Source organism: Flammeovirga pacifica (assembly GCF_000807855.2).
Lineage (GTDB): Bacteria > Bacteroidota > Bacteroidia > Cytophagales > Flammeovirgaceae > Flammeovirga > Flammeovirga pacifica.
On the sequence record NZ_JRYR02000001.1, the window covers coordinates 4,177,716 to 4,293,058 of the forward strand.

At 32.9% G+C, this 115,343-nt stretch carries 89 protein-coding genes (2 of these 89 cut by a window edge); 47 read left to right on the forward strand and 42 right to left on the reverse strand.

The features are described from left to right. The 3 genes from NH26_RS16560 to NH26_RS16570 form a co-directional block, all read right to left on the reverse strand. Nucleotides 1-735: the 5' portion of a helix-turn-helix transcriptional regulator gene (locus NH26_RS16560; RefSeq protein WP_206780201.1), read on the reverse strand. Its footprint begins 273 nt before the window's first position; 735 of the gene's 1,008 nt are visible here — the first part of the coding sequence; its start codon is at nt 733-735; its stop codon lies off the left edge, out of view. Between the two features lie 144 nt (nt 736-879). Continuing rightward, a complete protein-coding gene (locus NH26_RS16565; protein WP_084812209.1) occupies nt 880-2,448 on the reverse strand; it encodes an arylsulfatase in 1,569 nt (522 codons plus the stop codon). Between the two features lie 226 nt (nt 2,449-2,674). Then, nucleotides 2,675-3,676: an aldo/keto reductase gene (locus NH26_RS16570; RefSeq protein ID WP_044219661.1), complete on the reverse strand. Its 1,002-nt coding sequence runs from the start codon at nt 3,674-3,676 to the stop codon at nt 2,675-2,677. Nucleotides 3,677-3,908: 232 nt separating this feature from the next. Here NH26_RS16570 and NH26_RS16575 point away from each other — a divergent pair, with 232 nt between their 5' ends. Together NH26_RS16575 and NH26_RS16580 are read left to right on the forward strand one after the other, a co-directional pair. Next, a complete protein-coding gene (locus NH26_RS16575) occupies nt 3,909-4,889 on the forward strand; it encodes a pyruvate dehydrogenase complex E1 component subunit beta (RefSeq protein ID WP_044219664.1) in 981 nt (326 codons plus the stop codon). Between the two features lie 119 nt (nt 4,890-5,008). Then, complete coding sequence (locus tag NH26_RS16580) at nt 5,009-5,476, forward strand: GNAT family N-acetyltransferase (protein ID WP_052431829.1); 468 nt, start codon at nt 5,009-5,011, stop codon at nt 5,474-5,476. 306 nt (nt 5,477-5,782) lie between these two features. On the opposite strand, the gene prfH is transcribed toward NH26_RS16580, so the two are convergent. From prfH to NH26_RS16600, 4 genes are all read right to left on the reverse strand, one after another. Further along, the gene (prfH, locus tag NH26_RS16585; protein ID WP_044219667.1) at nt 5,783-6,418 is read right to left on the reverse strand and encodes a peptide chain release factor H; all 636 of its coding nucleotides are present in this window, start codon (nt 6,416-6,418) and stop codon (nt 5,783-5,785) included. A 4-nt stretch (nt 6,419-6,422) separates the two neighbouring features. Next, nucleotides 6,423-7,826: an RtcB family protein gene (locus NH26_RS16590; RefSeq protein WP_044219670.1), complete on the reverse strand. Its 1,404-nt coding sequence runs from the start codon at nt 7,824-7,826 to the stop codon at nt 6,423-6,425. A gap of 424 nt (nt 7,827-8,250) precedes the next feature. Continuing rightward, nucleotides 8,251-9,282, reverse strand: coding sequence for an alpha/beta hydrolase family protein (locus tag NH26_RS16595; RefSeq protein WP_044219673.1), 1,032 nt, complete (start codon nt 9,280-9,282; stop codon nt 8,251-8,253). Nucleotides 9,283-9,493: 211 nt separating this feature from the next. Then, complete coding sequence (locus NH26_RS16600; protein WP_044219675.1) at nt 9,494-10,873, reverse strand: glycoside hydrolase family 30 protein; 1,380 nt, start codon at nt 10,871-10,873, stop codon at nt 9,494-9,496. 253 nt (nt 10,874-11,126) lie between these two features. Here NH26_RS16600 and NH26_RS16605 point away from each other — a divergent pair, with 253 nt between their 5' ends. The 3 genes from NH26_RS16605 to NH26_RS16615 all read left to right on the forward strand — a co-directional run bounded on the left by NH26_RS16605 (nt 11,127) and on the right by NH26_RS16615 (nt 14,812). Beyond that, nucleotides 11,127-11,906: a hypothetical protein gene (locus NH26_RS16605; RefSeq protein ID WP_139263129.1), complete on the forward strand. Its 780-nt coding sequence runs from the start codon at nt 11,127-11,129 to the stop codon at nt 11,904-11,906. Between the two features lie 2 nt (nt 11,907-11,908). Beyond that, entirely contained in the window at nt 11,909-12,424 is a 516-nt protein-coding gene (locus tag NH26_RS16610) for a hypothetical protein (protein WP_044219680.1), read from the forward strand. A 309-nt stretch (nt 12,425-12,733) separates the two neighbouring features. Further along, nucleotides 12,734-14,812, forward strand: a complete 2,079-nt coding sequence (locus NH26_RS16615; protein WP_084812211.1) for a L,D-transpeptidase — start codon at nt 12,734-12,736, stop codon at nt 14,810-14,812. Nucleotides 14,813-14,912: 100 nt separating this feature from the next. Here NH26_RS16615 and creD read toward each other — a convergent pair whose 3' ends face one another. The 6 genes from creD to NH26_RS16645 all read right to left on the reverse strand — a co-directional run bounded on the left by creD (nt 14,913) and on the right by NH26_RS16645 (nt 22,371). Further along, on the reverse strand, nt 14,913-16,244 hold the full coding sequence (creD, locus tag NH26_RS16620) for a cell envelope integrity protein CreD (RefSeq protein ID WP_052431830.1): 1,332 nt from the start codon (nt 16,242-16,244) through the stop codon (nt 14,913-14,915). A gap of 229 nt (nt 16,245-16,473) precedes the next feature. Then, nucleotides 16,474-16,764 carry a winged helix-turn-helix domain-containing protein gene (locus NH26_RS16625; RefSeq protein WP_044219684.1) on the reverse strand — a complete coding sequence of 97 codons (291 nt, stop codon included), beginning with the start codon at nt 16,762-16,764 and terminating at the stop codon, nt 16,474-16,476. Beyond that, the gene (locus tag NH26_RS16630) at nt 16,764-17,372 is read right to left on the reverse strand and encodes a hypothetical protein (RefSeq protein WP_044219688.1); all 609 of its coding nucleotides are present in this window, start codon (nt 17,370-17,372) and stop codon (nt 16,764-16,766) included. Before NH26_RS16630 ends, NH26_RS16625 begins: the two co-directional genes overlap by 1 nt. A gap of 89 nt (nt 17,373-17,461) precedes the next feature. After that, nucleotides 17,462-18,613 carry a PepSY-associated TM helix domain-containing protein gene (locus NH26_RS16635; RefSeq protein ID WP_044219693.1) on the reverse strand — a complete coding sequence of 384 codons (1,152 nt, stop codon included), beginning with the start codon at nt 18,611-18,613 and terminating at the stop codon, nt 17,462-17,464. A gap of 149 nt (nt 18,614-18,762) precedes the next feature. Then, nucleotides 18,763-20,007, reverse strand: a complete 1,245-nt coding sequence (locus tag NH26_RS16640) for a DUF4374 domain-containing protein (RefSeq protein WP_044219696.1) — start codon at nt 20,005-20,007, stop codon at nt 18,763-18,765. 15 nt (nt 20,008-20,022) lie between these two features. Continuing rightward, on the reverse strand, nt 20,023-22,371 hold the full coding sequence (locus NH26_RS16645) for a TonB-dependent receptor (RefSeq protein ID WP_044219699.1): 2,349 nt from the start codon (nt 22,369-22,371) through the stop codon (nt 20,023-20,025). A gap of 269 nt (nt 22,372-22,640) precedes the next feature. Between NH26_RS16645 and NH26_RS16650 the strand changes: the two genes are divergently transcribed. Genes NH26_RS16650 through NH26_RS16675 form a run of 6 tightly spaced genes read left to right on the forward strand, consistent with a single transcriptional unit; the run spans nt 22,641 to nt 30,341 of the window. Then, on the forward strand, nt 22,641-24,161 hold the full coding sequence (locus NH26_RS16650; RefSeq protein WP_044219701.1) for a pyridoxal phosphate-dependent decarboxylase family protein: 1,521 nt from the start codon (nt 22,641-22,643) through the stop codon (nt 24,159-24,161). Between the two features lie 2 nt (nt 24,162-24,163). Then, nucleotides 24,164-25,510 (forward strand): lysine N(6)-hydroxylase/L-ornithine N(5)-oxygenase family protein, encoded by a 1,347-nt coding sequence (locus NH26_RS16655; RefSeq protein WP_044219704.1) that lies wholly within the window; start codon nt 24,164-24,166, stop codon nt 25,508-25,510. A gap of 3 nt (nt 25,511-25,513) precedes the next feature. Then, complete coding sequence (locus NH26_RS16660) at nt 25,514-26,719, forward strand: MFS transporter (protein ID WP_052431831.1); 1,206 nt, start codon at nt 25,514-25,516, stop codon at nt 26,717-26,719. After that, entirely contained in the window at nt 26,716-27,333 is a 618-nt protein-coding gene (locus NH26_RS16665) for a GNAT family N-acetyltransferase (protein WP_052431832.1), read from the forward strand. Before NH26_RS16660 ends, NH26_RS16665 begins: the two co-directional genes overlap by 4 nt. Before the next feature lie 53 nt (nt 27,334-27,386). Further along, the gene (locus NH26_RS16670; RefSeq protein ID WP_044219706.1) at nt 27,387-29,210 is read left to right on the forward strand and encodes an IucA/IucC family protein; all 1,824 of its coding nucleotides are present in this window, start codon (nt 27,387-27,389) and stop codon (nt 29,208-29,210) included. A 12-nt stretch (nt 29,211-29,222) separates the two neighbouring features. Further along, nucleotides 29,223-30,341: a heparan-alpha-glucosaminide N-acetyltransferase domain-containing protein gene (locus tag NH26_RS16675; protein WP_052431833.1), complete on the forward strand. Its 1,119-nt coding sequence runs from the start codon at nt 29,223-29,225 to the stop codon at nt 30,339-30,341. A gap of 65 nt (nt 30,342-30,406) precedes the next feature. Here NH26_RS16675 and NH26_RS16680 read toward each other — a convergent pair whose 3' ends face one another. Continuing rightward, entirely contained in the window at nt 30,407-31,339 is a 933-nt protein-coding gene (locus tag NH26_RS16680; RefSeq protein WP_044219708.1) for an AraC family transcriptional regulator, read from the reverse strand. A 285-nt stretch (nt 31,340-31,624) separates the two neighbouring features. Between NH26_RS16680 and NH26_RS16685 the strand changes: the two genes are divergently transcribed. From NH26_RS16685 to NH26_RS16710, 6 genes are all read left to right on the forward strand, one after another. Then, on the forward strand, nt 31,625-32,572 hold the full coding sequence (locus NH26_RS16685) for a sirohydrochlorin chelatase (RefSeq protein WP_044219711.1): 948 nt from the start codon (nt 31,625-31,627) through the stop codon (nt 32,570-32,572). Nucleotides 32,573-32,694: 122 nt separating this feature from the next. Further along, nucleotides 32,695-34,122 (forward strand): FMN-binding protein, encoded by a 1,428-nt coding sequence (locus NH26_RS16690; protein WP_044219713.1) that lies wholly within the window; start codon nt 32,695-32,697, stop codon nt 34,120-34,122. Nucleotides 34,123-34,130: 8 nt separating this feature from the next. Then, complete coding sequence (locus NH26_RS16695; RefSeq protein ID WP_044219716.1) at nt 34,131-36,338, forward strand: TonB-dependent receptor; 2,208 nt, start codon at nt 34,131-34,133, stop codon at nt 36,336-36,338. A 37-nt stretch (nt 36,339-36,375) separates the two neighbouring features. Next, nucleotides 36,376-37,113: an HmuY family protein gene (locus tag NH26_RS16700; RefSeq protein ID WP_044219720.1), complete on the forward strand. Its 738-nt coding sequence runs from the start codon at nt 36,376-36,378 to the stop codon at nt 37,111-37,113. Nucleotides 37,114-37,341: 228 nt separating this feature from the next. Further along, on the forward strand, nt 37,342-38,217 hold the full coding sequence (locus NH26_RS16705) for a ChaN family lipoprotein (protein WP_044219723.1): 876 nt from the start codon (nt 37,342-37,344) through the stop codon (nt 38,215-38,217). Nucleotides 38,218-38,265: 48 nt separating this feature from the next. Continuing rightward, nucleotides 38,266-39,114 carry a helix-turn-helix domain-containing protein gene (locus tag NH26_RS16710; protein ID WP_044219726.1) on the forward strand — a complete coding sequence of 283 codons (849 nt, stop codon included), beginning with the start codon at nt 38,266-38,268 and terminating at the stop codon, nt 39,112-39,114. Here NH26_RS16710 and NH26_RS16715 read toward each other — a convergent pair. From NH26_RS16715 to NH26_RS16725, 3 genes are all read right to left on the reverse strand, one after another. Beyond that, nucleotides 39,103-39,930 carry an alpha/beta fold hydrolase gene (locus NH26_RS16715; RefSeq protein ID WP_044219728.1) on the reverse strand — a complete coding sequence of 276 codons (828 nt, stop codon included), beginning with the start codon at nt 39,928-39,930 and terminating at the stop codon, nt 39,103-39,105. The two genes, NH26_RS16710 and NH26_RS16715, sit on opposite strands and share 12 nt — an antisense overlap. Before the next feature lie 57 nt (nt 39,931-39,987). Continuing rightward, nucleotides 39,988-40,422 carry a hypothetical protein gene (locus tag NH26_RS16720; RefSeq protein WP_044219732.1) on the reverse strand — a complete coding sequence of 145 codons (435 nt, stop codon included), beginning with the start codon at nt 40,420-40,422 and terminating at the stop codon, nt 39,988-39,990. Nucleotides 40,423-40,608: 186 nt separating this feature from the next. Further along, nucleotides 40,609-42,597 (reverse strand): T9SS type A sorting domain-containing protein, encoded by a 1,989-nt coding sequence (locus NH26_RS16725; protein ID WP_044219735.1) that lies wholly within the window; start codon nt 42,595-42,597, stop codon nt 40,609-40,611. Nucleotides 42,598-42,885: 288 nt separating this feature from the next. On the opposite strand from NH26_RS16725, the gene NH26_RS16730 reads away from it, so the two are divergent. From NH26_RS16730 to NH26_RS16740, 3 genes are all read left to right on the forward strand, one after another. Continuing rightward, complete coding sequence (locus tag NH26_RS16730) at nt 42,886-43,920, forward strand: glycoside hydrolase family 130 protein (protein ID WP_044219738.1); 1,035 nt, start codon at nt 42,886-42,888, stop codon at nt 43,918-43,920. Nucleotides 43,921-44,124: 204 nt separating this feature from the next. Next, nucleotides 44,125-45,738 carry a sodium:solute symporter gene (locus NH26_RS16735; RefSeq protein WP_044220286.1) on the forward strand — a complete coding sequence of 538 codons (1,614 nt, stop codon included), beginning with the start codon at nt 44,125-44,127 and terminating at the stop codon, nt 45,736-45,738. Nucleotides 45,739-45,755: 17 nt separating this feature from the next. Further along, nucleotides 45,756-46,625, forward strand: a complete 870-nt coding sequence (locus NH26_RS16740; protein ID WP_044219741.1) for an AraC family transcriptional regulator — start codon at nt 45,756-45,758, stop codon at nt 46,623-46,625. A gap of 94 nt (nt 46,626-46,719) precedes the next feature. On the opposite strand, the gene NH26_RS16745 is transcribed toward NH26_RS16740, so the two are convergent. Together NH26_RS16745 and NH26_RS16750 are read right to left on the reverse strand one after the other, a co-directional pair. Further along, nucleotides 46,720-47,178 (reverse strand): DinB family protein, encoded by a 459-nt coding sequence (locus NH26_RS16745; protein WP_044219744.1) that lies wholly within the window; start codon nt 47,176-47,178, stop codon nt 46,720-46,722. A gap of 250 nt (nt 47,179-47,428) precedes the next feature. After that, nucleotides 47,429-48,052 (reverse strand): TetR/AcrR family transcriptional regulator, encoded by a 624-nt coding sequence (locus NH26_RS16750; protein WP_044219746.1) that lies wholly within the window; start codon nt 48,050-48,052, stop codon nt 47,429-47,431. A gap of 82 nt (nt 48,053-48,134) precedes the next feature. Between NH26_RS16750 and NH26_RS16755 the strand changes: the two genes are divergently transcribed. After that, nucleotides 48,135-48,545, forward strand: coding sequence for a DUF3995 domain-containing protein (locus tag NH26_RS16755; RefSeq protein ID WP_044219748.1), 411 nt, complete (start codon nt 48,135-48,137; stop codon nt 48,543-48,545). Between the two features lie 277 nt (nt 48,546-48,822). Here NH26_RS16755 and NH26_RS16760 read toward each other — a convergent pair whose 3' ends face one another. Together NH26_RS16760 and NH26_RS16765 are read right to left on the reverse strand one after the other, a co-directional pair. Beyond that, on the reverse strand, nt 48,823-50,097 hold the full coding sequence (locus tag NH26_RS16760) for a glycoside hydrolase 5 family protein (RefSeq protein WP_044219751.1): 1,275 nt from the start codon (nt 50,095-50,097) through the stop codon (nt 48,823-48,825). Between the two features lie 16 nt (nt 50,098-50,113). Further along, nucleotides 50,114-51,679: a hypothetical protein gene (locus NH26_RS16765; RefSeq protein ID WP_052431834.1), complete on the reverse strand. Its 1,566-nt coding sequence runs from the start codon at nt 51,677-51,679 to the stop codon at nt 50,114-50,116. 472 nt (nt 51,680-52,151) lie between these two features. On the opposite strand from NH26_RS16765, the gene NH26_RS16770 reads away from it, so the two are divergent. From NH26_RS16770 to NH26_RS16780, 3 genes are all read left to right on the forward strand, one after another. Next, nucleotides 52,152-55,199, forward strand: coding sequence for a SusC/RagA family TonB-linked outer membrane protein (locus NH26_RS16770; RefSeq protein ID WP_044219754.1), 3,048 nt, complete (start codon nt 52,152-52,154; stop codon nt 55,197-55,199). Nucleotides 55,200-55,208: 9 nt separating this feature from the next. Further along, nucleotides 55,209-56,726 (forward strand): RagB/SusD family nutrient uptake outer membrane protein, encoded by a 1,518-nt coding sequence (locus NH26_RS16775; protein WP_052431835.1) that lies wholly within the window; start codon nt 55,209-55,211, stop codon nt 56,724-56,726. Nucleotides 56,727-56,792: 66 nt separating this feature from the next. Beyond that, a complete protein-coding gene (locus tag NH26_RS16780; protein ID WP_139263131.1) occupies nt 56,793-58,667 on the forward strand; it encodes a hypothetical protein in 1,875 nt (624 codons plus the stop codon). A gap of 216 nt (nt 58,668-58,883) precedes the next feature. Here NH26_RS16780 and NH26_RS16785 read toward each other — a convergent pair whose 3' ends face one another. Further along, on the reverse strand, nt 58,884-60,617 hold the full coding sequence (locus NH26_RS16785) for an arylsulfatase (RefSeq protein WP_044219760.1): 1,734 nt from the start codon (nt 60,615-60,617) through the stop codon (nt 58,884-58,886). A 166-nt stretch (nt 60,618-60,783) separates the two neighbouring features. After that, a complete protein-coding gene (locus NH26_RS16790; protein ID WP_044219762.1) occupies nt 60,784-61,728 on the reverse strand; it encodes an NAD(P)H-dependent oxidoreductase in 945 nt (314 codons plus the stop codon). Between the two features lie 224 nt (nt 61,729-61,952). On the opposite strand from NH26_RS16790, the gene NH26_RS16795 reads away from it, so the two are divergent. Together NH26_RS16795 and NH26_RS16800 are read left to right on the forward strand one after the other, a co-directional pair. Continuing rightward, nucleotides 61,953-62,531 (forward strand): SRPBCC family protein, encoded by a 579-nt coding sequence (locus tag NH26_RS16795; protein WP_044219764.1) that lies wholly within the window; start codon nt 61,953-61,955, stop codon nt 62,529-62,531. A 203-nt stretch (nt 62,532-62,734) separates the two neighbouring features. After that, on the forward strand, nt 62,735-64,051 hold the full coding sequence (locus tag NH26_RS16800; RefSeq protein ID WP_139263133.1) for a hypothetical protein: 1,317 nt from the start codon (nt 62,735-62,737) through the stop codon (nt 64,049-64,051). Between the two features lie 67 nt (nt 64,052-64,118). On the opposite strand, the gene NH26_RS16805 is transcribed toward NH26_RS16800, so the two are convergent. After that, a complete protein-coding gene (locus NH26_RS16805) occupies nt 64,119-66,689 on the reverse strand; it encodes a DUF3857 domain-containing protein (protein ID WP_044219767.1) in 2,571 nt (856 codons plus the stop codon). 114 nt (nt 66,690-66,803) lie between these two features. Here NH26_RS16805 and NH26_RS16810 point away from each other — a divergent pair, with 114 nt between their 5' ends. The 3 genes from NH26_RS16810 (at nt 66,804) to fabV (ending at nt 71,217) form a co-directional block, all read left to right on the forward strand. Continuing rightward, the gene (locus tag NH26_RS16810) at nt 66,804-67,529 is read left to right on the forward strand and encodes a DUF2490 domain-containing protein (protein ID WP_044219770.1); all 726 of its coding nucleotides are present in this window, start codon (nt 66,804-66,806) and stop codon (nt 67,527-67,529) included. Between the two features lie 143 nt (nt 67,530-67,672). Next, nucleotides 67,673-69,907: a helix-turn-helix domain-containing protein gene (locus NH26_RS16815; RefSeq protein ID WP_044219772.1), complete on the forward strand. Its 2,235-nt coding sequence runs from the start codon at nt 67,673-67,675 to the stop codon at nt 69,905-69,907. A 119-nt stretch (nt 69,908-70,026) separates the two neighbouring features. Next, a complete protein-coding gene (fabV, locus tag NH26_RS16820; RefSeq protein WP_044219775.1) occupies nt 70,027-71,217 on the forward strand; it encodes an enoyl-ACP reductase FabV in 1,191 nt (396 codons plus the stop codon). A 95-nt stretch (nt 71,218-71,312) separates the two neighbouring features. Here fabV and NH26_RS16825 read toward each other — a convergent pair whose 3' ends face one another. Together NH26_RS16825 and NH26_RS16830 are read right to left on the reverse strand one after the other, a co-directional pair. Further along, the gene (locus NH26_RS16825; protein ID WP_044219777.1) at nt 71,313-71,807 is read right to left on the reverse strand and encodes a GNAT family N-acetyltransferase; all 495 of its coding nucleotides are present in this window, start codon (nt 71,805-71,807) and stop codon (nt 71,313-71,315) included. Further along, entirely contained in the window at nt 71,776-73,053 is a 1,278-nt protein-coding gene (locus NH26_RS16830) for a peptidoglycan DD-metalloendopeptidase family protein (protein WP_044219780.1), read from the reverse strand. Before NH26_RS16830 ends, NH26_RS16825 begins: the two co-directional genes overlap by 32 nt. 611 nt (nt 73,054-73,664) lie before the next feature. Between NH26_RS16830 and NH26_RS16835 the strand changes: the two genes are divergently transcribed. The 8 genes from NH26_RS16835 (at nt 73,665) to NH26_RS16870 (ending at nt 91,705) form a co-directional block, all read left to right on the forward strand. Continuing rightward, complete coding sequence (locus NH26_RS16835) at nt 73,665-83,213, forward strand: T9SS type A sorting domain-containing protein (protein WP_044219784.1); 9,549 nt, start codon at nt 73,665-73,667, stop codon at nt 83,211-83,213. Nucleotides 83,214-83,386: 173 nt separating this feature from the next. Continuing rightward, the gene (locus tag NH26_RS16840) at nt 83,387-86,884 is read left to right on the forward strand and encodes a CUB domain-containing protein (protein ID WP_044219787.1); all 3,498 of its coding nucleotides are present in this window, start codon (nt 83,387-83,389) and stop codon (nt 86,882-86,884) included. 71 nt (nt 86,885-86,955) lie between these two features. After that, a complete protein-coding gene (locus NH26_RS16845; protein WP_044219790.1) occupies nt 86,956-88,143 on the forward strand; it encodes a class I SAM-dependent methyltransferase in 1,188 nt (395 codons plus the stop codon). Between the two features lie 45 nt (nt 88,144-88,188). Beyond that, a complete protein-coding gene (gene hflX / locus NH26_RS16850; RefSeq protein ID WP_044219792.1) occupies nt 88,189-89,448 on the forward strand; it encodes a GTPase HflX in 1,260 nt (419 codons plus the stop codon). Between the two features lie 158 nt (nt 89,449-89,606). After that, the gene (locus tag NH26_RS16855; protein ID WP_044219795.1) at nt 89,607-90,035 is read left to right on the forward strand and encodes a YybH family protein; all 429 of its coding nucleotides are present in this window, start codon (nt 89,607-89,609) and stop codon (nt 90,033-90,035) included. Between the two features lie 16 nt (nt 90,036-90,051). Next, a complete protein-coding gene (gene bshB1 / locus NH26_RS16860) occupies nt 90,052-90,780 on the forward strand; it encodes a bacillithiol biosynthesis deacetylase BshB1 (RefSeq protein WP_044219798.1) in 729 nt (242 codons plus the stop codon). Nucleotides 90,781-90,949: 169 nt separating this feature from the next. After that, complete coding sequence (locus NH26_RS16865) at nt 90,950-91,309, forward strand: hypothetical protein (RefSeq protein WP_044219802.1); 360 nt, start codon at nt 90,950-90,952, stop codon at nt 91,307-91,309. A gap of 147 nt (nt 91,310-91,456) precedes the next feature. Continuing rightward, nucleotides 91,457-91,705 (forward strand): hypothetical protein, encoded by a 249-nt coding sequence (locus NH26_RS16870; RefSeq protein WP_044219804.1) that lies wholly within the window; start codon nt 91,457-91,459, stop codon nt 91,703-91,705. Between the two features lie 98 nt (nt 91,706-91,803). Here NH26_RS16870 and NH26_RS16875 read toward each other — a convergent pair whose 3' ends face one another. The 7 genes from NH26_RS16875 to NH26_RS16905 form a co-directional block, all read right to left on the reverse strand. After that, nucleotides 91,804-92,325: a hypothetical protein gene (locus NH26_RS16875; RefSeq protein ID WP_052431839.1), complete on the reverse strand. Its 522-nt coding sequence runs from the start codon at nt 92,323-92,325 to the stop codon at nt 91,804-91,806. Between the two features lie 157 nt (nt 92,326-92,482). Then, nucleotides 92,483-93,028, reverse strand: coding sequence for a hypothetical protein (locus NH26_RS16880; RefSeq protein WP_139263135.1), 546 nt, complete (start codon nt 93,026-93,028; stop codon nt 92,483-92,485). 161 nt (nt 93,029-93,189) lie between these two features. After that, complete coding sequence (locus NH26_RS16885; protein WP_044219809.1) at nt 93,190-93,675, reverse strand: hypothetical protein; 486 nt, start codon at nt 93,673-93,675, stop codon at nt 93,190-93,192. A 93-nt stretch (nt 93,676-93,768) separates the two neighbouring features. Next, nucleotides 93,769-94,320: a DUF3575 domain-containing protein gene (locus NH26_RS16890; protein ID WP_052431840.1), complete on the reverse strand. Its 552-nt coding sequence runs from the start codon at nt 94,318-94,320 to the stop codon at nt 93,769-93,771. 263 nt (nt 94,321-94,583) lie between these two features. After that, complete coding sequence (locus tag NH26_RS16895) at nt 94,584-95,123, reverse strand: hypothetical protein (RefSeq protein ID WP_044219812.1); 540 nt, start codon at nt 95,121-95,123, stop codon at nt 94,584-94,586. A gap of 237 nt (nt 95,124-95,360) precedes the next feature. Beyond that, nucleotides 95,361-96,113 (reverse strand): ABC transporter ATP-binding protein, encoded by a 753-nt coding sequence (locus NH26_RS16900; RefSeq protein WP_044219814.1) that lies wholly within the window; start codon nt 96,111-96,113, stop codon nt 95,361-95,363. 6 nt (nt 96,114-96,119) lie between these two features. Continuing rightward, the gene (locus NH26_RS16905) at nt 96,120-96,851 is read right to left on the reverse strand and encodes an MlaE family ABC transporter permease (protein ID WP_044219816.1); all 732 of its coding nucleotides are present in this window, start codon (nt 96,849-96,851) and stop codon (nt 96,120-96,122) included. Nucleotides 96,852-97,150: 299 nt separating this feature from the next. On the opposite strand from NH26_RS16905, the gene NH26_RS16910 reads away from it, so the two are divergent. After that, the gene (locus NH26_RS16910) at nt 97,151-97,411 is read left to right on the forward strand and encodes a hypothetical protein (RefSeq protein WP_139263137.1); all 261 of its coding nucleotides are present in this window, start codon (nt 97,151-97,153) and stop codon (nt 97,409-97,411) included. Between the two features lie 84 nt (nt 97,412-97,495). On the opposite strand, the gene upp is transcribed toward NH26_RS16910, so the two are convergent. From upp to NH26_RS16930, 4 genes are all read right to left on the reverse strand, one after another. Beyond that, nucleotides 97,496-98,149, reverse strand: a complete 654-nt coding sequence (gene upp / locus NH26_RS16915; RefSeq protein ID WP_139263139.1) for a uracil phosphoribosyltransferase — start codon at nt 98,147-98,149, stop codon at nt 97,496-97,498. Nucleotides 98,150-98,572: 423 nt separating this feature from the next. Then, a complete protein-coding gene (locus NH26_RS16920; protein WP_044219825.1) occupies nt 98,573-98,830 on the reverse strand; it encodes a hypothetical protein in 258 nt (85 codons plus the stop codon). A gap of 7 nt (nt 98,831-98,837) precedes the next feature. Then, nucleotides 98,838-99,305, reverse strand: coding sequence for a hypothetical protein (locus NH26_RS16925; RefSeq protein WP_206780202.1), 468 nt, complete (start codon nt 99,303-99,305; stop codon nt 98,838-98,840). 85 nt (nt 99,306-99,390) lie between these two features. Beyond that, a complete protein-coding gene (locus NH26_RS16930) occupies nt 99,391-101,544 on the reverse strand; it encodes a mechanosensitive ion channel family protein (protein ID WP_052431841.1) in 2,154 nt (717 codons plus the stop codon). Nucleotides 101,545-101,549: 5 nt separating this feature from the next. Here NH26_RS16930 and NH26_RS16935 point away from each other — a divergent pair, with 5 nt between their 5' ends. The 4 genes from NH26_RS16935 to NH26_RS16950 all read left to right on the forward strand — a co-directional run bounded on the left by NH26_RS16935 (nt 101,550) and on the right by NH26_RS16950 (nt 105,119). Beyond that, on the forward strand, nt 101,550-102,536 hold the full coding sequence (locus tag NH26_RS16935) for a glycosyltransferase family 2 protein (RefSeq protein WP_044219829.1): 987 nt from the start codon (nt 101,550-101,552) through the stop codon (nt 102,534-102,536). A gap of 89 nt (nt 102,537-102,625) precedes the next feature. Then, on the forward strand, nt 102,626-103,366 hold the full coding sequence (locus NH26_RS16940; RefSeq protein ID WP_044219832.1) for a tetratricopeptide repeat protein: 741 nt from the start codon (nt 102,626-102,628) through the stop codon (nt 103,364-103,366). 5 nt (nt 103,367-103,371) lie between these two features. Then, a complete protein-coding gene (locus NH26_RS16945) occupies nt 103,372-104,733 on the forward strand; it encodes a sigma-54-dependent transcriptional regulator (RefSeq protein ID WP_044219834.1) in 1,362 nt (453 codons plus the stop codon). Nucleotides 104,734-104,774: 41 nt separating this feature from the next. Next, nucleotides 104,775-105,119, forward strand: a complete 345-nt coding sequence (locus tag NH26_RS16950; RefSeq protein ID WP_044219836.1) for an Hpt domain-containing protein — start codon at nt 104,775-104,777, stop codon at nt 105,117-105,119. A gap of 36 nt (nt 105,120-105,155) precedes the next feature. Here NH26_RS16950 and NH26_RS16955 read toward each other — a convergent pair whose 3' ends face one another. Beyond that, nucleotides 105,156-106,727 carry a hypothetical protein gene (locus NH26_RS16955; protein ID WP_044219838.1) on the reverse strand — a complete coding sequence of 524 codons (1,572 nt, stop codon included), beginning with the start codon at nt 106,725-106,727 and terminating at the stop codon, nt 105,156-105,158. A 201-nt stretch (nt 106,728-106,928) separates the two neighbouring features. Here NH26_RS16955 and NH26_RS16960 point away from each other — a divergent pair, with 201 nt between their 5' ends. After that, nucleotides 106,929-108,083, forward strand: coding sequence for a 2-isopropylmalate synthase (locus NH26_RS16960; RefSeq protein WP_084812213.1), 1,155 nt, complete (start codon nt 106,929-106,931; stop codon nt 108,081-108,083). Between the two features lie 568 nt (nt 108,084-108,651). On the opposite strand, the gene NH26_RS16970 is transcribed toward NH26_RS16960, so the two are convergent. Beyond that, the gene (locus tag NH26_RS16970) at nt 108,652-109,401 is read right to left on the reverse strand and encodes a SpoIIAA family protein (protein WP_044219842.1); all 750 of its coding nucleotides are present in this window, start codon (nt 109,399-109,401) and stop codon (nt 108,652-108,654) included. 123 nt (nt 109,402-109,524) lie between these two features. Here NH26_RS16970 and NH26_RS16975 point away from each other — a divergent pair, with 123 nt between their 5' ends. From NH26_RS16975 to NH26_RS16990, 4 genes are all read left to right on the forward strand, one after another. Then, complete coding sequence (locus NH26_RS16975; RefSeq protein WP_044219844.1) at nt 109,525-110,766, forward strand: flavin monoamine oxidase family protein; 1,242 nt, start codon at nt 109,525-109,527, stop codon at nt 110,764-110,766. Between the two features lie 131 nt (nt 110,767-110,897). Further along, nucleotides 110,898-111,464 carry a DUF2911 domain-containing protein gene (locus NH26_RS16980; protein WP_044219845.1) on the forward strand — a complete coding sequence of 189 codons (567 nt, stop codon included), beginning with the start codon at nt 110,898-110,900 and terminating at the stop codon, nt 111,462-111,464. A 275-nt stretch (nt 111,465-111,739) separates the two neighbouring features. After that, complete coding sequence (locus NH26_RS16985) at nt 111,740-112,390, forward strand: hypothetical protein (RefSeq protein ID WP_044219847.1); 651 nt, start codon at nt 111,740-111,742, stop codon at nt 112,388-112,390. Between the two features lie 7 nt (nt 112,391-112,397). Beyond that, nucleotides 112,398-112,649: a hypothetical protein gene (locus tag NH26_RS16990; RefSeq protein WP_139263141.1), complete on the forward strand. Its 252-nt coding sequence runs from the start codon at nt 112,398-112,400 to the stop codon at nt 112,647-112,649. A gap of 30 nt (nt 112,650-112,679) precedes the next feature. Here NH26_RS16990 and NH26_RS16995 read toward each other — a convergent pair whose 3' ends face one another. The 3 genes in view from NH26_RS16995 to NH26_RS17005 are tightly spaced (at most 24 nt apart) and all read right to left on the reverse strand, a layout consistent with a single transcriptional unit that may run on beyond the window. Beyond that, nucleotides 112,680-114,830 (reverse strand): T9SS type A sorting domain-containing protein, encoded by a 2,151-nt coding sequence (locus NH26_RS16995; RefSeq protein WP_044219851.1) that lies wholly within the window; start codon nt 114,828-114,830, stop codon nt 112,680-112,682. Nucleotides 114,831-114,849: 19 nt separating this feature from the next. Next, nucleotides 114,850-115,122, reverse strand: coding sequence for a CopG family ribbon-helix-helix protein (locus NH26_RS17000; RefSeq protein ID WP_044219852.1), 273 nt, complete (start codon nt 115,120-115,122; stop codon nt 114,850-114,852). 24 nt (nt 115,123-115,146) lie between these two features. After that, nucleotides 115,147-115,343, reverse strand: the 3' end of a protein-coding gene (locus NH26_RS17005; RefSeq protein WP_044219855.1) for a ParA family protein. The gene runs 559 nt beyond the window's last position; the window shows 197 of its 756 coding nt (coding positions 560-756); the start codon falls outside the window, past its right edge; its stop codon occupies nt 115,147-115,149.

Consider the following 115,343-nt stretch of genomic DNA (forward strand, 5'->3'; position numbering starts at 1 on the left):
AGGACGTTCTGTACTAGAAAGCAAATTATTCTTAAGGTCCATCATATACGTGAAATCATGCTGATGCAAGCTATGTTCTTTATGGGCTGTTCTAGTGAGCAGTTTTTCATAAAATAAAGAAATACAATCGGCTCCTCTTGCTACTAATCGGTTATTAAAAACAGGCAAAGGTAAATCCTGTTCCATTAACTTGTAGGCTTCATTTAATTGTACTTGAATCTCTAAAGGCATAATCTCATGTTTCCACCAAATATTATTCTGGTTAAAAACATCACCAAAATAATCTGTGAAAGAAACATGTTCAAAACCTAATGCATTTTGACCTAATCGAATACCTAACCATTGATTATGAGTGTTAGGAATTAAATCCATAGTAAAATTGAGCCTTGTATCGTAAACCACCATATTTCCGGATAGTCCTAAAGCCTCACCTACATTATTTTTAATTCCTTGCATGACAGCACCTTTTTGCTCAAAGCGAAAACATAAACGAGCAAACTCTTTTGACTCGCCAGACATGACGATCTGAAAATGTTTTTTAAAGTTTAAAGAGTTTAAGGTAATTTCCATTCCGTTACTAATGGATAATATCCATATGTACCCTTCTAAATGCTCATTATTAACAGTATATAGATGTTTATTCTCAAATGATCCTCCAAATTTTTCTTTGAGTTGAAGCATTAAAGAACGCATACTAGCTTCTTGAATATGTACTTTTATTGGTGTTTGACTCACAGTATTCACTTTTTGATTAAGATAAAGATAGTAAGAGATTTCAAAAAAAAAGCATTCGTCAGAGTGATTTTAACACATATAAAAAAAGAAACCCCTACCCCATAATAGGGGTAGAGGTTCATCAAATTCAATAAAAATGATTAATTATTTTTTTGAATTTCTTTCTTCATTCCAATCTTTGAAATCATCCATTACTTGATCAATAGAGAATGAATCAATTTTTTCGATTTGTGGGTACTTGTATAAAGATTGAATAAAACCACCACAAGTGTAACCACCTTTATAGATGTAAGGAGCACGTTTAGCCATCCAGTTCCAATAGCCATTAGAATCAGTATCCGCTCTTTCGTATGGATCTCTTCTAATATTAAATACTTTTGGAATACGTAGTTTTACAAATGGCTCAGCCCAAACTTGCATCGTTTTAGCTCTTTGTTCCATAAATACTACTTTCCAATCATCCATTCTAACCGCTGTGATATCACCATCATCAGATGTGTAAATGAAATTATGTCTTGGAGATTCCTCTGCTTTTCCTGTGAAATAAGGCATCATATTAAAACCATCGATAGTAGTTTGCACTTTTCTATCTGCATAGTCGATACCAGATTCTAATTCTGATTTGATGTCTTCTTTACCAACTGCAGCCATAATAGTAGGCAACCAATCTTGGTGAGAAACGATACCGTTTAAAATACGTCCTTCAGGAATCTGACCTTTCCACATTACATGACAAGGAACTCTGTAAGCACCTTCCCAGTTAGTGTTTTTCTCTGATCTGTAAGGAGTAACAGCACCGTCAGGCCATTCGTTGTAGTGAGGACCGTTATCTGTAGAGTACATGATGATGGTATTTTCCATCAAACCAAGTTCTTCTAGTTTATCTAAAATTTTACCAATGTTTCTGTCATGATCTACCATTGCATCAGCATAGAAAGAATCACCACCTTGACCAGAAATACCTTTGATATCATCAGCAGGGTAAGTAGGGAAGTGCATTCCTACAGTGTTGTACCATAAGAAGAAAGGAGCGTCATCTTCCGCTTTTTCGTCAATCCATTCTAAAGTACGTGTAGTGATTTCTCTATCTACAGTTTCCATACGTTTTTTAGTTAATGGACCTGTATCAGAGATTCTACCATCAGCATAAGAGTGAATTACACCTCTTGGAGCAAATTTCTCTTTAAACCACTCTTCTTGAGGGTAATCAGGATGTTCTGGCTCTTCTTCAGCATTTAAGTGGTAAAGATTACCATAGAATTCATCGAAACCATGCTCTGTTGGTAACATTTCATCGCTATCACCAAAGTGATTTTTACCAAATTGTGCAGTAGCATAACCTTCTCTTTTTAATAACCATGCAATAGATGGGTGTTCTTTTTGAAATCCTGCATTAGCGCCAGGAAGACCTACTTTTGATAAACCAGAACGAATTGGGTTTTGTCCAGTTAGGAATGAAGATCTACCAGCAGTACAAGATTGCTCACCATAATAATCAGTGAAAGCAATACCTTCTTCTGCAATTTTGTCGATGTTAGGTGTTTGATACCCCATTTGACCTCTGTTCCAGAAAGAAAGGTTGAACTGTCCGATATCATCACCCCATAGGATAACAATGTTAGGCTTTTGATTTTTTTTATTAGGTTTTCCTTTATCGTCAGCATAAGTAATAAGCGACACTAAGGATAATAATAGTAAGAATACTTTTTTCATATCACGTATTTATATTAGTTCAATACATAATAAAACGGGGTTGTTGAAGGAAGGATTATCCTTTTTCTTTCAAAGAATATACTATTTTGTTCAAAGTCAAACAAAAAGAAGATTGAGGTGATTTTTAGAATATTTGTATGAAACTATGCTGAAATTTAGGAGGAGAAGGCTCAGTAAAATAAAAAGGTTGCCCTATCCAAATATAAGGCAACTTCAAAAAAGGTGTTTACTCAACGATTTTATCAATCTGTCGGAGTTCTTCTGCTGAGAACTCTATATTATCTAGACAACCAATACTATCTAAAAGTTGTTTCTTACTGCTAGACCCGATAAGAACTGAGGTAACACTTTCATTTCTTACTAACCAAGCTAATGACATTTGTGCTAATGATTGATTTCTATTCATTGCAATTTCATTCAATGCTTTTACTTTATGGATCACCTCATCTGTTAAGTGTTCTTTATTTAAATGTACTTTGGATGAATTGGCCATTCTGCTCTTTTCCGGAATTCCATTTAAATATTTGTTGGTCAACATTCCTTGTGCAAGAGGTGAGAAAACGATAGCTCCCTTTTTATGTTCTTTCAATTTATCAAAGATACCATCTTCAGGAGACCTATCTAATAAAGAATATCTACATTGATGAATGACGAAGGGTGTTCTTAACTCTTTGAAGAGTTGAACAGCTTTTTCTGTTTGGTCTGGCTCATATCTAGAAATACCTATATATAAAGCTTTACCTGATTTGACCAATTGATCTAAGGCTAACACCGTCTCTTCTAATGGTGTGTCGGCATCGAAGCGATGAGAATAGAAAATATCTACATATTCTAATCCCATTCTTTTTAAACTCTGGTCACAGCTAGAAATAATATGCTTTCTAGAACTGTTAATACCGTAGGGGCCTGGCCACATATCGTAACCTGCTTTACTACTAATTAATAATTCGTCTCTGTAAGGAAGAAAATTTTGCTTTAAAATTCTGCCAAAATTTTCTTCTGCAGATCCATAGGGAGGCCCGTAGTTATTGGCTAAATCAAAATGAGTAATTCCGTTATCAAAAGCTGTTGTTGCAATTTCGGTAGCATTTTCAAAATTATCCATGTTCCCGAAATTGTGCCACATTCCTAAAGAGATAATAGGAAGTTTTAGTCCGCTATCTCCACATTTCCGATAAAATATTTTTTCATATCTATCTTGTGATGGAGAGTATATTGGTTTTATCATGTTATTTATTTTAAGAATAGTTCCTGATCAAATTACGAAGTATAAAATCAAAAAAACATCAAATTTTAATCGATTTGACAATAATCATCATTCAATTATCAACTTTTAATGATATATGTTCTTTTTTCAGTAAAACCTTTTGCACTATCCTATTAAAAAATAGATGAAAACTTATTATCTTGGCATCCGAAAACGAAAATACTGATATAATTAGCAGAACTTTTAATAAGTAATGAGAGAAATACAATTCAGAGAAGCCCTTAGAGAGGCGATGCAAGAGGAAATGCGTCGTGATAAAGATGTTTTTATCATGGGTGAGGAGGTAGCTGAATACAATGGTGCCTATAAAGTAACTCAAGGAATGTTAGACGAGTTCGGTCCTGACCGTATTATTGATACTCCGATTGCAGAACTTGGATTTGCAGGTATTGGCGTGGGTGCAGCAATGAACGGTACTCGTCCGATTGTTGAATTCATGACTTTCAACTTCTCTTTGGTAGCGATTGACCAAGTAATCAACAGTGCAGCGAAAATTCTTTCGATGTCTGGTGGTCAATATTCAGCTCCAATGGTATTCCGTGGACCTACAGGTAACGCGGGTCAATTAGGTGCTCAGCACTCACAAAACTTTGAAAACTGGTACGCTAACACTCCAGGTTTAAAAGTAGTTGTTCCTTCTAATCCTTATGATGCAAAAGGACTTTTGAAAGCTTCTATTAGAGATAACGATCCAGTTATTTTTATGGAGTCTGAAGTGATGTATGCTGATAAAGGTGAAGTACCTGAAAGCGAATATATCATTCCTTTAGGAGTTGCTAACATTATTAAGGAAGGTACTGATGTAACTTTGGTATCATTTGGTAAAATGGTTCACACGATTACTAAAGCCGCTGAAGAATTAGAGGCAGCAGGTATTTCTTGTGAGGTAATTGACTTACGTACAGTAAGACCAATCGATTATGATGCAATCCTTACTTCTGTAAAGAAAACAAACCGTCTTGTTGTAGTGGAAGAAGCTTGGCCATTAGCGTCAATCTCATCTGAGATTTCTCACCACATACAATTACATGCTTTTGATTACTTGGATTCTCCAGTAGTTAGAGTAGCATCTAAAGACGTACCTCTACCATATGCACCTACATTGATCGAAGAAATTCTTCCAAATGTAGAGCGTACTGTAGATGCAGTGAAAAAAGTGATGTATAAAAAGTAATCTAAATTACCTTATTTAGATTATAAACTTCATTATATAAACCTCTTGATTCAAGTATATTTGAGTCAAGAGGTTTTTTATTTAATAACCTCTGCTAACTAACTTTAAACCTACATGAAATGAACCAAGGAACAGACATTGAGTACTCTTTAAAATTAATTGATGTATCCCAAATAGATCAAATAGCACCTTTATGGAAAAAGCTTTTTGCTTATCATCATGAAATGCGTCATCAGGTAGTATATGAACCTTCGGATACCGAGTGGATCAGAAGAAAAAATAAATTAAAAGATAAAGCGTGTGAAATGATTGTTTTACAAGCCCTATCAGAAAATAAGATGATTGGTTACTTAGTGGCCTCTTTACAGAAGCTAGATCCAACATGTGGAGAAATAGATTCTTTATTTGTACTTGATGAATATAGAAGTGAGGGTGTTGGAGGAGCATTATTAGAAGAAGCACTTAATTGGTTTAATTATAAAGGAGTCATTCGTAAAAAATTAGCCATTGGGATAGAAAATGAAAGAGTTGTCAGCTTCTATGAGAAATATGGATTTAAAGCTAAGAGGTTGATAATGGAAGGATAATATTCTTTTCGATTAAAGAATCATAGTCTTTCTGATAAAACCTATGAATAATGCTAACTGATTAAGAACACAAAAGGATTTAAAACTATTGAATTAGTTATTTATTTAAGCACAACGGTCTCGTATTCAAAAATACGAGACCGTTCCATTTATAATTAAAAGTCAAAATAAAATACCTCAATATCAGCATTTCGAATGCTCTTTTTTGTAAAATGTTCATTCTTACAAAATTGAGCCAATTGTTTAGGCATCTTTACTTTTTGATTTTTATATTGAAAAGCATCATTTATAAATTTTATTATGTATTTACTGTTTAAACTGTGGCCCTTTAAAGACTTTAACTGCATTTCCTCTTTCTAATGCCAAGTGATTCATCCATTGTTGTTCTAGCTTTTCTTTAGTGTTTTCTAACCTTAGGATTTCGAATTTCTCTTTCATTTTTTCTAAAGCCTTTTGTTTATTCTGATACTGAGATTTCCCATCAGAAACCTCTACACTAACACCACTAGGAATATGGGTAACACGAACAGCCGTTTCTACTTTATTTCGATGCTGACCTCCAGGACCAGAGCCTCTGAATGTTTGGTATTGCAAATCCTTTGTATTTAGTTTTTCTATCTCTTTTTCTGAAAAAAAATCAATAGCTACAAACCAATTTTTACGTTTATGAAATTTTCTAAACGGACTTTTACCAATCCATTGAATGGTTCCTTTCCATTCTTTTAAAGACTCCTGTAATTGATGTCCACTGGCTTTTATGATCACAGAACTTAATGTATGGTGTAAAGGTCCATCGGTTCTAGAGAGTACTTGGTGTTCGATGTTTTTAGCTTTTAAATCGCTTAAAACCTCTTTCAAAAGCTTAGCTACTACCCAACAACATTCAGCAGGACCTCTTCCTGAGGTGATCTGAATAAATAATTCTGAATTACTATTTTTCATATGTTTAAGCTTTATCCATTCGTACAATTTTGGGTGAAAAAGTACCCAAGATATCAACAAGGTTTGTCTGACTTTTCATCACATCTTCAATATTTTTGTAGGCGATGGGTGATTCATCAATACTTCCACCGATAAGGGAAACATTCTCTTTCTGTAGAATTTTCTTCAGCTGACTTCCAGTTATCTTTGCTTTAGTTTTAGATCGAGAAAACTGTCTTCCAGCGCCATGTGATGCAGATTGCAGTGAACCATATTCCCCTTTTCCTTGAACAATGTAGCCATTGGCTGTCATAGACCCGGGAATAATACCTAACACTCCTTTTCCTGCAGGTGTTGCTCCCTTTCTGTGAACAATACATTCGGTTCCGTCAAATTGCTTTTCTTTCCAAGCAAAGTTGTGGTGATTTTCTACTTTGGCAATAGGTTTTATCCCTAAAGCTTTAGCCAAATGATAATGTATTTGATCATGACAAGCTTTTGCATAATCTCCAGCTAAAGTCATTGAAAGCCAATATTCCTGTCCTTCTTGGGCATTTAAATCCAGCCAAGCTAAATTTTGAGTAGGGGAAGGTAAAAGACATTTTTCTTTAGCAATAGAGGTATAATGATTGGCAATTGTAGCCCCTAAACCTCTCGATCCAGAATGAGCTAATAATCCTACATAATCTCCTGCTTCTAAATCAAAAGGATTGTCTGAAAGTAGTTGGACAGTGCCAAATTCTACAAAATGATTCCCAGATCCAGAAGTACCTAATTGCCTACTAGCTTTTCCGTGTAATTGCTTTAACAAAGGGGTAGCCGTAAATTCTATTCTGTCTAAAACTTCATGTTCTTGAACAATACCCAACTCGCCTCCTGTACCAAAATTGGTATATTCTTTTAAAGCTTGTTTTATTTGGTATTCATAACGTTTTAGAAATGTAGGTTGAATTGGGTAGATAGTGAGACTCATTCTACAGCCAATATCTACTCCAACTCCATAAGGTATAACAACATTATTTGTCGCTAGAACTCCTCCAATAGGAAGTCCGTAACCTTGGTGTGCATCAGGCATCATGGCACCACTATGTACCACGGGTAATTTCATTGCCCAACGCATTTGTTGGTAAGCATTACTGCTTATGTGTTGTCTTCCGAAAACATTAAATTCTTTCGCTTCAGCAAGAAGTTCTATTTGTTTTCTTTTTACATCAACTTCAGGTTGAAAGACTTTTGCTATTGGAGATAAAATGGCATCTGTAAGGTATTTTGAATAATTATTTTTGATATCCTCAAGCAAAATTAGTTGCTCTTGCATTGAGGTGTGTTTGTAATGCTTCGCCATTATTTGCACGGCAAGACTAATCGCTTTATTTGAAGCATATTGAATGGCTCGAAGGTGTTTTCCCTTCAATTTCTGTTGGCCCATGTTATTTGATATACAAATCAACCCACTGAAATATAAATTGTATTACTATGAAGGTGAAATCAATTATATACAGTGATTCAGGATTAAAAATTAACCTGATTATTAATAAATAAAATAATTAAGATTGATAGACTGATATAGAGATAAGACCATACTTTTTGATAAAGATGGTGTAATTCAAAACATGAAGAAATTTTGAATCTCAGTCTATGAGGCGATATGTAATTTTAAGACCAACATCATGATACCCTCCTTTTTTAGATTTAGAGAAGATTGTGTTTATAGGCACAAATTTAAATGAAAATAAATTATAATTCCAAACTTTAATCTCTCAGTAGGAGAGATTAAGAGTTTGGAATTTTGGATAAATCTATCTTAAAAGTAGTGTAACGGATCATTTTCTATCTAAATGTTACGACTAAATTTAAATTCTATTTTTAAACCATTGTATTAATAATTGGTTTAATTCTTCTGATTTATTTGAAAAATTATGGTCTGTATCGAACTCCATAATTTTATAATCATAGCTGATTGCTTTCAGTTTACTAGCCATATTTCTGGCTTGTTGTGGGTTGACTCTTTTATCATTTGATCCACAAAGTAGTAGAAGGCTAGTATTTTTATTTAACTCATCTGCCCAAAAAATAGCAGAACGTTTTTTTAGTTCTTCTTCTTTATTAATCTCATAATTTGGGATAAGTTTAGCACACACTTTTGTTTCCATTTCGGGTCTTTCTTTAATTAAAGAAAACATGTCTGTGGGGCCGTTTCCTACGACTGCAGTAGTAAAAGCATTCGATTTTTTTAAAGCAAGGTAAGTCATCATACCACCTCTAGACCACCCAATTAATCCTATATGTTTAATATCGGCTTTTTGTATTTCTTTTGCTGTTTCAGTGAGGTTTAAGACATCATTAATATCGTCACCACCAAATTCATCCTCTTCTCTGTAACAGCTAGCCATTAAGATATTACCTTCGTCTACTAGCCTTGAAATACCAATTAATGAAAAAAGTACTTTCGCTTTAGCTAGTTTTCCTTCTTCTTTATTTCCACCACGGTTGAATAGTATCACAGGAAACTGTCCCTCTTTTTTAGGGGTAGCAATAATAGCATTCACTAATTTTGGAGCACTTTTATAAATGATTGTATAAAAATCAATGGACTCTAAATGTTGATATTCCGTTTTTAAAACCCCTTCATTAGACACCTTTTTCCAAACCGCAGGAATATCTTTTATATTAATTATTTTCTTGGAAAGAATCTGTCCGTTTTTTAGCGTTTCCGACTTTTTATAGTCTTCGGGTGTAATATCATAATCCAATACAGTATCATTTAAACTATTTTTAAATTGATAGGCTTTATAGAAACGTTGACCAATTTTTACCCCAAAGAAGAGTGAGGCGATTAAGAATAGGACACCAATTCCAATCGAGATTAGTTTAATAATTTTCATAGTTGTTTTAATGGTTTTGTAGAGTAAAAAGTAAATTTATTTATAGAGAGTATTTAATACTTGGAAGTCATACTATTGAAGCCCGAATATAGTCGATTTCATCTAAAAGAATTAGATTATTTTTCGGGTTTTGAAAAAAAATAATCCCCCTTTTACATCCAATAAGTATGATGTAAAAGGAGGATTATTTAAGAGCTTATTTTTTGGGAAGTTAGAGTGTAATTGCTGTTATACTTTCTTTAGGAAGGATTACCTTTTTGGTATCACCATTTAAATGAATTCTATATACTGCCTCTTGAGGGTCTGTATTATGAATTATAATTTTAATTTTTCCAGAGGGGCTTTTTACCGTAATCATTGGTCTTTGGCTATTTGATGCGATTCTAACATCTCCAGGTTGGATAAAATGACTGATAATATACATCGCATTATAATCAGGATTGTATTTTATTGTTTTCTTTTCCCTATCGATATTGATCAATGAATTTTGAGGCCACTCCCATCCACTTTCGGTTGTTTCATTCAAAATCATATTCCAATAACAGAAATTACTAACACCACTATTTATATATTTAGCCACTTCTTCTAAACGATGATTTGCCTCTTCAGTACTATTTTTTCCATTATAGCAATGGCCTTCTGTATGGAACATTTTAAGCGTAGGATTCATTTTAATCGCATCAGTAATCACTAAAGGATTGGTATACTGAATACCAACACCGGCCAATTTTTCTGCATTTTTTAAAGTCAGAAACTCAATAAGATCCAATTGTTCTGCTGTTCTAAAAGTACCTGCAAAAACTTTCGTATTGACTTTTTCTTTCTTGAATGTTGGTAAGATATATTTTGTGGATAATTCTATCATTTGTTGAGGAGGCATAACACAACTTGGATACTTTGTGTTAGCATCATTTTCATTTTGAACACAAATACGATCGATATTCACACCAGCTCGTTGATAACTTTTGATATACTTTGTAAAGTAATTTGCATAAGCCTGATATACCTTTTTATCATTTTTAAGTTGATTAGTTTCTTTTGTTAACCCTGTTATAGAATTACTCGTTTTCATCCAAGCTGGAGGACTCCAAGGTGAGGCAAAAAGTAATAAGTTGGGTTGAACATCAATTGCTTTTTTAATATAAGGAAGTACATATTTTTGATCCCTTTCAATAGAGAATTCTTTCATTTCAAAATCATTTGGAGAGTTGGAATAGCTGTACGCATCCAAACCAAAATCACTTGATCCTATAGCGGTCCTACAAAAAGTAAATCCGGCATTATCAGAATGAAATAAATGTTGCATTACTTCATCTTGTTGTTTTTCTGGCAAACTTGATAATGCTTCTCCACCTACTTCATTAAATGCACCTCCAATTCCTTCTATTGTTTGATATTCAATACTTGGGTAAAGCGTTATTTCATGTCCCCATTTAATTTTTTCATTGCTCTCTTTTACAGCAATTTTTTGTAAAGGTTTAGCATCACCTTTCTCTAAGGTGACATAAAACATCTCCATAGAATTAAAGTTTTGAGCTGTAATTATAGAAGAATAAAAAAATAGGATTAGTAATACAATTCGTCTGTTCATTTCTCTACTGTCATATATTTTAATGATGCATTGAAATTAATCAATAGGTCTATTAGAACTACAATAATTGTATTAGACAATAGTTCATAAAGAATTTTCACCCTGCTATTCGATAGTTTTTGTATGCCTTAAAAGCTCAAAGTAGAAAGCAAAATCAATTAAGTATTACTCATTCAATGTTTTTTCGAAAGGAATAGGGTTTAGTAAGAGTTTATCCCCTTCAATAATTAGATACGAATAAAACGAATACAAAATGATCAGGTCAAGTATTAATCAAAAGTATAAAAAAGGTGACAACTTTTTTATCAACTCTACATTTATGCGTCTTTTTATGCTGCCTTTATTTTTCATGTGCTCTTTCTGTTTTGCTCAAGAAGAAGAAAAAAAAATTGATAACTCTAAGCCTACTAATCTCTACCGAAGATTAAATACGGTGGTAGAGTCCAATGAGGATGGCCGTATAGGTGCACGTCTTATTTATAATGGCACTGTAGGCAGTAACATTTTATATAGTGTAGAATTACCTGTATTCTCTACAGAAAATAAAGAAACAGGACAAAGGTCTTATGGAATAGGGGATGTTAGAGCTCGCTTTTTCCATGTGACTCATAAGAACTATGAGAAAACATTTGGAGCATTTGGTTATTCTGTTGATGTTTTTGTTCCGGGTCAATCAGGTATTGGAAGTAATCAATGGATGATTTCTCCAGGTGTTTTGGTAGGAGTGATTGCGACTGATTGGATTCAATTTTTTCCAATTGTGTCTTACCAATACAGACATCATATGACTACTGGAGCAGTAACTCATGGAGCAAGTTTTCAGGTAATTACACCCATCAAATTTAGTGATAAAAGCTTCATGAGAATCACTCCAATTTGGCAAATGCCCGACTTTAGAAACCCAGAAGTCGCTACAGCTTTAGAAACGCAGTTTAATTATTTTATCACTGAAAAAGTACAATTACAGCTTTTCCATATGGCTCATGAAAAATATGGTAACACAGTACGAATAGGAACAACTATCTTTTTTTAATTATGAAAAATTTAATATCAATAGTTCTTTTAATAGGCTTATTTGCCCTAGAGTCAAATGCCCAAGATCATCCTAAAGGATATCTTTCCATGACTACTTCTGGTTCTGGAGTCTTACAAAGAGATGCACAGTCTTTTATTCTTAGTTTAGATTACAATCATTATGTTTCTGATCGATTTATGATAGGAATGTCTTTGGTAGGAGACTGGGAAAAAGAAAACCAAAAATTGGAAAGCGGAATGCAAGTGAATAACAGCTACAAAAGTTCTGTTGCTTTCTACGGTACTTATTTATTTGGAAAAAATAGACATTGGGGTGTTGGTGGCGGATACGCTAAAGACATCACCAAAGGGGATTCATTTAAATTAGGCAACGATTATGTCGACGCCTTTTTAATGTATTTCATTCCTGTTGGTAATATTGGTTATGTATGCCCTCGAGTTGGTTATGTACATGATATTCAAGATCAAGAGCAGAGTGTGTCGTTTGGTTTTAGTTTCTCAATTCCTATTAAATAAAGACGAACATATTGTGTAGCCATCGTTTCTTTGATTCGATGGCTTTTTTTATTTCAAAGATGTTAATTTTTAAAAGAAGTCAACTATTTTAATATCAATTGTGTTGTGTGGTTAGATTATTTGATGAAATGTAAAAAACCAATTATTTAATTATCTAATAATCTGTTGTAACTATTTGATATTGAGTGTCTAAAACCAGTGTTGATCATTTGAATTTAAATGATTTTTTTTAAATTCTAGATGATAAATCTTAACTCAATAATTCAACAATTATCCAAAAACTTGTAACTGATTTTACCCTGATTAGCTATGTACTCACTGCGATCTATTAAAATCCTCACTCTATTGTTTTTAACGTGCAATAGTCTGACAGCCAATTCAAAAATACCATCGTCCATTGAAATTGAAAAAAAAGTATTTTCTCTTTCGGTGGTTTCTAAGTTAAAAGAATTGGAAACCGATATGCCAGAAAAATTAACTGGACATACAGAAGAAATCATCAAAGATGTTTTAAAAAATTATACGCATTTATCAGAACACCAAAAGAAACTTTTGATGAATATGAAATGTAGTATGAGAGTTTTATCAAAAGAAAAAAATACGGAAGATTATGAGTTAGTTCATCAGAAATTAAGTAAAGCGTTAAAGTACCTAAGAACAAAAAATTCTGATGAAAAACAGTTTGCTTTTGTAGGTAACCTATCTAGATCAAATGTAGGTGGACAAAAAGGCTATTTAGTGGATATGGAATCTGGAACCTTACTAGAAGTAGATATTTCTTCGGCATGGAAAGGTATTGGATTTAAAAACGAATCTGAAAAAAGTCCTTTAGGTTATTTTGAGATAGTCAACAATTATAATTTAGAGGGATGGCAATCAAAAACCATTACATCACCAATAACAAAAATATTTCATAAAATTAAAGGTCAAGCTTATAAAGGAGAAGTTAAATATCTATATAGAAAATCAACCAAACTAGAAAGGGCATTTATAACTTCCAATCAATTTGGCCTGATAGGTAAAAATCAAGGAACTGAATATGTTGATTTATCAGCCAAAGATTATTTAAGAAACCATCGAGAAGATCTTAATTATATCAATAATAGTAATTCTAGTAAACGATTGATTTATATACATGGTACCAATAGAGAAGATCAACTAGGTTATGAATTGTCTGGTGGATGTATTCGTGTTAGTAATATATTTTCTTTTCTCTTTAAAGAAATTCTTGAGTCGCAAGAAACCATTGATGTCTTTTTAGATGCAGCTGCTTTACATGAAGCCCATCCTATTGATATTCCTGGTTTTGATCCTATGGACCTTGAATCTATTTATAGAATACAAACGGTGCAATTGAATAAATGGAATTTAATGGATTCTATGAAGCTAAATAAGAAGCTATTTCAACATATTTTACCAAGGGTTTCCCATCAATTAGCACATAAAATGACTAAGGTTAAAAATGGTCAGGTAAAAGTTTCTATTACTATGACAGTTCCTTTTCCTGAATCAGCCATGAAATATTGGATTCCAATCATGCATCATGATTTACATGAATCAAAAGCCATCTTTCAAAATAGATTTGGTTTAAAAGGGCAGTATGTCAATTCTTTAAAAGAATCTATGCATAGCTCTTTTTATGGGGCCTATTCTCCTCAGTTTTTAGATACATATTATAAAAATAGAATGAAGGAGTTTCATAGAGTATTAACCGGAACATTGGCGTATTCTATGAAACAAAAAAATCTATCAGTGGATTCTCTACAGACTATTGTTGAAATATCAGAGCAAGATTATTCTAATCATTACTTTAAAGAAAAAACCAATTCTGAGTTATTTAATTTTTATTCTATTTCTGAAGAAAGAAAGAGAGTATTACACTATATGGAAGTACTTGATTCTGTCGTAGTTCATCACCCTGAAATGATTGATGAGTTAAAACATTTGTCGTGGCTTAAAGAATTTATCCAACAAAGAGAACATGGGATTTTTGAAAACAGTGATGTTCCTGATTATTATGATGCAGTGTTGGTTCAGGCGTATTTATATGCTTTAGGAGAAGAGGAGTTGTATAATATTCAGTTAAGATTACACGAAAATAGTCCCATGAAAGAAAGTAAAATTGAGGGTGATTTGTTAACTCAATATGGATTATCAAAAACGCTGGATATACTGGATAAACAGGGGTTATGGTATCTCTTTGAGTTTTCTAGATCTTCCGATAATTATATAAAAATGGGAATGGAAAGTGCTCATCAACCAAAAAGAGATATGATGAGAGGTATACTGTTACTAGCCGAATCTTATTACAGTCAATATAAATGGCAATCTAATACCTATTTAATCACTACAGAAGTAGATGGTGATTATGCAGTGTTATCAGATTAAAAAAATAGCCACCTAGTAGTATTAGGCGGCTATATCGTTAGAGTTAGATGAATAGAGTAAAAAAGATCAGAAATAATTTCTGGTCTTTTTTTATTGGCTGTTAGTTCGTGTCAATTTGTAATTGATACCAGTTGATTTTTCGGGTATAGAACATCGTTGCACCCAGGATAATAGTTAATCCTATTCCTCCCATAAGTAAGGCATAATCGACCATTTGTAGTGTGGTAAATAAGAAACAATAGATGCTTATAAGTACTGTGGAAAGCATGATACTTAGCTTTTTACTTTTGAATAATGTGAGGGAGTATAGAGAGATCATTCCAATGATTCCAACACTAGAAAGACCAAAAGCAAGGTTGAAATTACTGTGTTCAGATATTGAAACAAGCAAGACATAGAACAGGCATAAAGCCAAGCCAACCATAGCATATTGTAGAGGATGAATTCTTGTTTTATTCATGATTTCAACCAAGAAGAAAATGAGGAAGGTGAGTGCTATAGTCATGATGCCATATTTGGACGAACGCATTGCTTTTTGATAGTCATCGAGAGGTACAATTAAATCAATACCAAAACCTGATTGATTCATGTAAATTTGATTGTTATTGGCTTTATCGTCCAGCCACACTTGAGGGAAGTTTCTATTTAATTGAAGTACTTTCCAAGAGGCTTTAAATCCTTCATCTGATATTTCTCTATGGTCTGGTAGGAAATTTCCAACAAAACTTGGAGCAGTCCAATTCGAAGTGATATCCACATTGGTAGTAGCGCCTAATGGAATAAAAGATAAGCTTCTACTCCCTTGTAGGTCCATTTTAAGCTTGAAGTGATAGGTTTCTCCTTTCTGAATTTTTACAGGAATAGTCACACCTGTTTTAATGATATTTTGAATTTGACTACCTGGTTGTGCTAAAATCGAGTCATCATTCCAAGCCATATTTAATTGATTCTTGATGCCTTTTAAATCAGATACACCAACGGTTAGAAAAGCATCTTCGTAATGAATTTTTTTGATGTGTGAAGCATTTAATTCTTTGTCGAGAAGGAAGCTTCCATCTATTTCAATGTTTGAGCCGTATACAATCACTTCATAAATACTTCTTTCTAAAGATCGAGAGGAAACATTTCCTTTGATATTTAATTGATCTGGCAGAAAGTACCAATTACTATAATAGTCTATTGGAGCACCATCTTTATCTAAGGTTTGAAATGAGATAGGTATTGTTAAAACAGGTCCTTTAATTTCTTGCTGATCAGCCCATTTTGAAGAGACTTCATTGGTTACTGTTTCGTTATGAATTTCTCTTTCAGTAATAATAGATTTGATCATGCTTACAGGAATTAGAAGCATTAATATCATAACCACTATGATGATTAATTTGATCATAACAGGATTGAAAGCTGAATTTTTGGTTTTTTGTATTTGTTCCATATTTCTATTTTGTAAAGTACTTTGTATTTCAAAGTGAATAAATAAATTTTTTATTATAGTGTTTTCAACAATAACTGAATGCCCTTGTTGATCATTTTTGACTTCAGTACCAAATACCTTCTATGTTGAAGAAAGATAAATTGATAGACTAAAAAGAAAGTGAGATACATATATAGTTTCATTGTATATTTAAAAGTACTTTGTGTTTCAAAGTGATTGAACAAAAAAATTATTTCAATAAATCTTCAATTGCCTTGATATGTTTTTTAAAAGCGATCTTTCCCATATCAGTAGCAGAATATTTTGTATTGGGCTTACGGTTTAAAAACTCTTTTTTTATGGAGACATATTCCACTTTCTCCAAGTTTTTGAGGTGTGATGCTAGATTACCATCGGTCACGCCAAGTAGTTCTTTTAGGGAATTAAAGTCCAAGTACTCATTGACAACAAGAGCGGCCATAATCCCCATTCGAACTTTGTTTTCGAAAGCTTTATCTAAATTATTTAATAAGTCTTTCACTATCTGTTATTTGTAAAGTACATGTATATCCCGTAAGCTATGTGAAGCACACCGAAACCAACGGCCCAAAAATAGATACCATAACCTATAAATTGAGTAGCCAACAAACCTAATACAATTTCAATAATTCCTAAGCTTTTTATATCAGAAAATGTGTACTTGCTACCGTTAACTAAAGCTAATCCGTAAAATATTAGTGTAAGTGGAGCTGCTAATCCAACAAAACCTTTTAGTACTAAGATTAAAGTTAAAATACCTCCTGTAGCTAAAGGAATCATCATACTACTAATAAACCTTTTGATCTGAAGATCCCATAATTTTACACCATTTTTTTTGGATTCTATATTGGTGAAAAATAAAGCCGAACCTACAGCAAAGAGAATAGTTAAGGCTCCTATTAAAATGAGATAATTGACATTTACAAGATCTAATTGGTTTCTCTCAAAGCCCATTTTGTACAGATGTTCATACGCAAAATAAGCTCCTATTAGAGCAGAAACTCCTGCACTAACACCAGATAAACCACTCAAGGACATAAATCGAGTAGAACGATTCATAATGTCTTTGATCTCTTTTAAGTCGTTGATATATTCTTGTTGATTCTCCATATTTGAAAGTGCTTTGTAATTCAAAGTAAATGATTTGAATTAAAGATTCCAAAAGAAAGCGAAGAATTTTTGTTTGATTTTTTTCCTAACTAATTAATAACAAGTTGTTTTTTCTTCTTACCATAATTCTTACCATACCAAAGCACACAGCCTGTAACAGGAAAAGTAGTAATGATAAGGCTAATTAAAAAGGCAAGGATTTTACCTGGTAGTCCAAAGATAGATCCCACATGAATATCATAGTTCATACGGAGAACAAGGTCGGAGAAATCAGCATCAGCGTAGCTTCCATAGATACTTTCAGTAGGTAAAAGCTCTGATGTTTTTTGATCAAAGAAGAGGTAATCTACATCATGAAATTGGCCCTCTCCATAAAGTACTTCTACTAGAATGGATAGAGAATCTGATTCAGGAAGATGCACCTCTATGGTTTTATAATCAGGAAATTGATTTTTAGTAATATCATACACATTGTGTATGGCATTGTTTGGATCATCTAACGGAAGAGCAATTTCTGTCTGGTTATTAGGTTGTAAAAAATAAAGTGATTTTTCTCCTCCAATCACTTTATAAGTGATGAAAGCAAGCCATCCCAAACCAATACCAACTCCGGTAAAGGCAATTAGAAACACAAAAAACGAACTATAGAAACCTATAATACTGTGGAGATCATAGTTCTTCCTTTTCCATTTAGTTTTATCATTCCAATCAAATGTTAAGCGTTGTTTTTGCTGTTTTTTGGAAGAAGGCCACCAAAGTATAATACCCGAAATAATAATTAGAAGAAATAATAATGTACTGTAAGAAGTGATCGGTTGACCGATATCTTTTGGCAACCAAAGTCGCATGTGCCCTTTGAGCATGAATGCAAAAAATCCGCTTAGGTTATCTTCTTGATGAAGTACAGTTCCGTTATAAGGGTTAAGATATACCGATCGGTAAAATTCAGGTGATGCTTCATAGAAAATAACTTCTAAAGCTTCATTGGGTTGATTGTAAGCAATGCCGTGAATATGATGATCGGGGTAAACGGTTAGTGCTTTTTCTTTAGCTTGTAAAGGTGTTATAAAGGAACAATTTTCTACTTGAACTGTTGAATAATCATCGAATAGATTTTTAAATTCATCATGGAACACCCAACCACAGCCGGTAATTCCAAGAATAAATACAACCAATCCTGTAGTAAAGCCTAAGTAAAGGTGAATTTTTCGGAATATTTTCTTCAGTTTTTTCTTTTCCATAAAGCGTATAAAATATCGAGTGGAATGGGTGTTTAAATAGAATTTAGTGAATATGTAAAACGAGGGGTGATTAACCCCTCGTTTAGGAATAAGGTAACTCTAAAAGCTAGGTCCGTTTAATCACCAACATTACTTTAAGAATTATATTTTTAGTTTACTAAGTCGAAAAATCCTTTGATTGTCTTACCAACAATTTTACCGCCTTTAGTAGCTGTTGCATTATCAACATCTACTTCATAAACATAAGCATCATTTGCTGTTTCAATACTTACATATACTTTACCGTTGATTTTTTCAACAGGAGAAGTATATCTTTTTGCATGTAAAGGAACATCAGCAACGTCAGTAACTGTTTTTGCTACAAGATCAATACTGACTAATTTTTGATTGAAAACATCTCTACCATATGCCGCCCAAGGTCCACCAATATCTTCAGTAAGTACTCTTGCAATAGCTTTGTTGTTTCCTACATAATCAAACCAGAAAATAGCACCGCCATTGGTTAACTCATTAATGTTTAAGAAGTAGTTGTCATCAAAATCTGTTTCGCCGTTATTTATTTTTAAAATTCCAGAAGGAACAGTGGCAGCAGGGTATACACCAGCCATTTCAAATCCAGAAGAGAATGAATACAAGTCTCCATTTTCTGTTCTGATAATTGATGAAGTATGTCCGTTTGTACCAATATGAGAGGTACGAGTATCTGTGATAATTTTTTCTGGTGATACTGCTTCACTTCCTGCATTAATAATAGCGTCATAGCTGTAAACAGCAACATAAGCAGTGTTTACTTCAGGAGTACCTACATTACCATCGGCTGTAACTAAGTGATAAGGAATGAAAAATTTATCACCATTTTGAACTAAAGCAGTTGCCCATGCAGTAAGTCCTTCGTCAGCTCTTTCGTCAATGTTTACAGTTACCTTTTTAGTAATTTGACCTGAAGAAACATCAACGATATAAAGTGTTTTTGCAGAAGTACCACTATAAAAGTTATCTAAACCAAAGAACAATGTATTATCTGATGAATGACCAAACATTTGAATTGGATCATCATATACAAAAGAACCTCCTTTTTGAATAGTACCATTTGCATCTGCTGTGTATGACTGACATGTTTTAGCCTCATCATATCCTGATACAAATAAAGTATTACCAACTTGGTAGAAGAAGTTCCAACCTTGTGTTTCAAGACCTGTTCCTGATACAGTTACTTCTGAATTCATAATGTCTTTTTGTGTCAAAACATATTCAGTTTCAGGCGTACCCGTTACTTTGAATCCCATAGTAATACCAGCATCTTTTGGAGCAGTTGGTGTAGAACTGTCATCATTACAACCTGTTAGTGTAATAACTAACAATAAGATGATTCCGATAAAATAGTTGTGTTTCATTATATTAGTGAATTTTTAACGATTAAAATAATATCTAAATTTTAGGTAGAAGGCTCTACCAGGTTTCTGAATTTTAAAGTTGTCATATACCTCTGCATCAGTAATATTACTTACTGTTAGCGTTGTATTATATTTACCTTGTTCAAAGCTGTATTCAATATTTAAATCATGAGTAAACTGCGTTGGGATGGTAAGCTTTTCAGCTGGATCTCCGCTACTTTCCCAATTCAAGAAAAATTGATGTACATACTTTGAGGTCCAAGATGTAGTCAGCTTTTTACTGCTTGTTTGAAGGATATTGTACCCCAGATTAAGGTTGCCGAATAGGTACGGAATATTAGGTACCTTACTTTGATAGTTCACATTAGGCAAACCTTCATCTAAAGCAGTTTGATCTGTAATATCTTGATAAGTGAGGTTGGCACTTACAAAAAACTTACGATTGTATTCTGTATACAACCCAAGTTCTAAGCCCATACTTCTAACATTGGCAATATTCTCATAAGTACCTTGAGGACCCATTGGTCTAAATCGAATAAAATCTTCTGAGTATCTATAAAAAAGATTGGAATTGGCTTTAAAGAACCAATTTGAGAACCGGTTGTTATAGGCTAATCCTAGGTTAGCATTATGACTTTTTTCTGGCTTTAACTCTGGGTTGGGAAGTATAAAAATCCCATCACCTAAAAGTTCTGTAGCTTCAGGAATTCTAAAGGCTTTTTCATAGGATGTTTTGATATCGAAATGATTGTTTAAATGATAGGTTAAGGTGCCACCAAAGCCGGTTCCTCCATTTTTTATATCAGTTGTAATATCATTGTCTTCATAATCCTGAATAACAATTTGCCCATTATAGAAGTATTGTTTCGCAAAGAGAGAGAATTCTACTTTCTCATTGTTTGTTTTTGCTAACCAAGCACCTCCTAAAGTGGTTTTATTAATATGATTTGGAGATCTGAATGTCTTATTATTAGGATTCACTTTATCATCACCCACTCTTTGTAAGAAGTTTTGACCAGCATTAAAGGCAAATGTATGATTATTGTTTAGGTCATAACTTAAGTTGATATTACTTCTTACCACCTTATCATCAATAACTAAAAGAGATTTTTGAGGGTAGTATTCTCCTTTTCCAGTAGAGGGATCACGGTCTATAGAAGATCCATCCCAACGATAAATCTTACCCACTGTATCTATGGCAGAGTTTTGAATTAAACCTCCATTGACAAAAGCATCAACATTTAGTTTACCAAAAGCCTTTTTGTACCGTGAGTTGGCAAGCATTGTTTTCGACCTTTCATGTAAATGACCAAAAACTACATTAATAGTATTTGGAGGATGTTGAATGTTATTTTTGTTTTCTGCATAGGTTAAGCTCAAAGACAATTCATCTGCAAAAGACTTATTAAATACACCGGTTTTAGCAGTGATCATAGCAGAAGAATATTGATCGTTAAATCTTTTAGCTTCAATGTCTCCTTTTGAATTTCCAAGAGAGTCATACAAAGGAGCTTTTTTCATCAGGTAATTATTGTCAGAGTGATTAAAAAAAGATTGCACTGAAATAAAATACCCTTTTTCCTGATCAGAAAACTGTCCGTTTAAAGCAACTCTATGAGTATTAAAAGACCCTAATGAATAACTTGCATCAAAATATGTAGAATGAATATTAGGTGTTTTAATATTGATCAATCCGCCTAATGCATCAGCTCCAAAGTTGATAGGAACTACACCTTTATAAATCTCAATATCTTCAATCAAATTGACGGGATAGTTATTTAAAGTGAGTGCTGAACCATAACTTTCCATAGGTACCCCATCGATATAATACCTCACCTGGTTTCCTGTTAATCCATTCAAAGACAAACTAAAACCTGAACCAAGCCCACCCGTTTCTCTAATATTAATTCCAGAAGTTGTTTTTAATATTTGATTGATATCTGTGGATTGATTCAATAATTGATCTGTAGCAATAGTAGAAACTTCATATCCAGCATTTTGATGTTGCTGAGCAGTAGATTCACCTGTAATTTGTACTTCCTGAAGCTGATTTACATCTTCTTTAAGTACGAATTTTAATTGACTAGTGGAGTTTATTTTCTTTTTATTAGTTATCGTTAAATAACCAAGAGAAGACACTTCGAATGTATATGTAGCAGGAAGTTTTAAACCTTCAATTTTAAAGAGGCCATCTGCATTAGTGATTGCTCCAATATTTTTTTCAATAATTTTTACTGTAGCAAATGCAATAGGCTTCCCTTCTTCATCTTGAATTCTTCCTTTTATTTCTTGAGCATAAATTGTTGTGGAAATCAATAGGAGTAACATGAAGGTTCCACCACAAAGTTTTATGAGATAATTCATGCTGCAAATCTCTTATTTAGAATTATTCTTAACAATAGAGAGTATTTGAAATTACCTGATTCGTAAAAAAGATTTCCGGATTCGTAAATTGAAATTTTGGGTGCCGTAATTATCTATCGTATTTTTTATGAATCTCGAAATATTAATTTCTTTTTTCGTAAGTTTTGTATCTAAATTCGTAGTAGTTCTATCAGTTTTATGCTCTAAAATTGTATTATTATTTATAATCAATCTAAATAATAGATTAGCACTCATAACTTTAAACTACTATGTTTGATACTGCAACAGAACAAACACAAAAAAGCGTAAAACTAGACCTCTCATTTTTGTTCTCTCAAGATCCAGAAAGCCGATTAAGGTACATCCAAGATATAGGGAAGGCAACAGATAGGGTTCTAGGCTTTTTAAAAGATAGAACAAAACCCTTTAGCGGAGTACAGCCGCACGATTTAAAACCATTATTCGAAAAGATCAATCTGAATGATGAACCACAGCCATTGGAAGAGGTATTAGATGAGTTAAAACATCTATACCTCGACCATGCAGTGGCTTTTCATTTACCTAAATATATTGCACATTTAAATTGCCCTGTTGTGGTTCCTTCTCTGGTAGGGGAACAAATAATTGCGGCCATAAACTCTTCTCTAGATACTTGGGATCAAAGTGCCGGAGGGACATTAATTGAGCAAAAATTAGTGGATTGGACTGCGAATGAAATAGGTTTTGACAATGGTGATGGCGTTTTTACTAGTGGAGGTACTCAATCTAACTTAATGGCAGCATTGCTAATGAGGGATGCTTATACTTATAAAAACTTGAACCATGATATAGATGAGGAGGGTTTACCAAAAGAAAAACTGAAGATATTTTGTTCAGAACATAGTCATTTTAGCACGAAAAAAAGTGCGGCTATTCTAGGGTTAGGACAAAATGCAGTGATAAGTATTCCAACAGATGAAAACTTTAAGATGAAAGTCGATGAATTGGAATCAGCAATACTTCAATCATTAATTCGTGGGGAGTTTCCAATTGGAGTTGTAGCCACTGCCGGCACTACGGATTATGGAAGTATTGATCCAATTCATCAAATCGCTGATATCGCATCAAGATATCAAATTTGGTTACATGTAGACGCAGCAATTGGAGGTGGATTACTATTATCTAGCGAATATAAGTATTTGTTAGATGGTATTAAAAAATCAGATTCTGTCACGATAGATTATCATAAAACATTCTTTCAAACAGTAAGCTGCAGTGCTTTTGTGGTTAAAGATTCAAATGTATTATCCTTAATAAGTCATCATGCAGATTACCTGAATCCTAAGGATCAAAAGAAGGAAGGTTACCCTAATCAAGTGGATAAGTCTTTACAAACTACAAAGAGGTTTGATGCATTAAAGCTTTGGCTGACGCTTAGAAATATGGGTAAAGAACAATTAGGAGCCTATTATGATAAAACAATAGAGCTAACAAAAGAGGCTGCTAAATTGATTGATGCTCACACGTCATTTAAGTTATTGAACCCTCCAAGCTTAAACTGCCTAGTTTTTCGATTTGAAAAAGATAATTCGGTGGGTATCGATTGGAATCACCTGAATAAAGATATCAGAAAAGCTCTTTTTTACAATGGTGAAGCAATGGTTGCTGCTACCAAATACAAAGGTGATAACTATTTAAAGTTTACCATTCTAAATCCTTCTATGACCCCAAAAGATTTTGAAGAAATACTAAGTCTATTAGAAGGGTTAGGGTATGAATTAATGAACAAATTAGAATATAAAATCAATTAGATATGAGCACTCAAAAAATATATGATATCATTGGCGTAGGCATTGGTCCCTTTAACTTAGGTTTAGCTTGTCTTACAGATCCAATTGAAGAAATAGATGCTTTGTTTTTGGATAAATCAGATCATTTTGATTGGCATCCAGGTATGTTGTTAGAGTCTACCACATTACAAATTCCTTTTATGGCAGACTTGGTAACATTAGCAGATCCTACGAGTCCTTTCTCCTTTTTAAATTATATAAAGAAACAAGGAAGAATGTATTCGTTTTACATCAAAGAGAACTTCTTGGTGTTAAGAAACGAATACAATAAATACTGTCAGTGGGTGATAGAACAGCTTTCTACTTTACAGTTTTCATCTGAAGTTGTAAAAATCATTTTTGATGAAAAAGCAGAAGTATATCACGTTACTAAAAGAAATACTTCTACACAGGAAACTGAAACCTTACTCACTAAAAAATTAGTGTTTGGTACGGGCACATCTCCTTATATTCCGTCTTCTGCATTGCCCATTAAAGACAAGGTAGTCCATACTTCAAGCTATATTCCAAGTAAAGAAAAGCTTCAACAAAGTTCTTCGATTACAGTATTAGGAAGTGGACAAAGTGCAGCAGAGGTTTTCTACGATTTGTTATCCGAAATAGATAGCTTTAATTATAGTTTACATTGGATCACAAGGTCATCAAGGTTCTTTCCTATGGAGTATGGAAAATTAACTTTAGAGATGACTTCACCAGAGTATGTAGATTACTTTTTTGATCTTGATAAAAAGAAAAAAACAGCTTTACAGCATGATCATAAGCATTTATATAAAGGCATTAATGAGGATTTAATCAATGAGATTTTTGATTTGATGTATGCTAAAAAACTACAAAATGGCGAGCTCAATATTTCTTTAAGAACCAATTCGACATTGGTTAATTCAACACCTTTCGGCGATAAAGTGAAATTAGCTTTTAATCAGGCAGAAGAAGACAAATTCTACCAACACGAGACAGAATTTGTTTTAGCAGCAACCGGTTATAAAGCACAAACCCCATCGTTTATTCGTGGTATTGAACATTTACTCAAGTTAGATCAACAAGGGCAATTCAATGCAAACAGGAATTACACCATAGATCATTTAGGAAAGAGTGTATTTGTACAAAATGCAGAATTAAATACTCACGGTTTTGTTACTCCAGATTTAGGAATGGGAGCTTATCGTAATTCATATATTATTCGAGAAATAACAGGAAAAGAATATTATCCTATTGAAGAGAAAATAGCTTTCCAAAAATTCTCAGTAACACCTGATGAAGAAATTGAACATCCCAATGCTATTTTAGAAGAAGCATTAACAGAAGTCTAGAAAATGAAATTAAAAACTTTATTGATATTGATGACTTTTGTGGCTGTTGTAAGCGATACAATGCTTCATCCTTTTTATCCACAGTTTTTTAGTCATCAATTTGGAATTGATGCACCAGAACATACGGGCTATTATTTGGCAGGGTGTTGTTTAACAATAATGATAGCTTTTCCTTTTTGGGCTTGGGTTCATAAAAAATATCAACTCTTTGATATTCTGATGATAACTCAATTATTAGCCGGAATTTTATGTTGTTCTATATTTTGGGTAAAAAGTATAGAATTGTTCTGGACCTTGGCTTTGTCTATGATCTTTTTTAAAGGGAGTTATTTATTGATGTATCCTTTTATCATGAAAATTGATAAGGAAGAAAATCACACTTCGTCCATCAGTATTCTTTCTGTGATTGTACATTTCGGTGCTATTTTGGGTGCTTTTTTTGGTGGAAGTATACTCGATTGGTTTGATGTGAAATATGTCTTTTTCATTATGGCAATGGGAGATTTTGTACAATTATTTGTCTGTTTCTACCTTAAAAACAACCCGAAAGCAATAGAAGATAAAGCGCAGGAGGAAAATGTAGTAGAGAAGAATTCTTTTATAAGTGATTGGATCAAACCTAATATTTTAAAAGTTGGTGGATTAACCATGGTTTTATATTTCAGTACCTTCCTAATTCGACCTTTTTTTGTAGAATATTGGGAAAGTACCTCTTCTTATGAAAGTAACATTTTAGCAGGCTTTATGTATTCTATACCAGCATTTGTTGGGGTGGTTGCCTTGATTTATAGCCACAAAAAAGGCAAAAACCAACAGGTATATAAACTGATATTGCCATCTATTCTAATGGGTATTTGTGGTATTGCATTACAAGGTAGTGGATATGTATTGTCTATCATCTTCGGACGAATGCTTTATGGTTGGGCAGTATTTCAAATTTATGTACAATTTGATGTCATCGCCTTTAGAAATAGTCAGCCCAAAGAATACGCTTCTGATTACAGTAAGATCCATTTTCTACAAAATTTAGGTGTACTCTTCTCTTCTTTAGTCTCAGGTTTTGTGGTGGATCATTTTTCATTAAAAATGCCATTTGGGATTGCAATTGTGGGGTTTATCATCGCTGGAGTTTTTTACGGATGGGCTTACAAAAATGAAATAGTAAGAAAGAACAATCAAAACAAGGCATCAATGTCTGCTGCTGTATGATCGTAAAAGAAACAAAAGTTCCCATTATAGAATGGGAAGAGAAAGCGTCTAGTTATAGTAAATCAATAGAAAATTATGGGACATTTAGTCTTCGTCCTTTCAGTTTTGAAAAAGATTTAGAACGGTTACATCAATGGGTGAATTTGCCTTATGCTAAATATTGGCAATTAGAAAATTCGTCCATCGAAACGGTTAGAAGGACTTATCAAGAAATAATAGATGGAGGAAGTACGGCTGTTCTAATGGGAGAGTTTAATGGAAAAACATCTTTTCTAATGGAACTCTATTACGTTCCTGAAGATAGGGTGAACGAACATTTTTCTGCAGATATAAATGATTACGGGTTCCATATTTTGGTAGGCCCTTCAGAAACTCCTGTAAAAGGATTTACTGCAAATATTTTTTCTTTTATCATGGAGTTTATGTTTTCACATAAGAAGGTAGAACGAATAGTTGTTGAACCTGATGTGGAAAATGAAAAGATTCATACACTTAATAAAAAAGCGGGCTTTAAATATCAAAAAATGATCAGTTTCCCAGAAAAGGAAGCTTATCTGGCTTTTTGTACCAGAAATGATTTTCACATTTCTGAGGTGTTTCAGTTGGCGTTGTAAATACTTCCTTTAATAACCCAAAACTATTTTTTAGAATACTAAATGTAACAATTATGACAGCAACATCATCTACCTCTCACTTCTTCGAAAATGTAGAAGAAAGTGTATGGGAACAAGTGAATCGGTTATATATAAAAAAGGCATTAAGTGAATTTTCTCACGAAAGACTATTAGAACCACTTCGTATTGGTTTTGAAGAAGATTTAGGTATCTATCAAGTATTTTCGGACTCGTCAGAATATACCTATAGTTTTAAGGCCAAAGAAATGCAATTGGACCACTGGAATATCAGTGTGCCTTCGATTGTAAAAAAGAGGGGAGAAGAAGAACTTCCTTTATTATTGATGGAGTTTATTTTGGAGTTCAAAACCCAGCTTCAAATTCCTGAAACTATGCTGGAAACCTATTTAGAAGAAATTGCAAGTACATTGTATGGAGCAACTTTTAAATACAGTCAGAATAAAACTACAGCCCAACAGTTGGCAGAAGGAGATTTTCAGCTGATTGAAAAAAATATGATTGAAGGTCATCCGTGTTTTCTCGCAAATAGTGGAAGAATAGGTTTTGATGTTGAAGATTTTAGTCATTACGCACCTGAAGCATCAAATGGTTTTAAGATGTTATGGTTGGCAGGGCATCAATCACTAACCACATTTACGGCAGTAAAAGAACTGACCTTCGAAAAAGTAATGCATCAAGAAATTGGAAGTATCCAATACGATGCTTTTAGAGAGCAACTAAAATCAAAAAAACTAGACCCTGATGATTACTTCTTTTTCCCAATGCACCCTTGGCAATGGGAAAATAAATTATCGATCATTTTTGCTTCTGATATTGCTGATAATAAATTGATCTTACTAGGAGAAGGTGAAGATATTCATCAACCGCAACAATCTATTAGGACACTTTACAATAAAACATCGACTGAGAAATTTTATGTAAAAACCGCATTATCTATTCAAAATATGGGCTTTCTGAGAGGCTTATCGCCTTATTACATGAAAAGCACTCCAGAAATTACTACATGGATATCTAATTTCCTTAAAGACGATGAGTACTTAAAAACTAAGGGATTCAAGATGTTAGGAGAGGTAGCTACCATGGGATACACCAACCAATATTTTGAAACCTTTGGAAGTAGAAGTGCATATAATAAAATGTGTGCTGTACTTTGGAGAGAATCACCATTAGATAAGATTCAGCCTCATCAGACTTTATCGACAATGGCGGGTGTTTTACATATTGATACACATGGTAATGCTCTTTTAAAGTCTTGGATTGATGCCTCTGGTGTTTCTGCTTGTGAATGGGTAATGAGTTATTTAAATGCTTATTTATCGCCGTTACTACATTGTTTTTATCAACATGATTTAGCTTTTATGCCTCATGGTGAAAATTTGATTATGGTTTTAGAAAACGGTCTACCAGTCAGTGTTTTTATGAAAGACATTACCGAGGAAGTTGTCCTTTATGAAGAAAAAGAAAACCTTCCTGAATCGGTAAAAAGGTTAGTGGTAAAAGCTACTGATAGAGTGAAATCGTTGACAATTTTTACGGATGTATTTGATTGTTTTTTCCGCTTTATGGCTCAAATATTAGAGGAGCATTGTGATTTTCCTGAAGATGCATTTTGGGCGTTGGTAGCTCAGAATATTCATGAATATCAATCACAATTCCCAGCGTTGGAAGCAAAATTTAAAGCCTCAGATTTATTCGAAGAAGAATTTATACTTTCCTGTTTAAACCGCCTTCAGTTACAAAATAATAAACAAATGGTTGATTTAAGTGACCCTGTCAATAGCTTACAATTTATAGGGTCTATTAAGAATCCTATCCATAAGTATAAAGAAAATAGAATACCAGAAATTACTGCTTAAGTTTTAAATTAGATGAAAACAAGATTACAATCTTTAGATTTTGTAAGGGGAATGAGTGTGCTTATGCTCATTCCTTTACATTGTATGATGATGTATGCCACAGCCGATACTTGGCGACATAGTGAGTTGGGGCAATTTGTACAAATATTGGAAAAAGGAACTCCCGTCTTTCTAGTGGTCATGGGAGTATCTTTTGTCTTTTCTAAGAGGCAACTCCCAGAAGATCTTACATTAAGAGCATTAAAAGTTTTAGGAATCGGGTATTTATTAAACTTTATGAAATTCGATATTCTATTAGTATTGGGTTTATTTCCGGAAAACCTACTATTGGCAAATAAGTTGGATGCTTCTATGCTAAGTAGTAACATGTTGCACTTTTTTTTACTAGGTGATATTCTTCAATTAGCGGGATTTTCGTTGTTATTTATGGCCTTATTTTATAAGCCATTTAAAAATAAGTGGAATGTACTAGCAGCCGCTTTAATTATTATTATTCTATCAAAGGAAGTCAGTGGTTTTCGAATAGGAATACCTATTTTGGATTACTTTCTAGATATTATGTGGGGAGATCAGTACAATGTGTATTTTCCATTATTTCCTTGGTTGGCTTTTATTCTTATTGGTCGTTTTGTAGGAATGATTTTTAAAGAAAAGAATGATGTTTCTAAGTTTCAAAACACCTTATTAATCTATGCTTTTTCTTTCTTTATTATTGGAGGTTTATTGTGCTATATAGATTATGATTATCATTTTGGTGATTATTACCATATAGGTGCAGGAGGTACATTAATGTTGGTTGGGTTTAATTTGTTTGTCTTGTTTATGGGACAAGTTATCACACAATATTTACCCAAAGGAAAGTACCTTCAACTTATAAATTATGCAAGTAAAAATGTGACGGTATTTTATTTCTTACAATGGGTGATTATTGATTGGGGAATGGTATTTTTTGGTTTTGCACAGCTCACCCAAGAAATAATATCAATTTTAATTATCGTTTATATTACTCTGACTTTTTTAATACTTTATGTATTCAACCTATTATCGATTAAGATAAAAAATGCACTATTTAATCCTACAAAATCAGAAGAAGAGTATTCATCAAATGTATATCAAAAGACATTAGATTAGTTACTGAATAAAGTATATTGCCAAAGTGTAATTATTAAAGTAGGGTATTTAATATCCTACTTTTTTTATTTTGATAATCCTCGTCTATACTGATTTGGAGTTAAATCCATATTCTTTTTAAAAGCATAAGAAAAATGTGCAGAATGTTGATATCCTACTTTTTCTGAAATGATAGAAATACTGAGGTGAGTAGTTTTTAAAAGGTTTTTAGCATAATCCATTCTCTTTCTTGTGGCATATTCAAAAACAGTCTCTTCGTAAATAGCCTTAAAATGTTTTTTAAGATAGGATGTGTTTATACCTACAGATTTAGCAAGTTCATTAATCGAATATTGAATATGTAAATTCTCATCTATGAGTTGTTTTACCTTAGACATTTGAGGCTCATACTGATGTTGTTGATTATTTTCATAATTCGTTATTTGATCAGAAATCTCAGAAAGTACTTCAAATAATTTTCCATTTAGATACATCAATTGGCATAAGCCTCGTTTTTGAGTAGAAGTAAGTTTTTCTAATAAAATAGATAGTTCCTTATTGATTCTAAATGTTGGAGATTTTTGCAAAAACAAGTCCATCACCATTTGTTTTAAGGAAGGGTGAAGTAACTTTTGCTCAAAATATTCTTGCTTAAATTCTATAAAAATAAAGTAATTCTGATTGGGAACTAAAGTAAGTTCAATATCCTCTCCGTTGACTATAAACCCCGTATTTTCTCCAATTTTCTGATGATTTACAATATTACAATTAGGAGATAATTGAAAGAAAATACCTTGTTGTTCACAAGGAAGAAGTATTGTAATAGGAGTTTGGATATTCCAAGAAAATTGATGCAATACAAGATTAGCAAAAGAGATTTTTTGATAATTCCCTTTTCTATTGGTCGATTTACTCGATGCTTTTAACAGGTCTAATCCAAATTCTTCTTTTTGAGAAATAATGCGAGAGTGCTTTTCTAAAAAGAATTTGAAGGATAAATCGGTAGTAGTGTCTACCATATAGTATTTAGTGATTGCTCGTTATTGTAACTATTTATAGTGCAAAGTTATATTTATTTAGATTTAATAAAAATAAAAAAGAAATTGAAGAGTTAGATATTTAAAGAGAAAACACCTCTAAAAGCCTCCATAATGCAATTTAAAGCCTGTTTTTGAATGTTTAATTTCGAAATCAGAAAAATAAAGTTTCTTATTTCGTAAAAATCATTTCCTTTTTCGATAAACAAGAGTAAGCAACTTCCTATACATTTGTGATGTTATTTAGATTAATTACAAATAAGAAACATGAAACTAATCAAATCTTTTATACTAACGCTTGTTCTTTCGCTAACAATATTTTCTTGTAACGAGAAAAAACAATCTACTTCTGAAGTAGCAGAAAGTATTTCTGGGGAAAAAATTGGAGTATTACTTGTGAACCACGGTTCTCATTCGAAGCAATGGAGAACTATGCTTACAGATATCGAAAAAGATGTCAAAGGTCAAATCATGAAAAGTGGTGAAATTACTGAAGTAAGAACTGCTTTTATGGAATATACAGAGCCTTCTATTGCTTCTCAAATGAAAAAATTTGATGAAGAAAATTACGATAGAGTGATTGTAGTACCTATTTTCTTAACGATCTCATCGCATACAAGTAATGATATTCCGAACATAGTAGGGTTGGCTAACGATCCTAAAGTGAAGGAAGAATTAAAAGCTGAAGGAATTGAAACATATTCTTCAAAAGCAAGAGTTACGGTGACTCCATTATTGGATTACCCAACAGTATTAAAGAAAAATATTACTCGTAGAGCTAAAGCATTATCCAATGGTTCTGGCGATGAAGGTGTTGCTCTAATTGCCTACGGCGATGCTGAATTTAACCAACAATGGGAAGAAATGGTAGAAGATATCGGTCGTTACCTAAAAGCACAAACGGGTATCGGTTCTATTTCTTACGGATGGTGTGGTCACTTAGTGAGATATTCATCAGAACCTACGAAAAAAGCAATTGATCAAATTCTTGAACTAGAAGAAAGAGCAATTGTGATTCCTGTTTTAGTGGCCAATGATGAACATTTTCAGGGTGAAATCATCCAAAATGGTGTAGATATGGTTGAAGATCAAAAAAGAGTAGTTTACAAGCAGGACGCTATACTTCCTGATCCCAATATTAATAAGTGGGTAGTGAAGATTGTAGATGAAACAATGACTGATCTTAGAGGAGATAAAGAGGTTGCTACAAAGTAAGCTTACTTTTTCTAGACTTATTTGGAGGGGGTATCATAAAATATCGTACCTAAAATGTTTTATGATACCTCTTACAAATTAATGGTTACAGAATAGACCAATCACGATATCATCATTTCAGAATGAAATTAAAATTAGACTACCGTAAAACTACCATCACTGTATTTATCCTTTCTATTTTCCTTTACTTCACTTTGGCAGGACCATTAGAAAGAAATGATTTACATGAGAACATATCTACTATCGAAAATGAATTTTTCGCTCCTAAATTGGTGACTGATTTTGTGAAGTCAACTACAAAGGAAGCAGGTTTAATTTCGGAAGGAAAGAGTTATGTACTTGGGGAGTATGGTTTGGTAAGAGCCATCCCTAAAAAGGTAGTGAAAGAAGCTGGAATGATCTCATTTTCTAATACTATGGGAGAATCTCTTCATAATAAAGAATGGGCAGAAGCCATGTCCAAACGATTGAAAGCTTCTTATGAAGATGAGGATATAGTGATCAAAATGCAAGGAGATTTATGTTATGCAGAAATTTATCAAAGAGGTCGTTTGTCTTCTTTGTACTTTGAAAATATGATGCATAACACCGTGCAGGGGTTCTCAGGACCAATTTATTTAGGGATGGAAACATCTCTTGGAGGAAGCTTGAGAGAAGTTTCTTATATCACATCAAAGGAGACAGAAAGTTACCTTAGGAAGATTTTAAGAAGTACTTATTTAAATCAATACCAGGGGTTGTCTTTAGATGATGCAGAACATACTATAGATGCTATTTCTGGTGCTACTATTACTACAAGAGCAATGGCAGAAGGGGTTACAGAGGCTTTTCATACCACCGCTCCACAAATTTTAGAAACCTATTACGATAAAAGCATTGAAGCTTTTGGCGTAAAAGCCGAGCTTACTTATTGGTGGATTTTCAATCTATTAGTGATTGCCTGTATCTTTGGTTATGCAGTAATTCCACAAATTAATAAGACGAAAAAGAATAGATTGTTTGTTTCATTATTTACCATGGCTTACATAGGATTTGGTATGAATAGTTCATTCACTTATATCACTTTCCTAATGCCATTTATGGGGACAGAACTTTCTTTATTTTTAGCATTATATGCCTTACTAACATTATTCTCTGCGGTATGGGGAAAGAATGCTTATTGTTCTTATGTATGTCCTTTTGGGGCAGCACAGATGCTTACATTAAAATACTCTCCTTTTAAATCGAAGAAACTAATTATTACAAACAAGCAAGCTGAATACATTAGATATATGATTACTCTGGTATTATTTGGAGGATTCATATATGGTTATAAGCAATTCGGAAATTTCGAATTGTTCCCCGATTTATTCAGCATGGAGCTCTCTTCTTATTGGTTATATATATCCATTGCATTTGTAGTTATTTCCATGCGATACCCCATGTTATGGTGTCGTGCGGCTTGTCCTACAGGTTGTGTATTGGATAGCTTAAAAATAGCATCAGAGGGCAAATTTAAGAAGACAAAAACGAAAAAAATAAATCAAAAGCCGAAGGTAGTTCGTGCTTAAACCTATCAATGAAAAATTTAATTTACATACTATTTTTCATCATCCCATTTAACCTATGGGCACAGCAGCAATATATAGAAATTACTGTTTTAGATGATGACAAATTACCCTTAACGGGAGCAAATGTTTGTCTACTTACAGCATCTGGGCAAAAGTCCTATTTTGTGTCTGATGTAAACGGCCTAGCAAAAGTAGCCATTACGGAAAAGACGTTTTGTACGGTATCTTATATGGGATTCAAAACATCAGAAATTGAACTTTCTGCCACTTCTCAAAATACTACAGTAAAGATGAAGTTGGATCTATTGATGTTAAATCAAGTAGTGAAAACAGCCTCTGTACAGCCACAAACTGTCGATGAATCTATCTATAGAATTCAGGTGATTGATGGAAAACAAATTGAGAAAATTGGAGCTCAAACGGTACAAGACGCACTTAGATTTCAACCTAATATTAATCTAGTTCAAGATGGAGTATTAGGATCGAAAATCATTATGCAAGGGCTAGAAGGACAACATGTGAAAATACTTATTGACGGTATGCCTGTTGTTGGTAGACAAGGAGGAGATATTGATTTAGGACAATTAGATGTTTCTTCTGTAGATCATATTGAGGTAATCGAAGGACCAATGTCTGTGATTTATGGATCTAATGCCTTGGCAGGAACAATCAATATTATTACTAAGGAAAATAAGTATAAAACGATAAATGCATCCGCTAAAACCTATTACGAATCAGTTGGTTTGTTTAGTGCTGATGCTAATATTTCAGGATCAAAAAATAATCATAAATGGGGAGTGAATGCAGGAACAAGATTATTCAAAGGTTTTAATCCTGATGAAACTTCTAGAGCCATGTCTTTTAATCCAAAAGATCAATACAATGCGGATGTATATTATGGTTATAAATGGAAAGGATGGAATATAAAAATAGGAGGACGTTTTAGTAGGGAAGATCTCCAAATTATTGGAAATTATACCAACAATGCCAATCCAATTAGAGCCTTTGATAATTATTATACAACAGATAGAGGAACTGTTTATGGACAGTTTAATAAGAGTTTTAAAAATGGTGATGCTTTACAAGGAATGCTCTCTTACAACGTTTACGACCGAACAGGAGAGACATATTTTGTTAAGTTAGATGAAGGAACAAAAGAAACACAAGGAGAAGGTACATACGATGCCTTTCAGACTTGGAATGCTCGTTTATCCTATGAAAAACAATTAACGAATTGGTTCAAATTTGATGCAGGGTACGAATTAACGGATGAAACAGGTCAGGGTTCTAAAATGCAGGGGGATGAACAGCTAACAGAAAACTCATTATGGACTCAACTAAATATTGAATTAAATGATAATTGGTCTATTCAACCCGGAGCAAGGTTCATTCATCATAATCAATTTGATGCTCCTTTGATTTATTCTGCCCATGTAAAATATCAAAATCAATCACAATGGACAGGTCGTTTATCATTTGCAAAAGGGTTTAGAGCACCATCTCTTAAAGAAATGTACATGCATTTTGTCGATGCAAATCATGAAATATATGGTAACCCAGATTTAATTCCTGAAACATCATATAGTGCAACAGCCAACTTAAATAAAGACATCGAATTGTCGTCAAAATCAGTTTTACGATTTGAAGCCACAGGTTTTTATAACCATTTATTCGATGTGATTGATATGGCACAAGGAGAAGGAAATTCTTTTGTGTATATGAACATCTCTCAAAAGAAAACACAAGGAGGAACTTTTAAAGCATCCTATAATTTTAATAATCAATTAAAAATTGATGGAGGAGTTACCTTAACAGGTATTAGTTATGACTTAGAAAATAAAGGAGATTTTGATTTTAGATATTCTACAGATTTTGTCTCTTCTCTTTCTTATTTCTGGCCATCTATAGACTTATCGGCAAGATTGGATTATAAGTACACAGGCAAACGAACTCAATTGTTATTGACGACAGACAGTAATGACAATGAAGTAGTCGATGAAGGATTTACTGATGCCTATAGCATGCTAAACTTCTCGACCACTAAAAACTTTAAGAACAAACGATACTCGGTATCCACCGGGGTAAAAAATATTTTGGATGTCACCAATGTGAATAACACAGCTAGTGGTGGTACACATTCAGGAGGGTCAACTTCGTTGATCGCATGGGGAAGAACTTATTTTGTTTCCCTAAAAATCAATTTAAATAAAAAGTAAACGGGGATAATATCTCACTAAAATTAAACTTACAATAATGAAAAAGTTCATTACATTCTTATCAGCTATTGCAATCTTATCATCTTGTAACAGTGATGACACTTCTGAAACAATCATTCCTGAAGACGCTTCATCTCATGATTTACAAGTTTCTCTTTATGGAATGCCTGTAGTAGAGATTGAAAAAGAACAATATCCGGGAGGTCCTGTATCAACAGTAGAATTAGATTATAACCGTCAGGTGTATGTTAACTTGGATGCTGCCTCTTCTGATATGAATGCAGATACAACAGGTGTTCATTATAACGATGAAGACTATTATGCTTTTGACATTCCTGCTGAAAAAACATCAGTATCAGGACCAGAAGGTTGGGATATTGTCTTGACGTATTATTTAGGAATCACTTATGATGATCAAGGAACAGCATACCCTTATAATATGACAGGTGGTTTGATCAATACTACCAATGTGAAAGCTATCCGTTTAAATAAAGAAGATCTAGAAGCAGAAGGTCAAACTTTTATTTCCTATGATGATATTACTTTTGAAGAAGCATCAGCAATCACTTTATCTTCAGATGTAGCAGCTATTGGTTCAGATTGGAAATCATTAGATTTTGCAACTTTTACTTATAAAATCGTTGAAGATCAGTATTACATTATTGAATCTTCTGATAATAAATTATACAAACTAAGATTCACAGATTTCTATGATTTGGACTCAGGAACAAAAGGTTTCCCAATGTTCAAATTCCAAAGAATTATAGCTGAATAATTTTCCTCATGACGTGGTTATTGCTTTACAATAAGCAAAATATACCTGGCACAAGTCTTTTGGCTTGTGCCCCCGTCATGAGAAACAAAACAAAAGTACTATCATAAGAATTTTATAATTCAAGAAGTCATACCAATCCAAGTATTTTTCTTATTTGAAATATTTCACGACATTCATATCAGGTGAGGAATCACTTTAAAATCATACACTTTTATTTTACTAAATTCAATGAAACAACTTCTTTTATCAGTAATTCTCATCATAAGCTCATTTACGGTGAATGCACAATTAAAAGCCTATCAAATTTTTGATAAAGAGGGTAAGGAGGTAACATTCGAAGAAATGTCATCTCAATTAGAAAGTTACGATGTTGTTTTCTTCGGAGAACTACATAACAACCCTATCGCCCATTGGTTACAGTTCGAGTTATCTAAATCTTTAGCAAAGGCAAAAGACAACCAAGTGATTTTCGGAGCAGAAATGTTTGAGAAAGACAATCAGTTGGTATTGGATGAGTATTTAAAGGGTTTAGTAAAAGAAGCAGTATTAATTAAAGATGGCAAAGCATGGGATAACTATAAAACAGATTATGCTCCGTTAGTTGATTTTGCTAAAGAAATTAAAGCACCATTTTTTGCTACTAATGTTCCAAGAAGATATGCAAGCTTAGTGGCTAAACACGGTTTGGATACACTGAAAACATTAGATAAAAAAGCAAAGAAATTAATGGCTCCGCTTCCAATTGAAGTTCCTTATGAGTTACCTTCTTATAAAGAGATGGAACAAATGATGGCAGGACATGGAATGAAAGGCAGAGCAAAAAACTTTGTGGCTGCTCAAGCAATAAAAGATGCCACAATGGGACAAAGTATTGCTAAAGCTGTAAAGAAAAATAAAGGAAAATTAATGATTCACTTTAATGGAAATTTCCATTCTAAAGACCATGAAGGAACAGTATGGTACGTGAATCAATACAATAAAAAAGCAAAATGTGGAGTCATTTCTTTTGTCCAGCAAGAGGATGTCTCAAAATTGGCCGATGAAAATAAAGGGAAGAACGAATTTATTATCGTATGTAATGCCAATATGACAAAGACTTTTTAAATTGAAGAGGGATAAATTATCCCTCTTTTTTTTATCTAATGTTTTGCTATGAGTTTTGAACTTCATCATTTTGAATTAAACGGAAAAGACCTTGTAGGGACTGCTAAATTTAAAGCCCCTTTTAAAGCCAATTCTACATTGGTAGATGAAGCCCGTTTTGTGAAAATAATCAATGGGAAAACCAATTTATTTGTTCCTGATAATCAGATCAAGCTACAAACAGGAGATTGCTTTTTAATGAAGTGCGACAATTTTGTCAATGTATGGGAAGCGAATGAAAATGAAGAAAAGTCTCAAGTATTTGTAGCTCATTTATCGTTAGAACACATCAAATCGATATATGAAGAAGGAGTGCCTGATATCTTTAAACAGCAGCAAAGTAAAGATATGAAGGCGGCCTTACAGATAGAAAATAACCAATTATTAGATATTTTTATCAGCTCTATGATGTTTTATTTCGATCATAAAGAGATGATGACTGAGGAAGTGCTCAAATTAAAAATGAGAGAGTTAATACACATTTTAGTGTCTTCTGATACTACAGGGAAAGTAAAAATGATGTTGCATCAACTTTTTCAAACCAAAGAATATGATTTTAAAGAAGTGATTCATGCACACCTATACGAAGATTTAAGCATACAAGATCTAGCTTTCTTTACTGGTTTGAGTTTATCCACCTTTAAAAGAAAATTCAAGACAGTATTTGATACGAGCCCTAATCAATATATTAAATCAAAACGCTTGATCAAAGCAGAAAATTTACTGAGAGTTACAGATCAAAGAATCTCAGATGTTGCTTACGATTGTGGTTTTAATGATATAGGATACTTTTCTAAATTATTTAAATCAGAATACAATATCTCACCTTCCGATTTCAGAAAATCATTAACGATTTAGAATTTCTTTTGCTGCTATTGAAGGGTTCTCTAAAGGAAGTAAATGTCCATAATCTGAGATTTCTACTAAGCTTACATTTGGGTTTAAGGATTTCCAATAGTTTCTTACTTTCTCAGATAAGAAGAGCGAAGGTTTTCCGCCAATAATTTTTAAAGGCACCTTTACATTTTTGATAATTTGATCTAGGTTGACTGGAAGTCCATAATTCAACATTTCCCATTCAGCAGGAAATACTAATTCAGAATTACTATTTAAACTGCGTTGAGCCAATAAAAATAACTTTTGATCATCCATCCTTTTATATCCTTGGTTTTCTCTCAAGTATTCGTAAAACGAAAGAGTATCTTCCCACTTTTCTTTTTTACCTAATGTAGCGATCATAGGTTTCATCTTTTTCTTTAGCCAAAGAGGGATTGGGTGAAATACCGTTTTTATTAATTTTGATACTGAAGCTGGTTCTATCAAAATTAATTCTTTAAATAATTCAGGACGTTTTTGATACGCTAAAAGGGTGGCTGTAGCACCTTGTGAGTGTGCAATACCTACAATTGGTTCATTATATTGTTGTTCAATAAAAGCAATCAAATCATCAGCATATACTTGCCATTTTACCTGTTTTTTGGGTGTAGGTATATCGTCCCAACAAGCACGAAATAAAAGGCTTTTTAATGCAAATTTCTGCCCTAATTCATTCAGTAATTCTTCGTAAACATGAGAGGGAAAGCCATTAGCTCCATAAAAGTGAGCAGGTGTACCTTCAGAAGAAATATCAAAAAAAGAAGCAGACTGATGATTTAGAGTTGTTTTTTGTAACATAATGAAGTTGAAAAAATTGAAGTAATATTGTGTTGTTGTTTGTTATATATCAAAAAGTTAACCAAAACGGATATGCATACTTAGTACCATTTTTTGGTGTACATTATTACCTTTTTCTTTAGCAGGAGTCCATTTATTTGCTGTTAATGCTAGAAAATCATTTATACTCTTTGCAGTTATACCAATATTGGTGCATAAATTTCTGACGTTTCCATCTTTATCAATTATAAAAGTGATATAAATTTTATTATTTAAGTTATGTTTTAATTCTGGAACATATTGTAATGTTTTAACTACAGCTTTGTAAAATTTACCCGAACCACCTTCATAAGAAGCAGGTTCTTCTGTAATTTCAAAAACAGGCTCTCCATCTAAAGAATCTAGATTACAGGGCAGTCCTTCATTTTGGAAATTTATAATTCCTTTGTCATAAATATCTTGACTAAAGGAATAGAAAGGTAGGAGGAGAGTAATATAGATGAGGAGTTTCATATATTTTAGTTGTTATTCATCTACAAATTAACGATAAAATATATTTGATTCAGAAAGTATTAGAAGCTTAGGTAAATTATTTAGGGTAAGGAATATTTTTCTTAAAAGTTTAGCATTTTAAAATCATGTTCATAACTAAAATACCCTTTAAGGGAAGAAGTATCGATTCCCTTAAAGGATAAATTTTTATTGTTTAATAAATAGTTTCTGATCCTCGAAAGAATCAGAAACTATTTTAAAAACATACATTCCACTGGGAAATACATCTAGATTAATGTTGCTATGTTGTTCTAAACTAGCTTGTGTCATCACTTTTCCATTTAAATCATAAATGGAAAACCATGCATTAGTGGGGTTAAAAACATCATCAATTTTATAGTTTATAGTAGACTTTGCTGGGTTTGGATAGAGGTGCCAACCTACTGTCTTTAAATTATCTTCAACTCCAGTAATATCTCCTCTTTTGTTTTCTAGATAGATGAAAACATCTTCATTAGCAGAAATGTCTTTTAGTTCGATATAAAATTTACCTGAAGCACTTGCCGATACATCCACCTCTTCTTTCAGTTCATAAGTGTAGGCGTTGTATACATAGAAAGTATAATCGTTTTCTGGTAAGCCGTCAATTTGTAAAGTGATATTTCTAAGATTAGAACCGTTTCCTTCTACAAATACATAGGCATGTCGATTTCTAATGATCATACCTTTCGCATTTAGGTCTTCACTGTTTACAAAGCTAAGATCAGCTCGTTCGCTGTCAGTATTGGTTGTCATCTTTTTGGTAAACTCAGAAAGGAATTCGAATTTATCGTAAGCATTCCAAACTTCGTAGTTTTCCCACCACCAAGTCATAGGAATAATCGATGTCTTTTCGAACATGCCCAACCACATTGTTTTTTGTAGATCTTTAACCCATTTGCCCTCATCATTATTATTAGGAGGCAGATAGTCCAATCCCATTTCACCTACTACATAGGGCTTTTTATGTGTATTAGTCATGTTAGTAATGACTTGTGACATATTATCAACAGCACCATAAATATGAGATTGAATCATATCCAACTCATTAACATCAAATAGTCCGTTTATTTGATTGTGACTAATACTTGTTGTAACGATGTGGTTATGATAATCTATCGATTTTAAGTAGTCACCCATAATGCTATGCCATTCAACCACATCAGCAGGGTTCACGTTTTGTCCAGAATAGATGATAGTGTTATCCACTTCATTAAAAAACTCAATAGCAGCGACAGAAGTGCTGTATCCCCAACGAGCAACAAAATACCTTAGTCTATTTTTATATAGTCTTCTAGCTTCTTCGAAAGTGAAGAAATCATTAGGGTTTACACATCCCGCCAAATCTTTATATGGATGAACATTCCAGAAATTATTTCCCCAACCGTCGTTATTATTTACCCAAAGTGCACCATGGAAATCCATAGCCAACATTAAATACATATCGTTCTTTTCTGCCTCATTAATCATATATTCGATGCGTTCAAGACCTTCTGGGTGGTAACCTACGCCGTCGTAATCATTGTAACGATCCGAAGTTGGTTTACTCCATTCAATTGGTAAGTTCCAAGGAGCGTTTACCCAAGTTCTTATAAAATTAATATCATGATCTGCCAATAAATCGAACCAGTATTCGTAAGTGTATTTAGGGTTTTCGCTATTTCTAGCTTCCCAGGCCATGTTTAGACCAAAACCTCTAAATCCAGACCCGTTATCAAATACTAGATTGTTAAAGTTGTTATTTACAGTGTGTAAAAAACCAAGACCTTCACTATCTGATGCAGTGAAAGTTTGTTCTTCTGATGTTGCATTTTGATCACCAGTAATTACTTTAATAGTGAATGAATAACTACCTTCTGATTTTGGTGCTATTCTAAGACCCCATTCAGAAACATCTCCCTCTACTCCTTGATAAAAAAGAGGGTAATCTATAGTAGTTCCATCAGGCAATTTGATGTTTGCACTTATATCGATGTCTTGAGGATCGTAAGGATTAGTATACTCCGCCTTTACCTTAATAATAGATTCGAATTTGTCGAAAGTACTTAAAGATGTGGTGTTGTTAGTAATCTCAATAATCTCAGGTTGAATTGTGGACGCTGTTAATGTAAAGTGAATTACAAAAAATAATAAAGTAAATAGTTTAGTAAACTTCATATATCATACTATTATTTAAATTAAAGATGTGTAAATGTAGAGCTATCAAAAAAAATCTACTACTACATTTATGTTACAACATGATACTATTTTGAATATTGTCGAAATTCATATCAAATTTAGATACTATTTAGAATACTTAGACTCTTTGATATTAAAATAAATTCAAAAAAGTATCACAATTGAGTCTTATCCTATAAGAATGCATCAGATAACCCCTCTACATTTGTATCATGTTGTTGTCAATCATATTTATTTAATGTAAAAGCTCTAAACTTGTATGAAATTATGAAGCTTAAAAAATTTGAGGGGAATCCAATTTTATCTCCACATGAAACCAATAAATGGGAAAACCTAGTTGTTTGTAATCCAGGTGCTTGGTATGAAGATGGGACATTCTATATGATGTATCGAGCGGCCGGAGACGATTTTGATCATAAAATCCATTTTGGATTGGCAGAAAGTAAAGATGGTTTTAGCTTTAATAGAGTACAAGATCAACCTGTATTTTCTCCTTCAGAAGATGGACCTGATTCAGGTTGTGTAGAAGACCCAAGAATTGTAAAATTTGGAGATACTTACTATATCACTTATGCCTATAGAGCTTTCCCTCCTGGTCAGTACTGGAAATACAGTTATGATGCTGTGGTGGCTCCAGAAATGGACGAATTTCACCCAGAGTTACTTAGAAAAAATATAGCAAACACAGGCTTAGCTATTTCAAAAGACCTTAAGACATTCCGCAGAGTGGGTCGTATTACCAAACCAGAGTTAGACGACCGCGATGTGATTATTTTCCCAGAACAAATCAATGGAAAGTACTATATGTTACACCGTCCAAAAGAATGGATAGGAACAGAGTATGGTACAGAATATCCAGCAATTTGGATCCAATCGTCTGACGATATGGTGAACTGGAAACATGAATCTGATTTATTACTTAAAGGTGAAGAATGGTGGGAAGTAAAAGTGGGTGGTAACACTCCTCCAATTAAAACCAAAGAAGGTTGGGTAATGCTTTACCACGGTGTAGATAAAGACAATTGTTATCGTGTAGGTGCTTGTCTACTAGACTTAGAAGATCCAACAAAGATTCTGTATAGAACGAAAGACTTCATTATGGAACCAGAAGAAGAGTGGGAGAAAAGTGGTCTATACAAGTGGGGAGTAGTCTTCCCAACAGGAAATGTATTAGTTGACGATACCCTGTATATCTATTATGGCGGTAGCGATCAATATTGTGGTGTAGCGACTTGTAACATCGATGAACTTGTTGAGTTTATCAAAGACAATACTAAGGTTTCTCCTTTAGTGTTAAGTTAATAATGTAATAAGGCCCTAAACTTTGGGGCCTTATCATTTATTTGATAGTATCTGAACAATACTATTCAATTGACTTGTTAAGTTTATATTTTTGAAATGAATTTCTGAGAACTACCGCAATAGTTATCTATTGGAGCTTTTGCTGATTTTTTGATTTGTACTCAGAAAAGGTGAATTAATTAAAGAACAATTATGGACTTCCAAATGAGCAACATCGATTTAGTCTTTGTTGTAATCTACATACTTGCCATTTTATTATGGGCATTTAAGAATGCCAATAACTCCGACTCTGAATCGTATTTTTTAGCGGGAAGGAATATGTCTTGGAAAGCAGTAGGCTTATCGTTATTTGCCGCTTCTGTTTCCTCTACAACATTAATCGGACAATCGGCCGAAGGTTTTAAGACAGGTTTAGCGGTCTATAATTACCAATGGATTTCCATTTTGGTAATGATCTTTTTCGCAACTTTTTTTCTACCATTTTATATCAAATCGGGAGTATATACAATGCCCGAGTTCTTAGAAAAAAGGTACGATAAACGACCAAAGACTTTCTTTTCGATTATCACGATTATAGGAAACGTATTCTTAGACGCTGCAGCAGCGTTATACTCAGGAGCACTAATTATTCGTTTGATATTTCCTGAAGCAGATTTATCAACTATCATTTATATAATGGCCATAATTGCTGGTTCGTATACCATTTTTGGAGGCTTATCTTCAGCAATTAATGCAGAATTAGTACAAGCAGTTATCCTTATTATAGGTTCGGTGATTCTATCGTATTTGTGTTTTGCAGAAATCGGAGGATGGGAAGTTTTAATGGACCGTTTTAATGAAGGAATGTGGTTACATTTAGTCCGACCAATGGATGATGCCACCACCCCTTGGCTCGGAATTATTTTGGGTATTCCTGTATTAGGTTTTTATTTTTGGGGAAACAACCAAGTTATGGTACAAAGAGTACTGTCTGCTAAGTCTATTGAAGACGGTAGAAAGGGAGTATTGTTTGTTGGTTTCCTGTATATATTCACTCTATTTATCTTTATTTTTCCCGGTTTATGTGCTCGTTTGATGGATCTATTTGACGTCCAAGTACCAATTTCGATGTTTGGAAATGAGGTAACAGAAATTGTGGATGTCAATGAAATCTACCCTCGTTTAATTATGAACTTGATGCCGATAGGTTTAATGGGAATCATAATGGCAGCAATGATATCTGCACTTACATCTACTTTATCTGCATCAATTAATTCAGCATCAACTTTATTAACGATGGACTTTTACTCTAATGCTTTTCCAGATACTTCAAAGGAAAGGTTAGTAAGAGTAGGACAAATAATCTCAGTTATTATTCTGATTATTGCTTCTATTTGGGCACCAAATATTCAGAAGTTCGGATCATTAGTGGATTATTATCAAGAAATGGCTTCTTATTTAGCACCTCCAATTGTCACGATTTTCTTCTTAGGATTATTCTGGAAAAGAGCGAATGCTAACGGTGCTTTTGCTACATTATTAGTGGGAGCAATAATGGCTGTTTTATTATTGATATTTAAAAATCAAACATTTTTGGCTGATGTACATTTCTTATTGATGGTTCCAATTTTAGTATCAATGAGTGTATTGGTTTGTGTTGTAGCATCATTAATTACGGCAAAACCGTCGTCTGCACAGCTTGAAGGAAACTTATGGAGTATCGAAATTTGGCACCAAGAAACCAAAGAGTTGGAGAATGTAAAATGGTTCCATAATTTTAGAGTACAAGCAATAATATTGGCTATATTAGCTATTCTTTCTTTTATCATATTCCTCTAGACTAAACATTACATACAATGAAGGTATTTCCAGAAATAACACCAGTAAGTGATGAAAATCTATTCGTTTTGCAACATCATCATAATGCCGACTTCGATTATCCAATACACTTGCACGACGATTTTGAGCTGACTTTGGTGGAAGGTTGTAATGGTAGAAGGATTGTAGGGAATTCTGTAGAAAATTTCGAACAAGAAGATCTCGTTTTCCTTGGACCAAATATCCAACATAAATGGATGAAAGAAGAAGGTTCTACAGATAAACCTTGTGTAACGACCATACAATTTAGACGAAGTATTTTTTCAGATTCACTTTTAAAGAAAAACGAGTTTGAAAGCATTAAAGGACTATTTTCTAATTCTGGCAATGGAGTAGTCTTTGAAGGAACGGATCGTTACAGAATAAAATTGATTTTAAAGGATTTAGTTAAAAGTTCTGGATTTGAAAGAGTATTATTATTTTTCAATTTGTTACATCAATTAGGGATCAGCTTAGAAACTAGATCTTTAGCATCTGATGGTTTTATTGGGGTACATCCTCAAGAAACAAGTAGAAGAATTAATAAGGTTCTTGAATTTATTTTTGATAATTACCACCGTTCAATTGATGTACAGGAGGCTGCTCTTTTAATTAGTATGAGTGATTCTGCTTTTAGTCATTTCTTTAAGAAGAGAACAGGTAAAAGTTTTATCAAATTTGTAAATGATATTCGATTAGGAAAAGCAGCATTTTTCTTGATCAACTCCAATAAAAATATAGCAGAAATATGTTACGAGTGTGGTTTTAATAACCTTTCGAACTTTAATAGACAGTTTAAAAAATTTAAAGGAGTTACTCCTTCTGATTTTAGAAAATCGTTAGCAGATTTAAAGTCTGTTGAGGCTTAAATAATATTTTAAGCGAGGACTTTTATTTCTCTATTACATAGACCAAATTCGTACAATAAAGATAAAAAAGAGGGGTTTAAACCCCTCTTTTCTTTTATAAAAACTTCTTTATCGATAGCATTACTCCCAAATGAATTCCTTCATGAAAAGTAGTGAAAACTAAAGCATCATTAAGGTTTGAAATGGTAAAACCTGTTTTTGTTTGTCTCTCATGATATTCTTTAAAAATACCATCTTTAAGATCTTTTTCCAGCTGATCTAAAGTACTAAACAATAGCTTTTTTATTTCCTCCACCTCTTCTTGAGTGGCTTTTCCATCAGGTACAGATCCAACGGTATATTTATCAATTAGTTCTTTGCTTACATGAACAGGTAAATCAGACGATTTATAAATGAGACCTTCTTGAGCTACAATCACATGCCCGATATTCCAAATCAAGTTATTTCTAAATCCATCAGGAATTCTATTCAACTGTTCTAGAGAATAACCATCAATAAATTTAGCTAAGATATGATGATTGGTTCTTAAGTTTTTTAAGATAGCTTGTTCCATAGTTGTTTTGATTTAAGTTGGTGTTTTTTAGATTATTTAGATTGATTTTATCACTAGTTAATAAAAAGGAATTGAAATGAAAAGAGCAAGCCACTTAGTTAAATGAAAATTCACCCAATAGAAAACTAATAGCAATCATTGAAGTAGGAAAAACCAACGGAGAATGGAGTAAACTAGAGACTAAGTTGAATTATAAAAGGTACCAAAGTAATGCGATTCGGGCCTAGGCAGAAGTCTGAGCCTAATATAATCACAATACCTGCTCATTAAACATCCTTTTATAATGTACTCTCCCTTCCTCCGTTAAATAAGGATAAACACTTTGACTAATTACTAACGAATAATCATCAATTGCTTTTTTAGATAGTGTTTTACTCTGAATAAGAATAGAGGAAAACCAAAAATTGCTAATCACCTCAATACGTTTATATACACTTTGATATTCACCTTTAAGTTCTTCTTTTCTGAATAACCCATGATCAATAAGCATATCTATCATCTCCAAGAACGAATCTTTTCTATGCTTTGATAATTCAGAGTAGTGATTCTTTATTTTATCATGTTGCCTAATGATGGATATAAAGTCTAAAAAGAAAAAACGATAATCGTAAAAAATAGTGATGCTCTCTGATCCAATGTTGATGAATGACTTCAGAATGTCATCCGTTTTTAGGGCTGTAATATTGTCTAATTTATCCACTAATTCAAAATAGAGTAGTTCTACAATATCTTCTCTTTTTTTAAAATGATATTGAAGGTTACCTACACTAATATCTGCTTGTTTAGCTATATCTCTTAATGAAGCTTTTGATATCCCATTTTCATTAAAGAGTACCAAAGAATGTTGTATAATTTTTTGTTTAGTGTTGTTCATCTTTCAAATATAAACAAAGTAGTACACTTGTACTAATCAAAATAATTTAGTACACTTGTACTATAATTAAATTACTCTTATAATGATACTATCTATTTCTCTTTTTGTTATTTTTATTATCCTTAGTGGTTTTCATTTCTATTGGTTATTTGGAGGTGAATGGGGAGTTGAAAATGTAATCCCAACCAATACTGATAATGAAACAAGTCTCTCAACTCCTAAATTGGCAACGTTAATAGTAGCATTAGGATTGGGGACATTTGGCTTGATGTACCTATTAAAATCTGGATTGGTTGAATTCGAAATTCCTCATTGGTTATATTATGGCTATTGGATCATCCCTTCAATTTTTATTTTGAGAGGAATAGGAGAGTTTAAATATGTTGGTTTCTTCAAGAAAGTCAAGGATACAAAATTTGCAAAATCAGATACACAATTTTTCACCCCGCTTTGTTTTATTATTGGTGTTTTGGGGGTATTGATACAATTTTAGGTTTAAGGTATTATCTGATCTTGAACTATTGTTAGACGGAAGTTGAGCAGAGTAGTAACGAATTCTGTATTGATGGGAGGGTAATTGTTTCATATGATCTGTATATAAAATAACCATTGGTTGCTTATACAGCATTCCTTCGTATTAAGGATGTTCAAATAGGATGATACTTTTTTGTAGAGACGTTTATAAAAACACTTTTTTTGAGTTTAGTAATAACGCCTCTACAATTTTATTGAATCTTATAAACATGAAGTTATCAAGGGATAACCCCGGACTATTTTCCTACCTTCTTATTATTCTTTTTAATCACTTTCAAAGTAGATTTATCTGTCTCATATACAGAATACCAACCTTGATATTCATGAGGAGGATCACCGATTAAGTCATCTCCAGTTTTCCATACAGAATGCGGCGTACTTGGTCTGCCTTCACCTCCCCAAGCCCAGAAATTACAACCAACAAAAGTGTTATCTCCTTTTTCTATAGCCTGAACAAGTTCTCCAAAAATAATATTGAAATATTGATCTCGAATCGTTACACTACTCTGATCGCTATGATCATTTTGATCTCTAGAAATACCAAATTCTTCCAATACAATAGGCTTGTTTAATTTGTTACCCACTTCGATATGTTGTTGGATATATTTCTTTGCTTTTGCAACGGCTTCATCAAACGTGCCTTCCACATTATTAGGATCATACCAACCCCAATTTTGAACCCAAATATGGAAGGTCATGTAATCGATGTTTTCTGAGAGGTGATCTTTTTCGAAGTCAGTTCCTGCATTTTCACTTGGAGTGTATCCTTCGGATCCTGTCGTAACCAAGTGTTTATTATCTAATGATTTGATATAAGCCGCTGTCGTATTAATCCATTCAACTAATTGATTTCCTCTTAAAATATTCTCAGGTTCATTGGCCAATTGCCAAGCCATAATTGTAGGATCATCTGTGTAATTTGCTTTAGTAATAGAGTTCGTTCTCGTAATAATTTTCTCTATTGCTTTTTGATAGAGTACTTGAGCATCCTTGTTTTCATAAAACTGACTCGCATATTTTCCATACGTATGCCAATCGCCATTTTCTGCTGGTGGAGGGAATGGAATTGTACCACCTTTGGTCCATTTAATATACTGTGAAAACCCTCCCGACCAAGGCCAGAAATTATTTAAACAGACAACCGCTTTCATGTCTCTTTTTTGCATTTCCACTAGTAGAAAATCCAAACCATTAAGTAGTTCCTCGTTAAATTCTCCGGGTGCAGTTTGCAAAGCAGGTTGCATACACCAAGGCGTATCTTTATCTCCTTCCGATAATGCCATGATGCGTAAGTTCTTTACCCCAATTTTTTGTAATCGATTCAATTCTCTAATCAATCTAGGTTGATCGAAGGCTCCTAAGTTCATTCCATACCAAAAGTTGGTACCAATATACTGATAGGGTTGATTGTTGATGACTAATTTTCCATCAGCTACTTTTACAAATTCATCTTGAGCAAAGCACTGAAGTGATAATAATATACTAATACAAACTGTGAGTAATTTCTTCATGTCTTTTCAGGATTTATTATAAGCTACTTAGAATGGTTACGGAACGTGCAGGAAGCGAAACTACTCCGCCTTTTCTTAGAACAAGATCTGTACTTTTTAATTCAGGTCTTCCCATTTCTTTATTCAGTTTATAATCATTTGCAGTATATTGTAATTGCTTTAGATCTACCGATTTTTGAATTGGAGCAGAAACAGCTACATTTCTAAGGGTGTCAGAATTGTTCACCATCAAAATACTATAGTCGTCTTTAAGAGTTCCTGCAGTGATTCTTATACCATCAGGAAGTTGGGTATCCATTTTATGAATATTCGTTCCTTTAGGGAAATACTTACACAGCCAAGACCAAGGATAGAACCAAGGACGAATATTTTCATCTTCAGGTCGATCAATTAATTCTGTTCCTAAGATGTTCCAGCATCCCCATCTTTTTAATTGGTTTATTTTACCTAAATCGTCTTTTGTATGCATAGCATCATCAAGATCCCAAGCAATCATTCCTTGTGCACCGGCATTCATTAATTGTACCACTGCATCAGCCATGTCCACGCCGTACTGATAGGTATAAACAGCCATCTGAGAATCATAAATAGAAGCATAACCATCTTTTTTAGCAGCTTCCACATTCAATTCTTGGTACTTAGAATCCCATTCATCTTTAATTCCAATCTCACCCACAAAGAAGCGTTTTCCTGTTTTGTTTACTGCAGGCATGTCCATTAGCATGTGCATCGATTCAGCGACTTTACCGTTTCTTGTATTATCTGTTCCTAAGTAAGTATGAATTTCGTAGGCACCTACAATGGTATCAATATCAGTTATGGTTTTTGTAATCCAGTCTTCTCCGGTATAATCAAATCCTTTCTTTGTATACTGAGGTACCGTTCCAGGACCGGTAATATTAAGGTATTTATCCAATCCTCTCTTCTCAAATTCTTTCTGAAGAGCAATCACCCCTTGTTTCCATTCTTCATAATCACCATTGGTGGATGCCCAATCCCCATTAGGTTCGTTAATATGGTTATAGAATTTGATACAAGTATATCCTTTTTCTAGAATAAGATGTTCTACATATTGTCCAATCAAACTGATCCATTGTGGATCGTATGCATTTTCGAAGCGATTTTCTTTTGCATTCTTTGTGTGTAAGTCATGCACATGAAAAGGTGTTCCCCATTCGCCAAAAACAACGTCTACGTTTCGAGTCTGACAGTAATCCAAGACCTTGTACAAGGTTTTCAATTCTGGATTATCTAAATCAAAAATAGGTTGTCCTTTTTGATCTCTTCCTTTATAATATCTCCAATTGGCTTGGTCCAACACCCTCATAGTTTGAGGCTGCATATAATCTAATCGATCATAAATTGTATCCCATTTTGCAGGTGTAATTAAGTCGCCCCATTCGGAGTTCGGTCCATCAGCATGCGGATAAGCCGCCCACTGAATACCATTACCAATAAAATTTTTACTAATGTATTTGTCGGCTTCAATTTTAGCGAAGTATTGATGTTGTTTTTCTTCCTGACAAGATAAAAAAGTAGTCGTTATAATTCCAGAAAGAAATACCTTAGTTAATAGTTTCATTTAGTTCTATAAAGTTATCTTATTATAAAAAAATCATCTCAAAAATAAAGACCTACAATGTTATTGTCACATAGTTGTAATTCTTTAATATGATGCAATATCTTTATCAAATAATTAAAGTTATAATTTACTTCAAAAAAGTATAATACATGAACAGAAATGTATTATTCAAAATTTCAATCGGCTAAATGAAAATGATTAAACTTCTGACTATTTACATTAATTAATAAATAAAGTAATGCTTAAGTGATTGTAATTGAGTTTTTTAAGGTGTTTTTGACAACTTGATAGAAACTCGAAATACAGTAATTCTTTTTTTTTGACTTCCATAAATCATGATACATTATTATTCAATGATTGTACTTTTATGAATGTGGCTTTTCGAAAAGTGTATTCTCAACTATTATTGCTTTTGTATTGACGACAACAACAGAATTTTTTTATTAGAACAATTTATTTACTAATTAATGAAATGAAAGGCATACTCTATTCAAGACAAAAACTAAAAGTGGTTCTGTCTATCATTCTGACTTTTTATTCTCTTACATCATTTGCACAAGATAGAGTGATAAAAGGAACGGTGAGTGCAGGGAATGAGCAATTAATTGGGGCGAACGTTTTAATTAAAGGTACATCTATCGGTACTTTAACCGATTTTGAAGGGAAGTTTAAGTTAACTGTCCCTGAAGATGCGACCACATTAGTTTTCTCTTACATCGGATTTTTATCTCAGGAAATTGAGATTGGAACACAATCTACAATTGATGTTAACCTATCTGAAGATTCAGAACAGTTAGACGAGGTTGTGGTAGTTGGTTATGGTACCATGAAGAAAAGTGACTTAACAGGTGCTGTTAACACTGTGAAGATGGATGATATACCTCAAAGACCAGCCACATCGGTAGAACAATTATTACAAGGACAAGCAGCTGGTTTGCAAATAACCAACTCATCTGGACAGCCCGGAAGTGATGTTTCTGTAAAACTTAGGGGGGTAAGTTCTCTTTTAGGGGAAAGTAGTCCTTTATTAGTAGTTGACGGATTTCCTATAGGTAGTGCAGGTAATCTAAAACAAATTAACCCGAATGATATTAAATCGATAGAAGTACTAAAAGATGCTTCTGCATCTGCTATTTACGGATCGAGAGGTGCAAACGGGGTAATCATGATTACTACTAAAAAAGGTAGCGGAGGTCAAATGAAGATCGATTTTAACTCAAGAGTTTCATTGGCGACACCCCCTAACGAATTTAATGTGATCAAAGATCCAGCCCAATATGCAACTATTCATAACGAAGGTAGAACAAATGCAGGTTTACAGCCATTTTATGTAGGGGAAACTTTCCAAGGTACTTATTATCCTTCTGTACAGGAAATAACGAGTGGAGCTTGGGGTACTTCTACAGATTGGCCGGGTGTAGTCTATAGAAATGCTTTAGCACAGGATCATAATTTGTCAGCTAGTGGTGGAAGTGAGAATACTAAATACTATTTCTCTTTAGGGTACCTTGGTCAAGAAGGGATTAACATCGGCGATGATTATAAAAGATATAACATGCGTGTTTCTTTGGATCAGAAGATTTTGAGAAACTTAATGGCAGGGGTAAATGTAATTTACAATCACACCGATCAAAATTCTGTAAATGCAGGTGGTGTTAATCGTTCTCCAGTCTTTCCAGTTTACGATGATAATGGATCATACTTCTTTATTGGGGGGCAAGATTTCTACCATCCAATGGTATGGGCAAATGAGGTGGTTAACAATAACAAAGGACACGATTTCATTTCAAATATGTACTTGAGTTTAAAGATCATGAACGATTTGGAATTGAAAACAACCATGAACATCAAGTCAGGTAATGGAATTACAGATCATTACGAGCCAATTGGAAAAACATGGCAAGGGGCAGAATCAGTTGGTTATGGTTATATCTCGAATTATAACGACTTGGATTTATTAAGCGAAACATATCTTACTTATAGTAAAACCATCAACCAAAAACACAGAATTAGTGCAATGGCTGGCTGGAGTGCTCAGAAATATACAGTAAGAACAAGTCAACTTACAGGTAAAGGTTTCGTAAACGATAATCTTGTTAACCAAGACTTAAATTCAGCTGAAAATAAAGATATTGTTAATTCTCTTTCTTCTAATTTATTGCTATCGGGTATTGGTCGTTTAAATTATGTTTATGATGATAAATACTTAATTACAGGTACAATTAGAGCGGATGGTTCTTCTAAATTTGGTAAGAACGAGAAGTGGGGTTACTTCCCATCGGTGGCTGTAGGTTGGAATGTACAAAACGAGGAATTCTTGAAGAGCTCAGATGTGGTGTCACAATTAAAAGTGAGACTATCTTGGGGTCAGGCGGGTAACCAAGGTCTTCCTGCTTATAGAGTCGATGAAAGATATGGTACAGGTCGTTACCCTAACCCAACAGCAGATGGTACGTTTACAACAGGATTCGGACCTGGTGTGTATTCTTACTCTCCTGATGGTATTTATAAAATTTGGGAAGGAATGGCTAACCAAGATTTAAAATGGGAAACAACTACAACAGCGAACTTAGGTGTAGATCTCGGATTGTTTAAATCTAAAGTCATGCTGACTGCTGAAGTATACCATAAGTACACTACAGACCTATTAAGGAGAGAGCAAATTGCACCTAGTTCAGGTTACGATATGATGTGGGTGAATGATGGTGAAATCAAAAACACAGGTGTGGAATTAAGCTTGGATTATTCTGTTATCGAATCGAAAGATTGGGATTGGAGTGTGAAAGGTATGATTTCGAAAAATAGAAATGAAGTAGTTAATATCGGAAATACTGATGGATTTGATTGGTACGGAGGTACAGTAGAAAAATTCAGAACTCCAATTACAGTATTAATGCCTGGACAACCACTAGGAGCTTTCTACGGCTATAAAACAGACGGTATTATTCAAACTTTTGAAGAAGGTTTGGAAGCAGGTTTAACAGGGTCAAGAGCAAGACCAGGTGAAATCAAATATGTTGATTTGAATGGTGATGGTGTGGTAGACGCCAATGATAGAACAATAATCGGCGATCCGAACCCAACATTTATCTATAGCTTCAGTACGAAACTAAGATATAAGAAATTAGACTTTTCAATTCTATTTACTGGAGTTCAAGGCAATCAAGTATACAACAATACAAAGTTTGATGGAGCAGCATTGTTAAATCGATGGACACCTGATAACCCGACCAACGATTATCCAAGTTTAAATGAAGCAAGAGCCTATGAAGCTTCAGATTATTGGATCGAGGATGGTTCTTATTTAAGAATTTCAAATATCAACCTTGGATATAACTTCAGTAGTAATAATATCAAATGGCTAGATAGATTGAGAGTGTATACTTCTATCGATAACCCAGTGGTTTTCTCTGATTTCCAGTACGGTTATGATCCAGAAGTAGGCGGAGATGGTATACATTGGGGGAACTACCCAATGCCAACTACATACTCGTTAGGTCTTAATGTAACTTTTAACTAGTAGAGTGAAATGAAATCAACGATCAAAAATATATTATTAACAGCTGCAGCAGTTTTCGCTTTATCAGCCTGTAGCCTTGATGTGGACCCTTACGGCTTCTTATCCGGCGATAACTTCTATAAAACACCTTCTGATGCAGAGTCGGCTTTAGCGTATACCTATTCAGTAAATTCAGATATTGAATACTATTCGAGACACTTAATTATTGCAACTGAGGTGCCTACAGAAACGCTAACAATTAAGCCTGATGCAGGGGCAGATCAACATGCGTTGGACCGATTGGAAATACTGAATAACAATACAATCGTAGAAGATATGTGGCGTTATCCATACTTGGCCATTAACCGTGCAAACGCAGTGATTCTGAATGTTCCAAATACTCCAGATATGGATGAAACAAGAAAGTCTGAAATTGTAGGTGAAGCTAAATTCTTAAGAGCGTTGCATTACTTTAACTTGGTAAGATTTTTTGGTGATGTGATAATTAGAGATCAACAAGTATCTACAATAGATCAGGTAAATAAAGGAGTTTCTCCAATGGAAGATGTTTATGCATTCTTATTAGAAGATCTCCTCGATGCTGAAACACGTTTATCTACAGAAAGAGTGTATGGTAGAGCGAATAAAGTAGCTACATGGGCATTGTTATCTAAAGTATACTTACAAATGGCTTCAGCTAAAAATACAGGTGTAGAAGGTTATGAATGGGTGTCAAATGCAGAATCAAACTACACTCAAGCAGCCAACTATGCCAAGAAAGTATTGCAAGATCAATCAACATATACTTTCGAAGAAGACCTATTGGAAACTTGGAATGTAGATACTCGAATTGCTGCAAAAGAACACATTTTTGTAGCAGCCACTGACCGTAATGGTTTATTAGAGGGTGAATATACAAAATTACCAATGTTATTTATGCCTTGGGCTGATGGTGCAGAACAGGTGGTTTTACCAAACGGAACTACTATTCCAGGTGGTGGATGGGAACACCTTTGGGTTGAAGATGATTTTGTTGCAAATTACGATGCTAATGATCGTAGAGGTAGCTTAGAAATGATTGTCGATAAAGTAACCGTTCCAGGTGCTGGTGATGAAGGAGCAGATAAAGAACTTTTTTATCCTGGTGGAGGTCTACAAGCCACTTTCCCAACCAAGTTCTTGGACCCTAATATGATCGGTCAACAAGCCACTTGTGATACACCTATCTTAAGATATACAGACATTATGATGGTGTATGCAGAAGCCATTGGTCCTAATGCGGAAACCTATGCTTTAATGGATCAAATTAGAAATAGAGCTGGTTTATCTCCTCTAGCTGGAGGGATGGGATTACAAGAGTTTAGAGAGTACATTCTAGATGAAAGAGGTAAGGAGTTGGCATTCGAAGGTCAAAGATTATTTGATTTGAGAAGAACAAAAAGCATGGAATCGGTGCTTGGAGGCCAATACGGTAAACCAATGTCATCAGGAGTATATTACTTCGATATTCCATTGATTGAGGTCGATACAAATCCTGAAGTAAACTAATTCAAGTAATAAAAAATTATGGTTATCAACGCTCCCCTATAAAGGGAAGTATAAAGTAACAAGCATATGAAAAAAATTATAAACTTCGTTCTATTCTTGGGTTTAATAGGGGTGATGTCTTGTCAGCCTAAAGATCCAAACGAATTACTTACAAGCGAAAGAGCAATTATTTCTTATTTCATTGATGGTATTCAGATCGGCCCTGCAGAAATTAATAGAACGCCCGTCGAAAGTGATTTTACCATTTATGTAATTGATGGTATGGACTTAACAAGTGTTACTCCACAAATCGAGATTTCTTTAGGAGCATCGATCTTTCCCGCTTCTGGAGAAGCAGTTGATTTATCATCTGGAGAATACACTTACAAAGTGACTTCGGCCACTGGAGAAGTAAGAGATTGGGTATTAAATGTACAGTCATTCGATAACAAAATTCAAGGAAAATGGAAAGTAGGTAAACCTATGGAATTCCACTACTTTATTGGAGAAGGTGAAAGCTGGGGCTGGGAAGGTGTTAAAGATCTAGAATGGACGCTTCCAGGAGCAGGTGCAGCAACTGACAACGAATTAGAATTTATGACTGTTGGTGTGGATGAAGTAGGAAATCTTTATGGTACGGGTAGTTATACTTCGGGTGCTGATGGTACTTTTGAAACTTTTGTTTTGGAAAATGGGTGCCTAGGTTCAGATGTTGATTATTCCCCTTATTATGGCAGAATGCCTCAAGGTGATTTTAATTGGGTATTAGATCTTACAAACAATACCATCATTTTAAATCAAGAAGAGAAAACAGAAACTACTTTACCAATCGAATGGATCAACACAGAAGACTATTCTGTTTTTGAATTAGCATTCTCTCCTGAAGCACATGACTTAGGATGGCAAGATTGTAACTACAATGAGTTAGAATTAAATTTTGGCAAAAGAGTTTGGTATACAATCATCAGAGATGGTGCTTCAATTCCTGATGATGGGGAAGAAGAAGAAACGGATCCAATCATTCCAGAATATGCTCCTATTTCTTTAAATGGTGATTGGGGAATAGAAGATATCGGTTTCTGGCCAGGTGGAGACGCAGGTGTTTGTGATGATTTCGATAATATCATGAGATTCAGCAACGAAGCTTTTGACACAGAAACAGGTATCCTATCTGGTGATTTCGAATACTTAGCTGGTGCTGATGGTAATCTAACAAATGGAAACGGTACAGATTGGGTAGTCTTCCCAGAAAGTGGAAAATTCGAATTGAAAATACTTCAAAACCCTAATGATACGGAGAGTAGAGAATTTTGGACAATTAAATTTATCGCTACAGATGGATCAGTATTAGAAGTACCAAATGCAGTAGAAGGTGGTGGAGCTGATCAGATCACTTTAAAATTCAACGGAGGTAATGCAGGCGGAATAGAGCAAGAAGCTCATTGGTATAAATTCGTTAGAAACTTTGTAGGAGCTAATCCGTGTGATGGAGAAACACCTGTCGACCCTGAAGAGCCAGATCCTAACGGTATTTTCCCTGAAGGAACTTGGAGTGCTAGAGAAGGAATTATGATCAACAATTATTATTGGAATAGTGATTCAGATAATGGTCACATTCGTTATGGAGATTCCGAAGCTGCCGATAATGATGTAATTACTTTTACATCAGTAGAACAAAATGGTGATGTTTATACAGGTAATATTCGTGTAGACTATGGAGATGATGGAACGTTTGATCTAGGAGAGTATACGATTAAATCGGGTACTTTTACTTATACTGTAACAGGTGAAGAATGGGGAGCCCCGATAGGTAATTTAGTAATTAATACGAAAGAAGGAGAAACAATTACTTACTTTAAAACGAATTTATGGAATAGCAAAGGCGACTTTGATTTCCAAATTAAATTCAATATTGATGAAGTAGGAGAGGTGTATTACAGGATGACAGATAAATCGATGTAATATAATTATATATGAAGGCACTACTCGATATATCAAGTAGTGCCTTCATTTTTCTAAACTAAAACAATAATATTTACTAGAATATTGGGATCAGATATACAGTTAACCCAAGTACATTCCAATAAAAAGTATCATTTAGTAGGTAGGTTATTTCATTATTCAGAAATGAGATAACCTTTTTGATTTAGAGGAGTATTTGAGAGACGGTGTAATTTCTCAATCACTTGCAGCCTTAAAAGCATTCCAAGCTTCATCGACTTGTACCAATTGATGTTCTTTTTCGTAGCCTTTATAGAGGCTCAACATGTCTTTATATCGATCAGGCATTTCCTTTTCCAAAGGTTTACTTTCAGATGGATCTTTTACGACATCATATAAATGCCACTCACCATCTCCGAACATCCCTTTTCTTACCTTTATCAATTTATAATTTCCTTTCATGATATAAGCATTTCCGAATAATTCGAAGGCATACCATTGGTTATCATTACGTACGATATCAGATTCACCATCTAAGAAAGGACGAGCACTTATACCACTTGGAGCCTGTACTGTCTTTCCTTTATAATTACTTCCAGGATGTTGGATACCGGCATAATCTAGGATGGTCATCGGAAGGTCTTTCACAGACATTACAGCATTAGACAATTCACCAGCACGCTTATAATTTTCTTTTGTTGCTCCTGGAGGAACAATAATCATAGGTACTCTAACACCTCCTTCACCAATAAACCATTTCCACCAAGATAGACCACCTGTGGCAGCATTTGCCCATGCAGTACCTATATAATTACTAGAGTTAGCAGTACCAATTGCTTCGAAAGAAGTATCATAATTTTTAGCTATCCACTCGCCGAATACTTCATTACCAGTATTAGGGTTTTCAGCTTCCATACCTTCTGGACCATTATCAGAAAGGTAAACAATCATTGTATTTTCTAATTGTCCTGATGATTTTAAATAATCAAGCAATTGACCAATTCTATTGTCTTGATCTTCTATTTCTGCTGCATATGTTGCAAAAACTTTAGCTTGATATTTTTTTTCATCATCAGAAAGCTGATCCCATTTTTTGACTAAACTATTTTCTGAAGCTGGGGCAGCACTATGAGAAATTAAACCTTTTTCTTTAAGTCTTTCGTATCTAAATTGTTTTAATCCTTCATATCCATGTTTTAGATAAAACTCATAATGTTTTTCTACTAATTCAGGAGGTGCTTGAATAGGAAAGTGAGCTGTAGTAAAAGCCATCCATGAGAACCAAGGTTTGCCTTCCTTGTGTGCCTCTTTAATAAAAGAAAGCATTTGATTGGTATAAAGTTCTCCAGAATACACACCATTAGGGCGATCATATTTTTCACCATTGAGTGTCCAATGTTCTTCGAATTTTTTATTCATAAAATCCGGATCAGAAAAAATGGGTGTCATACGTAAATTATTCCAGTGGTTAGACCCTCCCGAAAGAATACCAAACTCTTTGGTAAACCCCCAATGCATAGGTCCGTAACCTCCAGCTTCTTCTCCTCCAAGATGCCATTTTCCCACTTTAAAAACCTCGTAGCCTTGGTCGTTAAATAATTGAGACATCGTGACGGCATTATCTGTAAGGTACCCTTCATAGCCAGGTTTTCCTTTGGAGGCAGGGTAAAAGGAATAATCAAAAGATCCTAATCCAATTTCAATATTATTACACCCTGTCATGAGCATAGAACGTGTCACAGAACAAACGGGCGAAGCATGGAAATTAGTAAATCGGACCCCCGATTCTGCTAGGCGATTAAAATTAGGAGTATTGATTTCAGAGCCATATACTCCAAGATCACCAAATGCAATATCATCTCCTATGAGTAATAAGATATTAGGTTTTACATCTGCGCCTTTTTTTTCATTTGATGGTGATGAACAACTGAATAGTATCACCAAAAGTAATAGACTGCTATAGTATTTCATTGTTATAGTTTTGGGTTGATAAATTAAAATAGTCATTCTATAACTGTAATCTGATAAGAGGTTGAATTATGAGTAAATGTTCACTTTTAAATCCTTTTAATTCTTGAAATAAAAAAAAGAGTTGATCACTGATCAACTCCTTAATACCTTAATCTTAACAAATATACTATGTCTTTTTCACTTTGTATTGGTGAATTTTAATGAGTTTTTCGTCAGATATACTGACTTTCCATTTTTCTATTACATTGATTAATAATGGTTGACCTTCAAGAGTTTCAGCTTCTAATTTTAAGGAAAGCTTTACTTTATAAAAGCCATTGTTATTATCTTTAATATCGATTGAAGTAATCGTATGTTTATTTTCTTTTTTTATGGTGCTTTTTATATTGTCATACCACGCTTTAAACCCTTCATGACCTTTAAAAACACCATCTGGGAATTTTAATTTTACCTTTTCATCTAAATGATTAGTGAAAAAACTATCATCAGCCAATTCATCAAACTGTGCAAACCAATTAGAAACAAAATCATCAATGATGGTTTTAGGATCGCCATTACTCCAACTTTTTACACGTTCAATTAATCGTTGTGCATATTCTTCAGCTCTATTTTGAACAAGGCCTGCTGTGTTATAAATACCTTCTATATACACCATACCATGGGTATACATTGGAGGTTGCCAATTCATCTGTGTTAAATATGCGGTTTGCTCTAATGGCTTAACAAATTCTTCAATTCTAAAATGATTGTATCCTAAGGTGGTGTAAGACTGTACAGGACCACCTATTGTTATACTTATTTGAAAGGACTTATTAGCTAATTTATTCCCTTCAGGTCCATATGCAAAATTGAAAGAAAACACTTGATCAAACCATTGCTTTAAAATGGCAGGCATGTTATACCAATAAAAAGGGAATTGAAATATAACGTGGTCTGCGTTAATTAAAGCTTTTTGTTCTGCTGCTATGTTAATAGAATAGTCAGGGTATAGCTCGTGAATATTTCTGACTTCAATAGTATTGATGCTATTCTTTAATGCATCAATAATCCATTTATTTGCAATGGATTTTTCGTATTGAGGATGAGCTAAAATGACTAAAACTTTTTCCATAGTAACAATAGATGTAAGTATTAAATTCTCTTAATTATACGGGTGGATTTTAAGAAAGATTAAATATTGATAATAACAGATGTTAATATGGGGTAGGGTATTAGTGTTTTGAGTTGTTGATCCGAATTTCCTAGTCTTTGAACCAATATACCAATTGATGTTGAGGGAGATATATCACCTTTGTTATTATTAAATGATATACACACTCAATAAAACTAAAGATTATGAAATCTATATTTTTTGCATTAGCAGTTTTGACATCATTCATCACTTTAGGTCAAAATAAGAAAACACAACATGTCGAGGTATCTAGAATTATTAAGGCTCCAGCATCTGCAGTATGGAAAGTTGTAGGAGAAGAATTTGGAGATATCCATAAATCTCATCCCTTTGTAGTAGACTCAAAATATACTAAAGACGATGTTTCTGAAGGGTGTGAAGGAGCAGAAAGAGTATGTTCTTTGACTTTGGACGGGAAGAAATATGTAAAAGAAAAACAAGTGAATTATGATCCTGAAAACATGAATTTCAAAGTTCAAATTATTCACATTCAGGGTTTACCGTTAGTTCCTGAGTATTCTTATGGGGTATACCAAGTAGATAAAGTAGATGCTGAAACTTCTAAATTGGTATTCACTTTTGATTATAGAACAAAACCTGCCTTTATGGGGAGTTTGGCAAAAGGGAAGTTTAAAAAACAGTTATCAGATTATATGTTAGCTGTAGATCATTATGTAACCACAGGAGAAGAAGTGAATGGAGAGAATTTTAAAGATATTAAGCAGAAATACGATACGAAGTAACTACCTATGTTCATTCAATATTAATTTTATTATCCTATCCTTTAAGGCTGCCAATCGGTGGTCTTTTTGGTGTTGTAAATAATGTTAAATTGCTGACGATCATCATTTCTAGTACCTACACATAATACCTAATTTTGTGATTATTCATACTAATGCGTGTAGTCAGGTCAATTACCCTTGATTAGCTACTAAAATACAATATAATGAGACAAACCTTTACGGCTTTAATATTAACACTTTCAGTGTTGTTAATGTCCTCTTTTGATACCGTTTTATCAGATGATAAACCTAAAAGTGATAGTACTAAAGATGATAATTCAAAAGATGTAATACCAACAGAGTATAAACCATTAAAATTGGATCTTTCAGATGATGGTCAAAAGTACATTAGATTTATCTTATGGAATCAATTTCAGATTGCCGACCAAAATATGGCAGATGATTCTGGATTTGGTGTCAATGTAAGACGAGCTAGATTGTTGGCATATGCACAAATTTCAGAACGTTTTATGGTGTTGACTCATTTTGGTGTAAATAATTTAAACGCATACAATATGGATCCTTTAGGTAATAGAAATACTACCGATGGGACTGTAAATACATCTCAATTATTTTTACATGATGCTTGGGGTGAATTTAAAGTGTCGAATAATGAAACTTTATATATTGGTGCGGGTCTTCATTATTGGAATGGATTAAGTAGAATGTCTAATTCTGGAACGTTAAATATGATGACAATGGATAACTATCGTCAATCATGGGCTTCTTTAGGACTTTCAGATCAGTTTGGTAGACATGTAGGGGTTTATGCTAAGGGTTTCCTCGGTAAATTGAGATATCAGGTATCAATTAATGAACCTATTGGTAATGCATTAGGCTCTGCAGATCAAGATGATTTGGAAAACGGAAGTGTTTCTTATTCAGGAAGAAGAGTGTTAGGCAATGATGCCAAATTGGTATTGCAAGGCTACTTTGAATACAATTTCTTAGACAAAGAATCGAACAAACTACCTTATAGAGCTGGTACTTATTTAGGTAAAAAGACGGTATTTAATATTGGTGCAGGTTTCTTTAATCACAATAATGGAGTAGTGAAAATTGAGAACGATCTTCCTGTAGGGGGCGATGTTAATCATTTTGCGGTAGATTCTTATTATGATGCACCTGTAGGAAACGGGGCAATCAATGCTTATTTAGCGTATTATAATTTTAACTATGGTTTTGATGAGTACCACTACGGAACGACTTATGGAACGGGATCATCTTTCTATGGACAGTTCGGTTATTTGTTACCTTTCGAAACAAAACAAGGTAGAATGATGCCTTATCTAGCTTACAGCACTAGAAATTTCACTGCTTTTGAAAATGCTGGAGATGGTCTACAATTGGGTGTCAATTGGTTTATTAATGGACATAACGCAAAGTTGACAATGGAATATACAAACACTCAACCTAACTGGACGGGAGATCGTCCTGATAGAGTTCATGGATTTGTTTTCCAAACACATATATTCTTATAAAAACATAGAGACATCAGTCTAAGAAAAAGAGGTAATCTCATTTAATATTGAGATTACCTCTTTTTTATTATTCACTAATTGAGATATCGGAATGGATTTTCTCCTGTGGTTTATTATATACTTTAGTAAATGTTTCTTGAGATCTTTCTGAATTGATGATGTATGGAATCCAAATGAAACAAGCAATAATTGCTTTAAAGGAATGTTTACCTAACTCACTCAATTCTGTATCATTAAGGGAATCTATAAAGAGTACATATAATAAGTTATCTATCAACGGAAAGGTTAAATTACAGATTAAAAATATAGGGTAGACAAACCTAAAGCTTGTTCTTCTTTGGAAGAAAAGTAAAACGGCAAAAACGGAGATGACAAGAGAAAAAGAATTAAGAATAAATTCTAAAATGATTATTAAAAATAAAGTAATACTGTTATACGCGGCTTCTACACCTCCCCAAAAATAAGGTAAGAAGTATCCAGTATCTTTGATGTCAATTAATGTACTAAAGGGAGTGATAATTAGTCCTATCATAGGTAGAAATAACCATCCTCCAAGACTTCTGTCAACACCAACAGTAACTGCAGCTGGATTGAAATTAATATATATCCACCTTGCTAAAAAGGTAAAGATGGAGAGGAAGAATAACATTAGAAATAAGCTACCCCAATTAATATCAAAATTACTTTGATCTTCTGAGTTCTCTGCGTTAAAGCTCCAAGTGATAGAATAATCCGTATTATCGAATAACTGTGTGCCTGCTTTTACAATTTTTTTAGCAAGATCAGCATTTACATAATTAGAGTCTTGTTTGTAATGGTATTTTACGACATACTGATTTGATTTCATTCCTGATACAACAGAGTAGTCATAAACAAAAAACTCGTTTTTTATATGTTCTTCTTCCCCATTCAAATCATAATCTATTGGTAGTGTGACCGTAGTTATCTGATCATATTGTACAGGATTTCCTATATAATAAGGTGTTTTTCTTTGATGTACTTTATCAAATGATATTTCCCCTCCTAAAACATAAGGCGATACTCTAAATAAAATGACTAAGCTATCATTGGTTTCTTCCCAAGCATTATCAGTTTCATAAAATTCTTCAATAATCACACTACCTTCTTCAAACCTAGATTTATCTAAGAATTTAATAGGTTTTCTAGTACTTACGCCATCGTATAAACCGGCATAATATTTTTCAAATTCTGTAGAGATATAGTCATGATCATTATTAGAAAAATAACCTCTCATGTTATCTGCTTTGCTACCCCAATACTCTGTTCTGATTGTAAATGTAGCACCACCGCCTACAGAGTCAACATCAATTAATTCATTAATACTAATTTTACTCTGAACGGATTTAGGCAATTGCACTAAATCAGTATTTCCTTCTTTTATTACTAATCCGTAATGATAATCAGGGGTGAAATAATTGTTTAAATTTCCACCTTGGTTACTAATAGTCGGGTCTACGTAATACCATTGATTATTGTACTTCAGTTGTACAATACAGTGATTGAAGCTTCCAGGAGAAGGTAATTTACCCTTTACATTTTTCCCTAAAGAAGAATGGACTAACATGGGATATGCTTCTACCCCTTCTTCTCTTAAAAGAGCCGCTAACAAAAGAGATTTATCTTTACAATCACCATATCGTTTTTGATAAACCTGTGTCGGGCTGTGCGGTTGATAAGCATTGATACCATTTTCAATACCCATATATCGAATATCGTCTTGAATAAAATGTACCCAAGATAAAATCTTATGCTGAAGAGTTATTCCCTTTGTTTTATTTTTTTCTTTTGACCATATTTTATGAATTTCTTTTTTATCGTATTCATATTTTGGTAATGCCCATTCAACTACTTCTCCCCAATTTTGAAAAGTGGATAAATTGACTCTCTTGAAACCATTATACCAAGATGTTTCTTTCTCTTCATAGGTATAATCGTCCATACCACTTCCTTGATAAGTAAGTGTTTGTACATTATCATGATAGGTAGTAGTAAAAGGTTGAGCACCTTGAAATTCCTTGCTTTTTATTTTCTCGTCTTTATCAAGAAGTAACTTGATATAAATTTTATCTACAGGAGTAGAATGTTGTTGATAATAGTTATAACTAAATTTCTTTTTGTAAAAAGGATGAACCCCCTTCCTAGTATATGCCATACTAATAATGTCACCTTTTCTTATATCATCCATATGATAAATGGCAGACATATTACCATGGTATAGATAGTTCTTCAAATCAGTTTCGTTCCTGATGACTTCAAACTTATGACTTTGTAGTTTATCAATTCTTTTTCCATCTCTTAAAACCTCTAGTTTGTGCATGAGAATTTTTTCATATGATGGGTCAAAATTGATTTCAATATTTGAGGAAGATTGAATGGCATCAGCATCTAATACCTTAACTACTTTTTCATAATAGAACTCTCTTGATAATCTATTGGTCTGATCTGAGATTAATAGATATTGTTTACCTATCCCTTTTTTATTATTAAAAGAATGAGCAGAAGAATCAAACTCTATTTGATCTACCCATTTAGGCAGAGCTGATTTTTTGAAATATTTATTTTGGGCGAATGTAGATACACTTAAAAAAAAGAATAACCTTAAAAAAAGTCTAGTCATGAAATTGGCTGTTGAAGTTTACTTTAGGCTGTAAATATAAAAGATCGTGTGGATAATAGAACAAAGGAATTTTATTTTTTTAACTTTGTTTACTATTAATCATAATACAAGTAAATGTTTACTTTTAAAAAACCTTTTTTTAACCTAATATTTCTACTTTCTTTCGTTGCTTCTACAGTTCAAAGTCAAGATAAACACCCAGTAACAAAAGATGTCATCAATCAACAATTATGGTTAGATGTGTACTTTCATGTGCAAACTTCAGATCGTCTAAATTGGCTTTTTGACTTTGGCTATGAAACGATTTTTAATGATAATTATTGGAATAAAATTTATCATGAAACATCGGTGAAATACAACTTAAGTAAGACTTTTGATGTAAAAGGTGGAGTTGCTTTTTATTATCATTTTAATTCTTCTATTGATAATCGTTTTGAGCTTAGACCGTGGCAGGCATTGGTGATTAAATTAATAAAAACAGAGTTTTACTCTTTAAATTTTCAATTAAAAAATGAGCAACGGTTATCTTGGTTAATGGATAGTAAAACATACAATTTTGATTTTCGACTCAGAAGTAAAGTATTTGGTTCTTTTACTCCTTTTAAAAGTCATAGGGAAGTCTATTTACCCTTTGTAGCAGAGTATTATTATCCGATTAAAGATGAAATCCCAGAGGTTTTCCATAATGTTTCGAAAATAGGAATGGGAATAGGTAAACGTTTTAATAAACATTTAGACGCCTCTTTTATGGCCAATTGGCAATATTCTAGATCAGGGCCTAATGATGAATATAAAGTATCTGACTTTGCTTATCAGTTTCAATTAACCAAATTCTTTTAATCGAGGATAACCGAAAGTATACTCTCTTTATTTCTTTTTAGTTGTATCCAATTATACAGAGAGTTTACTCTTGTTATCTAGAAGAAAATTGACCAACTTTAAGGCTTATCTTCGTTTAATTAATTCAAACATACCAACGATTCATGGAAGATTATTCACTACCTGAGCTGGTTTCTAGATATGTAAATACCACTAACTGTAATATATTTCTCACAGGAAAAGCGGGGACAGGAAAAACAACATTATTAAGATCTTTAAGAGAAAATACTCACAAAAATGTATTGGTTTGTGCTCCTACCGGTATTGCTGCAATTAATGCAGGAGGAGTAACTGTACACTCTTTATTTCAATTGCCTTTTGGTGCTTATATTCCAGATGAAAATTTCGAATTTCAGGATAATGTAACCACAATAGCTCATATCAATACTGCAAAGTCCATATTTAAAGGCTTTAAAATGACCTCCAAAAAGAGGGATATCCTAAGAAGTATGGAGCTGTTAGTAATCGACGAAGTCAGTATGCTCAGAGCTGATATGTTGGATGCTATAGATAAGGTACTTAGGCATGTAAGAATTCGAAAAGATCTTCCTTTTGGTGGTGTTCAGGTTTTATTTATTGGTGATATGCTTCAGTTACCTCCTGTAATCAAACAAGAGGAATGGATGTACCTAAGAAACTATTATCCGAATGGATATTTTTTCAACTCTTTAGTTTTAAGAGAATTTAGACCTATACATGTCGAATTACAAAAAGTATATCGTCAATCTGATCCAGTTTTTGTTGATATTCTAAATCATTTTAGAGAGAATAAAGTAACTCCAAATGATGTAAAAGTTCTCAATACGCATTATGATCCTGATTTTGAACAATCATCTGATGACGGTTACATCCATTTAACAACCCATAATAAAACAGCAGACGAAAAAAATAAAAAGTGGTTAGCTGAATTAGATACGAAAGAGTTTAATTATTCAGCGGATATCGAAGGTGATTTTCCCGAACATCAATATCCAAATGCCGAGCAATTAAAACTAAAAGAAGGAGCTCAAGTGATGTTCATAAAGAATGATTATTCAGGAGAGTCGAAGTATTTTAATGGTAAAATAGGACAAATCACAAAATGTAATTCTTCAGAAGTTTGGGTGAAATTCGATGATGGTACACCTGAATTTAAAGTGGAGGATTACGAGTGGGAAAATAAAAAATACGTTCTAAATAAAGCAACAGGAGAAGTTGAAGAACAATTGATAGGTAGATTTATTCAATATCCAATCAAATTAGCATGGGCAATCACCGTTCATAAAAGTCAAGGTTTAACCTTTGAGAAAGCCATATTAGATGTAGGGAAGGCATTTGCAGCAGGTCAAGTGTATGTAGCATTATCTCGTTTAACCTCTTTAGACGGATTAGTGTTATCCTCTCCAATAAGTGAAAGAGGTGTACCTATTGATGCTTCGTTAAGTACTTTTACTAAATCTAGTATGAGTATTGAACAACTTACACCTCATCTTCAAACAGAGGCACATACATTTATCTACAATACATTATTGAATGCTTTTAATTTAAGCTTTCTAGTTCAACATCTGGAAGAACATTTGGTAACATACGACAAAGTGGAAAACTTGTCGGGTAAACAAACTTTTAAGCCTTGGGGAGAAGAAATATTAGAGGAAGTAAGAACGATAAAAGGTATTGGCGATGGTTTTAGAAAACAGGTAGCATCTATCTTATCAAAAAAAGAAGGAGATTATATTACGTTTTTGTTTGAGCGAACGCAAAAGGCACAAAAGTATTTTGATGATGAATTAAAGAAAATTCATAAAAAAGCTACAGATCACCTAGAAGCATTAAAAGAAGTGCGTTTTGTACAAGGGTATATGGCAGAAGTGAGAGATATTGCTGCTAAAATATATGCTACCGCTCAAAAAATGATTCGAGCAGAAAAGCTAGTAGAATCATATATCAAGAAATCAGATTTACAAAAAACTGAAATTGGCAAACCAAGTTTTAAAATAGATCATATCAAAGAGGAAAAAGTATCCTTAAAATCTCAACCTAAAAAGGAAGAGAAAAAAAAGAAGTATTCTCCTCATATTGAAACCTATATTTTATTTAGGAAAGGGAAAAGTACAAGTGAAATTGCTAGAGAAATTGGCAAATCAATTAGCAAAGTAGAAAATCATTTAGCAAAATGTATTGCCATGGGTAAAATTGAATTAAAAGAATTGGTAAAACCTAAAACTCAAAGGTTAATAGAAAATGCCATGCAAGAATTACAAAGTAAATCTGTTAAGGCAATCAAAGAAGAAGCTGGCGGAGGAGTAACTTTTGGAGAAATTAGATATGTTATGGCTGCAATGGAGGCACATCAACTTTAAAAATCTTAATTCTTAATTCTTAATTCTCAATTTTTTATAACTTTGCCCTCTGAAATTGACAAATCAGTATTTAAAAACGTCTTTTTTGAAACAACTTAAAGACATAAATAAGAATAGAGATGATTATCGAACCTAGAACAAGGGGTTTTATCTGTTTGACAGCCCACCCAACAGGATGTGAGCAAAATGTAATCAATCAGATTGAATATGTAAAGTCTAAAGGAACTATCGACGGTGCTAAAAAAGTATTGGTGATTGGTGCATCTACAGGCTTTGGTTTAGCTTCAAGAATTACATCTGCTTTCGGATGTGGAGCATCGACTATTGGTGTATTTTTAGAAAAAGGACCATCTGCTGGACGTCCTGCTTCTCCTGGTTACTACAATTCTGCTGCTTTTGAAAAGCATGCTGCAGAAGCTGGTCTTTACGCAAAAAGTATCAATGGTGATGCTTTCTCTAAAGAAATCAAGCAACAAACTATTGATATGATCAAAGAAGATTTAGGTCAGGTAGACTTAATCATTTATTCTTTGGCATCTCCAGTAAGAACAAATCCTAATACAGGAAAAAGACATAAATCAGTATTGAAACCTATCGGTGATGTTTTCTCTAACAAAACGGTAGATTTCCATACAGGTAACGTAACTGAAGTAACAATCCAACCTGCCAACGAAGACGATATTGCAAATACCGTTGAAGTAATGGGTGGCGATGATTGGGAAATGTGGATAGACGAGATGAAAGCTGCAGGTGTATTGGCTGAAGGTGCTCAGACATACGCTTACTCTTACATTGGACCTAAGTTAACGGAGCCAGTTTACAGAAAAGGTACTATCGGTGCTGCTAAAGATCATTTGGAAGCTACAGCTTTCAAAATCCAAGATAAATTAGCAGACATCAACGGTAAAGCAGTTGTTTCTGTGAATAAAGCATTAGTAACACAAGCTTCTTCGGCTATTCCAGTAATTCCATTGTACATTTCTTTATTGTACAAAATTATGAAAGCGGAAGGTATCCACGAAGGTTGTATCGAGCAAATCCAACGTTTATATGCTGATAGAATTTATGGTAGCGATATGAAATTGGATGATAAGGGTAGAATCAGAATTGATGATTGGGAAATGAGAGAAGATGTTCAAGCAAAAGTGGATGAGCTTTGGGCAATCGCTACTACAGAAAACCTATCAGATATTGGTGACTTGAAAGGTTACTCTGATGACTTCTTCAACTTATTCGGTTTCAAAGTGGACGGTGTAGATTATGCTGCAGACGTAAACGAAGTGGTAGAAGTTCCTTCATTAAAGAGCTAATTGATGATCAGCCTAGGTTGATCTATAAATAAAAATAGTCAGTTTCATTTATTGAAACTGACTATTTTTTTGTTTTCTATTTTACCAATTGGATACTAGTAGATGATTTTCTCAAAACAATCAAATTGACCTTTACGGAAAGTGACTTCCCCGAGTATTTGATACCCAAGTTTTTGATATAATTTTCCAGAAATAGGATTCTGTTTAAAAGCATCAAACCTTAAAGAACGAGCTCTTTGATCTATACATAACGTTTCACCGAAAGCTATAAATTCTTTAGCAATTCCACGTCCTTGGTGTTTTGGAGAAACACATAATCGGTGCATTACTAAAAATTGATCAGAAGTATTAAGCCATTGTATGTCGTTGTATTCCACATCAAATAATTGATTGAAAACGGCATAACCAACCAATTCATTTTCTATAAAATACCCATAGGCTTCTTGTCGTTCAATATCTTTAGCAAGATCATTTTCTTGCGGATATTCATCATCCCATTGGTCTAAACCTAAAGACGTTAAACCAATTTTCACTTCTCTAAATAAAGTGGTTAATGCATTAAGATGATGTGTTGACAGTAGTTGAATCATTTTCTGCGACAATTAAGTGATCTTTATCCAACTCCAATTTCAATGGCATAATGTATTTATGATAATCAATTAATAAAGAATCTGGGAGAGGATCAGAAGAAGGAATTTCTTGACGTCTTGGGTCTACCTGCTGACCATTTTTCCAGAAACGGAAACATAGATGTGGTCCAGTAGCTAAACCTGTTTTTCCAACAGTACCAATCATATCACCTTGTTTTACCATTACACCTCTACGAATACCTTTTTTGATTTTATTCATATGAAGGTATTGGGTAGTATACACAGAGTTATGGCGAACTTTTACATAATTACCATTATATTTTGAATAACCTGCAGCTGTAATTTCTCCATCGCCCACTGTGTGGATAGGAGTACCGATAGGGGCAGCATAATCTGTGCCTAAGTGTGCTTTATATCTCTTTTGTACAGGGTGATACCTTTTGTAAGAGAAAGAAGAAGAAATTCTTGAAAAATGAAGAGGGGCTTTTAAAAATTCTTTTCTAAGACTATTCCCAAATTCATCAAAATATTCATCCTTATCATTGTACAGATATTCAAATGCATAATAATCTTTGCCTTGATGTGTAAAAAGGCAAGCTTCAATATGGTCAATTCCGATGACTTCTTCATCCACTATTTTTTCATAGAAGATAACTTTAAAAGCATCATTTTTTTGAATATGGAAAAAGTCAATCTGCCATGCAAAAACATCAGATAAGAGATTAACAAGTAATGGAGACTCCTCTTGATCCATAAGTGTTTGATACAAAGATGCTGTGATTACACCATCAACTTCTCTTTTGTTTAAAGTAACAGGCTTTTCTCCAGTAAAAACATTATTGCTATCCGCTAAGTTAAAAACAACATAATTAATGTCATCAATATCGTAAATAAAGTAATCAAGCGTTTTATTAGAATCTTGTTTATAAAGTAATGTATAATCATTACCTACTTTTATTTTTCTAACATCAAATATTCCCTTAGCATGATGTGCTAACTCAAAAATTTGAGCATGGTCTACGCCTTCGTTCGATAGAATATCTGATAAACTTTGGTTTCTTTTTACTTTATTTTGATATATCTGAAGCGTATCAATATTTATATTATACAGGTAATTTGTTGTGTCAACTTCGTAGCTTATTTCCTCAACAGGATTCTGTATGTTTGACTCTTTGTTTTTCTTTTGATCACAAGAAGTAAAAATAGAAAATAGAGCTAAAGCACATCCTAATTTTAATAATTTCATCTAGGCTAATTCCTTTTAGTAAAATCAATAATGATTTTTGTTGATTATAAAAGTAATAGCTAATAACTATTATTAGAAATAAATACTGTCAATAATTCCATTACAATCTGATAAATTATTTATTCAATCAATCAATTAATACTTTTTTCTTAAAAAAAAGAATATAATTTAACATGTAATAAATTAAATGTTTTTTTAATTAAAAGTTTCATTTACAGTATTTTGATAGTAAATTTTACTTGTATTATGTTTATATTTAATTGTATTATTAGACGCAAATAGGTTGATGTTTACAAATAAATTAACAATACTTACTTTGTTATTATTTTTTATTAATAAATTACAACCTTTAAATATGTTCACGACAATTAATTAGCGTTTTTTTCTACTGTTAAACCATCGGATGAAAGTGTAATGTTTAGGTGTTAATGTAATTTTAACTCTGTCCTTTTATTTAAAATAACATAAAACTATTAAAGCAATTTCATATGATTAACTGTGATTTAATTCGCTATATATTTCACCCAATTTCATTGGTTACTTTCGTTATTATTTAAAATTTGTTGCATTACCTAACGTTTACTGAATAGTATATTTACCTCCATTTTAACATGACATTAAAAACTTCTTATTGGGTTTCAATAGTACTTTTATTATTTACTATAAGCCATACCCTATATTCTCAAACACCACCTTCTACTAATTTAATACATCATTTCGATGCCGCAGATGTTGTAATCGATGGAAGTGGAAATGTATCTTCTTGGGCAGATAAATCTAATTCTGTTACTTTTATTTCAGAAGCAGGAACAAGACCTACTCAAATAAATAATGGTTTAGTAGGAAACCCTACTATCAAATTTGCAGACCTACAGTATTTAAAATATACAGGAGATATCACTAATGTGAAATCTATCTATGTTATTTTTAAATCTGATGAAGAAAGTAGTGGGTCCAGTCGAAATAGTACAAATGCTATTATTGGTGGCCATAATCGTCATGTTGCTTTAGGAATGAAGTATAATGGAGGTGGCGAGTACAATCGCTTTTCTTTTGATGCATTATCTAATATATCTGGTAAATACTCTTTAGATTTTGGATCCCCTTTAACTAATTATGCTGAAAACACTTATAAATCTGCCGATAATTATAAATGGGAGAAAGGGAAATGGCATGTTGTAGAAGTAGAGTTTAATACTAACGACGGTTTAAAAGGGAGTGAATCAGATATTTATATTGGTACACATACTACAAATAGTGATATCACAGATACTTTTCATGGAGAAGTAGCAGAAATAATTATTTATTCTTCAGGATTAGAAGATGTGGATCCTGTTTCATCAAATACATATAGAGAAGAACTAGAAGAATATATAGATGATAAGTATAGACTATATACTTCTGAAGTTTGGTACACAACAACTGGCGGTGGTACTAAAACATTTACAGATCCATTATCATGGACAACATCTTCAAACGGTGTAGGGGGTACAAACGGTGTTCCTCAACAAAATGACGAAGTACATATTTTAGGAGGTGAAACTGTTACAGCAGAAAACGATAACTTATTCTTTAAAAAGTTAGTTGTAGAAGAGAATGGTATCTTAGAATTAAAAGATACCAAGGGACATACTTTTTCAACACTAGAAGGAACAGGAGAAATAACTCTAAAAACGAATAATATTCCATTAGGTGATGGAAAAAGTAGTGCTAACGGTTTCTACAATTATAATGAAGGAATAAATAAAGTTGGTACAATCCGTTTTTTGGGTGTTAATGATATAATTTTAGATAATTCTCGAAGCTATGAATTAGGAAATGTATCTGTCAACTTGGTCGGGAAAACATTGTATTTTCAAGACCTTGATATCGATGGTAATCTTGATATTGTAACGGGTAATGTAGCCTTTGGTGATTTTTCAGGAGGAACTTTTGTAGGAGGATCACATACGTTAAGTGTACATCATGATGTGATTGTTTCTACTAATGGAAAGTTTGATACAAACATTAATGATACAAATGATCATATTTTCAATATTTATGGTGATGCGTTATTTGAAGGAGAAGTAAATGCTCCTAAAGTTTCATTAAGAGCCATTGATGAAAATAATGAGCAGACTTTTACTTTTAATAATAGTAATGAATTTGATCAGATATATGTTAATAAAGGAGTAAATACAAGATTAAATATCACTGCTTCCAATCCTAATAACCTTACTGTTGATGATGATGGAGCTGGATTCACTATTATAAAAGGTATTTTAAATACAGGAGTGGGTATACATCATGATTTTCAGAATGTTGGAAATGGTTCTTTTCAATATACCTTATCAGAAGATTGTACCTTGGAAGTAGGAACTGGTAGTATTTTAAAGATGAGTACTGGTAATGTTTTCTATTTAGCTGGTAACTTGAAAGTAGAAGGCGGAATTTTTGATATGTATACAGGCTCTGGAGCTTCTGCATTGCCAACTCATGGTATCACTATGAGAGAAACGGGGCAATTGGAGATGAACAGTGGAACATTAAAGACTTCAGTAATTCGTCCTACAATCGGTTCATTTAGTGCCATTCATAGAGGGTCAATCAAACTTTTTGGTGGTACAACATATATATATGGTACATATCAAAACTTTTATTCTTTAGTTTTACCTTTCCCTGATAATACATTTGAAATGTATGACGGAGCAGAATTGAATATTTCAGCTCCTGATAATAAGGGTATTCATATTGTAACAAAACCTGAAAATGTAAATGTTTCTGGTGGAGAAATCAACATCTTAACTACTTCAGGTAATGATTTTATAGTCAATTCATCTGCTCCTTTTTATAATGTTAATACAATCGGTGAGGGTACAGTAATTCTAGGAGATGCAACATACACTTGGAATGGAAATAGTATTGTTACTCCTGCAACAGACTTACATATTGAAGGGTCTCTTTCATTAGGAGCTAGTAAATTAGATGGTAATAATAAGGACATTTACATCAAGAAAAACCTTACTATTACTCAACAAGAACCTTTTGTTTATACAGGTTCTATTAGAAATACCTCTGACAATGCTGCCAATTGGTTTCAAAGTTCTGTTGGTTGGATTAATATCATAGGTAATGAAGATTCGGAAATATATTTTGATTATCCTTTGGATGAAGATATAAGTGCTGAAACAGGAAATATATCTTTTGGTAATATTAGAATCAACAAAGATAACCTAGCCAATAAAGTAACACTTAATGGAGGGTCTCAATTTTCAGTTGCAATTAAATCAGAAGCAGAATATTATGGTATCCCAACTGATGCCATGGGACCTATTCCTTATGACAAGGATGGAAACCCTCAACCAGATGGTAGTGAAAACTATTCTAACTTACTTGATTTTGAAGGTGATTTTGAATTATTAAGGGGAACATTTGATCATAGAAACTATTCAGTGAGAATGTTTAAACCAGGGGCTTCAATCGTTAACCACGGTATATTTGGAGTTTATACAGGAAGTGGAGATGAAAGTGAAACAGAAGGAACTACTGGTGTAAATGCATTATTAAAATTCAGAGAAGGTGATGTAGATATTGAAACAATCAATTCTTCTGTTTTTGGAAATACACGTTTGTATTTAGAAGATCATAAACTTTCATTCTCTAGTGATGTTGCATTAAACCGAGTTGAATATATTTCTGGTACAGTTAATCTATCTAGTTATTTATTAACCATTGATCGTTTTAGGTATGGAACTACTATTAGTGTTGTATGTTCAGGAGAACCTGGTTGTATAGAAGAATCGATGCCTCGATTTGGTAAAGGAGACTTAACTAGAGGTGCCAATTCATGGCAAACAAAAGTTTACAATAATTTCTTTGTAACTGATGGAAAAGCATCAGGAGGTGGTTTAAAGCTGAAAGTAGATGATGGTACTCGAACGGTTTATCAACCTTATCATATTTATGATAAGGAGAAAAACTTAGCATATACAGCTAATCATGGAACTGATCAAATATATCAAGCTAATTCAAGAGCATTTTGGGGGCAAGCGTTGACTTTCCCAATGGCTGTTGAATACAATGGTGATTATGTATATACTCCTGCAACAGTTTTAATAACTAATAAAACAACAACTAATGATGGTTATATTACTGTTTCACCTGCTTTATCTAAACTACCAACAGCAAACCAGACAGTTTCTGACGAGTTATTAAATATTTATTGGAATGTAGATAGATCCGATTTTATTGAGGATGTTAATCTACCAACAGTAAGATGGTTCTTCGAAATTCCAAATAATTTTGGAGCAGGTAATAACCCATTCACATCGGATAATAACGATATGGATGAGACTTTATTGGCCACTTTAGCTCCAGGTAAAGTACTAGATGGCGACAATTTCATTAGAGAAAACAATGCTTTAGTTAATTCTACCTACGAAAGAACTAGTTTTGATTCTCCAGTATTTGATGGAAGCGGTAATATTACCAACTTCTCTACAAGTGATATCAAAAGAGATATTTTAGCTATCTCAAGGAATAATAGAAACTTTGCTTATGACCCAGTAGAAGAATATTATAAAGACAAATTATTATTTTCTTTCGAAGAGGATTATGATGGGTCAAATGATTTTACATTAGAAAATGCGAATTATACGGTAGGACATCCAGACAGATTCACAGGAGCTCCTAGAATTTTAGTTTATCATAATAAACTTACTGCAGATGGTAAAAGTTATGATTATGGAGTAGGTGAAGGTTCCAATACTTGGGACAATTACCTTAACTGGTATGTTTTAGATGAAGCTAAATACAATGATGCAGATGCATTAACTCCAATAGCTAATGCATCAGAATTACCAACGGCAAATGATGTAGCTATTTTAGGTACAGAAGATTTTACTACTACTGGAATCATTTTAGATAGACAGAAGAGTTTTGTTACTTCATTAGAGAATGGTGATAATGTAGACTTGGCAGAATTAAGGTTTGAGCATTCAAATAATAGAAGAGGTACTTTAAAAATTTATGGCGGACATCTAAATATCGGTAAAGTAACTGGTGCGGGTGAATTAGCCATTGATTTTGGTGTTTCTGAACCAGATCCATATTTTGAACCTCAATTAAATGGTGATTTCGGGGAATGGGCCGACAACAATTCAAGTATTATGAAATTGATGTTCCCTTATAAACTGAAAGGTGGAGTTGGAGAAGAGTCTTTAGGTGTGATTCCTCACCAAGATGAACATGCTCTTACTTCTTTAACTAAAGTTCCAAACTATAATCTTACCGAATATCCAACGGTCGAAATCTATGGTGGTTCAGGATATTTTGATTATGATTTCAATGCTTATGCAATTGATATATTCTTCAGAGGTGTTTTATATGTAAACGCCAATGAGGAAAATGGTAATATTACTGTAGAGGAAACATTAACTGTCAAAAACAATGGTACTTTATTATTTAGTAAAGATGGTGCTTTCCCTAAAACAGTGAATGTAAAGAATCTAGCAACTCAGCAAATCACATCTGGAGGAGGGCCTGAAGCAGAAGATAAAAATTACATTTATATAGAACAAGGTAACGCAGTGGGTACTCCAATTAATCATACTATTAATGTTTCTCAAAATATTGCTCTTGAGGATACAAAAATGATTGATTTATTTGGTGGTGGCACCAACGGAGGAGGAGCATTAGAGGCAGATGTCTCTAAAGTAACTATCAACCTTATAGGTGAAGATAATGGTGTATTTAGTCATACAGATGTTCAAAATATAGAGACTCCTGAGTTCTATGATATCACAATGAACAAAGGTAAAAATGCTTCATTTGAGGTTCAAAACACTTTTGATTTAGCAAAGGAACCAAATGGGACATCGGAAGAAAAATCTCTTGTTTTAAATAGTGGTACTTTCATATTAGCACCTGCTACTCCAACTAGAACAATCAGCATTGATTTAAATAGTGGTGGTGAAATTTATTACTTAGCATCAGATGCTGCATTAGTAGTTAAAGAAAATGCTACTGTTTCAATATCGTCTCTAGATCTTGATGATGACGGTGATGATCTTTTTGCAGGAGGTATGCTATTGGATGGTAAATTAGAAGCTGATGGAGGTAACATTTACTTTAATCAAGGAACTTATAATTTTATATCATATGGTGTTTCAGGAAATGCTTTTATCACTGTAAAGAGTGGTGAATTCATTGTAGGTGGTCAAGTAAGAAGAAGTTTGAACAACTCTGTAGGTACTTTAACTTACTACCAAAGTGGAGGAAAAGCTCAAATTGGAGGTCAAGATATCCCAACTCTTGCGAAGACTAGAGGTATTTTTGAAATTACTGATGAGGGTTCTATCAATTTAGATTTCCAATATGTAGAGGGTGATTTAACGAATTCATTTACTTTATTAGGAAGTGCTACAATGAATGGCTCTAATGCTAGTTTGATATTTACACCTAGCAGTTCTTTATCAAGTAATTTCTACAAAGATGGGGACATGTCGATGCCATCAAGAATTTTAATTCAAGGTAACGGAGCTAACGAATTTGCTATTAATTCTACGATTTCATTAGGTGATATTGAGCTTTCTCAAGGATTTGCAACTTTGATAGACAATGATCTAAACTTTGTCGGGAATTTCTATTTAGCTTCTTCGACAGTTTTCGATCAAGATATTAAAGATGTGTATTCAAAAGGAGATATATATAATAGTGGTACTTTCAATTCTGAAAATGCAACGACCTATTTCCTTGCAGAGAAGAGTCAATACTTAAGAGATAAACCTCAAGATGGATCTTCATTAGGTATCTATAAATTCGGTAATGTCAATATTTCGGCAGCAGGTACAAGGCTTATTCCTCAATACGGAAAAACACCTGCTAATGATAATGGAATAGGAATACTAAAAGATTTGACGATCAATGATGCTTCTCGATTAGGTCCTAATTTGTTAGAAGGTCAGACTGATATCATGACTGATACATATGTTTATGGTAATCTATTACTAAATGCAGGTACTATTTCTCATGATGTTTCTCAAAATGGTCATTTAATAATGGCAGGAACAGATAATCAGTTAATTAAATCTGATAATGGAGTGGTTTATACTTTAGTGATTGATAATGATAAAAATGTCACTTTAAAAGACCCTGAAAATGAGGATGCTTTCCAAACTTTAGTCATTGAAGGAAACCTTCAACTGAAAGAAGGTAATCTGATGATTGCTGAGAATACATTAAAGTTAAATGAAAACTCATCTGTTACTGGTGCAAATGATCTAGCAGCTATTACTGATTTTGGAATTACGAACATGATTGTTGTAACTGACCGAAACAGAAATGGTGGTGTGCAAAAGTTCATTAAAGAAAAAGGTACAGATAACATATGGATTCCATTGGGTGTTGGCGCTAAGTTTACTCCACTACAATTACAGTTAGGAAATAACGGTGGAGCAGATACTTATTTTGGGGTGAAACTAAATATCCTAAATGAAATTCCTGTTAAAGCAATTGTTGAAGGAAAAGATCAGTCAAATGCTAAAATTTTAGACTTTGCTTGGTATGCCTCTATCATCGATAATAATGGTGATTTACTAAATATGCCTGCAAATATGGAAATTACATTCCATACCTATTATGATGAATCGGATGTGATTAACGGAGCAGATGAAGCACAATATATTGCTTCTGTAAACTTAGATGATACGTTTACTGATTTGACAATTACTGAGGTAAACGAAACAGATAATTACGGAATTTTCAAAATTGATGAACCAACTTGGTCACCTAAAGAAGGTGGTATTTTTGAAGCTTTATTTGTAATTGGTCATGAAGAAGATATCATTGATAGAGTTCCTCGCTATAGAACAAAAGGACAAGTTTTAAAAGGAAATGTAATTCCTGAGTTGACTTGGAATGATGAAACTTCATGGGAAGTTTACGATTATGATAATTCTATTTGGGCAAATGCAGGTGTAGGTATTTATCCATCACTAGGTGATATTGTTGAAGTTATTAGAGGTACTTCAGTAGTCTTAGATGATCCTGCTGAATTAGCAGAAATTACAATCGAAGGGCAAGATGCAAATTACGATAATGGTCGTTTGATATTAACTGACGGTGCAAACGGAGGTAGTGTTGGTAAGGTAGATGGAAGTGGTCGTTTAGTAATGCGTTTAGAAAGATTACTTGATGATAACTGGGTGGATTTCTTCACACTAAGTAAAGGTGGTGTGATTATGGATATTCCAGGTGATAATTCATACGAAGAAGATGTTGAAAAGTTAGATGGTTCAGGAGAATATGAAGTATCCTTCTATAACATCAATGCTATTAATAACACTGTTTCGGGAATTGAAGAATTAACTTTAGAGGCACCAACAAATGGTTTTGCTGGGCAGACATATCCAGTTTATACTATCAATAATAATATTACAATTGGTTTAGACGGGTTAACCATTAAAGAAAATGCAGGTTTAATTATTGGCGATAAAAACCAAGTGACAGTAACAGTAAATACAGACTTAACATTAGAAGGAACTGCTGGTGGAAATAAAGCGGCAAGATTGTACTTAAATGGTGGGTCAAAAATTATTGTTAATGGTGATTTCATCGCTAAACAAGGGGCAATAATCAAAAGTTTTAATTCTGTCTCTGGAGAAAAGGAGTTTGTTTTAAAACACGATATCAAGTTTGAAGATGGAGTGACATTAAGTTCTAACGACCTTACATTCTTATTAGAGGGTACAACTCGTCAGATTGTAGAAGTTGGAAATGATAAAGATTCTGCTTTAAAACGACTTGTTTTAAATAACAATACGACCGAAGCTACTCAAGAGGCTATACAGTTGGAAAAAAATCTATTTGTAGGAACTGGAATGACTTTATTAGACGGTAGAATTTCATCTAACTCTAAATTAAATCCAGGTGTTAAAGGTTTCTTATATTTTAATGGAACCATTGATTATGCACCTTCTGATGTAGTAAACCAAAGTTATGATTCTTACATTACAGGTCGTGCACAGTTCAGAATTTTGGCAACTCACGAAGGAGCCTCTTTCTTCCCAATTGGTAAACTAACAGAATTCCACCCTATTGGTATAGGTCAGATTGAGGAAAAAGAAACGTTTACTCATAAAAAAATTGCTGCTGGACAAACTCACATTGTTTGGCAAGTAGAATACCTAGATGGTATGAAAACATTAAATGATGATGATGTCACTGATATAAATTTACCAACTGATATCAAAGGTGTTTATAATTCAGGACACTGGGAATTAAACCCCTTGACAGTAGGTGAAACACCAGCTAGACAAACTGAAGAGTTTTCTACACATGTTAACTTCATTTATGATGGTAAATTAGAAGGTTTTGCAACAGAAAGTAGTATTAGATTATTACATCATGAAAATGGTGAGGATACTTGGAATTATTTACAGTCTGATGCTCCAGATTACCTAGTTACAGGTGGAGTTATTCAATCTTCTCCAATTGTATTTTATGGTTCACCTCCACCACCATCAGGTACTAGAATGTCTAACATGCGTACTATGTCTGAAATATTAGGTAACCCAGGTAATTCAGATAACCTTATAACAGTAGCAAGCTTAGACCCGGATCTTCCTGTAGAATTAATTTCATTCACTGCTTCTATCCAAAATGATGAAGTATTATTAGATTGGGCAACGGCAACAGAAATTAATAATGATGGTTTTTATATTGAGAGATCATTAGATAATAAAAACTGGGAGGAAATTGATTTCGTAGAAGGTCGTGGTAATACTAATTATAGAGTGAAATATTCTTATATCGATAAAAAACCATTAACAGGGAAGTCTTATTATAGATTAATTCAAACTGATTTTGATGGTAAATTTGAAATATTTGGACCAGTTAGTATTTTAAATACAGAAAACACAACTCTTGAGGATAACAATGATTTTATCGTTTATCCTAACCCGAATAATACAGATGATGTATCTATAGCATTTAGCCAATATGATAATCCTGTGGAAGTAGTAATTTTAAATAGCAATGGAGTTCAATTAAGTTATTTAGTTGTTGATCCAAATACTCAAAATGAAATTTCAGTATCTATTCGAGATTTTTCTACCGGTATGTATTTCATAAAGGTGATTGATGGAAGTCAAATTAAAGTGAAAAAACTAATTGTTAGATAAATATAGAGTCTTACATATAGGAGATAGGGCCACTTTCGATAAGAAAGTGGCCCTTTTTAATATATCAAGGGAAAATAATAAGATTTTGTGATATTAAAGGTTAATTACTTATTATTCAGTATTTTAAGGGTGACTACATGAAAACCTAATAATTAACTATTGTATTACTACCCATGATCAACTACTTACTTAAAGGCAATATTGGCTTATTCATTATCATATATTTTATTACCCTGACAAATCTATTTTCTCAAGTAGATTGTATTCCAAATGTAAATGACCAATATGAATGGATTCAAGAGTGTATAATTAATGATGTTTCATTTAAAGGTAGCCGTAATGATGGTTACAATATTTCTGAACATCAAGGAGTACCCATAATAGGTAATACTGATTATCAGTTGGTATTAACACCTGGCTATGCTGATATCAGGGTAAAACTAGGTTGGGCCATTTTTGTTGATTTCAATAAGGACGGAGACTTTGATGATAACAAGGAATTGATCGTACAATTAACTCCTGAAATAGGTACTCATACAATTAATTTTAGTATTCCAAGTACAGGCATAGTGTCTGGAAATTATAATTTAAGGGTTGGAATGAAATATTACGATATTCCTTTTAGTTGTTCATACGATGAAAAAGCAGATTATTTCGATATACCAATTGAATTAAATACAGCTTCAACATTAGAAGTCAATGTTGATAGAAAGACTGAAAACTCATTACATTTTAATTTTATTGATGCGCCTTCTCAGAGAGTTTTAGAAATAAGAGATAAATATGGGGTGGTGTTTAACACTGTGACAAGTGAGGATGTCGTTAATGTAACAGGTTTGTCTCACAATAAAGCGTATTATTATAAATGTAAAAGGGAAGGAGAACAGTTTTTTTCTGATGAAAAAATGGTGACGACATTACCTACCAATGAAAGATATAAAATCTCAAACAATATAAGTACACCTCTTTCCTCTCCAATAATTTTAACCGACCCTAGTAATTACGGAGAATTGTATAAAAGCAGAGAGAATATCGTTCAAAGGTTTATTGTAGATGATAGTCTTTTTATAGGGATGTATGTGAATTATTTAGACTTGGAATCAAGTAGAGATTATTTAGTAGCTACCAATCAAAAAAATATTTCTTCAAAGACACTAGAATTTTATTTATCTGGAGACAATGCAAATGGGCGATGGATCTTTTCTAATTCGTCTGAACTATTTCTCACTTTTCTAACCAATAGTTCTAAACAAAAAGAAGGATTTGAAGTGGTGTTGGCACCTATGAGAGACTTCGATCAAGCGCTTACATTAGACACACACGATACCTATTGTGTAGTTAAATGGGAAAATGAACAACAAGAAGAATATACCATTCAATTATATTATCCATCAAATAATACTTACAGAACTTATTCATCAAATTCATCTCAAATACTGATAGATGAATTATCAAAAGGGGAAAACTATGAAGTATGTCTTCGAAAAAAAGGAACTATTTATACCCCATCACAAACATTTAAAACATTGCAATCACCACCAAAATTAGTTCACAAATCAATATATGAGAACGCAGTGTCAATGCAATGGAGTTATGATGGTACTGGCGAATTTGAAGTTTTTATGAGTGAAGGGGAGTTCTCTCGATCATTTGTTACCACATCAAAAAACATTACCATAAGTGACCTTTTACCAAGTACTCTTTATAATGTAAAAGTGAAAGAGAAGTCATCGAAATGGTCTGAAAATATTGTTATAAAAACACCTCATTCTAAAATAGAAAAAATGTCTTCGGATACTCTTTTTATCTCTGAAGTTACTCATACAGACCCTGAGGGAATTAATAGTTTTTACAGTAAAAATCAAGAAGTAATTCAAGTTTTAAGACCACAAAATGAAGGTGAAGTTTTAGAGATTGACTTTATTGATTTTTTCCTGGAACCGGGTGTAGATTATCTAGAAATATACGATGATAATGATGTGCTGATTACTAGAATAACAGGAGATTATTATAAAGTAGGGAAGCTTGTTAGTACCTCAGAAAGTGGGGGTTTTAAACTTAAGTTCTTTAGTGATTATTCAACCGTAGGTATAGGTTGGGTGATGAATATTTCGAGTCTAAGAAAAGCACCTCAATTACTATTTTCTTCTTCGACATCAGAAAGTATTGCAATTACTGTAGATGCAGACTCAACTGATTTTATTAATTATTCTATTTATGAAGACGATCAATTATTGTTATCGATAATCGATAATAATAAAGAAGTGACGTTTTCAAATTTATCAGAAGCGAAGGAATATGAAGTGAGATTTAATTTTTTACATGAAAGTGAGAAATCATCATATTTTGTGAGCACCAAAGAAGAAATGCCACAAGTTACTTTTAAGGGTAGTTACCCTACAAAAGCATATTTTGAAGTTGAAAATTGGAATAAATATGATAGTTTGATTGTCTCATTAAATGGAAATCTACATCAAGTGGTTTCGGAAGAAATACTTCAATTAGAAAATTTAGAAGGAGGAAAGGAATATCTGTTGATGATAAAATCCAAAGGTTCTAATTGGTCTGATACCACCAAATTCACAACACTAAATATCAATAATGTAGAATTATTTTCATTACAACCACTATCAGAAATAAGAAGTAAAGGGATACAGACTAATTTATTATTGAGTGTGGATACAACCAATCATAATATTCATCCTAATGCACCTTTGTATTTAAAAGTATTCATGAAAGGGTTGGCTGAAAGTTACGAATATAGGGTGAGAAACGATCAAAGAACTATTGAGGAAAGTGTTTTTAGTTGTGTTATCGAGTACGAACAATTGATTAAAATGAACGATATTATTACTGGTTTGGTTGTCGATTTGGTAGACAATGAAGGAAACACAGTGATGGAGAGAGATCCGTATTATTTACCACTTCCATTTAGAGTTTTATCCACTTCTTATATTGAACAGGGTGATGAAAAAATTAGTATTAATATTTCAAATGCTAATCAAATAAATGAGGTTTTATTAGATGGAGAAGAAATAGATTATGAATTGATTGATAATATAATTTCTATACATCTTCCTCAGTTTTTGGGAACTACTCAACATCATTTGAAATTCCAAAACGACCAATTTTTTGATGAAGTTGATTTTAAAGTAAACGGAAGTAAGAGGCTCGGAATACCTGAGCTTTCTACAGAGTTAATAGCAGAACAATTAACTGTTAGTTTATCTTCAATTTATGGCGCATCTGATTATCAACTTATGGTTATTGATGAAAATAGATCATCGGAAATATATGTAGTTGAGGGTGGTCAAATAGCATTACAATTATCAGAAGGGAAAAGCTATGCAGTTAAAAGTCGAGCCTTCTTCAACCAGACGCAAGAATTTGGGGATTGGAGTAATGAAAAACGGATTACTGTACTTGAAAAAGAGGTAGAACTACTTGAAATGAGTCTTATCGGACATTATCCAGGGACTCAAAATCCAATCAGATTTTCTAGAAACTTTATATCTAAACCAAATTATTGGCTTTACGATAACCAAGGGATTTTAATAGAAAAGGGTGAAATTTCTCAAAATCAATTGAACCATCTACATTTAAAAAGAGGATTTTATATTTTGATCGTAAAAGAAGGAGAAGAAATCCATCAGTTTTCTATAATCCGTTAACTTTTAAATCTATTAAGATCAAATGTTTAGATCAATTCAGTATTTTTGTATTCTAATCTGAATAAAAATATATGAGTCTCATCAACGTAGATAAATTCGAGCAACACTTACAAGATAGCTTGAAAAACAATACTTTCGTTAAAGTCACTTTATCAAACAAAAGGAATAAACAAAACGATTTAAAGTCTATTAATGGTAAATTGGTAGAATTAAAAAAGGGAGTTCATTTGTCTTGTTTGTATCGTTACCCAACCAACGATATTACTAAGAATTATCCTGTAGAAGAAGTAGTGACTAAAATAAGTAAGTATTTAGAAGATGAATTCTATAATGCAGATTTATATACACTAGAAGCGGATTATCATTTATTGATTTCTCCAAAACAATCTGCTAAGTTAAGAGTGAAGCCGGCTTCGACAAAAGACAAACCTAAGTTGTCTCATGACAAGCAAAAAAATCGCTTGATTGATACCAAGGATAAAGTCTATTTACAAGAACTAGGAGTGACCACTAAAGAGTTCAAGGTAAAAAACAACATGCAAGACAAATACCGTCAGTTAAACAAATATGTTGAAATTATTGATGGAATTTTGAAGAATGTTAAGTTTGATGGTTCTTACAATGTGGTAGATATGGGAGCAGGTAAAGGATACTTAACTTTCGGATTGTACGACTATTTAAAAAATGTAGCGCAGCAAGACCCTCATGTAATTGGAGTGGAAATGCGCGAAGAATTAGTGAAAAAATGTAATGATATAGCCGAACGTTCTCAGTTTAATAATTTAGAGTTTGTTGAGGGGACTATTAAAGAGGCGGAGTTGCCACATATTGATCTATTGATTGCTTTACATGCTTGCGATACCGCAACTGATGATGCAATTTTTAGAGGTATTAAATCACAATCTAAAGTGATTGTCTGTGCACCTTGTTGTCACAAACAAATAAGAAAACAATTATCTCCTGATGATGCTTTAGAAAAAATCACACAGTTTGGAATTCTAAAAGAACGCCAAGCAGAGTTGCTAACCGATGGTATTCGAGCATTAATTATGGAAGCCTTTGGGTATAAAACAAAAGTCTTTGAATTTATCACAACAGAACATACACCGAAGAATGTGTTGGTTGTTGGGGTTCAAGACGAAATAAGAGATACACCGAAGCAAGAAGTAGTAGATCAGATCAATGAGATTAAGAAAATACATGGTATAAAAACACATCATCTTGAGCATCTTTTAGAGATGAATGCGATTAATTCTTAATTTTGTAAAGAGACTGATCAGAATAGACATTTAAAATATAATTTCTTGAAAAAAGAATTTCATCATATTAAAGCAGAAAGTGATAAAGCTCCAAGAGCCGTTTTGGTAGGGGTATCACTTAAAGATCAAAAGTTAGAAAAAGCAGAGGAATACCTAGATGAATTGGCATTCTTAGCATCAACTTTAGGGATCAAAACAGAAAAAAAATTCATCCAACGTTTAGATCATCCCGATAAGAGAACTTTTGTTGGAAAAGGTAAGTTAGACGAAATTTTAACTTATGTACAAGCAGAAGGGATAGATACCATCATTTTTGATGATGATTTATCTTCCGCCCATGCTAGAAACCTAGACAGAGAAATTGAAGATGTGATGATCATAGATAGATCATTATTAATTCTTCAAATTTTTGCCATGAGAGCTAAATCAGCTCAGGCAAAAACTCAGGTAGAATTGGCACAATACCAATACATGCTTCCTCGATTAACCAATCTATGGACTCACCACTCTAGACAAAGAGGTGGTGTAGGTATGAAAGGTCCTGGTGAGACTGAATTGGAAACAGATAAGCGTATCATTCGTGATAAGATCTCTTTATTACGTAAGAAACTGAAGAAGATTGAAACGCAATCTGATTTGAGAAGAAAGAACCGTGATCGTGAGGTTCGTGCTGCCCTTGTAGGATATACCAACGTCGGGAAGTCTACTATTATGCGTCTGTTATCTAAAGCAGATGTATTTGCAGAAAATAAGCTTTTTGCAACAGTAGATTCTACGGTAAGAAAGATTACCATGAACAACGTTCCTTTCTTGATGACCGATACAGTAGGTTTTATCAGAAAGTTACCAACAACGTTGATCGAATCTTTTAAATCTACCTTAGATGAGATTGTTGAAGCAGATTTATTGATCCATGTTGTTGATATCTCGCATGAATCTTTCGAAGAGCACATCGAAATTGTGAATAAAACATTGCTAGAGATTAAAGCCACTGATAAACCCACATTATTGGTGTTTAATAAAGTGGATAACTATGTGGATAAAGAGTACCCACCATTTGAAGATAATCCTCCTGCAACTTTAGAAGAGTGGAAAGAAAGTTATTTAGCTTCTGAGTATAATCATATTTTCCTTTCAGCTATCAAGAATGAAGGAGTGGATGAGTTAAAGAGAAAAATCTTTGAATTGGTGTCGGATCGTTTCTACAAGATCTATCCAAATCATCATTCCTTTGCTTACAATCAATTATGGTTGGAACATGGTGGAGAATGGCCGATGTCAGAAAATACAGGAGATGACGAGTAACGTTGTCAAATCCAATTAAAATAGAAAGAAGGTGATGTGAATTTCATAGATTAACATCACCTTCATTTTTTACTGTTTTATCAAATGATTTTACGAAAGAGTAGAATTATTGAAGAACTTTTGATTTTGAACTCAATTATAATAACCAATTCAAACTCATGAAAAACCTTTTCTTTTTCATCGCTTTACTCCTTACACATTTTACTTTTGCTCAAAAAGTAGATAAAGATATTGATATCATCAAAGAGACTTTATCACGTCAAGAAAATGCTTGGAATAGGGGGGATCTAGATAAATTTATGAACGGCTATTGGGAGTCGGATGATTTATTATTTATTGGAAAAAGTGGTGTGACCAACGGTTGGCAAGCTACTTTAGATAATTATAAAAAATCTTACCCAAATACTGAAGCTATGGGGAAGTTGAAATTCAACTTAATTAAAGTAGAAAAACTATCAAAAAATGTAGCTTTGGTAATTGGAAAATGGCATCTTAGTAGAAATAAAGGTGACCTACAAGGACACTTTTCATTGACTTGGAAAAAAATAAATGGTACTTGGGTGATTATCGCCGACCATTCATCATAAAGACTTTAGACCTAATATGAAATTAGATATTTTAGCCATTGTGGCGCATCCAGACGATGTGGAATTAAGTTGTTCTGGAACACTCGTAAAAGCAATTCAGCAAGGTAAAAAAGTGGGTATTGTTGATATGACCCGTGGGGAGATGGGAACGAGAGGTACTCCTGAATTAAGAATGGAAGAAGCAGCCAAAGCATCTGAAATTTTAGGTTTATCTGTGAGAGAAAACTTGGGTTTTGCAGATTTTTATTTTACTAACGACTCCAAACATCAAGAAGAAGTGTCGAGAGTAATTAGAAAATATCAACCGGAAATTATTATAACCAACGCTATAGAAGATAGACATCCCGATCATGGCAAAGCAGCCCAATTAGTAGTTGATGCTTGTTTTATGAGTGGATTGAGAAAGGTAATCACCAAAGAGGATGGTATTGATCAACAAGCATGGCGTCCTCAAAATGTTTTCCATATGATTCAATCTAATTTTATGGTGCCAGACTTTGTAGTAGACGTTACTGAACAATGGCCTATAAAAGTGGAATCTATTAAAGCATTTGCATCACAATTTTTTGTTGGTGAGAACGATGCTGCTTCAGGAGAACCTCAAACATTTATTTCTACCCCTCAGTTTATGCAGTTTTTAGAAGCACGAGCAAGGGAGTATGGACAAAGAGTAGGAGCTCAGTTTGCTGAAGGTTTTGTGAAATCTGCCCCTATTAAAGTAGAGGACTTATTTCATTTAATTTAGAATGATTAAAAATAACAAACAATTATTTTGTTTAAGATTGATTATTAGTGTTTTATGGAAATTATTTGATGAGTGATTGTGAATGAAATCCATGTCGTAAATCAATTGATATCATTATTTTCTAATAATTGATTACATTTGTAATGAGAGAAAATGTTCAAACCTTATTATGCAGCGTTTAGAATCTTCTATTAAGAACTTATTAAATCAATCACAGGGAAAAGCTTTATCTGGCTTATGTCCTTACCATAGACAAAGAATATCTAACTCTTCAGATGAAGCAATTTCTGAAGTGAGGGAAATTCTTATGACTTTTGTAAATGGTGAATTGGATCGATTTAAAAAACAGATTTCAGAAGATTCAAAAGAAAGAATTCAAGAAATAGCTGAAAATTATATTTTCTCTGTATTATCTGTTTTAGAAGATAATATCAAGAAAGGTGGGATAAATAATAGTACCGAAGATTTAATCAATGGTGTTGTAAGAATCTTCAATGTAGAAGATTGTCCTGCTTTCGATAAGAAATAAATCAAACAAAATATTATATAAGAATGCAATCGGCTATTAAAGCAGGTTGCATTTTTTTTGTAATATAATGACTAAAAAATACTCAATGATTTTTATTTAAACATTTAATTGTTTACTTTTGATACATCATAAAACAAAGAAATGCACATGAAAACTATTCTACATGGGAAGCTATATGATGTGAGGAATGAAGGGAAGTATGCTCAGGCGATATTAAAATCGAATGATGGTACAGATACTATTTTGTATTTGAAACCAATTGGTCTTAATATATTGAAGGGCTATGAAGAAAGATCTTATACAGTAAGAGTAAAAGGTTGGAATGCTCAACATGTTCAAAAAGGAAACAGTTTTTATGTCACAAATTTGACTGGATATTTAAAAGCTTCGGCTTAATAAAGAAAGTAGTATGTTCTTAGGGGATAAGAATATATACCTATATGGAAAAAGCGGATCATGTTATGATACCGCTTTTCTTTTTATCAATGATTTTTTTATAATCGAATACTAATACCAAACTGTCCTCCGGAAACAGTTCCTCCACCGAATTGAAGGTTTAACCCTATAACATCGGTAATAAACCATCTACCTCCAATTTGAATACCTCCGCCAAAGCCAGTGGCATTATGACTATAACCATAAAATCCAACATTAGCACCTGCGTAAAGGTCCCATTCTGAAGTAAGGTTCAATAATCTATTGAAATGATAATTACCTAAAGCAGAAAGTGTCCAAGCACTATTGTTATGCTTATTGTCCCAACGGTTGTGATAAGAAAATACACCTCCAACAGAAATATCGGGATGAAAACCATTGTATTCTCCACCTATATAAATGGGTACACCATGATTACTAAAACCAAAACCGGCATTGATAAGCCAAGCATGACTACTATTATAGCCTTTTGAAGCTTCATTTTTTTCAGGTTGATTTTGTGAAAAAGATATGGTTGAAATAAATAAACTTGATAGCGTAAGCAGTACTATCTTTAAAGTTTTTGTTAGTTGAATATTCATATTTAATTAATTGTTGAAATATAGAGCAAAGTAATGTAATAGAAATTTAATTTGATGTTAAACGAGTCATAAGAAAATAAAAAAACAGTAATAGACATGGTCCATCACTGTTTATATATATAAATAAATGAGAAATAAATCTTGTATAGTTGCTTTTTTATAGTTGGAAATGAAGGCCAATTTGAGCTCCAGAACCAATAATTAATTGTAAACCAATTTTGTCGTTGAAGTGAAATTTACCACCAATACCTAAACCAATCCATAATGGAGAAGTTGATGATTGACTTTTTGGATCTGTTCCTGGACCAGTATATTTATGGCTCCAGATAGAAAATCCAATATCACCGTTTGCGAATACATCCCATTTTGGATGAGTGATGTTTAAAACTCTATCAGCATACCATCTAAATCTAGCACCTAATCCGAAAACAGAATAATTATACCAACTGTCAGAATAGCCAGCATAACTTAAAGAGGGACCAACAGTAAAATCTCTTGCTAGATTAAATTCATAATCTAATTGTACTCCAAGAGAACTACTATAAGACCAATAGGTACTTAATCCAACATTTAGATTCCCAGGTCCAAGGTAACTAGCGCCACCCCCACCACTTTTTTTGTTTTCTTGTGCAAAAGAAAAAGTAGAGATAGCTAGCATTAAACAAGTAAAAAAACTTGCCAGATAATTGATTTTTGTATTCATATTGTAAGTAATGAAATTAGTATTTAAGGGTTATAAGTTGCTAGTAAAACTATTATTTAGTTAAAATTAAAAAAAGAATCTATTCTAATATATATATAAATTAGAATAGATTCTTTATTAAACACAAAAGTCTACAGATGAACTGTAGACTTTTATTTATACTATAATTGGAAAGTTACACCTATCTGTGCTCCTGAACCAATAATTGCTTGCAAACCAAATGATTGGCTGATATGAAATTTACCACCAATACCAAGACCCCACCATAAACCGTTAGGTCCATTAATATTGAATCCGATATCACCATTGGCAAATACATCCCACTTAGGGTGAGTAATATTTAAAACTCTATCTGCGTACCATCTAAAACGAGCACCAACAGCAAAAGATGTATCTCCATTGTCATTTTTTCCGTTACTCCAAGATTGGAAAGCAACTGATGCTCCCACTGTAAAGTCTTGACCAAGTTTAGCGATTTCGTAATCAGCTTGAACACCAAGGTAATCTCCAAAACCAGATGTTAAACCAATATTCAATACTCCTGGTCCTTGATAGTTACCTCCTCCAGAAGATTTATCTTGAGCTTGAGCTGTAAGACCTAAAGTGAACAGAGCGACTGTGAAGAAAAACTTAATTAGATTTTTCATGTATTTGTTAAAGTTCCTGTGTTAAAAAATGTAATACCAATTTAACTATTATTAATATTAATTAAAACACATTTGCTAGTTAATAAATGTTAATTATAATCTTATTGTTACTCCAAAGTTACCAGCAGTGTATTGAGTTCCTCCACCAAATTGAAGATTAAGACCAATTTTTTCTGTAAAGAACCAACGGCCACCTACTTGAATACCTACACCAATACCATTATGGTATTTTCTATGATCATCGTAATATATATCATCTCTACTTTCTGAATATTGATAATAACCAATATTAGCACCAGCGTAAAAATCAAAGTTGTTGGGGATATTCATGATTTTATTAAAATGATAATTACCATTAAATGTAATATTCCAAGAATTGTATTTATGATAATGGTTGTGATGATATTCTTCCCAATTATTAATACCGAAGGATCCACCTAGTGAGATATCTGGATGAAGAGCATTATAGTCTAATCCTAAATAAAAGGGAACTCCTCTACCATTAAAGCCTACACCAGCATTAACGTAAAAATCTGAACCGTTAGAAAAGTTACTTGCTGCATTGTTTTTATTCTGTGCAGTAAGTTGTGCAAGTGTCATTAGTGTTAATAATGTTCCTAAATATAGAAATTTAATGAATTTCATTGTAATTCGAGTTTGTTAAGTTTGTAGTACAAATAAGACTAATACTACCAAGTTTGCTACAAGAGTTTGTTTAAGATAAATTGATTCTTCCTTGTAATACTGCTGTATAAAAGAAAGAAAAAACTACTATACTTTACAACAATTATTAGCCTAATTGGTAGGACTAAAAAAAATCGATGCAATATATTAATATTTCATGATATAAAAGAAAAAGGGTTAATTAATAATTAACCCTTTTTCATCAAATAATTAAATATACTTTGTTACAGCCCGAATGTGATACCAATTTGAGCACCAGTACCAATTATTGCATGTAAACCTATTTTATCATTGAAATGGTATTTAGTACCAATACCTACTCCCCAATATATTGGCGATACGTTACTACCCGATGGAGTATTCTCATACCCACTATGATAATTAGTACTATGAATACCAAAACCAACATCACCTGAAGCAAAAACATCCCATTTATTACTAGTAATACCTAATACTCTGTCGGCATACCATCTGAATCTAACACCTACACCAAATGTGCTATGCTTAGCATAATAAGTATCATAACCATAATAAGAAACAGCGGCAGCCATTGTGAAATCTTGTCCTAATTGAAGAAACTCATAATCGGCCATAAATCCTGCACTACCATAATTGAAACCAACACCTAGACCTACATTTAGTTGCCCTACACCCTTATAATGTCCTCCGTTATTAGTTTGTTTATCATTATTATCTTGAGCACTTACAAAACCAGATAAAGAAAGAAGCATTGTAAATAATAGGGTTTGAATTAAATTTTTCATTTTTATATATTTTTTGATTGAAAATTGTTAGATATCTAACATTTCAAGAAACGCCTCTTTTTGACATTTGGTTATGGGTAAAATGCTCTTTTGTTGTGAAGGAAGGTTAACGCTTGAGTTATTTTTTTGCTTTGAAAATTTACATTGACTTATGATAATTTTTTTAATAAAAAAGCAGTTATTACTCTATAATTAGTAATAACTGCTCAGTTTTATGTAGAGAATAATTTTAGTGTATTATTGCATTCCCTTAAAAGTTCGAACTAATTTATTCGAAAAAAGGAAATCTCGTAATTCTTTAGGTTCGGCATCTAGGATAGTATCTTTATTACCTTCCCAAATTTTTAAACCTTGGTACATAAACATAATATATTCTCCAATTTCCATTACAGAATTCATATCATGTGATACGATAACTGTAGTTAGATTGAATTCATCTGTGATTTCATGGATTAATTGATCAATCATCCATGCAGTTTGAGGATCCAAGCCAGAATTCGGTTCATCACAAAAGAGGTATTGTGATTTCATTACAATAGCCCTTGCAATGCCGACTCTTTTTTGCATACCCCCACTAATTTCCGAAGGCATTTTATTTGCTGCTTGCTCTAATCCTACTCTTTTTAAACAAGTATTGACTCTATCATCTTTTTCACTTTCAGACATTTTAGAGTGAACATTTAAAGGGAAACGAACATTATCTGCTACAGTAAGAGAATCGAACAAAGCGCTACCTTGAAAAAGCATACCTATTTCACTCCTAATAATTTTTTGTTCCTTTCGGTTGGATTGATGAAAATCTCGACCATCGTAAAAGACAGAACCAGCATCAGGTTCGAATAGGCCAACAATAGTTTTCAGAAGTACACTTTTACCTGTACCACTCGCCCCAATTATCATATTAGTTTTCCCTTGTTCAAAAGTTGCACTAATATCTGACAGTACTGTTTTCCCTTGAAAAGTCTTTTGTATATTTTTTATTTCAATCATTTCAAATTAGCTCAAAAGTGTATCTGCTAGAATGAAGTCAGCTGCAAGAATGGCAATACAAGATGTCGTAACAGCTTCAGTACTTGCTCGACCAACTTCTAAAGCACCACCTTTTACATTGTATCCTTTAAAAGCTGAAATTGATGTTACGATAAATCCAAATACAAAAGCCTTGATGATAGCAAAAGGTACCTCAAAAGCGACAAACTGATTTTGGATACCATAAATATAATCTTCTACTGGTGATAAATCACCAAAAATAGTGGCTAACCATCCACCCCAAATACCTAAAGCTCCTGATAGAACTGCAAGCGCTGGTAACATTACCATACCTGCGAAAATTTTAGGTAATACCAAGTATGATGCAGAATTAATTCCCATTACTTCTAGAGCATCAATTTGTTCGGTGATACGCATAGTTCCTATGCCTCCTGCAATTTGAGATCCTACTTTACCAGCAAAAACAATAGCAGATAGTGTTGGTGCCATTTCAAGAATCATCATTTCTCTAGTAGCTAAACCAATAATATATTTAGGTAAAAGAGGGCTTACAATATTGTAGGCCATTTGAAGTGCAATAACAGCACCTACAAAAAGTGAAACGAAACCAATCAGGAATAAAGAATTAATACCGATGGTGACGCATTCTTGAAAAAACAATTTTAAATAGGTAGAAAATGATTCTCTGTTAGAAAACATCTTCCACAAAAAGATGAGGTATTCGCCTAAACGTCTCATTTATTATTTTTAATCGAAAAAATTATCATTAATAATGTAGAGTAGAAAAAATCTCAACTCTAATGGATATGAATACAAATATAAAGAAGTTTATTTTTGCATAGGTTAAATCCATAATACACTAAAATTAATAGTATTTATTGATAATACTTAATTAGTAAAGAATTTATTTTGATATACTTTTAATAAATCAAATTCTTCTAATTGAAGCTAAACATTGAACCTATACTGTTATTTGTTTCTATAAACTTGTATTTTTAGTATTGTGGAGTAAAACTTAAAGAAAAACTATGGGATTTATGGAAAGCGCAACAAAAGTGTTGCAAAACAATAGAAGAGAGTTAAAACATGCTTCCTCTCCAAAGTTTAAAAGCACTAATTCTAATCATGCTCATTATTCTTTATCAAAAATATCAAAGAAAAAATCTAAAAAAGAAGTAGACTCTTACAGAAAAAAAATATGGAGGTATCGTTTGTTCGAAACAATTAAAAGATACTTTATCTATACTGTATTAATTATACTTTTAAGTTGGGGAGCATATTTTATGTTTACTTGGTAATAAAAATGGTCATGTAATTTAAATTACATGACCATTTTTATTGAAATGATGGCTTTACGCCAATTTCATATTATGATATTCTAATTATAATTTTTCACCAAAACATAAATCACCAGCATCTCCTAAACCAGGAATGATATATGATTTTTCATTCATTTCGGGATCCACAGCCCCAATCCATAAAGAAGCAGGGACATTAATGTTCTCTTTTACATAATCTACTCCTTGCTGACTACTAATTGCAGCTAGAATATGTACATGTTTTGGAGTCCCGTTTTTGAGTAATCCTTCTAATGCTAAAAGTAAAGACTTACCAGTAGCTAGCATAGGATCAGCCAAGATTACAACTTTACCATCTAAATTACCCGAAGCAACATATTCCATATTGATTTCTACTTCATCTGTTCCGGTACTGGATCTGTAGGAAGCTACAAAACCACTATCTGCATGATCAAATACATTTAATACTCCTTCATACATTGGTAATCCGGCTCTTAAAATTGTAGTGACTACTAATTGATCTTTGACTCTTCGAGAAGGAGATGTGCCAAGAGGTGTTTTGATATCTACATTTTCATACTCCAATGTTTTACTTAATTCATAACTAAGTAATTCACCAATACGTTCTAAATTTCTTCTAAAACGAGCTCTGTCTTTTTGCACATTGACATCTCGTAATTCATTTATGTAGGTAGAAGCAACATTAGCTTCTTGATTTAGTATAAATGTATTTGACATTTTTATCTCAATTATTAATTGATGGAATATTGTATTCTATAATTCCTTAAGATTGAATCTCAAGTAATAATGTAAGCAATTATTTATAGTAGCTTCAAGGTAAGAACTAATTCCTCAATAGAGTACTATAAATTACTTAATAATAAATAATTAGGAGGGAAAAGTGACTATTTAAAAAGTTTATAAAATAAAAAAAAGCAAACATCAAATGATATTTGCCTTTTCAACCAATTCAATTATTTAAACTTTATCTTTACGTTGAGGTTTGATCCTCACGATATTGATCACTTTTGTTATTAATTATGCCAAAAATAGTCCTTTAATTGTAAGTTGTTGATAATCAATACATTGATATTTAATCATCGTTTTTTTATTTGTACGGAAACGAACATTTCAGTCTATTAGTGTCCGATTTACGTAAATTTATTCTTCAATTTGAGGTGTTTTTGATGCATTGCCTTCCTTCAACTGCTTATTTATTCCCCAATTTGGTTCAGTTACTATAGTTTCTACATTTTCAAGACGATTTTTTAAAGAAGTATTCTCTTTTTTAAGATATTCTACTTCATCTAATAATCTGATATAATCTTTCTTTTGTAATTTTCCTTTGTTTTTACTTAAGATGGCAACAATAGGAATAGCCATTGCTGCTAAAGGAACCAATATCCAAATTTCACCCATGATTGTATTATTTATATGATAAGTTACGTGCACCAAGTATTAAACTTTTCATTCCAGTAAGAATACTTTTTCTAGGAATGTTTTCACCAATTAAATCTCCTGACTTAGAAAAGACATAATAAGAAGGTATTTCTTCTTGTTTAAAATGATTTGTCATAAAACAATCATTACAATATGGTGAAGAAATGGGGAGTATGTAAGTGTTTTCTAGGCTGTTATCTAATTTTGGGGCACTATATTCTCTTAAAAAGCTTTCCCAATTATTTTGAACATCTGCAATAGCATAAAGAAATACTACATCTTTATTCCAAGTTTCTTTTTGTAATGATTTTATCTGATCAAAATCTTCTAGGAATTCTATACTCCACGAACTTGCTATAATTAAGACAATAACTTTTCCTCTAAAATCTACTTTTTTAATTTTATTGCCTTTTTTATTGATGATATTAAAATCAGGTGTATCACTTTCTTTCATTATATTTTGCCCAAAGACATTGATATGAACGAAAATGAACACCAAAATGATTAATGCTATTTTGTTGTGTTTATGTTGATTCATATTACATAAAACCGAAAGGTTTATCACCAGAAGATTTTTGAGAGGTTTTAGATAATTTTCCACCGTTTCCTTCCATCATCATCATGTCTAAACCATTTGGAGGAATGGCAAATTCAACTTCTAATTCGTTAGCTGTTTTAACAATACTACGAATAATCTCATGTCTAAAGTGAAGTTCATCACCCCATGTAGGTGCTTCAAAAAAGATATAGAAAAGAATATCAAAAGAATATAATCCAATGTTGTTTAAATTAACAACGTAAAAATCTTTTCTTGTATGAGGGTGTTTTCTAACTATTTCCTTTAGTCGATCAACAAACTCATCAATTTTTTCTGGGTTGGTATCGTATTTTATTCTAATGTATGTTTTGTATCTTCTAAAAACACGCATACCCATATTATCGATAGTAAAATCGGCCATTCTAGAGTTTGGTATTGAAACTAAAGAATTTTCAAAAGTTCTTATTCTAGTAGAACGAAGACCAATTCGTTCAATAGATCCACTTACACCATCCGTTTTTACCCAATCTCCAATAACAAAAGGTCTATCCAAAAAGATCATGATAGAACCAAATAGGTTTTTAATAGTATCCTGAGCAGCTAAGGCTACAGCAACACCACCAATAGAAAGACCTGTGAGTAAACCTGTGATTTCATATCCGAGTGCACTTACTGTTAAAACAATTCCAATAAGAATAAAGATTAATTTGGCAGTCATTCCAAAGAAAGGAGCCAAACCTCTTTGTATTTGATCTTCTCTTTCGTTGGCTTTTCTTAACCAAATAGCCACCCATAAATCAGTGACATTATAGAAGAATCGTACTATTTGGAATATGCCATACACCTTAAGAACTATGATTACAAATTGAAGCTCCTGAATGGAAAGCTCCAAACTCGGAGAAATCATTTTATACCAATAGCAAATGATAACTGTTAGTCCAGCACTAAATATTCCTCGAATATATTTTCGCTCTTCTTTAGACCTTGATAGATACCCGAGTAAAAACATAATCACCCTAGACAATATGATAATGGAGAGCCAAGCCCCAAAAAACATAATGGTTAAACTAGTGACTTGCCATAATTCAAGACCTAAAAATTCTTTTCTAGCATGTTTACCAAGTGGTTTCCTTAAGATACTTCCAACAGTTTCTAAACCGTCGGTACCAATTGGAAATACTTGTCTATGTTTATTCTCAATTAATTGTATACTAGCATCAGAAAACATCCATTTTTTATCCACTTTTTCTAGATAAAAATCTGGAAGCTGTCTATCAAGAACATAAATTTCTTTGTTATGTCTGGTGGTATCGATGTAATTGGGGTCTTCAGAAATATCTTCTAATTCTATCCATAGTCCTAAACCATCATAAATTTGCTTTAGCTTCATGGCTAAAGTAATACGGTCTTCTAAAGAAAGTTGATTTATAGATTCTAATGTTTTTGCAGCTAACTCAGGATGATAATTATCGTCTTGTTGAAAAACAAAGAAAGTAGTGGCAGAAGCTTTAGGATTACTTAAATCTACTTTTACTTTTTCTGGTCGAATAATCGGTTTTTCCTCAGGAACAGGTTTTGGTGCAGGTTTTTTAACTACAACGTCTTTTCCAGAGGAATCCTTTTCGATCACATTTACAGAATCTACTTTAGAAGTATCTTTTTCTTTAGGTTTCGGCTTTTTAGGAGGAATAGCAGATGGATAGTACCTTCTGAACACCACATTTATTTCCCGAACAGATTTTGGCGAATAAACCCAATTAGAATTTTCTCTGATGAGGTAAATTTCTGGAATATCTTCAAAAACAGTGAAAATAAAGTCGCCATCTTCATTACGGTAATTTCTTCTATTAGAAATATCGTCCAGATCTAAGCCTCCGTGTTTATCATATATTTGCTTTAACTTAATAGCTAATGCAATTTTTTGCTCTATAGAAAAATCATCACCTCCTAATGTTCTTGCAGCCAATTCAGGATTATAAGATCCAGAAGAAGGACTTAAGAATCCTATATGAGAAACCATGGTTCTATAAGGAGACTTAGTGCTAAACTTTACATTAGATAATTGAGCGTTTGATTCTGAGAAAAGAAACAAAAATGCAATACCTAAAAGTATCGAAGCTATATTTGTATGTATGGAATGCCTTTTAAAGTTCATAAAGAATGTCTAATACTCCTTTGGTGACAGTAATATGTTTGTGTTTTAATCATGAAGATTATGTTGAAGACGCATTGATTTCATTAAAACAACAAACTTATACTAATATAGAAATAATTATTGTAGATGATGCTAGTAAAGATAGATCAGTCGAACGCATTCAAGCTACTTTACAAAAATATGATATCAAAGCAATTTACCTACCTCTTTCTAAAAATATTGGGAACTGTAAAGCATTTAACCTAGCTTTTACTCAATCTAAAGGAGAATTTATTATTGATTTTGCAACGGATGATGTTTTATTACCTGACAGAATTAAAGATGACGTCAATTGTTTTTTAGCTCATTCAAAAGAATATGGTTGTGTTTTTTCTGATGTAAGAACTATTGATGCTACCGGAAATACTCTATCAGCCTCTTATTTTAAAAGAAATAAAAAAGACGAATTAATCGAAGAAGTAATTTCGGGTGATGTATATCAAAGAATTCTTAAAAATCCACCTTTATTTTCAGCTCCATCAATTACATTTAAAAGAGAGGTACTATTGGAATTAGGGGGATATGATGAATCATTAGCCTATGAAGATTATGATATATGGATTCGATCATCAAGAAATTATAAATATGCATTTTATGATAAAGTAAATACTTTAAAACGTGACTTACCTCGCTCTTTAGGGAAACAATTTTATCTCACGAGAGGCAATCAATTATTAAAATCAACTTTAAAAATTTGTAGAAAAGCACAAAAATTAAATCAGACAGAAGAAGAAAATAGTGCTTTGAGTCAATCAATAAGGTATCATGCTCAATTATCTGTATTGACATCTAACAGACTTGCCGCAAAAGCTTTTTATAAATTATTATCTCAACTAACATCTTTCGATAAAAAAGATAGATTGTTATTACTGATTCTGAAATCAAAAATTGATGTATCCAACTTGTATTTGAGTGTCTTAAACTGGAAAATGAGAAGAAAAAGTAACGAGTAGCTCATTTTACAATATTCCATGTACTGAAAAATTAAATTCTTAAGTCAAAAACATCTCGAAGAAAGAAAAAGTATTTCTATTTTTGTGTCATGAAAAACAAACACCTTATTTTTTTATTCGCACTTATCACTTCAGTGATGTCTTGTTCACCATCATCAGAAGAATTAACCAATCAAGGAAAACTTAAACTTTCAAAAAGTAAATTTAAAGAAGCTATTTCTCTTTTTGATGCTGCAATCAAAGAAGATAACTTGAATGCCGATGCCTATAATGCTCAAGGTGCTGCATATATGTCTTTAGAAGAATATAGTAAAGCACAAAAATCGTTTTCAATGGCGATAAACATTTATGAAGAATCGGAGAAAGATTTTCCTAATGCGTATCAGTTTTATTATAATAGAGGAAATGCTAATCGTTTTCAAAGAGATCATAAAAGTGCAATTCTTGATTATACTAAAGCCATTCAGTTAGATGGTAGTATTTCTGATATTTACCTTAATAGAGGTTTAGAAAATGCCGAAGTAAACGGTATTAGTTTAGCATTAGAAGATTTTGATAAAGCAATAGAATTATCAAATGAACAGGACAAAAGAATATTTTTACACAAGGCAAGAGTATTAATTGCTTCTAAACAATTTGATAAAGCCTTGAATACTATCGAAATAGCTATTAATTTAGATAAAAGGTATGGTGAGGCTTATTATTATAAGGCACTTGCTTTAAGTGGAAAAACAGGTGAGGCCGACGATACTGTATGTGACTTACTAGCTTCTGCAGAGGCCTTTGGTTATTCTCTTGCTGCTGCAGAAATCCAAAAACATTGTGATTAATACTTATGAGTACCTCCAAAAGTTTTAAAATATTTGCCCTTGAGGATAATGCGTTGTTCTCTAAAATGCTCAACTATATTCTTAGTATGGATGACGAACATGAGGTGGTCATGTTTGAGAAGGGTAGAGACCTTTTAAATGCATTGGATCAAAAACCAAATCTTATTACTGTAGATTATTCTTTACCTGATATGACAGGTGAAGAAGTAATTCAGAAATTATCTACACGTATGCCACATGTTCCTGTAGTGGTGATTTCCGGACAAACAGATGTAAAAACAGCCGTAAAGCTGTTTACATATGGGGTATATGATTATATCACAAAAGAGGAAGATATTCGTGAGCGTTTATTAAATGCCATAAATAAAATTAAGGTAAATCAGTCACTAAAGGAGGAGGTTGAGCACTTAAGAGAAGAATTATCACATAAATATGAGTTTGATAAATCGATTATAGGTAATAGTAAACCTATGAAAAAGGTATTTCAGATGTTACATAAGACAACTGATAATGCTATTAATATTTCAATTACAGGAGAAACAGGTACAGGTAAAGAGGTTGTAGCAAAAGCGATTCACTACAATTCTAATCGTGCAAAAAAACCGTTTGTAGCTGTTAATATCGCTGCTATTCCAACATCACTTTTAGAAAGTGAATTATTTGGTCATGAAAAAGGAGCCTTTACCGGAGCAATTTCTAAAAGAATAGGAAAATTTGAAGAAGCGAACGGTGGAACAATTTTCTTAGATGAGATTGGAGAAATGCAAATGAGCCTTCAGGCAAAGTTACTTCGCGTGATTCAAGAAAGAGAAGTGGTAAGAATAGGAGGGAATCAGGTAGTGAAATTGGATGTAAGAATAATTACAGCAACTCATAGAGATCTATCAAAAGAAATGATGGACAATAAATTCCGTGAAGATTTGTATTACAGACTACTAGGAGTACCTATTTATTTACCACCATTGAGAGAAAGAGAAAATGATGTGATCTTGTTAGCAAAGCATTTATTAGATCAGTTTATCGATCAAAATCAATTGGAAAAGATTACGATTTCTTCTGATGCTAAACAGAAATTAATAGATTACCACTACCCTGGAAATATCCGTGAATTGAAAGCTATTATTGAATTAGCAGCTGTAATGTGTGAGAAAAATATCATTTTACCTTCTGATATTCAATATTCAAGTTCTTCTGATTTAGAAGCAGTAATGTCTAAAGATATGACACTTAAAGAATATAATTTTGAAATCATCCAACGGTTTTTAAAACGATATGATGATAATGTAGCAAAAGTGGCAAAAAAATTGGACATTGGAAAAGTTACTATTTACAGATATCTTAAAGAGATAGAAGAACTACCGAAGTAAACTTTATTAACATACCTTTTTGTGTTTATTGGATTTATAAGATGGAAAAAACTAGAATAGATTTAACTTATCTTGAAACTTTTGCAGGAGGAGATAAAAATTTTATAAAGGAAATGATGGAACGTTTTCTTTCTGATGCACCTATACAATTAACTGAAATAAAACAAGGAATTGAATCAAAGGATTGGAAAGTAGCCTACAAATCATTGCACTCCTTTAAATCTTCTGTGAATTTTATAGCAATACAGAAGATCAAAGATCATGTGCTTAGTATGGAGAAAATGGCTAAAGCTGAAAAGGATTTAGACCAACTACCACAAGAATATGATAAGTTGGAAAACGAGATTCAACTTTTAATTAATGAATTGAAAATTAATTTAATATAAATAAAAAACACTGTCTTTCAACAGTGTTTTTTTATATCACTCAGGATAGTCTTTACCAATTTTTAGTTTGGCTTTTTCTATGATGACTTCCTGTACTGTTCGTTTTTCAATTTTTCCTTCTAGCCAAGAAATAATATCAAAATACATAAAAGGATGAGATTCAAATTTATCTTTTTCCAATGGCTGTAATACCTCTTTTAATTGAATAAAGGCTTGCATTAGTTCAGCATCATTCATATTTCGAGATAATTTTTTCAGAAAGGCCATAATGTACTTTTGGAACTTGAACAAATTATCTTTTCTCAACATGAAACGATAGGTTGATTTGACATAATAGTCTACCAAATCTGTGTTTCCCATCTCATAATGACATATCAAATTGACGATTCTAGCATAAACATGGACATCTTCTCTAACATCCATTTCTAAAGCATCAGAATTGATAATTCGATTGAGCCACCTTGATGATAATCTAAAATCACCCGCTCCAAAATACAAACAGGCAATTTTATAATATAAAATAAGCCTAGAGTGTTTATTTAGTTTAGTGATAAAGAATTCTATATTATTGAGCAGTGCATTTAAACGTTGGATACCCCCCGTAAAATTACCCAGTAAAAATAATCTGTTAAACTCATGTACATAAGAGTACTTAAGAAGTTTCATTTTGATGTTTTCACTCAACTCCACTTTTTTCATGGTACGAATCCTTCTAAACAGTGATTTTGTGTTAACAAAATTCTTGTATTGAGACAGTTTATACTGACCATTTAAGACATTATTAATAACACTAATATAAAGGTCAAGTTTAGAAGGAATTAAATCCGGTTGTTCATGGAAAATATTCAAGCATTTTAAAGCATAAGATAATCCACTTTGAACATCATGGGTGAAATAATAGAAACCAATATACAGATCGTATAAACTTAATTTCTCATTGATAGAAAGTTTAGTTTCATCAATATTAAAAATATCATCTTTTACGAGTGCTTGTGCTTTAGTTAAATCTTTCTGACTTTTTACATAGCCTGTTCTGAGATAGAAAGCATTTAATTTTACACTAATATTGGTGAATTTATTAATAAGGTTAATTCTGTCGTTGACATCCTGCACCTCTTGAATCAATTTATTAACTCTTCTCTGATTGTGTTTATCTAAAGTATGAGATAATAAGCTTTTTTCCCATCTCAGAATTTCTAGAAGTAATTCTAAATGGTCATTTTTCTGAGCTTTTTTCTTGCACTTTCTAAGAATATCTGCACATTGTTCATATAAACCTCTATTGTATAAAAGTTCAGCATGGTCAATCATCTCTCTAATTTCAGCATCTTCCATTTTGGTTAAATGAAATTGTCTGAGTGATTGTAGAATCCTTTTATAAAGATGTGCTTTAAGATTGGAAAATTGAGATGGCTTAAGTTCTGGAGTAGAATTTAATAATACATCTTCATCAAAGTCCTCTTGTTTATCTATTAAGTCAAAAAGGAGCATGAACTTTTTTGAAGAGGTAGTAGCTGATTCTGTTGAAACCAACTTAAAATACCTTTTCTCACTCCTTGACATAGACTTGATTAACTGATATAGATGATTAGATCTTTCTTTAGGCATCGTAATTATCCTTGCGTTTGAATGTGTAATTTCCCCTAAATTTACGTTCTATTGGCAATAAAACTAAATTAAACATCGTAAAATGTATATTTTTTGATTTTTGATGCTCTGTGTCAGCATTTACATTTGAAGATACATTACAATTGTAATGTGGTATTATTCTAATTATTAGTTATTCAAACACCTAAAGTGTTTCAGCTTATGAGCGATAAAGTATATATTTTCGACACGACTTTAAGAGATGGAGAACAAGTGCCAGGATGCCGCTTGGATACAGAACAAAAGCTTCTTATTGCTCGTGCTCTCGAAGGTCTAGGCGTTGATATTATTGAAGCCGGTTTCCCTATTTCAAGTCCTGGTGACTTTGAAGCAGTTAACCGTATTGCCAAGGAAATTAGAAATACTACAGTTTGTGGACTGACAAGAGCTGTTAAAAAAGATATCGAAGTAGCTGCAGAAGCTTTAAAGCCTGCTACAAAACCAAGAATCCATACGGGTATTGGTACTTCAGATCAACATATTTTCACAAAACTACGTTTAGATCGAGAACAAGTTCTTGAAAGAGGAACGGAAGCTGTGAAGTTAGCGAAGAAATATGTAGAAGACGTTGAATTTTATGCAGAAGATGCAGGAAGAACGGATAATGAATATTTAGCGCGAGTCATTGAGTCGGTAATTGCTGCTGGAGCCACAGTAGTAAATATTCCCGACACCACAGGCTATTGTATTCCTCAAGAGTACGGTGCAAAGATTCAATATTTAAAAGAAAACGTTAAGAATATTGATAAAGCTATTATTTCTACACACTGCCATAACGACTTAGGTATGGCTACAGCCAATTCTTTGTCTGGTGTAGCAAATGGAGCAAGACAAATTGAGTGTACTGTAAATGGTATTGGAGAAAGAGCAGGAAACACTTCTATGGAAGAAGTGGTGATGGCCATGAAAAAGCATGGTATGCTTGATTTTGAAACTGCTATTCACACTCAAAAAATTTATGAAATCAGTCGCTTGGTTTCAAAAACAATGAATATGCCTATTCAGCCTAACAAAGCTATTGTTGGTGATAATGCATTTTCTCATTCTTCAGGTATACATCAAGATGGTGTAATTAAAAACAGAGACAATTATGAGATTATTGATCCAGCCGAAGTAGGTGTATCAGAATCGTCAATTGTTTTAACTGCAAGAAGTGGTAGAGCAGCATTGTTCTACAGAATACAAAAATTAGGGGTAACTCTAGATCATGATGATTTAGAAAGAGCCTACCAAGAGTTCTTGAAAATGGCCGATCGTTTACAAACTGTAGAAGATCAGGACCTAAAAGAACTACTTCAGTTTGTGAAAGTTGCATAACTCGTTCACAATTATTACATTGAATTTATGTTTATATGTGTTTATATATGGTTTTAAACCATTTATGGTTAGTATGTGGTAAGTGCGGCTTCCGATTGGAGGCCGTTCTTTTTTTGTCTATACTTTTTTACTTCCTATTTATATAATAGTTTTTTAGACTATTTCTTTCTTTTTGACCCCTTTAGTAGGCTTTTTATAAGACCTACTTTTTTTTGTGTAAAAATAAAAACCTGCTTTTTCGCAGGTTGTTTTATGGTGTAAAAAAATACAGTAGTGTGTTTAAATACATAAAAGGGTGATGAAATACGTACTACATTTGTAATGTTGATTATAAAGAAATAAACAAATTTCATTTCATACTTAATTAAATAGCATAGTCAAGTTTAAATTACTTTAAAAATTTAATAACCTAATTATTATTATAATAGACAAAGACTTACCATAGTCTCAACCAATTCAATTTTTATTCACATTGAACATTGTTCCAACATAAGTATTACTAAATAATAATGACATCCCCTTAGGTTAAGAGGATGTCATTTTTTTATTTCTATATTATTTATGTCCCCTAGGCTATATTAAGCCATGTTTTTGCTTTTTCTTTATCATTATAATTAAAGTATTCCATATTCACACCTGGAGTAAATACATCTCCAAGCCTTGTTAAAATATCAGCCCATAAATTTCCTTCGCCAATTATTGCCACTTTATTGAGCTTACCATAATATCGGAGTCCTGTTTTTAGATCATCCCAAATAGCACTAATATTTGTGTACCCTTTAAAATCTTCAAATTCTAAATATAGATTGATCTGTTTTCGATCTGCTGATAGACGGAAGAAGTCGTTATTTATTGAAGTGAACTCTTGGGTCGATATTTTACCTTTAAGTTTATAAGCTAGAAAAAGGTCATTACTATCAGTTGGTATTCTAATAATAGCAGGTTCATAAACTTCGTTATTTTGAAGTAGCCATACTAAAGCTTCATCCCTTTCATTAAGGTGAAAACTTTTAATAGGAATTGAGGCAACCATAAAATCTGCAAAACTACTTAAATGCTTTATCCATTCATAGTCGGCAACAATTGCATATTTATTGACCTTTTTAGATATCATGTACTTTTCCTTAAGTAGTTTAAAAACTTTTTTATAGTTTTCAAATCCTTCAATATTGTGTACTTCTCCTAATAGTTTTACTGGCCCATTCTCATTCAGCTCTTCGATGGCTTGTATTAATTCATCCATCTCATCTAAATTGATTTTATTCGATAAAGTGAATCCAATAATTTGACTGCCTAGTGTTCTGTTAATGTTAATCATAAGTTGTTTTTTAGTAATTGTTATTTAATAATATACGATAAATTTTGATTTAAGATGTCTAAAAAAAGTGTTTTTTCATACTGCATTTTGTAATTTCAAGAGTCAATAAACTGAATGTATATAATGAAAATTGCAATTGTAGGTGGAGGGGTTTCCGGATTGTACGCTGGAAGTATTTTAAAAGAACTTGGGCATGAAGTCATGATATTTGAGGCTTCACAAAGGCTTGGTGGGAGAATATATTCTTACACAAGATTAAATAAAAGAAAGTTTGTTGAGCTCGGTGCTGCAGAAATTCATGGTAGAAATGCGTTAAACTATGAAATGCTTTCACACCTCAACCATAAAATTGAACCAATAAATGGAAATGAATATTTATGGTTCGATCAAAAATTACAAGACTTAGACAACAAAGAGGATTTACCTAATGGAATCTTATCATTGTTTACTTACTTTGGAAATTTACATAAAGAAGATTTTAATGGTTCTATCACTCAATCGTTAAAAGATAAAGGACTATATAATTCACATATAAGAGCAATTCTTGATGGAATAACAAGTGAGTACTCTGCTTCTGCGGATAAGATACATGCTTCTTCTTTAGCAGAGGAAGAATGGCGTTGGACATCTGGTTTTAGAAACTTTTATTCTCAAGGCAAATACAGTGATGCTATCGATTTTTTCGAAGATAAACTGAAAGGGTGTATCACCTTAAATGCTCCTATTATGGACATTAATTATAGTCAAGATCAGGTGATGCTATTGTCTAGAGACGGAAGTGTTAACCAATTTGATAAAGTGATCGTGACGGCGTCTTTAGGAGTACTTAAAAAGGAGAAAATTAATTTTACTCCTCCTTTGCCATCATTACATAAAAAGGCGATACAAAAATTAGGGTTCGGAAAAGGTAGAAAACTTTTTATCGAATTTGAAAAGCCATTTTGGGAGCCTGATACAAGTGAGATTATCGGAGGGAAAAAATGTCCACTTTATCTAATTCGTCCTGCTCAACCTAAATGTATCTGTGCTTATATTACAGCAGATGCAGCCAAAGATTTTAATCAAATGGAAGATGAAGAAGTGGCAGAAATAGTACTGAACGAATTAGATGAAATGTATCCAGACGTAAATGTTATGATGCATTACAAGAGTCATTATGGCAAAGATTGGACTTCAGATCCTTATTTTCATGGTACTTATTCTTACTCAAAGAAAGATAGTTTGAAATACCGTAAAGATTTAAAGCAGCCGATAGAAAATAAAGTATTTTTTATTGGAGAAGCGTTAAACGATCAAGGACATGCCGCAACAGTACATGGAGCGATGGAAACAGCAGAAGAATTAGTAAGAACTTATTTTGAATAATCTGCTAATTCAATAAAATTAAAAAATAGTATAATTTTTGAGTATTGCTCTCTACAGTATTTTTAATTGAAAAATTAAAAATATTCATACACTTTAATAATTAGACACATTCGATAATAACACTAACTCTAATGAGAAAAGCATTTTTAACTATTTGTTTAATAGTAATAGGACTTGTAGTGGCAGGGTTTGTTTTTAAAGAAGTGATGATCACTCAGACAAAAAAACATAGTCCTCAAGTAGAAGAAGTCTTTAAGGAAAATGGTACATATATTAAAATTAATTACTCATCTCCTTATAAAAAAGGGAGAGTGATTTTTGGGAATTTAGTACCCTATGGTCATGTATGGAGAACAGGAGCCAATGAACCAACGATATTTAATACAAATAAAGATCTAGAGATTAATGGTGAAATTTTACCTAAAGGAAAGTATACCTTATGGACCATTCCTGAATCGGACTCTTGGACAGTAATTTTTAATAAGGAATTAAATAATTGGGGAGTTAGTTTTGGAGGTAAAGCCAGTCGTGTAGTAGAAGACGATGTTTTGAAAGTAATTGTACCAGTTGAGCACTTAAAAAAAGAAATAGAAAGTTTCTTAATTGATGTTTCCATTGGTGATGAAAAAAACTCAATGTACCTATCATTTGAGTGGGATAATGTACGTACTCAGCTTAAAATGAAATCATTAAATTAAGAATAATAATTGCTGATTTAGTGATTGAAAAAGAGTAAATGTTCTTTTTTTAAACAAAAAGAAAGAACATTTACTCTTTTTTTGTGTTTTTAATGAAGTATTGATTATATTATTTCATGATTTTAAGCTGAAAATACAGATTCAAAGAACTTTCAATTGTATTTTTGGAATAAGAGTATCTCTTTGGATTTAATTTATTGATAAACTATCATTTTATTAATGGATTAAATTTAAAAATTGCTCTAATAAACAATTAAACCAACGTAAGTATTAAAATGACGAATTCTAAGGTGACACTTGAAGAATACCTTGAAAATCATGAGTGTAAATTTATGCGTTTACCACGATTTTTTAAGGAAGGGGCGAGAGTACTTGGATGTATGTGGGAAGCTATAGAGGGCCCAGAGGAATTTCAAGTAAAAGGAGATCCAGATCAGATTTTCATTACGTTGTTTTTTGTCGAAGAAGAAAAAAGCATCCTTATTCAAGAAACCAGGTACGCCATGTCGATGATGTTCCCAGTGCAAATTGAAGATGGATGTGTACTTATAGATACTTTGGATTTAATTTCCACTTTGAGAAAGTTTTGTAATAAACTTCCTGTGGAAACTACACAATTACCAGAGGTACTAGAATTCGTTTTGTATTCTAGTTATTATGGCTATAACACTCAACAAGCGCATACATTATCAACTTTAATGGTAAATGCAGCTTATTTAAGTGGAAAAGGTGAGGTAGACGAAGAAGAATTTCATACAATTATAGATTCTCTTTACAACCCTCCTAAATCTTTTTATACAGATAAATACATTGATCAGGAAGTGATTGATATTATAGAGGTGCAAGATAGAGTAAACGAATTGTTGCCTACTGCTCTTTATTTATTGAGAAAGCATCTTGTTCAAGATCAACATCAACATAAATAAAATGCTTATGTTAGAATTTTCAAAAAGAGAAAAACACTTGAGTCTAACAATTGCCGATCATTTAATTAATGATCAAGGAATTACTTCAGAAGAGGAAATAGAACAACTTTCTGTAGAATACCTGACTAATGTTATTACTGAAATTGGTTCAAATTATGATGGACCAATAAATACGTCTGATGTTTTTATTAAAACATTCAAAGGTATCTTGAAATTTGACGTAGCTTACTTGCTTCGTTCAAATAGATGCTGTTCATAATTGAACTAAAGTATAATTATTTGCTTTTTACTATTGTAGTATCAACCTTTTTGTTTGAATACTATTATTGCTATTTGCTGCCTTAATGAAATACATACCACGAGGCCATTCGTGGGTGTCAATCTTTTTATTGTCGTCTATTTTTAAATCTATTACGTACATCACTTGTCCTAAATTATTAAATATGGAAAGTGTTGTAGGGGATTTTCCTATGTTTTTAATTGTGACAGAAAATGTAGCGGGGTTTGGATAAACTTTAATGAAATCTATTGTTTTATCAACTTTGGAAATTGATGTAGGTTGATTGTAATTATCTAAGCTACCTAGGGTAAGACCGCCACTTTCAGAACTTGTAATCAAATAGTTATTAAGTAATACACTATTTAATCTATTTCCATAGGTGTAGCTAATAAATTCGTTATCAGTATTAGAAAAAAATGCTCTGCCTTGATAGTCAGGATTAGCACTTTTAAAGTTCCTCCAGATTCGGGGTGTACCAGAATCATCCCATAATAAAAGATCTTCATTACCATCGTTATCTAAATCTTCTACGAATGCTGATGGATATTTTCTTAATAAATCAGCGCCAACACCAAGGTAACTTTCCTCGACCAATGAGAATGTACCATCATTATTTTGTTGATGGTATTCTAATTGTCCACTATACTTACCATGTAGTATATCTGCTTTTCCATCATCATTTATATCTGTAAAATAAACCACATCATCAGGTCTGTGTTCATAGATTAATGTTGGTGATGCACTTTCTGAATAAGGTGTATTGATGTCAAATAAATAAACACCTCCTTGATTACTGTTTGGAACAACGCTTGAAATTAATAAATTGAGTTCTCCATCGCCATTCCAATCTATCACCTGTGGGTAGATATCAACTTTACCCCATTCCGTTATATTTAAATAATTGTCTGTCACCCATTCAAAAGCTGGTGAGGTGTTACTACCTGTATTTTTTAAATAAGTAATACCACCGCCTTGAGGCTGATTATTTTCATCATAACTATTTCTATAACCAATTAATAGGTCTTGTGCTCCATCTCCATTAACATCATAAAGTGTGACTCTTGAACGTTGACCAACATCAATACCTGTATTTTGAAGAAAATCATCTTCTTGTAAGGTCCAAATAGGAGACGTTTTAGTACCTGTATTTTGATACCTCCAGATGTATTTTGAAAAATCTGTTTTGTATAAATCATTTACATCTATGTTAGGAGCAACGATCATATCTTGCAACTGATCATTATTTGTATCAATAAAATATGCAGCAGGGAAGTCGGGGAAATCGATGGGCATATTTTGTGGGAAATTGATAATGTACTCATCAAATACAGCTTCAGTAGTAGTGCCTTTATTGGGTAGAAATACCAAGTTATTGCAACTCTTTTCACCAATAATAAGATCATTTAATCCATTTCCATTAATATCAAATAAAGTGATGGAAGAACCTAAGTGCATAATTCTATTACCAGACGGGCATTGTTCATTGTCAAAAACATAGGTTGCACAATCTCCACATTCTTGAAAACTACCCCAAAAGTTGGTTGTTTTTTTAAAGCTAGGAACACCATCTACCTCTTCTTGAAAAAGATGTGCTTCTATAGTTCCACCGAGGCCAGGAACAAAAGTGATAAAATCTTTTTGACCGTCTCCATTAATGTCTACAATGGCAGGAGTGTCTGATAGAGAAGCTGATAATGGAGTGGGGTTGCCAGAAAATGTGGTTGTGTTTAATTGTTGTGGAGTAACCTCAAAAATAACTTGATTTTGAGTTGATATATTCTTGTAGAGATAGATACCTCCTTCTTCACCTATGATTAAATCTTTAGAGCCATCGTCATTGAAATCGATAAGTTGCATCCAAAAGCGGATATTCTGAGGGAAAATGTTTTCAAATTCAGGAGCATACTCCCAACCTTGATTCCATAAGAAAGTATATACTTTTCTAGAAGTGCGATCAAAAATTACTAAATCTGATTCTCCATTTAAGTTTAAATCAAGATTATAAAACTGAGGAGCATTTAGTCCTCCAAAGAAAGGATTCTTTAATTGAACGGCATTCTTAGAAATGGGTATATCGTCACTAGGGACAATTCCTATGTTTTGAGCATGGGTGAATAAGGTATAAAATAATATAAGCAGTGTTAGTATATAGTTTTTCATTGAAATGTGATTTATTCTACTATAAATCTACTTGAAAATCCAAGTAAAAAGAAATAGCTTCACGAATAATCTCATTTTCTGATCGTCCTTCTTTGTTTGCAAGTGCTTTAATTTTACTTTTCTGCTGATCAGTTAATGCATTTAATTGAGAAGCAGTTGTGGGTATCACTTTAGAAGAAACAGGAGTAGAATCTTGTTCTACTTGAACTTTTTTTTCTGCTGATGTATTGTTTGATAAAGGAGACCCACCTAGTAGAGAGTCTAATCCTCCGGAGAAATTTTTCTTTGCCATGTATTTAGAGAAATTATAATAAAATTAAGGTAGTCTTTGAGCTACTTCATTCGCAAGCTCCCAATAATCTAACGCTCCATTACTCTTAGAATTGTATCTGAAGATATTTGTTTGTTTTGATGGAGCTTCTGCAAGTGCTACATTATCACGAATAACTGTGTTGAATAAAGCATCTCCAAAATGTTTTTGAATAGCCTCTCTTACATTTCTGTTTAGGATTT

What these genes read in the sequence shown, in the direction of transcription:
- NH26_RS16565 (WP_084812209.1), bottom strand. Translation starts at nt 2,448, where the DNA reads ATGAAAAAAGTATTCTTACTATTATTATCCTTAGTGTCGCTTATTACT.
- NH26_RS16570 (WP_044219661.1), bottom strand. Translation starts at nt 3,676, where the DNA reads ATGATAAAACCAATATACTCTCCATCACAAGATAGATATGAAAAAATA.
- NH26_RS16575 (WP_044219664.1), top strand. Translation starts at nt 3,909, where the DNA reads ATGAGAGAAATACAATTCAGAGAAGCCCTTAGAGAGGCGATGCAAGAG.
- NH26_RS16580 (WP_052431829.1), top strand. Translation starts at nt 5,009, where the DNA reads ATGAACCAAGGAACAGACATTGAGTACTCTTTAAAATTAATTGATGTA.
- prfH (WP_044219667.1), bottom strand. Translation starts at nt 6,418, where the DNA reads ATGAAAAATAGTAATTCAGAATTATTTATTCAGATCACCTCAGGAAGA.
- NH26_RS16590 (WP_044219670.1), bottom strand. Translation starts at nt 7,826, where the DNA reads ATGGGCCAACAGAAATTGAAGGGAAAACACCTTCGAGCCATTCAATAT.
- NH26_RS16595 (WP_044219673.1), bottom strand. Translation starts at nt 9,282, where the DNA reads ATGAAAATTATTAAACTAATCTCGATTGGAATTGGTGTCCTATTCTTA.
- NH26_RS16600 (WP_044219675.1), bottom strand. Translation starts at nt 10,873, where the DNA reads ATGAACAGACGAATTGTATTACTAATCCTATTTTTTTATTCTTCTATA.
- NH26_RS16605 (WP_139263129.1), top strand. Translation starts at nt 11,127, where the DNA reads ATGATCAGGTCAAGTATTAATCAAAAGTATAAAAAAGGTGACAACTTT.
- NH26_RS16610 (WP_044219680.1), top strand. Translation starts at nt 11,909, where the DNA reads ATGAAAAATTTAATATCAATAGTTCTTTTAATAGGCTTATTTGCCCTA.
- NH26_RS16615 (WP_084812211.1), top strand. Translation starts at nt 12,734, where the DNA reads ATGTACTCACTGCGATCTATTAAAATCCTCACTCTATTGTTTTTAACG.
- creD (WP_052431830.1), bottom strand. Translation starts at nt 16,244, where the DNA reads ATGGAACAAATACAAAAAACCAAAAATTCAGCTTTCAATCCTGTTATG.
- NH26_RS16630 (WP_044219688.1), bottom strand. Translation starts at nt 17,372, where the DNA reads ATGGAGAATCAACAAGAATATATCAACGACTTAAAAGAGATCAAAGAC.
- NH26_RS16635 (WP_044219693.1), bottom strand. Translation starts at nt 18,613, where the DNA reads ATGGAAAAGAAAAAACTGAAGAAAATATTCCGAAAAATTCACCTTTAC.
- NH26_RS16640 (WP_044219696.1), bottom strand. Translation starts at nt 20,007, where the DNA reads ATGAAACACAACTATTTTATCGGAATCATCTTATTGTTAGTTATTACA.
- NH26_RS16645 (WP_044219699.1), bottom strand. Translation starts at nt 22,371, where the DNA reads ATGAATTATCTCATAAAACTTTGTGGTGGAACCTTCATGTTACTCCTA.
- NH26_RS16650 (WP_044219701.1), top strand. Translation starts at nt 22,641, where the DNA reads ATGTTTGATACTGCAACAGAACAAACACAAAAAAGCGTAAAACTAGAC.
- NH26_RS16655 (WP_044219704.1), top strand. Translation starts at nt 24,164, where the DNA reads ATGAGCACTCAAAAAATATATGATATCATTGGCGTAGGCATTGGTCCC.
- NH26_RS16660 (WP_052431831.1), top strand. Translation starts at nt 25,514, where the DNA reads ATGAAATTAAAAACTTTATTGATATTGATGACTTTTGTGGCTGTTGTA.
- NH26_RS16665 (WP_052431832.1), top strand. Translation starts at nt 26,716, where the DNA reads ATGATCGTAAAAGAAACAAAAGTTCCCATTATAGAATGGGAAGAGAAA.
- NH26_RS16670 (WP_044219706.1), top strand. Translation starts at nt 27,387, where the DNA reads ATGACAGCAACATCATCTACCTCTCACTTCTTCGAAAATGTAGAAGAA.
- NH26_RS16675 (WP_052431833.1), top strand. Translation starts at nt 29,223, where the DNA reads ATGAAAACAAGATTACAATCTTTAGATTTTGTAAGGGGAATGAGTGTG.
- NH26_RS16680 (WP_044219708.1), bottom strand. Translation starts at nt 31,339, where the DNA reads ATGGTAGACACTACTACCGATTTATCCTTCAAATTCTTTTTAGAAAAG.
- NH26_RS16685 (WP_044219711.1), top strand. Translation starts at nt 31,625, where the DNA reads ATGAAACTAATCAAATCTTTTATACTAACGCTTGTTCTTTCGCTAACA.
- NH26_RS16690 (WP_044219713.1), top strand. Translation starts at nt 32,695, where the DNA reads ATGAAATTAAAATTAGACTACCGTAAAACTACCATCACTGTATTTATC.
- NH26_RS16695 (WP_044219716.1), top strand. Translation starts at nt 34,131, where the DNA reads ATGAAAAATTTAATTTACATACTATTTTTCATCATCCCATTTAACCTA.
- NH26_RS16700 (WP_044219720.1), top strand. Translation starts at nt 36,376, where the DNA reads ATGAAAAAGTTCATTACATTCTTATCAGCTATTGCAATCTTATCATCT.
- NH26_RS16705 (WP_044219723.1), top strand. Translation starts at nt 37,342, where the DNA reads ATGAAACAACTTCTTTTATCAGTAATTCTCATCATAAGCTCATTTACG.
- NH26_RS16710 (WP_044219726.1), top strand. Translation starts at nt 38,266, where the DNA reads ATGAGTTTTGAACTTCATCATTTTGAATTAAACGGAAAAGACCTTGTA.
- NH26_RS16715 (WP_044219728.1), bottom strand. Translation starts at nt 39,930, where the DNA reads ATGTTACAAAAAACAACTCTAAATCATCAGTCTGCTTCTTTTTTTGAT.
- NH26_RS16720 (WP_044219732.1), bottom strand. Translation starts at nt 40,422, where the DNA reads ATGAAACTCCTCATCTATATTACTCTCCTCCTACCTTTCTATTCCTTT.
- NH26_RS16725 (WP_044219735.1), bottom strand. Translation starts at nt 42,597, where the DNA reads ATGAAGTTTACTAAACTATTTACTTTATTATTTTTTGTAATTCACTTT.
- NH26_RS16730 (WP_044219738.1), top strand. Translation starts at nt 42,886, where the DNA reads ATGAAGCTTAAAAAATTTGAGGGGAATCCAATTTTATCTCCACATGAA.
- NH26_RS16735 (WP_044220286.1), top strand. Translation starts at nt 44,125, where the DNA reads ATGAGCAACATCGATTTAGTCTTTGTTGTAATCTACATACTTGCCATT.
- NH26_RS16740 (WP_044219741.1), top strand. Translation starts at nt 45,756, where the DNA reads ATGAAGGTATTTCCAGAAATAACACCAGTAAGTGATGAAAATCTATTC.
- NH26_RS16745 (WP_044219744.1), bottom strand. Translation starts at nt 47,178, where the DNA reads ATGGAACAAGCTATCTTAAAAAACTTAAGAACCAATCATCATATCTTA.
- NH26_RS16750 (WP_044219746.1), bottom strand. Translation starts at nt 48,052, where the DNA reads ATGAACAACACTAAACAAAAAATTATACAACATTCTTTGGTACTCTTT.
- NH26_RS16755 (WP_044219748.1), top strand. Translation starts at nt 48,135, where the DNA reads ATGATACTATCTATTTCTCTTTTTGTTATTTTTATTATCCTTAGTGGT.
- NH26_RS16760 (WP_044219751.1), bottom strand. Translation starts at nt 50,097, where the DNA reads ATGAAGAAATTACTCACAGTTTGTATTAGTATATTATTATCACTTCAG.
- NH26_RS16765 (WP_052431834.1), bottom strand. Translation starts at nt 51,679, where the DNA reads ATGAAACTATTAACTAAGGTATTTCTTTCTGGAATTATAACGACTACT.
- NH26_RS16770 (WP_044219754.1), top strand. Translation starts at nt 52,152, where the DNA reads ATGAAAGGCATACTCTATTCAAGACAAAAACTAAAAGTGGTTCTGTCT.
- NH26_RS16775 (WP_052431835.1), top strand. Translation starts at nt 55,209, where the DNA reads ATGAAATCAACGATCAAAAATATATTATTAACAGCTGCAGCAGTTTTC.
- NH26_RS16780 (WP_139263131.1), top strand. Translation starts at nt 56,793, where the DNA reads ATGAAAAAAATTATAAACTTCGTTCTATTCTTGGGTTTAATAGGGGTG.
- NH26_RS16785 (WP_044219760.1), bottom strand. Translation starts at nt 60,617, where the DNA reads ATGAAATACTATAGCAGTCTATTACTTTTGGTGATACTATTCAGTTGT.
- NH26_RS16790 (WP_044219762.1), bottom strand. Translation starts at nt 61,728, where the DNA reads ATGGAAAAAGTTTTAGTCATTTTAGCTCATCCTCAATACGAAAAATCC.
- NH26_RS16795 (WP_044219764.1), top strand. Translation starts at nt 61,953, where the DNA reads ATGAAATCTATATTTTTTGCATTAGCAGTTTTGACATCATTCATCACT.
- NH26_RS16800 (WP_139263133.1), top strand. Translation starts at nt 62,735, where the DNA reads ATGAGACAAACCTTTACGGCTTTAATATTAACACTTTCAGTGTTGTTA.
- NH26_RS16805 (WP_044219767.1), bottom strand. Translation starts at nt 66,689, where the DNA reads ATGACTAGACTTTTTTTAAGGTTATTCTTTTTTTTAAGTGTATCTACA.
- NH26_RS16810 (WP_044219770.1), top strand. Translation starts at nt 66,804, where the DNA reads ATGTTTACTTTTAAAAAACCTTTTTTTAACCTAATATTTCTACTTTCT.
- NH26_RS16815 (WP_044219772.1), top strand. Translation starts at nt 67,673, where the DNA reads ATGGAAGATTATTCACTACCTGAGCTGGTTTCTAGATATGTAAATACC.
- fabV (WP_044219775.1), top strand. Translation starts at nt 70,027, where the DNA reads ATGATTATCGAACCTAGAACAAGGGGTTTTATCTGTTTGACAGCCCAC.
- NH26_RS16825 (WP_044219777.1), bottom strand. Translation starts at nt 71,807, where the DNA reads ATGATTCAACTACTGTCAACACATCATCTTAATGCATTAACCACTTTA.
- NH26_RS16830 (WP_044219780.1), bottom strand. Translation starts at nt 73,053, where the DNA reads ATGAAATTATTAAAATTAGGATGTGCTTTAGCTCTATTTTCTATTTTT.
- NH26_RS16835 (WP_044219784.1), top strand. Translation starts at nt 73,665, where the DNA reads ATGACATTAAAAACTTCTTATTGGGTTTCAATAGTACTTTTATTATTT.
- NH26_RS16840 (WP_044219787.1), top strand. Translation starts at nt 83,387, where the DNA reads ATGATCAACTACTTACTTAAAGGCAATATTGGCTTATTCATTATCATA.
- NH26_RS16845 (WP_044219790.1), top strand. Translation starts at nt 86,956, where the DNA reads ATGAGTCTCATCAACGTAGATAAATTCGAGCAACACTTACAAGATAGC.
- NH26_RS16855 (WP_044219795.1), top strand. Translation starts at nt 89,607, where the DNA reads ATGAAAAACCTTTTCTTTTTCATCGCTTTACTCCTTACACATTTTACT.
- bshB1 (WP_044219798.1), top strand. Translation starts at nt 90,052, where the DNA reads ATGAAATTAGATATTTTAGCCATTGTGGCGCATCCAGACGATGTGGAA.
- NH26_RS16865 (WP_044219802.1), top strand. Translation starts at nt 90,950, where the DNA reads ATGCAGCGTTTAGAATCTTCTATTAAGAACTTATTAAATCAATCACAG.
- NH26_RS16870 (WP_044219804.1), top strand. Translation starts at nt 91,457, where the DNA reads ATGAAAACTATTCTACATGGGAAGCTATATGATGTGAGGAATGAAGGG.
- NH26_RS16875 (WP_052431839.1), bottom strand. Translation starts at nt 92,325, where the DNA reads ATGAATATTCAACTAACAAAAACTTTAAAGATAGTACTGCTTACGCTA.
- NH26_RS16880 (WP_139263135.1), bottom strand. Translation starts at nt 93,028, where the DNA reads ATGAATACAAAAATCAATTATCTGGCAAGTTTTTTTACTTGTTTAATG.
- NH26_RS16885 (WP_044219809.1), bottom strand. Translation starts at nt 93,675, where the DNA reads ATGAAAAATCTAATTAAGTTTTTCTTCACAGTCGCTCTGTTCACTTTA.
- NH26_RS16890 (WP_052431840.1), bottom strand. Translation starts at nt 94,320, where the DNA reads ATGAAATTCATTAAATTTCTATATTTAGGAACATTATTAACACTAATG.
- NH26_RS16895 (WP_044219812.1), bottom strand. Translation starts at nt 95,123, where the DNA reads ATGAAAAATTTAATTCAAACCCTATTATTTACAATGCTTCTTTCTTTA.
- NH26_RS16900 (WP_044219814.1), bottom strand. Translation starts at nt 96,113, where the DNA reads ATGATTGAAATAAAAAATATACAAAAGACTTTTCAAGGGAAAACAGTA.
- NH26_RS16905 (WP_044219816.1), bottom strand. Translation starts at nt 96,851, where the DNA reads ATGAGACGTTTAGGCGAATACCTCATCTTTTTGTGGAAGATGTTTTCT.
- NH26_RS16910 (WP_139263137.1), top strand. Translation starts at nt 97,151, where the DNA reads ATGGAAAGCGCAACAAAAGTGTTGCAAAACAATAGAAGAGAGTTAAAA.
- upp (WP_139263139.1), bottom strand. Translation starts at nt 98,149, where the DNA reads ATGTCAAATACATTTATACTAAATCAAGAAGCTAATGTTGCTTCTACC.
- NH26_RS16920 (WP_044219825.1), bottom strand. Translation starts at nt 98,830, where the DNA reads ATGGGTGAAATTTGGATATTGGTTCCTTTAGCAGCAATGGCTATTCCT.
- NH26_RS16925 (WP_206780202.1), bottom strand. Translation starts at nt 99,305, where the DNA reads ATGAAAGAAAGTGATACACCTGATTTTAATATCATCAATAAAAAAGGC.
- NH26_RS16930 (WP_052431841.1), bottom strand. Translation starts at nt 101,544, where the DNA reads ATGAACTTTAAAAGGCATTCCATACATACAAATATAGCTTCGATACTT.
- NH26_RS16935 (WP_044219829.1), top strand. Translation starts at nt 101,550, where the DNA reads ATGTCTAATACTCCTTTGGTGACAGTAATATGTTTGTGTTTTAATCAT.
- NH26_RS16940 (WP_044219832.1), top strand. Translation starts at nt 102,626, where the DNA reads ATGAAAAACAAACACCTTATTTTTTTATTCGCACTTATCACTTCAGTG.
- NH26_RS16945 (WP_044219834.1), top strand. Translation starts at nt 103,372, where the DNA reads ATGAGTACCTCCAAAAGTTTTAAAATATTTGCCCTTGAGGATAATGCG.
- NH26_RS16950 (WP_044219836.1), top strand. Translation starts at nt 104,775, where the DNA reads ATGGAAAAAACTAGAATAGATTTAACTTATCTTGAAACTTTTGCAGGA.
- NH26_RS16955 (WP_044219838.1), bottom strand. Translation starts at nt 106,727, where the DNA reads ATGCCTAAAGAAAGATCTAATCATCTATATCAGTTAATCAAGTCTATG.
- NH26_RS16960 (WP_084812213.1), top strand. Translation starts at nt 106,929, where the DNA reads ATGAGCGATAAAGTATATATTTTCGACACGACTTTAAGAGATGGAGAA.
- NH26_RS16970 (WP_044219842.1), bottom strand. Translation starts at nt 109,401, where the DNA reads ATGATTAACATTAACAGAACACTAGGCAGTCAAATTATTGGATTCACT.
- NH26_RS16975 (WP_044219844.1), top strand. Translation starts at nt 109,525, where the DNA reads ATGAAAATTGCAATTGTAGGTGGAGGGGTTTCCGGATTGTACGCTGGA.
- NH26_RS16980 (WP_044219845.1), top strand. Translation starts at nt 110,898, where the DNA reads ATGAGAAAAGCATTTTTAACTATTTGTTTAATAGTAATAGGACTTGTA.
- NH26_RS16985 (WP_044219847.1), top strand. Translation starts at nt 111,740, where the DNA reads ATGACGAATTCTAAGGTGACACTTGAAGAATACCTTGAAAATCATGAG.
- NH26_RS16990 (WP_139263141.1), top strand. Translation starts at nt 112,398, where the DNA reads ATGTTAGAATTTTCAAAAAGAGAAAAACACTTGAGTCTAACAATTGCC.
- NH26_RS16995 (WP_044219851.1), bottom strand. Translation starts at nt 114,830, where the DNA reads ATGAAAAACTATATACTAACACTGCTTATATTATTTTATACCTTATTC.
- NH26_RS17000 (WP_044219852.1), bottom strand. Translation starts at nt 115,122, where the DNA reads ATGGCAAAGAAAAATTTCTCCGGAGGATTAGACTCTCTACTAGGTGGG.